The following is a 111571-nucleotide window of genomic DNA, read 5'->3' on the forward strand; positions in this document are numbered from 1 at the left end:
TTCGATCAGTTCGTCGTACTCCTCGACGGCCCAGGTGATCCGGCCCAGGTCACGGCGGACGTCGGCCAGCAGGGCGCGGTGGCGGAGGGTCGGCTCGGCCCGCGCCAGGGCCAGCGCGAGCGGCTCCGCCTTCTCGGGCCTTCCGCTCCAGAGCTCCGTCAGAACCGACAGCGCCCTGTCTTCGGCGTGCGCGGTGTGGAACTCCTCCAGGTCCTCGATGACCGGGAGGAGGGTGCGGGCGTCCATGTACCATCCCGGCCCTCCCGGTATCCGTGTCTCGTCGGTTCCGGCGTCGGGGTTCGAGGCAGAGGAAGTCATGCGCGGCAGGCTATCCACCGCACGCGAACCCTCTGATCGCAGCCGGACCGCGTGCACGCGGTCCGGGAACCGCTCGGCCCGGCCGCACACCCGGTCGAGTGCGTGGCCGGGCAGCTCGACGCCCTACCGCATCACCGGGCACCGAGACGGCGGGCTCAGGTGACCCGGTGTTCGTCCGGCTCGATCGGCGTCGTGGCCGGGCCGGTCTTTCGGGTCCGGAACCACACGACCGCTGCCGTGCCGATGAAGGCGAGGGTCCCGGCAACCAGCAGGGCGGTGTCCAGGCCACCCGCCGAACGGTCGAACCTGACCGAGATGTCGGCGTTCAGGGCGATCCAGAAGATGAAGGTGAGGGTGTTGAGGGCCGCGTGGATGACGACCGCGATCTCGACGCCGCCGGTTCGCCAGGTGACGTACCCCGTGACGAAGGAGAAAAGGAGGTAGAACAGGTTCCACCACGGGTCGCTCGCGGTGTGGATGACGCTGAACAGGACGGCCGACACACCGATACCCAGGACCAGGGACGTCCACCGGCCGCGCCCCCAGCTGGCCGCGATACGGAAGACGAGCCCGCGCAGGCCGTACTCCTCGCCCGCCGATTGCAGGGGCACGAGGAGGATGGTCACGACGAGCAGCCAGACGACGTCGCCGTACTGCCATACGGCGGTCTCACCGGGGGACACGAACTCAAAGACGGCGAGCGCGATCAGGAAGGCCGGGGTCACCGTCAGCACCGCCCGCCCGAAGAGGTCGAAGCGGAAGCCCGACGCGACCGAGCTCAGAGTGGCGCCCCGCACCCCGTAGAGCCAGCGCTGGAGGAACATGCTCCACGGGATGACCAACCCGACGGCGATCAGACTGCCGGCGTGGGCCAGCGGGGTGAGGACCAGGCGCTCGTCGCCCGGAACACCCGGCCAGAGGATGCCGTCGATCCAGCCGCCCACGAGCTGGAACGCGATGATGGCGCCGAACATGCCCCCGATGAGCAGGACAATGGCGAGGATGCCGCGGCTGATGCGGCGCTCCTCCCCCGCCAGCACCCGGTGGTACTCGACCCCTGGCGGAACGGGCTTCGTGCCCCGGAGCTCTTGTGTTTTCGCGGTCATGGGGCTGCTTCTCCTCGGTTCGTCATTCTCGGGTCAGATCGAGCAGCGCTCAGTCAAATCCCCGACGTCGCGTCGGAGTCAAGACCGCATGGGGTGATCTGTGCCATTGAATCCGCGCCATAGGAAATGACGGGGTCAGGACGGGGGCGAAGCACGGGCAGGCGGACGGCCCGAAAACCGGCTGGGGTGAGAATGGGATCGGCGGGGACGAGGTCGGCCTCGTCCCCGCCGATCCCGGGCCGGAACCCGTTCCACGGCCGCGTCGGCCTCGGTGTCAGAGCTGGGTGGCCAGCAGCTGCATCTCCCAGGCGAAGGCGACGCCGCTGGCACCGCCGTGCTGCACCAGGATCTCGGCCTGGCCCGAGGCGGTCTCCTCACGGGCCCAGTCGCGCTGCCACTCGGCGACCACGGCCAGCCAGTTGAGCGGTGTCACGCCGGCCTCGATCATGCGCCGCACAGCCATCTCGTGCGCCTCCACCGACACCCCGCCCGACGCGTCGGTGACGGCGTAGACCTCGAAGTCCTCGCCAGCCGCCTGGATCGCGGGCATGGCCACACAGATCTCCGTCCAGAGACCGGCCATGATCACCTTTTTGCGGCCGGTCGCCCGGACGGCCTCGACGACCCGCTCGTCCTCCCAGGTGTTGATGAGCGTGCGGTCGATCGGCTTCTGCTCCGGGAAGACGTCCTGGATCCCCTGGATGAGGTGGCCGCCGCGCTCCGCGAGCACGGTGGTCAGGATGGTCGGGACGTCGAACAGCTTGGCGGCCTTGGCCAGGCCGACGGCGTTGTTGACGACGATGGACGGCTCGTGGCTGTTCAGGTTGGCGACCTGGAACGGCTGGTGGTCGATCAGGAGGAGGACGCTCTCCTCCGGGGTGAGCAGGGCGTCGAGTCCGTTATTGGACTTGGTGCTCATGGTGGTACCTCCGGGGTTTCGTGTTCTGGGGGCTCGGGCGGGAGATCGCGACCCAAGTAGATGACACATCATCTAAACTAGCATTTTTGGATGATGCGTCAACAAAATACAGACATGGATCCCGAATCCCCAGGCCAGCGGCAAACCTCGACATGAAGTTGACTCATCATCTACTATTTGGATGACGCATCAATCATCTTCGGGATTCGCGCCGAGCCGGGAGGGCCGTGGAATCAAGGCCCCGCAAGCAGGACACGAAACCCGCCCCCTGGTGACACCGTGAAGGAAGCGAGAAGCAGATGACCGACTCGTCGACCACGAACTGGCCAAGCCTGCGGGTCTCGGACTGGACCGACACCCGCGACACCCTGCACATGTGGACCCAGATCGTGGGCAAGATCCGCATGGCCCACGCCCCGTTGGTCAACCACTGGTGGCAGGTACCCCTCTACGTCAGCCCGCGCGGACTGACCACCTCGACCATCCCCTACCGTTCGGGCGCCTTCGAGATCGAGTTCGACCTCCTCGGCCACCGGCTCGAGATCCGCAGCAGCGAGGGCGGCACCCGCGCCTTCCCGCTGCGGCCCATGACCGTCGCCGTGTTCTACTCCCGGGTGCTGGACCTGCTCGACGAGCTCGGGATCCAGGCTCCGATCCGACCGGTCCCCAACGAGGTCGACCCGGCGATCCCCTTCGCCGAGGACCACGAGCACGCTTCCTACGACGCTGAAGCGGCCAGCCTGTTCTGGCGCCAGCTCCTGCAGGCCGACCGGGTGATCGGCGAGTTCCGCTCGCACTTCGTCGGCAAGGTCAGCCCGGTGCACTTCTTCTGGGGCGGGATGGACCTGGCCTGCACCCGCTTCTCCGGGCGCCCGGCTCCTGAGCACCCGGGCGGTGTCCCCAACTGCGGGGACTGGGTCATGGTCGAGGGCTACTCCCGGGAGCTGTCCAGCTGCGGCTTCTGGCCCGGCGGCGGCGAGGAGGGCGCCTTCTACTCCTATGCCTACCCCGCACCCGAGGGCTTCGACGAGCAATCACCCGGCCCCGAGGGCGCGTACTACAGCACCGAGTTCCAGCAGTTCCTGTTCCCCTACGAGGCCGCCCGCAGCGCGCCCGACCCCGACCGCGCCGTGGCCGAGTTCCTGCACAGCACCTACGAGGCCGCTGCGAACCTCGGGCACTGGGACCGCCCCGCCCTGGAGGACGACCCGCTGCGCTGGCACGCAACCCCCGTCCCGGGAAACGACGGAACCTGACCGGCGGCCAAGAGCAGCGAGCAAACACACATCCTGTTGATGTGTCAATAAAAATTCCGGAATTTACAGTTGACTTATCAACCGAAGGGTGAAGATGCGGGAAGTAGGAGCGACCAGGCCCTGCATCCCGCTCACCACGCCAGTCACCCAGCAACCACATGGAGGTGGGTGCGATGCAGTTCGGGATCTTCACCGTCGGTGACGTGACCACCGATCCCACGACAGGACGTACGCCGACCGAAGGCGAACGGATCAAGGCGATGGTGCGGATCGCCCTGAAAGCCGAGGAGATCGGACTGGACGTGTTCGCCACCGGCGAGCACCACAACCGGCCGTTCGTGCCCTCGTCCCCGACCACCATGCTCGGCTGGATCGCGGCGCGCACCGAGCGGATCATCCTGTCCACGTCCACCACCCTGATCACCACCAACGACCCGGTGAAGATCGCGGAGGACTACGCGATGCTCCAGCACCTGGCCGACGGGCGTGTGGACCTGATGATGGGCCGCGGCAACACCGGCCCGGTCTACCCCTGGTTCGGCAAGGACATCCGCGAGGGCATCCCGCTGGCGCTGGAGAACTACGCCCTCCTGCACAAGCTCTGGCGCGAGGACGTCGTCGACTGGGAAGGCAAGTTCCGCACCCCGCTGCAGGCGTTCACCTCCACCCCGCGCCCGCTCGACGGCGTTCCCCCGTTCGTCTGGCACGGCTCCATCCGCTCCCCCGAGATCGCCGAGCAGGCGGCCTACTACGGGGACGGATTCTTCGCCAACAACATCTTCTGGCCCAAGCGGCACTTCCAGAAGCTGATCAACCTGTACCGCAGGCGCTTCGCCCACTACGGCCACGGCACCGCGGAGCAGGCCGTCGTCGGCGTGGGCGGCCACATCTTCATGCGGGCCAACTCCCAGGACGCCGTCCGGGAGTTCCGCCCCTACTTCGACCACTCCCCCCTGATGGGCGGCGGGCCGTCACTGGAGCAGTACATGGAGGAGACCCCGCTGACCGTCGGCAGCCCCCAGCAGGTCATCGACAAGACCCTCACCTTCCGCGAGAACTTCGGCGACTACCAACGCCAGCTGTTCAACGTCGACGGCACCGGGGTCCCCCTGAAGACCGTGCTGGAGCAGCTCGACATCCTCGGTGAGGAGGTCCTGCCGGAGTTGAGGAAGGAATTCGCGAAGAACCGGCCGACCGACGTGCCCGACGCGCCCACCCACGCCTCGATGCTCGCCGCTCGTGAATCAGGAGAAGCACCGCGATGACCAACACAGAGACCCGTCCGGACACCTTCGTGTGCAGCGAGGGCGGCCTCCCCGGCCCCCTGGCCGCTTGTGAGGGCGGCGCTCCGGTCGAGATCATCACCGCCCGGACCGTCCCCCTGGGCGGGCCACGCGCGATCAACGTCCGCCGTACCCTGCCCCAGCGGCAGCGCTCGCTGATCGGCGCGTGGTGTTTCGTCGACCACTTCGGCCCGCACGAGGTGGCGGACACCGGCGGCATGGACGTGGCCCCGCACCCGCACACGGGGCTGCAGACCGTCAGCTGGCTGTTCGACGGCGTCATCGCGCACAACGACTCCGGCGGGAACGCCGCCACCATCCGTCCCGGGCAGATGAACCTGATGACCGCGGGAGCGGGCATCTGCCACTCCGAGACCTCCACCTCGGAGGCGGTCCGTATCCACGGGGTGCAGCTCTGGGTCGCCCTGCCCGACGAGGTCAGGCACAGCCCGGAGCGCGGGTTCGAGCACTACGTTCCCGAGCCGATCGAGTTCGACGCGGGCTCGGCGCTCGTGTTCCTCGGCTCGCTGCTCGGTTCGCGGTCGCCGGTGAGCATGTACACGCCTCTGGTGGGCGCCGAGCTCAGGCTGAACCCCGGCGGGGTCCTCGACCTGCCCGTCGACCCCGGGTTCGAGCACGGCCTGCTGGTGGACACCGGTGAGGACGTCAGGCTCGAAGGCGTGCACGTGCCCAAGGACGCCGTGGGCTACACCGGGGTGGGTGCCGAAACCCTGCGGGTGACCAACGAGGGCGACCAACCGGCCAGGCTCGTACTCCTGGGCGGCGCCCCCTTCGGCGAGGAGGTCCTCATGTGGTGGAACTTCCTGGGCCGCACGACGGAGGAGATCACGCGCTACCGGGAGGAATGGCAACACCACGGCGAGCGGTTCGGGCAGGTGGAGGGTTACGTGGGGCACGGCGGCCCGGGCCGCAACCGCGAGGGGATGTCGAGGATTGCGGCCCCGGAGCTGCCGCCGGTGCGGATGCGCCCCAGGAAGAACCCGCCGCCGCACGCACAGTTCAACGACTGACCCGCAAAAGCATCGACGGCTGACCGACAGAAGCAGAAGAGGTGTCCGACATGACTGAACAGCGAACGGACAAGACGGGTGCTCCCGTATCCATCGCACTCGACCAGAACCGCGCCATCAGCGCCTACACCGTGAGCGTGGACGAAGCCCTCGCAGGACGCGCGGACTTCGTCGACCCGCCGCAGACCGCAGGCGAGCGCGTCTTCTTCCACACTGAGGTCGGTGCGGAGTTCGGCGGCCGGGGCCTGGCCGGACTGCTCGTCCGCGAGGCACTGGCCGACAGCATCCACCGCAACCTCACCGTCGTGCCGGTGTGCCCGCTGTTCGCCAGTCACCTGAAGAAGCACGGCGACGAGTACGAGGCCGAGGGCGGAAAGTTCCGTCGACCCAGACCGGCCGACCTCGCCCTGGTCAAGGAAACGGTCGAGAACGCGGGTAACGCGTGAACGCCGAACGCCCCTTCATCGACAAGGAACACCCCAAGGTCTACGGGGCGATGCTCAAGGCGGCCAAGGCCTCCCGAACCGCGTCGCACGAGGCCGGTCTGGGCGACGACCTCATCGAGATGGTCAACATCCGGGTGTCCCAGATCAACGGGTGCCCGACCTGCCTGAGCATCCACTTCCCCAAGGCCCGCAAGGCCGGGGTGGAGCAGAGCACCCTGGACGTGCTGCCCGCGTGGCGCGAGACGAAGCTGTTCACGGATCAGCAGCGGGCCGCGCTCGAACTGGCGGAGTCCCTGACCGTGATCGACCCGGCCCTCGACAGGCAGGCCGTGAACGCCCGGGCGGCCGCCCACCTGACCACCGCCCAGATCTCCGCGGTGGAGTGGACGACCACCCTGATCAACGCGTTCAACCGCATCTCGATCGCGAGCGGACATCCGGTGGTCCGGTAGGGGTGGTCGGGAGTAGGCAACAGAGTCCGGTGGTTCCTACGGGTCCGGCAGTACCTGAGCGGTCGGACCGAGATCACCGCCAAGCCCAGTGTCGGTCCTGCGCCCGTGTTACTGCTCGCTGTCCGGGGCGGGCTGGCCCTGGCAGCGGAGCTCGGACTGCCCGTGGTGTTCGGCGGACCGGTCCTGCGCGACGAGCAGCGGCTGGCCGCCTCCACCAGCTCGTCACAAGTCGGCCACACCAGCTCCCCGCGTCAGCGAGCGGTGGCACCATCGGCACGAGTGGAGACGACAGCCGCTGAGAGCAGGGACCATGGCAGCGTTCGAAACCGTCTGGCGCAGCATCGAGGCGCACGCGGGACAGGTGTTCCACACCAAGAGGGGTATCCCGTTCAGCTATGCCGTCCGGTACGGACAGGTCCACCTCGACAACACCAACCGCATCCTCCCCCGCACCGACTTCGTCAAGGCGCACGGGCTCATGCCGTTGAGCGGCCCCGGGGAGCTCCCAGGCCTCCAAGGGCCGTCTTACATCTTCGGCATCCTCACCGACCGGCGCATCGGGGGACCCGACCCGGCACCTGTCAATGACCACGTCCCGCCCCGTGTCGGTAGCGGGCGGCGTTATCGCGGCATGAGCAGGGACGACAGCGACGAGGCTTATGTCATCGGCCTGTGCGACGAGGTACTCGGCGAGACCGGCCTACCCCAGCACCGGTTCGACTGGCTGCTGGGGGACCCGGGGGCAAACGGCAAGCGAGCGAAGCTGCCCGTTGACGCGTACTGGCCAGGGCACGAGCTGGTGGTTGAATACCGCGAACTCCAGCACGATCAGCCCATGCCGCACTTCGACAAGCCCGACAAGCTCACGGTCAGCGGCGTGCACCGGGGTGAGCAGCGCGCCCGGTACGACCGGCGGCGTGAGACCGAGATTCCCCCGCGCGGCCTGCGGCTGGTGGTGATCCGCCCAGCTGACCTCGATGCCGACAGCCGGGGCCGGTTGCGCCGAACCCGCACATCGGACCTGGAGGTGGTCCGGGGGCTATTGGCGCGCTCCAGCGACGAGGACCGTGTGCTGGATGCCTTTCGGCGCTGGCTGACCACCGAGGGCTGGACCCCCGCCACGCCGACCGAGCCATGGACCGGTATCGAGGCTGAGCGCGGCGGCGAGCGGCTGATCATTGAGGCCAAGGGCCGGACTGAGGAGCAGGGGACGGGCGCAGACGTCGCGTACGGCCGGCTGCTGCGCCGGATGACGGATCAGTCCCCGGCCACCCGCTACGCCCTGGTCTTGCCGACCGCGTCCGTACGGCACGCCGCACGCGTTCCCGCCCACGTTCGGTGCCTGCTCCGGGTCGACCTGTACGAGGTGACCGACGACAACCGCGTTCTCCTCCGCCCGGCCGCCCCGGGGTAGCCGCGCCGCGTGCGTCGCCGACGGCCGACGCGAAACCGGACGCGGACACCGCGTCGTCAGCGGTTCCGTCCCCGTTCAGTCAGCGACCGTGCTCCGGGAGCGGTAGACCAGGTCCCGGTACTCCGGATGACGGGCGATCCAGCCCGCGAAGTAGGGGCAGGTCGGGAGCACCCCCAGGCCCGCGGAGCGGGCCTCGTCCAGAGCCGTGCGCACCAGCGCCGACCCGACTCCTCTGCCCTCGTACTCCGGCGACACCTCGGTGTGCACGAACGCGACGAGCTCATCAGTTCGGATGTACTGGACCAGACCAGCGGCCCCGGACGCTCCGTCGACACGGGCCTCGTAGCGGTTGGCCTCGGGCACGTCACTCACTTCGACAGCCATGTGTTCTCCTTCTCCAGCCTTGTGATCAGGCGCAAACTTGCTTAATTTAGATGACTAGTCAACTATGCGGAGATCCGACGAGCCGCCCCGGTCCACGACAACGGATCCCGGTGCCCCGAGGGCGGCCTGAGGTCTTCGGCGTTCGGCGGGCGGCTGGCCGCTAGCCGAGGAAGTCCAGGAGCGCGGTGTTGACCTCGTCGGCGTGCGTCCAGAGCAGCCCGTGCGGGGCGTTCTCGACCTCCACGTAACGCGCCTGGGGCAGGAGCTCGCGGAAGCGGCGGGCCGTGGCGTCGACGGGCAGGATGTTGTCCGCGGTGCCGTGCAGGATCAGGGCCGGCTTGCCGCTGGCGCGGACCGCCTCGACATCGGCGCGGAAGTCCTCGATCCAGGCGGGGACCACCGCGTAGGCCGCCACCGGGGCACTGGAGAGGGCGACGTTCCAGCTGTTGTCGACCGCCTCCTGGCTGATCCGCTCGCCGAGGGTCTGGTCGAGGTTGTAGAAGTCGGCGAAGAACTGCGTGAACCAGGCGTAGCGATCCGCCTTCGCCGTGGCCTCGATGTCGTCGAAGACACTCTGCGGCACCCCTTCGGGGTTGTCGTCGCGGGCGACCAGGAACGGCTCCAGCGCAGCGAGGAAGGCGAGCTTGGCGACCCGCTCGTGGCCGTACCGGGACACGTAGCGGGCGAGCTCTCCGGTGCCCATCGAGAATCCGACCAGCACGACGTCGCGCAGGTCGAGGGTGTTGAGCACGGTGTCCAGGTCGGCGGCGAAGGTGTCGTAGTCGTAGCCGGAGCCGACCTTGGACGACCTGCCGAAACCGCGCCGGTCGTAGGTGATGACGCGGTACCCGGCCGCGAGCAGTTCCCGTGTCTGGCGCTCCCAGCTGTGACCGTTCAGCGGGTACCCGTGGATGAGCACGACGGGCTGGCCCGCGCCCTGGTCCTCGTAGTAGATCTCGACCGGGGTGCTGTTCTCGTTCCCGACGGTGACGTAACCCATGATCTGCCTTCTCCTTCAGTGTTCGGACTGTGCGGCGACAGGGCGTGTTCGCACCGAGGCCTTGTTCTCACCGGGTACTGCGAGTTTCCAGTGGGGCACTACGACCCATGGAAAACCCTGTTCCCGAGACCGGGTCAAGCGGAACTGAGCTGCGGGTCGGCACGGCTTGGTGCGCCGTTCACCCGGGCACGGGCTCACACCACGGGGTTTCCACTGGCCGTGGATTCGGGGAGGGTGAGGTCCTGGACGACGTCCCAGTGCTCGACGATGCGGCCGTCCTCCAAGCGGAAGACGTCGACGATCACCACCGGCCCGGGACCCCAGCCGTGGACCAGGCTGTGGGTGAAGACGAGGTCGCCCTGGGCCGCGGTGCGCTGCGGCTCCCAGGAGAACCCCTCCAGTCCGGGCACCACGGCGCGCAGCGTGTCGAGGCCGTCGGGCATCCGCGGGCTGTGCTGCACGTACGGATCGGCCCAGTACCGGTCCAGCGCGGTGAGGTCCTTCTCGACGAAGAGCTCCCGCATCGCGGTCAGCACGATCTCGGTGTTGTGCCCGGCCAGATCGGTTTCGGCAAGGGTGTTGCGGGTCATGGTCATGCCTCCGTGATGGTTCCGACGAGGTTGTACAGCGCGCCGTCGACGGTGACGTTGGAGTACAGCGTCGCGTTGGCGAAGTCCTCCACATGGGTCACGGTGGCGCCGCTGGCCTCGGTCCACGAGTTCAGGTAGACGCCCTCGCGGATCTTCCTCAGGTTGAGCCGGACGGTCTCGGCGTGGCCGTCCGGGGCGAGTCCGCCGCCCTCCTCGACCACGAAGCTGCCCTGCGACAGCGAATCGAAGGTGAACTTCACCTTCAACGGCCCCAGGTCGAATCTGTAGCTCTTGCCGACCAATTGCGCGGTCATGGATTTCCCTCGTCTCAGCCGACGCGGCGGTACTCCAGGGCTCCCGAAGGGCAGCGCCGGACCACCTCGGCAGTGCGGTCGGCGGCGGCGTTGTCCGGCTGGATCCACGGACGCCGCTCGATGTCGAACACCTCGGGCAGGCCGCGGACGCACTCTGCGGCGTGCTGACAGCGCCCCGCTTCGAAGGTGACCGCGATCGACTGCCCCTCGTACGTCTTCTTTCCGGATCCGCCGCTCATGGCTGCCCCTGTCTCTGCGTGCCCGTCTTCGGCTGGCCATCACGCTAGCAACATTTAGTTGACACATCAACACGCTTGCCAAAGACTGGCCCACTGTCCTACGACTTTCGCGGCAACGAATACCCAGTTCAGAACTGCTTTTCGAGACGCCGAAACCGAACCTAAGTTTGGTGATTAATCAACCAATACGGTTTACTCTTGCGTGTCAGGGCCGAGACACCGGCCGCACGGCTGCCAAGAGACCCGTTGAAGGGAGGGGCGATCCGACAGACGAGGTCAGCCGGACTCCGGCTCCCCCGGCCCCACCAGCCCGCCCAGGGCCGCGACCGCCTGAGTACCGAGCCAGGACTCGGCCCGCCCGTAGCCCCAGCCGCAGTCCTTGAGGAGGGTGCGCCAGGCGGCGATCCCGAAACAGAACCAGAGGCGGTCCGAGACCTCACCGACGTCCAGGTGTGCGGGCACGAACCCTCTCGCGACGAGGACGCCCGCGGCTTCGCGCAGCGCGCCGCGATAGCCCTCCACGACCTGCCGCCAGATCCGCTCGGCGCCCTCGTCGCCCAGCGAGGCGTACAACAGATCGATCGAGTCGCTGCTGCATCCGGGCGACGAGCAGCACCCGAGCAAGCTGAGCGATCTGATCATGTTGACGATGGCGGGCGGGAACGCACCGAGTCGGAGCACACGACCCTTCTGGGTTCCGCCGGGTTCGTCGTCGGCCGGACCCTCCTAGCCCCTGTCGGCGGTTACTGCGCCATCGAGGCGACCCCCACGGTCGCCTGACAACCACCCGACGAACCTCCGGAAGGACGTCCCATGACCGCACCAGTGACCGCGCCCGTGTCCGAGAAGCCCGACTTCAGCGGGCTGCGCGCGCTCTACGTCAACTGCACCCTCAACCGGTCCCCGCAGCTCAGCCACACCCAGGGGGTGATCGACCGCAGCGTGGCGATCATGGAGGCCAACGAGGTCAGCGTGGACCAGTTCCGCGCCGTCGACCACGACATCGCCACCGGGGTGCGCCCGGACATGACCGAGCACGGGTGGCCGAGCGACGCATGGCCCACGCTGCTGGAGCGGGTCCTGGCCGCAGACATCCTGGTCATCGCCGGATCGATCTGGCTCGGTGACAACAGCTCGGTGACCCGCCGGGTGATCGAGCGGCTGTACGGCTACTCCGGTGTGCTCAACGAGCAGGGCCAGTACGCCTACTACGGGCGCGTCGGCGGCGCTCTGCTCACCGGTAACGAGGACGGCCTCAAGCACTGCGCGATGAGCATCCTCTTCAGCCTGCAGCACATCGGCTACACGATCCCGCCGCAGGCCGACGCGGGCTGGATCGGTGAGGTCGGCCCCGGCCCGTCCTACCTGGACGAGGGTTCCGGCGGCCCGGAGAACGACTTCGCCAACCGCAACATCAGCTTCATGACGCACAACCTGATGCACACGGCCGCGATGCTCCGCCGCGCCGGCGGCTTCCCGACCTACGGCAACCAGCGCGCGGCCTGGGACGCCGGCTGCAGTCCCGACAACGCCAACCCCGAACACCGCTGAGCAAACGTGATCACCCGGGGGGTTTCGCGGAACCGTGCGGACGCCGTGTCGCCGGTTCAGTCCGGTTGCTTCTCCATGTGCTCCAGGACGCGCTGGGAGAGCCGGGCGAACGTGTTGAGCTGGTTCGGCGTCATGGCGTCGATGAACAGACGGCGGACGTGCTCGACGTGTATGGGAGCGGCCTCCTGGATCGCCTGGTAGCCGAGCGGAGTAGCGACGACGAACGCTCCGCGCGCGTCGTCGGGGCACTCCCTCTTGGTCACGAGTCCGCGCTTCACCATCCGCGTGACCTGGTGTGACATGCGGCTCTTCTCCCATTCGGCGAGTCTGGCCAGTTCCTGGAAGCGCATCTGCCCGCTCTCGGCCTCGGTGAGCCGGACGAGGACCATGTAGTCCGAGGCGGACAATCCGGAGTCGGAGCGGACGAGTCGGGAAAGCCTTCCGATGAGCGCTTCCTGCATGCGGATGAAGTTCTCCCAGGCCCTCTGTTCGTCCGGGCTGAGCCAGCGTGGTTCCCCATTCATAGGAGTAGTCTACAGAATTCGTTGACACTTCATCGAAATGAGCCGATGCGAAACCGGCGGCGAACCCCGGCGGCAGCTCTTCCCGCCCCGGGTTTCGTTCGGTCAGGGTAGGTGGGAAGAGCAGGGAAGGGTCAGGAGTCGCCTCATGCTCAGTAGTGAACTCGCCCAGCTGGCCGGTGTCACCGTCCGCACGCTGCGCCACTACCACCAGATCGGGCTGCTGCCCGAGCCCCCGCGCTCGGCCGGGGGCTACCGGCGCTACGACGTGGGCGACCTCGTGCGGTTGCTGCGGATCACGAGGTTGACCGCGCTGGGCGTGCCCCTGTCCGCGCTCCCGGCGGTACTGGATGATCCGAAGGCCGCGGAGGAGCTGCTGGACGAGCTCGACCGCCAGGCGGCCGCCGAGATCGAACGGCTCAACGCCCGCAGGGCCGACATCGCCGCCCTGCGCAGCAGCGGCTCCCCGCCCGACCTGGCCCCGGAGCTGTCGGTGCTGCGCTCCGGCCCCGAGGCCGGGGTACCCGAGGAGATGGCCCGGCACGAACACGAACAGCTGGTCCTGCTCGGACACCTGCTCGGCGAGGACGACCCGGCGGGGCTCGCCGCCCTGCTCGGCGGGGTGGACAGGGAGTTGCTCGCGGGGCTGGAACCGCTGACGGAGCGGTTCTACGCCCTCGGAGCCGACACACCGGACGACGAGGTCACGTCCCTGGTCGACGACTGGGTCACCGGGCTGGAACCGCTGTCGGAGCAGCTGGCCGCCGCGCCCGCGCCCGACCCGAAGGTCTCGGCCCTGATGGACGAACTGAACGAGCGGGCCCTCAAACCCGTCCAGCACCGGGTACTGCGCCGGATCCTGGAGCGGCTGGAGCACGGGCAGCGACCGACCGGGCCCTGACGCCGCCGGGCCCTGTGGTCCAGGCCATGCGACGCGGCCTTGACTCCGACGCGACGTCGGAGTTTCTACTGAGCGCTGTCCGAACAGACCGACGCTCAGGAGCCCACGATGACCAGCCCTCCCAAGGCCACAGCCAGGAGCTGGATCGGCCTCGCCGTCCTCGTCCTGCCGCTGCTGCTGATCACCATCGACGGAACCGTCCTCATCATGGCCCTGCCCGCGATCTCCGCTGAGCTGAGCCCCACGGGCACCCAGCAGCTGTGGATGATCGACATCTACTCACTCGTTCTCGCCGGGCTACTCATGGCGACGGCGACCCTGGGAGACCGTTTCGGTCGACGGCGGAACCTGCTCATCGGTGCGGTCGTGTTCGCGCTCGCCTCCGTACTCGGAGCGATGGCCACGGCGCCCTGGATGCTGATCGGAGCTCGCGCTCTGCTGGGCGTGGGCGGGGCGATCATGATGCCCTCGACGCTGTCCCTGGTACGCAACATGTTCCTCGACCGCCAGCAGCGCCGTTACGCGATGGCGGTGTGGGGCGCGATGGCCTCCGTCGGCGCGGCGGCCGGGCCGATCGTCGGCGGCTGGGTCATCGAGACGTTCAGCTGGCACGCGGCCTTCCTGATGAACATCCCCGTCATGCTGCTCCTGCTCGCCCTCGGCCCGGCCCTGCTGCCCGAGAGCCGCAACCCCGGCCTGCGCAGGATCGACATCCCCAGCGTCGTGCTCTCCTTCATCGGCCTGATCGGCGTGGTCTACGGCATCAAGACCCTCACCGGGGACAAGGGCCTCGCTCTGGGCATCGCCGCCACGGTCGTCGGGCTGATCGCGATCACCCTGTTCGTCCGCAGGCAGCTCACGCTGCCCACCCCGCTCCTGGACGTCAGACTGTTCAAGATCCGGTACTTCCGCGGAGCCGTCATCACGGACGTCCTGGCGATCTTCGCCATGGTCGGCGCCCTAGTCGCGCTCGTCCAGTTCCTGCAGCTCGTGCTCGGCCTCAGCCCGCTGCAGGCATCCGTCTGGCTCATGCCCCAGGCGATCATCGCGGCCACCGCCGCGTTCATCGCGGCCGCACTGGTCAAGCGCCTCCTGCCCGCCTACGTGATCGCGTTCGGGCTCCTGATCGCGATGACCGGGTTCGCGTTGACCGCCCTCCTGACCCCGACGTCGAGCCCTGCGCTGATCGCGGCCGCACTCGGCCTGATCGCTCTGGGCGCGGGCATGGCGCTCACCCTGAGCAACGACATCATCATGAGCTCCGTCAAGCCCGAGCGCGCCGGACAGGCCGCCGCGACCTCCGAGACCGCCTACGAGATCGGGACGACGCTGGGCACGGCGGTCCTGGGCGGGGTGCTGGTCTCCTGGTACACCCGGACCGTCCTCGCCGGAACCCAGGCGTTCGACCTGACAGCGGACCTGTCCGAACGGGTGTCCTCGACCATGGCGGAGGCCCTGCTGGTGGCCGCCGAGATCGGCGGCGACACCGGAAACGCGCTCCTGGAGGTCTCCAGGAGCGCCTTCACCGAAGCGATCACCGTCACCGGTCTCGCCGGTGCCGGGGTGATGGCCTTCGCCGCGGCCTGGGCCCTGGTCACGCTCCGGGGCGCGTCGGCGCACCAGGACCTGGCGGCCGAGCACGAGCGCGAGAACGAGGTCGAGGTCAGGCACTGATCCGCGCGACCGTCCGCTCACATTCGAAGCGGCCCCACCGACCCACCTTTTCCACCAGCCAGTGACGCGGATCGCCCTCTTGGGGCTTGAGTCCGCCGCGACGTCGGAGTTTGGACTGGGCCCCGTCCGCATCCATCGACCAGGAGGAACCACCATGACCACCACGTCCAAGCTGATCGCCGTCGAGGAGTTCCTCAACCCGCCCGCCCGCAGCCGGGCCGTGCTGTCCCCGGACACACCCCAGCGCGGCGGACGGTGGCACGACCACCGCCACGTTCTCAACGGCGTCATCTACCGCACCCGCACCGGTATCCCCTAGCGCGACCTGCCCGAACGCTACGGACCCTTGGAGCACCGTCCACTAACGCCTACCGCGCGGGCAACGGAAAAACCCTGGTCACCACCCTCACGCTCAGGGGTGCGTCGCCGACCAGCCGGACTGCGGCGTGCTCACTGCCCAGTAGCTCGCTGTCGGGGTTGAAGCTCAGTGCGAGGCACCCATACTTGGCGGCTTGCCTCAGCTTCGGGTTTGGTGGGCTCTGAAGTGCGCAAACGAGTGCAGTGAGCTCGAAAACCGATCGTGTTCGCCCTTCACCCCTTGCATCCCCTGAAGGTTCTGTGGCGCGCTTATTCGCAGCGGTAGCAGTGTATCCAAATAAGCTCGTTCCTCTCAGGAGCGAGCTTATTCTGTTCCAAAGTCGATGCGACCCTTTCAGTCCGAGACCCCTTCGGAGCGTCGAACGTTCTGAGCAGAGCCGACTGGATCCACAAAAGAGAATCTACTCCCCTTCGGTGTCTCCAAAATCACTGAAACATGGTGGAGTTCCATGCCTTCTGGCATCTCGCATCGATACTCGAATACCGCCGCTTCTCCCATCGAGCCATCCGACGGGTAAATTCCCGCATGATTTAGTGTTCGGACTGGCTCGGCGTGGTGCTCTCCATCAGGAAGGAGGCAGTATACATCCGGGATTGTATTTTCCTGGTATCGGTTCGAGTTGTTTGCCACCACCGCGTCAAAGTAAACGAATCTGGGGTCGCCATACCCCTCGCGGACTGAAGTGACAGTATAAACGAGACCTCCGCCAGACAGGAGGCCGTCGGACTCGCGCTCAAGTTCGCCAAAATTTTTGTGCGACCGAATATCAAATTCGACCACCCCCGCGAACAAGAAGCCAGCTGCTACTGCAGAAGCAGTGAGAAAACCGAGCACGGCACCCAAAGAAAAAGAAGCACCCTTCACCCTTCCCCCTTCGAATCAAAGATATTGGATTGAATAGTATATGGTACGCTATGTTCAGCGCAGCGAGTGGGGCGCAGACCCCAGCGGAAGGCCGGAGCACAACGGCCCCATCCATGCTCAGACCGGTGGCGTCTGCATCCATTACGTCGGCAGCCGCGTCTCCCAAGGCGTCAGCAACCACAATGAATGCAACAATATCGTCCGCGGAATTCAGGCCGGGCACCTCCAGGGCGAATACCGGGACATCGCATATAGCTTTCTGGTCTGCACCCACGGCTACATTTTCATCGGCAGAGGCTTTGAATACAGATCCGGCGCGAACGGGACGAATCTAGCGAACGACGCATACTTTGCAGTCTGTGGCCTGCTTGGGGTTCCCGACAACCCGAGTGCGACCATGCTCACCGGAATTCGCCAAGTGATTCGTGACTTGCGATCAATGGACTTGGCGGGGTACGGAATTATCGGCCATCAGAGTGTCGAAGGTATAGATACTGCTTGCCCAGGAAGCCTTCAGCCCTATGTTCAAGACGGCACTCTTAATCCCCCGGATACCCTGCCCCCGACTGATCCACTTCCGATCGTTCCGCCGGTCGACCCCCCTGGTCCTCCTCCTGGCGGGGGCGCCCCGACGTGGCCTGGAGTACTGTTCACCAACCCACCTCCGACCGAGCATGACGGGGTGATCCTCTGGCAGGGACGCATGCTCGAGCGAGGTTGGAACATCACCGTCGACGGCATCTACGGCGATCAGTCCCAACAGGTCTGCGAGCAGTTCCAGGCCGAAAAGGGGCTGGCTGTCGACGGCATCGTCGGCCCCCAGACCTGGGCCGCCACTTGGGAAGCCCCCATCACCTGATGAATTTTCGATGAAGGTGCGGCCGGGTCTTGAAACCCGGCCGCATACCTGACCTTTAAATCGGCCACGGCCTTGAGGCGGGTCTGAGCCCTTCAGGCCGGAGGTTAGGATTTCCCTGGCCCCAAGCGCTCAGGTCCCGCACCGCCACGGCGCAGCAGACCCATGATGTGGGCACAGAAGGCGGTGGCATGGTGCACGGTGGTTTCGGAAGCTGCGTGGATTTCCAAGACATGGGCGCCTCGGAACAGGTAGCGGTGCCGGGCGAAGCGGAGCGCGAAGACTCCGGTGACCCGAACGACCAACTCGCCACCCAGTGCGGTTACGGCTATGGCAGGGATGTTCGAGGTCAGATCGGTCAGCGTCAGAACCCACCCACCAGGTATGCGGGTTCCACGGGATCGGTGGTGATCAGCTGGTGTTCGACGGGTGAGGCCAGAGCTCTGAGCTGGGACGGCATTGGGCGAGAGAATCTGACAGGGCCCACCTGGAGCTGACAGCGAAGGGGTTGACCGAACAGTTACCGGTTTTCCTGGGGACGCTCTTGCGAGCGCCCCCGGGGCGGGTTCAACTGCTTTCGCACATCACCCGGGTCATAGTGCCGTTGGGCCCGCTCAGCCGCGGCGGAGCGGCCGTAGTGCCGCGTCATCTGCTCGGACTCCCAGCCGTTGAGCTCCATCAGGTCCCCGGGCTGTCCTCCCCCGGCGAGGTAGCGGTGCGAGAAGTCATGCCGGTACCGGTGGGTGTTGCCCTGCCCGACCCCGGACCGCCGGGCGCGGCGGTACAGCATCTGGTAGATCCCCGACGGGGTCAGCGCCTTCCCCTTCTGGGACAACCACAGGAATGGCAGGTGCGCGTCCGGGTGCTGGGCGCGCTGGCGCAGGTAGCGGTCCAGGGCCTTGGCCGTGGCGTGGGTGAACTTCACGTACCGGCTCTTGTCGCCCTTGCCGGTCACAAACGCCCGGCGCTTGTCCAGGGACACGTCCGTGAGCTTGAGCCCGGCCAGCTCCGCCAGGCGCACACCCGTGTCCCGCAGGAACTGGATGATGGCGGCGTCGCGCAGCCTGCAGGCGTCGCCGCGCTTGGCCGCTCCCCGGTCGTTCCTGCTCCTGGGCATCTTCAGGATGCGGTCGATCTCGCCGTCCTCGAACACCGGGACGGGCTTGGCCACCACCTTGGGCGCCTTGACCTTGCGCATCGGGTCGCCGATCTCCTCCTCGTCGGCGAGCCACTTGAAGAACTGCTGGAGACAGCGGTACTGGTTGTTCACGTAGCTGGACGAGTACTCGCGGCGGTGCAGCCGGGCCAGCCAGGAGCGGATGTGCACCCGGTTGACCAGTTCCCAGTCACGGACCGGCTCGAAGGTGACCATGTCAGCGCACGTGTCAGCTGACGTCTCGTACCGGTGGTCGATGTCAGTGGGCTGACCACCGGCCAACAGGTGCTCGGCGGCGAACCAGGCGACCGACTCGCGGTACATCGTGACGGTGCGGTCGCTCTTCTTCTCCGTACGCAGGTGCAGCACGAAGGACTTGATGTGGAGGTTCAGGGGACCAGCGGCCATGTTGCGCGGCCCCCGACGAACACGCTGGGTACCCATAGGCGATAGCTCTCCAGGCGTCGCCGCTAGTCAGTAGCGATCTCGCCCAGGGAGTTATCCCAGGTCAGGCAAAGAGAGAGCCGACGAGGGGACTTGAACCCCTAACCTATCGCTTACAAGGCGATTGCTCTGCCAATTGAGCTACGTCGGCCGACCGCCGAGGCCTGGGCCTTGGTGCGTCCAACCAGAATGCTACCGGGTCCGGTGCCGAGGGGCCTACTCGGCACCGGTGGGACCGGTTACTTGGCTTCGGCGCCGCGGCGGCGGGCGACCTCGTAGAGGGAGACACCGGCGGCCACGGAGGCGTTCAGGGACTCGGCACCGCTGATCGGGATGCTCGCGACCACGTCGCAGGCCTCGCGGACCAGGCGGGACAGGCCCTTGCCCTCGGAGCCCACCACGACCACCAGCGGGCCGGTGGCCAGTTCGAGCTCGGGGAGCTGGGTGTCGCCGCCCGCGTCGAGACCGGCGACGAACAGCCCGGCCTTCTTGTAGCTCTCCAGGGTGCGGGTCAGGTTGGTGGCCTGGGCGACCGGCAGCTTGGCCAGGGTTCCGGCGGAGGTCTTCCACGCGGACATGGTCACGCTGGCGGTGCGCCGCTCCGGGATGAGCAGGCCGTGCGCGCCGAAGGCAGCGGCCGAACGCGCGATCGCGCCCAGGTTGTGCGGGTCGGTGACCCCGTCCAGGGCGACGATCAGCGGCGGGGTGTCCGAGGCCAGCGCCTTGTCGAGCAGGCCCTCGGCCGCCCAGTACTGGTAGGGGCGGACCTGGAGCACGACGCCCTGGTGGGTGGCGCCGGGCAGGCCGTTGCTCTCGCAGCGGCGGTCCAGGTCGGTGCGGTTGACCTCGACCACGTCCACGCCCTGGGTACCCGCGAGCTTGGCGGCCTCGTTGACGCGGTCGTCCGGGTCCAGGCTGTTGGCCAGGAACAGGCGGGTGGCGGGCATGCCCGCACGCAGGGCCTCGACCACCGGGTTACGGCCGATCAGGAGGTCGGAGTTGTCCGGGCGGTCGGGCGAGCGGTCCTTGCGGGGGCTGTCCGAGGCGCCGGACGGGCCCCCGGTCTGGGCGACGCGCTTATTGGCCTTGTGCCGCTGCTTGCCGTCGTACCAGTGCCGCTCCGAGGCGGGCAGGGTGCCGCTCTTGGGCTCGAGGGAACGCCGGTTCTTGCCGCCGCTGCCCTTCGTGGGGCCCTTCTTACTCTTCTTCGCCGGCATGGTCGCCGCCTCCCGTTACGTGTTGCGAGCATGCCGGAAGAGCTCTTCCGGCCGATGGGGTAGCCGCGACGCCGAGGGGCGGCGGCAAACTCCCAGCCTAATGCCGACGCGCTACCACACGTGTCGGCCATCAGAGTGGGCCGGGCCGGGAAACCTCCGGTCCCGGCCCTGATCAGATCTTGTTGTACGGCCCGGGCTCATGGAACCCGGGCCCGACAGCCCTGCTTGCCGAAACCTCAGCTTTGGCGCAGGTCCCAACGCGGGCCCTGCGGGGTGTCCTCCACCACCACGCCGGCCGCGGCCAGCTGGTCGCGGATGGCGTCGGCCGCAGCGTAGTCCTTGCGTCCCCGCGCGGCCTGGCGCTGTTCGAGGGCGACCGCCACCAGAGCGTCCACGACCTCGGTCAGCCCCTGGTCACCGCCGCCGGACCACTGCTCACTGAGCGGGTCCAGACCCAGGACGGCCAGCATGGTACGGAGTTCGGCGGCGATCTCCTGGGCCTTCTCCTTGGCTCCGGAACCCAGCGCCGTGTTGCCCTCGCGCACGTGGCCGTGGATGACGGCCAGCCCCTGGGAGACACCGAGGTCGTCGTTGAGCGCCTCGGCGAACTCGGCGGGCACGTCCGCGGCCGGGGTGATGGTGCCCAGAACCTCGACGGCGCGGGTGAGGAAGCCCTCGATGCGCTGGTAGGCGACGGCCGCCTCCTGCAGCGCGGCCTCGGAGTAGTCGATGGTGGACCGGTAGTGGGCCTGGCCCAGGTAGTAGCGCAGTTCCACCGGGCGGACCTTCTGGACCATCTCCGGGACCCGCATCGAGTTGCCGAGCGACTTGGCCATCTTCTCGCCGCCGACCTTCAACATGCCGTTGTGCAGCCAGTACTGGGCGAAGCCGTCACCGGCTGCGCGCGACTGCGCCTGCTCGTTCTCGTGGTGCGGGAAGATCAGGTCGAGTCCGCCGCCGTGGATGTCGAAGCTGGGGCCCAGGTACTTGGTGGCCATGGCGGAGCACTCCAGGTGCCAGCCCGGGCGGCCGCGACCCCACGGGGTGTCCCAGCTGGGCTCGCCCGGCTTGGCGCCCTTCCACAGGGCGAAGTCGCGCGGGTCGCGCTTGTCCCGGTCCGGGTCGGAGTCGGAGGACTCCACCACCTGGTCCAGGCGCTGGTTGGAGAGCTCGCCGTAGGCGGGGTGCGAGCGCACGTCGAAGTAGACGTCGCCCGAACCGTCGTCGGCGGCGTAGGAGTGCCCGGCGTCGATCAGGCGCCGCATGAGCTCGATCATCTCCGGCACGTGGCCGGTGGCGCGCGGCTCGACGGTGGGCGGCAGGCAGCCCAGGGTGTCGTAGGCCCAGGTGAAGGCGCGCTGGTTGCGCTCGCTCACCTGCCACCACGGAACACCCTCCTCGGCGGCGACCCTGATGATCTTGTCGTCGATGTCCGTGACGTTGCGGCAGAACGTGACCTCGTAGCCGAGGTGGGTCAGCCAGCGGCGCAGGATGTCGAAGTTGACGCCTGACCGGATGTGGCCGATGTGGGGAGGTGCCTGCACCGTGGCACCACACAGGTACAGGGAGGCACACCCCTCACGAAGCGGGGTGAAGTCTCGGACCTGTCGGGCACTGGTGTCATAGAAGCGCAGACTCACGTTGTCAAGACTATCCGCTTTCCCTTCGCCCGGGCGTCACAAGCCATCAAGCGCCATCAGGTCCGGGGGTCCGTCTGATCGCGGCCTGGGTGCCGGCCCATTGCTGTCTGGCCTGCTCCGGACAGTACAGAGGACGCATATGGGGCGAGCCGTATTGGGCCCGCCCGCATGTGAGATGGACCGGCGTCCGGGGACGACCTCGGCGAACGATCGGCCGCCACGCTCCGTCAATTGCGGCAGAACACCACAGAGCACCCCTGCACCCCTGCGTCGAGAAGAGGCTGGAAGCAACCGGAATCGGCCGGAATCTCGTGTTAGCGGCACCGCCTCGACTACTCTTCGATGACGATGGCCCCTTTCAACAACGCCCCCGAGACAGGGACACGGAACGGTCGGACCGCGGGTCGCGGCGCGGGAGCCGGCGCTCTCGTCGGTGGTGCCGTGTTCGTCAGTGTCATCGCCCTGTGCGCCCTTGTCATCGCCTACAACGGCATCTACAGATTCGCCCTGCTCGTGCACGACGAGGGCGACTTCCTCGCGCACGTCTTCCCGGTGACCTTCACCCTGCTGGTCCTCATGGCCTTCTGGGTGAGCTACGTGCTCCGCGCGGCACCACCGCGGGAGCGCCTGTGGGTGGACGTCGTCCTCATTCCCCTGCTGATCCTCGCCGCGGCCGTGCCGATGGTGCTGAACAGCATGGGGCTCATCGAGCGGCTGGGCGCCGAGAACGAGCGGATCGTCCAAGTGGTGGTGGCGGTTGCCCCGCTGGCAGCCCTGCTGGTGGCGTTCCTGCTGTGGATCACCGTGCGCGCGCACATCCGCAAGCGCAACATCCAGGTGCGTCCGCGCCCGAAGCCCTCCGATGATCGCCCCACCGTGCTGCGGAGCCGTCCCGAGACGGTCGAGTCCGAGGTGGATGCGGAGTGGATGGACGAGGCACCGGCCCCGGACTCGCGCGAGCCGGAGGCGCTCAAGACCCGTCTGCTAAGGCTGGGCGCCGACGAGGACTACGACGACCAGCAGCCTGACGAGCGCCGCGCATCCGCCGGGGCCGACGAGGTCGAGGCACGTGCGGAGACCGGCGGCCATGTGAAGGCGGACGGCCGCGCGGCGGACGAGGAGGGCACCCTCCCCGAAGCGGCACCGTTGCCCGCCCGCACCTCCACTCTGCGCCGCGACCGCGCCGAGCAGCGGGAGAAGGAGCGCCTCGAACACGAGGAGCGCGAACGGGCCGCACGCGAACGCGACGAGCACGAGCAGCGTGAGCGCGAGGAGCGGGCGGCTCTCGAAAGGCGCGAGCTCGAGGAGCGTGAGCAGCGCGAGCGGGCCGAGCGGGAGCGGGAGGAACGCGAGGAAGAAGCGCGGTTCCGTGCCGAGGCCGGCCCCGACGACCCGACCGAGGTGATCCCCGCCGCCCGAGGGGCCGAGGCTGAGACCGCGGAGAGTTCGGGGAGGGGACGGCCCGAGGAGCCGGAGGACGATCTGGCCGAGGCCTCCGTACCCACTCTGCCGCTCCCCCGCCGTTCCCGTGGCGGCGGCAACCCGATCAAGCGTGCGGCCGCCGAGCCGCCGGTGGTGCCCGGCGCTGCCGCCCCCACGGCCGGGCCCGAGCCTGAACCGGAGCCTGAACCGGAGCCTGAGCACCGGGCCGCCTCCGGAAGCGGTTCAGGGGGCCGCGCCTGGGACGAGGGCGAGCCCGACGACGGCGCCGGGGACGGGCCTGTCGTGGTGATCCCGGACCACCTGGCCGACGAGGGCTTCGATCACGAGCCCCCGGTCGCCGACCCCGCCACGGACGAGGCCGAGGCGCCGATCCCCGTGCCGGTCGCCGTGGAAATCGCACCCGAACCCGTCGCCGTCGAAGCCGTGAGCACCGGTGACACCGATGACACGGTTGAGCTCTGGCCTGCGGGGGAGGCCGAGAGCGACCCGCTGCCCGAGATCGAGGACCTTCCCCGGGTGGAAGAGCTCACGGAATCCGCGGTGTCCGAGGGGCCTCGGGCATCCGAGGTTTCCGGCGCGGCCGCGCCTGAGCCGGAGGTCCGGCCGGAGACCGGGCCCGAGTCCGCCGACGCGGGCGGGACCGGGTCCGAAGCGGAGTCCCTGTGGGAGCCCCCAGCCGAGGTCGAGAGCGCCTCGCCGCTGGCCGACTACGTGCCGCCGGTGTGGACCCCGCCCGAGGAGGACACCCCGGCCGCCGCCGACACCGTCCCCCTGGTGGGGATGGGGACCGGGTCCGCTGAGGACACGACTCCGGCGCTGGACCACGACACCGGCCCCGAGGTGCGCGCCGCCTTCCGCTTTCGAACGAAGCGGCGCGGTGCGACAGGCACCGAGGTGGAATCGGAGCCGGAGCAGCTGCCCGAGCCCGAGCCACTGCCCGCCTGGGAGGAGCCAGCGCCTGAGGCGGAGCCCGAGGCCGCGCCGGAGCCCGAGGTTCAGCGGGAGCGGGAGCCCGAACCCAAGGCCCCACCGGAGCCGGTGAAGGCGGCCCAGGCGCCTGCGCCCGAGCCCAGGCCGAGGAAGCCGTTGGAGAAACGTCCGATGGTTCTGAAGCCCAAGCGCTCACCCATGCCGGACTTCGCCTCCGGCCCGCCCTCCCGACGGGTCCGCAGCGAGCCCCTGCCCCCGGACGAACGCTGATTCAGGACGCCGTCCGCACGATGTCGGCCCCGGAACCCCGATCTTCGGGTTCCGGGGCCGACGTGTGTCCGGAGCGCGTGCCCGGAGCATGCCCGGGCGCTGGCGTGCCGGGCAGGTTCCCGAGGACGGGTGCGGGGCGGCCTCGGAGTGCTTCGGGTGGTGTGGGGGCGGAGGGAGGGTGGTCGGAGGCAGCACGAGGCGGGCGGGAACCGAGGATCCTCCGAGATCGACGTTACGTGTGCGACGAGGGGCGCCGCCAGGCTGGCTCCTGAACCTGTGGATAACTCGTCATCCCGCCCCGGCGGGAGATATGCACAGCCTGTGGACAAGCCACCGGGCCCGCACCCGCCCGCCCGACGAAGGCCGGAACGGACTTTCGCTTGCTACCCGCGATGGCCCCGGCCCGGCTCCACCCACCCATCCACCCACCCACCATCAGGCGACCTCTTCGACCAACGGCCCGGGACCGGCCATGCACTTCCTCGCCCTGGGCCAGCGAGCCTCACCCCTCGTTAGGGGATGCTCTGTTCGAGGCACTCAGAGGGGTGGGTTTCGGTCCCATGGGTGAGGGCCGTGGCAGGGTCCGGATACCGGCTTCGGCAATGCGGTTGACCTGGGCGGTAACAGAATGGCCCCGACCCCGCGCACACGCTCGCGGCCGGGCGTTGAGGGCACCTGAGAAGCAGCGAAGCGGCCCCGCCGAGGCGGAGCCGCTTCGCTGTGCGTGCGTCAGTCCCTGGGGGCGCACAGGGCCGTGGCGACGGCTGCGATGCCCTCGCCCCGGCCGGTGAGGCCCAGCCCGTCCGTGGTGGTCGCGGAGAGGCTCACCGGAGCACCCACGACCTCGGAGAGGGTCTTCTCCGCCTCGTTGCGCCTGGGAGCGAACTTGGGTCGGTTACTGATGATCTGGACGGCCACGTTGCCGATCTCGAAACCGGCCGCGTGCACGCGCGCGACGGTCTCGGTGAGGAGTTCGGCGCCGGAAGCGCCCTTCCACCGGGGATCGGAGGTGCCGAAGTTGGATCCGAGGTCGCCCAGTCCGCAGGCGGACAGCAGGGCGTCGCACGCCGCGTGGGCGGCGACATCACCATCGGAATGGCCACTGACACCATCTTCTCCCGGCCATTCCAAACCGGCGAGAAAAAGTGTTCGTCCAGGAGAAAACGGGTGGACGTCGGTACCGACGCCCACCCGAGGCATTTTCGTCATGAATTACGTGATTCCGCGACTATCAGCTCGTCAGAACCTCATCGAGGAGGGCTTCGGCCTTGTCCTCGTTGGTCTTTTCCGCGAGTGCGAGTTCGCTGACGAGAATCTGCCGAGCCTTGGCCAGCATCCTCTTCTCGCCCGCCGACAGACCGCGCTCCTTGTCCCGGCGCCACAGGTCCCGAACCACCTCGGCAACCTTGTTGACGTCGCCGGACGCCAACTTCTCCAGGTTCGCCTTGTAGCGCCTGGACCAGTTGGTGGGCTCTTCGGTGTGAGGCGCGCGCAGCACCTCGAAGACCTTGTCCAGGCCCTCCTGCCCCACCACGTCACGAACGCCGACATCCTCGGCGTTCGCAGCCGGCACGCGCACCGTCAGATCGCCCTTGTCAACCCTCAAAACGAGGTAGGTTCTGTCCTCGCCCTTAATGGTGCGAGTCTCGATCGCTTCAATACGAGCAGCCCCATGATGGGGGTAGACAACAGTGTCGCCGACCTTGAAAGTCATGTGACAGGTACCCCTTCCGCTACCACAAGGATACCACGAATCTGTGACTTAACGTACCTATTAGGTTTGCGAACACGCAGGTCAGGCCACACTTTTTAGGGCTTGACAAAGTGTACCCGAGGAGTACTGGACAGCTGGCCAGGGCGGCTTCGGAAGCCTTCCACCCCCACTGGCCAGCCGAAGTGCGACCCCAACCGAGCCCGGTTCGGGATAGGGTTCTCCCCCGCTCGGACACGCTCCGCGAGCAGCCATAGCGATATAGGTCACGATTTCGGATCGGGTTGACCCGCCCATGACCCGTCCGGATCTCCAGCGGTTCCGCGAGTGGGTCTCCGGGTGGACCTCAGGGCCAGCAAACCCGACCACACGATGCGTTCGAACCCCGGGTGCCGGCAGCTCCGGCACCCGGGGCCGAGCGCATCAGCCTCGGACGTCACCCGCCCGTCATTCAGGCCTCGGGCTCGTAGTCCTCACGCTTCTCACCGGTCACCATGTAGACCAGGTTGTCCGCGACGTGCACCGCGTGGTCACCGAAGCGTTCGTAGAACCGTCCGACCAGGGTCACGTCCATGGTGGCCTCCACCCCGTACTCCCACCCCGGGGCGAGGATGCGCTGCAGCAGCTTGCGCCGCAGCCGGTCCATCTTGTCGTCGTCCTCGTCCAGTTCCAGGGCGGTGTCGGGGTCCCGCTCGACGATCACCTCGCCAGCCTTGGTGACCAGCAGCTCCGCCTGGTGACCCATCTCCAGGACGATGGAGCGCACCGGCTTGGGGATCGCCGAGTCCGGGTGGCGGCGCCGGGCGATCTTGGCCAGGTGAACGGCGTGGTCGCCCATCCGTTCGAGATCTCCGCGCATCGCCAGGGACGTGATGATGGTCCGCAGGTCCGAGGCGACCGGCTGCTGCCGGGCCATCAGGCTGAAGGCGGTGTCCTCGATCTCCTGGTCGAGACGGTTGAGTGCTTCGTCACCCGAGATCACCTCCTGGGCCGCGTTCAGGTCGCTGTCCAGCAGGGCGGTGGTGGCACGCGCGACGGCGTGCCTGGCGAGCCTGGTCATCTCGACGAGGCGGTCGCTCAGGCTGTCAAGGTCGTCATGGTAGGTATCGCGCATGGCGTCAATGCTCCCAGTCTGTGTTTGAAGAATCGGCCAAGAATTGGTGAACGATGGAAGAACCTCGGTTGTGTCGCGTGCCCTGACCGGGTAAAGCCCCAGTCCGCACGTTTACGATCGAATCGTGCAAGGGGAACTTCTCGCCGCCGTTGTCGGCATCATCGGGCTCGTCGTGGGCGTCGTCATCGGCGTACTCGTCGCCAGCCCTCTCTTCCGTTCGCGAACCCCGGACGAGGAGCCGCAGTCGCCTCGACATGACGGCAACACCCTCCCGCCCGGGATCGCCGAGGTGCTGTCCGCGCTCCCCTCCTCCGCCGTGGTCCTGGACTCCGGTGACAGGGTGCTGCGCGCCTCCTCCGCCGCCCGGGCCTTCGGGATCGTGCGGGGAGAGGAACTGGTCATCGGCGAACTCCTCACTCTGGCCCGCAAGGTCCGGCGTGACGGAGTGATCCGTGAGACCGACATCGAGGTGGCCGTCCGCAAGTTCGGCCCCGACGCCACGTCCTTCGCGGTGCGGGTGGCCCCGCTGGGCGGTACCGGCCTGGTGCTAGTGCTGGCCGAGGACCAGACCGAGCACCGGCGGGTGGAGGCGGTCCGCCGCGACTTCGTGGCCAACATCTCGCACGAGCTCAAGACCCCGGTGGGTGCGCTGTCCCTGTTGGCGGAGACCGTACAGGACGCCAGCGACGACCCCGAAGCCGTGCGCCGGTTCACCGGGCGCATGCAGACCGAGGCCGCCCGGCTCACGGCGGTCATCCAGGACCTCATCACGCTCTCCCGTATCCAGGGCGCCGAACCCATCGCCGAACCCGCCCCGGTGGACCTCGGCTCGGTCGTCGAGGAGGCGATCGACACGGTGCGCATGCCCGCGGACGCCAAGGGGATCGAGCTGGTGGGCAGCGGTGCCGAGGGGCTGACGGTCCTGGGCGACGAGGCGATGCTGGGAACCGCCCTGCGCAACCTCATCGCCAACGCCGTCGCCTACAGTCCGAAGAACACGAGGGTCGCGGTGTCCGTCGGGATCTCCCGGACCAGCGTGGACATCAGTGTCGCGGACCAGGGGATCGGCATCCCCCAGCAGGACCTGGAAAGGATCTTCGAGCGGTTCTACCGTGTGGACGCCGCTCGGAGCCGGGCCACCGGTGGTACCGGTCTCGGCCTGGCCATCGTCAAACACATCATGACCCACCACCGTGGAGAAGTGACCGTGTGGAGCAAGGAGGGGTCGGGGTCGACGTTCACTCTTCGTCTGCCCAGACCCGAGAGCCGGGAGCTCGACGCGACCCGGAACGACAACCACCAGGAGACGGCACAGTGACGCGCGTACTCGTAGTAGAGGACGAAGAGTCCTACAGCGACGCCCTGTCTTACATGCTGCGCAAGGAGGGCTTCGAGGTCGCGGTGGCCCCCACCGGGACCGTCGCTCTGGAGACCTTCGACCGGACCGGCGCCGACCTCGTACTGCTGGACCTGATGCTGCCGGGGCTGTCGGGCACCGAGGTGTGCCGGACGCTGCGGCAGAAGTCCAACGTCCCCGTCATCATGCTGACCGCCAAGGACTCCGAGATCGACAAGGTCGTCGGTCTGGAGCTGGGCGCCGACGACTACGTGACCAAGCCGTTCTCCTCCCGCGAGCTGGTGGCGCGCATCCGCGCGGTGCTGCGCCGCCGGGGCGAGGACGAGGTCGTGCTGCCCGCCGCGCTGGAGGCCGGTCCCGTCCGGATGGACGTGGAGCGGCACGTGGTGACGGTACGCGGCGACAACGTCCAGCTCCCACTGAAGGAGTTCGAGCTGCTGGAGGTGCTCCTGCGCAACGCCGGACGGGTGCTCACCCGGATGCAGCTCATCGACCGGGTGTGGGGCGCCGACTACGTCGGTGACACCAAGACCCTCGACGTGCACGTCAAGCGGCTGCGCGCGAAGATCGAGGAGGACCCGGGCAACCCGCGCTACATCGTCACGGTGCGCGGTCTGGGCTACAAGTTCGAGCCCGTCACCGTCGAGGTGGAGTAGGGGAGGAAGCAGGGCACGGGAGATCCCCCTTCGGATTCCCCTCTTTCCCCTCTCTTCCCCTTCTGCTCCCGGCTCCCCTCGGGGGTCCGACGAGTCGACACCTCCCGTGTCCCGGGTGGCGGCCGCGCCGCACCCGGGACGCCGTGTTCTCCGGCTGTCTCCCTCTTCCGGCTGCCTCTCCCCCTCTTCCGGCTGACTCTTCTTCCGGTCGCTTCTCCCCCTCTTCCGGCTGACTCTTCTTCCGGTCGCTTCTCCCCCTCTTTTCCGGCCGTCCCACGCGCCGCTCCGACCGCCGCCCGGCTCACTCTCCGGTGTGCCGTTGCACCGCCCGGGCCAGGACCCCGCAGGCGCGCCGGAGCTCCGTGCGGTCCGCTGACCCGTAGCCGATGACCAGCCCGTGCACCCTCGGCGCCCCGTGGCTGGTGCGGCTGGTGTCCTCCACCAGAACCCCCTCCTCGGCCGCCGCCGCGATCACCGGAGCCACCGCCGCCTCGGGCAGGGACAGCAGCACGTGCAGTCCGGCCGTGTCCCCGCTGAGCCGGGGGCCGAGGTGTTCCACGAGCAGGGCACGGCGGCGCGCGTACTCCAGTCGCATCCGGCGCAGGTGCCGGTCCAGGTCCCCGCGTTCGAGCAGCAGGGCCGTGGCGGCCTGGACGGGGCCGCTGGTGCGGTCGGACAGGCCGGCCCGGATGTCGACGATGCGGTGCATCAGATCGGGTTCGGCGACAATCCAGCCGATGCCGAGGTCGGGGTCGAGGGTCTTGGAGAGGGTGCCGAGCAAAACGACCCGGCCGGGGTCGAGCCCGTACAGGGCGGGCAGGGGCGCGACGTCGTAGCGGAACTCGGCGTCGTAGTCGTCCTCCACCACCACGGCACCGGTCCGACGGGCCCAGGCCAGCAGGCGTTCGCGGCGGGGCAGAGGCAGGCGTCCGCCCAGCGGGTACTGGTGGGCGGGCGTGGTGTAGACGAGGGAGAGGTCGTCGGGCAGGTCCTCGGGGCGGATGCCGTCGCCGTCCACGGGGCAGGGGACGATCTCGGCTCCGCGCGCGGCCAGGATGGTGCGGGCCTTGCCGTAGCCGGGGTCCTCCACCCCCGCCCGGACGCCGGGGCCGGCCGTGGGTCGAACCATGGCGCCGACCAGGTCGAGGCCGTTGCCAGTGCCCCGGGTAACCAGGATGTTCTCGGGTCCCACCCGCACGCCCCGGGTGCGGCGCAGATGTTCGGCGAGCAGGGCGCGCAGCCGGGGCAGGCCCCGGGGGTCGGGGTCGTCCGAGGGTGGGTGTTCGGCGGCGTGCCGCCAAGCCCGGCGCAGAGCGGCGCGGTCGTGGTCGTGGACCCAGGGTGCTCCGGGGCGGAGGTCGACCGTCCCGGAGCGGCGGAGCTGCGCGCGCGAGGGACGTTCCCACACAGCCCCGGCCCCTGTGCCTCGTGGCGCCACCGGATCCCGTGGTGTCCCCGACCCCGGCAGGGGTTCGTGTTCGGTGACGAAGGTGCCCGATCCGTGGCGGCCGTCGAGCCAGCCCTCGGCGTAGAGCTGCTGGTAGGCGTCGGTGACCACGGTGCGGCTCACCCCGAGCTGGGTGGCCAGGCTGCGGCTGGAGGGCAGCCGTTCACCGGCGCGCAGGGTTCCGGTGGACATGGCCTCCCGCAGCGCGTCGGACAGCTGGGCGGTGAGTGGGGTGGAGGCGGAGCGGTCGAGGCGTACGGGCGGTTCGGCGAGGCGGTCGGGGCGTCGAGGCAAAGTGGTCTTTCACTTCCTGCCAGAAATGGCCATGGTTTTGATGTCCACTTCTTCCTACGGTAGACGCATGCTCTCCACCACAGAACGCACACGGCTCAACCGTGGCAAGGCCAAGGCCAGAACCGACCGCAACGAGCTGTACGACCTCCTCGACGAAGGGCTGGTCTGCCACCTCGGCGTGGTCGTGGACGGCTCACCCCGAGTACTGCCCACCGGCTACGGACGGATCGGCGACACCCTCTACCTGCACGGTTCGACCGGCGCGCGCTCGCTGCGGGCGGAGGCCGAGGTGTGCGTGACGGTGACCCTGCTGGACGGGATCGTGATGGCCCGCTCGGGCTTCCACCACTCGATGAACCACCGATCCGCGATGGTGTTCGGAACCCCGCGCGTGGTCACCGACGAGCAGGAGCGCTGGGACGGGCTGCGCGCGATCACCGAGCAGCTCGCTCCGGGCCAGTGGGATGTGGTCCGCCCGCCGAACGCCAAGGAGATGGCGGCCACCCGGGTACTGGCGCTGTCCCTGACGGAGGCGTCGGTGAAGGTCCGCACCGGCCCGCCCAACGACGAGGAGTCGGACCACCCCACCCCGATCTGGGCGGGTGTGCAGCCGGTCCGGATGGTGTTCGACCCCCCGGTGACCGACCCGGCGCTGATCCACGACCTCCCCGCCCCCGACCACGTCCTGGCCCGAGTGACCCGGGATGGGACCTGAAGGCCTTCCCAGCCCGGATCAGACCTCGACGATGACGGTGAAGGGGCCCTCATTGGTCAGGCCGACGGACATCTGAGCGCCGAACACCCCGGTGGCCACCTCCGCGCCCTGGTCGCGTAGTTCCTTGACGACCGCGTCCACCAGTGGTTCGGCGACCGGTCGGGGGGCAGCCGCCTGCCAGGTGGGGCGGCGGCCCTTGCGGGCGTCGCCGTAGAGCGTGAACTGGCTGACCACCAGGAGGGGGGCGTTGATGTCCGAGCAGGACTTCTCGTCCTCCAGGATGCGCAGCGTCCACAGCTTGCGGGCGACCTTGCGGGCCTCCTCCTCGGTGTCGGTGTGGGTCACCCCCACCAGGGCCATCAGGCCGGGCCGGGTGATCTCGCCGACCACCTCGCCGTCCACCGTCACCGAAGCGTGCGACACCCGCTGCACGACAGCGCGCATGGGTTCCCCCTTGATCATCGAAGTCTTCCGCCCCCGCTTTCCGCACTGGGCCGGGGGCGGTACTACCTCGATCGTTGCAGCTGGTTGAGCAGGCGCACCCGGCGGGTGTTGGTGATCAGGCCGGTGAGCGTGACCACGAACGTGCTGATGGAGTCCGAGAAGTCCTCGATCCGCCATTCGCTCGGCCCCGTGTACCAGGCGAGTCCGTCACCGGTGAGCTCCTCGGGGCTGAGGTCGGCGATCGCGGCGGCGGCCAGGATGTTGGCCCAGCGGTCGACGTCATCGAAGATCACGGCGTAGGGCAGGTAGCGCGAGTACAGCTCCACCCGCTGACCGGGTGGGGCGCTCTGGGCGCGCTGGCTGAGCAGGTAGTCGCGGAAGCCCATGGTGTGCGCGTAGACGGAGCTGCCGAGCTTGGTCTTGGCGGGCATGTACTGGGCCCCGGCGGTGACGGCCGCCCCGGCGATGATCACGGCCAGGCCGGTGAAGGCCGCGGTGGTGAACACCGCGAGCGCACCGGTCAGGACCACCCCGGAGACGGTGAGCCCCATGCCGACGACGGTCCAGGTACCGCGCTCCCGGTTGGGCGAGCGGGAGAACCACTTGAGCCGGACCATGTCCCGGTACAGCTCCTCGCGCACGCGGTCGATGCGGGCCGGGAAGTCCGCGCAGTGGTGCGGGGAACCGATCTCGGACAGGCGCACGGTGCGCTTCTCCCCGAAGAGGGCGTCCAGCAGAAGCCATTCGTAACCGAGCAGGGTCTCCCCCGGAGGGCCCTCCAGGCGGACCAGCCGCCAGTCCACCGAGGTGAAGTGTTCGTGCGGGAGCTCCTCGACCCGGATGTGGCCGCGCACGGCCAGGTCCAGGACCGCGCCGCTCAGATCGGTGATGTCGACCGTCTCGTTGACGAGTGTGCCGATCTGGCCGGGGTGGACGTCGTCGGGCGGGGCGAAGCGCACCCGGCCGTGCTCCCCTGGAGCCACTGGAGCGTGGTCGCCCTCGGACGCCTCCTTGCGCAGCGCGCGCTCGTCGCGGCCGCGGACCCGGATCAGCGCGATCAGCCCGCCCACCAGGACCAGCAGCAGGAGGCCGAACACGCTGGCGGTGGCCGGGGTGATCTGGAAGGCCGAGGCCAGTGACCAGCGGCGGGTGAGGATGGGTTCGCCCTCGGCGGTGCCGGGCGGGTAGTTGACGACGATGTCCAGCCGGTCGCTGGGGGTCATGTCGGCCTGGAGGAAGTGCGCGACGACCGCGTCCCCGCCCATGTCCGAGGCGGTGCAGTACATGGCGCTGCGGGGCTCTCCAGCCAGGCAGGACAGCGCCTCGGGCGGCAGCGGGGCGGTGACGGTGACGTCGGTGCTGCGGACGGTGTGGCTGTAGGCGCCCACGGCCCGCCACTCGAGCTGGATGCCCTGGGCCACCTCGCTGACAGTGCCGCTGACCCGGTAGCTGAGCTTCACCCCGCGGGTGCCCTCGGTGGGGATGCGCACCAGGAGGGCGCCGTCGGTCTCCTCGGTCTCGAGCGGGAGGGTGGCACCGTCAGAGCTGACCGCGGAGACCCCGTTGATCTCGAAGCGGCGGTCGTGGTCGGTGTCATAGAGCATCGTGGCCGTGAGAGCCCGTGTGAAGCTCTCCGGGGCGGCTCCCTCGAAGCGGATGGTCTCCTCACCGTGGAGGATGCCCAGTTGGTCCAGATCGAGGCGGATGTCGTTGGTGATGACCGGGTCCGTGGCGGAACGGTGGGCGATGACCGCCGGTTCCTGCCCCGGTACTGTGGTTGCCGGTGCGGCCGCCGTCGCCGCGTGCGCCTCTCCTCTCGGCCACGCCACGGCGGACACCGCGACCAGCGAGGAGAACACGAGCAGGGCCGTCGCCAACGCGACGGCCGGGCGCCAGGAGCCGACCCACCACATGACGCGAGAGCCTATCCGGTCCGTGCGCGGACCGTGTCCATCGGGCGCCCCCAGCGGCGTCGTGCGCCGGCCAGCCATGCGGCCGGACGGCCGGTCCACCGGTCGGCCCGCCGGCCTGCCCGACACTGTTTCCACCGGCCTGAGCGGCCACCGCGCGCGCCGGGGCCGGGTTCCGTGGTGAGGGGCCGGCGGTCGGGTCCGGGGGCGGACCCATGGGCGGACCAGCCCGGTTTCCTCCAACGCATGGGGCTGGGCGTCTCCTTATCGCTGGGCACGGGGTTGGCCGCGGTCGGGTTCACCGGGTTCCTGTCGATCTCGGCGATGCTGCCGTCGGCCGAAGCGGCCCTGGGTGAGCCGCTCGGGCCGGGCCCCGACCAGGTGCTGATCGCGGACGTCGCCGAGGCACCGGCCGCCGACCCGGTGCCGATCCAGGACCCGTTCGGGCAGAACCCGCTCTACGCCAACGGTGAGCTGGGCGAGGTCACCTGCAAGCCGCCGAAGATGGACACCGGGGACCCGAAGTCGGTGGAGGTGTTCGTGCACGCCATCGCCGACTGCCTGGACGCGGCCTGGGCGGCCTACTTCGCGGAGGCGGGCATCCCCTTCACCTCACCCAACCGCATCTACTGGTACGCGGAGGGGCACAGCCCCTGCGGGCCCTTCCCCACTCAGGGCACGGCGGCCTTCTACTGCCAGGCCAACCAGGGCCTCTACCTGGGCGTGGAAGACATCGTCGCGGCATCGGCGGGAAGCGAGGAGGCCGAGGCGTACACGTTCCTGCTCAGCCACGAATACGGGCACCACGTGCAGGGGCAGTCCCGGATCCTGGCCGAGTTCCACGCGCTGCGGGCCAACGCCGACGAGGAGACCGCAGACGAGCTGACCCGGCGCAACGAGCTCCAGGCCGACTGCCTGGGCGGAGTGTTCATCGGTGCCGCTGGGGAGTCCCTCGGTTACGGGGAGTCCGAGCGGACCAATATCCTCGACTCCGTCGGGCGCCGCTCCGACCACGCGGGCACGAGCACGCACGGGTCGGTGGAGAACGGTCGTCTGTGGACCGCGCACGGCATGGACCGTGTGGACCCGGCCGCCTGCAACACCTGGGAAGCCCGCGAGGAGCTGGTGCGGTGAGCGGTGACCTCGGCTTCGGCGGGGCGGACGCGGCCTCACGGCTGGCCCACTCCCGCAGGGCGCACCGGACCAACCGACGGGTCTTCAGCGTGGTGTGCGGCCTCCTGGTGGTCCTGCTGGCGCTGTCCCTGCTCTCCTGGACCACCGTCCAAGAGGGCGGCTCGGACACGGACACGGTGTCCGGACGGGCCGACGGCACAGGGGACGAGAAACCCGGACAGGAGCACCCCGTCGAGGACACGCCCTCCGGGCAGCTGGGACTACCCGGCCGCGCCCTGCCCGACCGACCCACCGGGCACATCGCGCTGGTCTCCAACCCGCTGTACGACACCGGTCGGCTGAGCCCGCTGCCGTGCCCGGTGCCGGAGCTGGACGTCGAGGACCCCGACTCCATGGGGCAGTTCCTACACCTGGTCGCGGACTGCCTGGACGACGCGTGGAAGACCCAGTTCGACCGGGCGGGCATCCCCTTCGCGCCGCCGAACCGGGTGTTCTGGAGCGAGCCTGGTGTGAGCCCCTGCCGTGCTTACCCCTCCCCCGCCGGGGCGTTCTACTGCCGGGCGAGCAGCGCCATCTACATCGGCACCTCGGATGTGGTGGAGAAGTGGAACAGCTCCGAGGACAGCGTGGTCTACGCTTCCCTGCTCGCCCACGAGTACGGCCACCACGTGCAGGGCGAGTCCGGGCTCCTGGAGTACTACCACGAGCAGCGCCAGCTGGAGGAGGACGACGTGGGCCGCAACGCGTGGACGCGCCGCAGCGAGCTCCAGGCCAACTGCCTGGCGGGCGCTTTCCTGGGATCGGTCCGGGTGAGCTACCCCTTGGATTCGGGGGACCTGGAGGTGCTGCTGGACGACGCCTCGGCCACCGCGGACCGCGCCGACGGCCCCGACGAGGAGCGCACGCACGGTTCCGCGGACAACAGCGTGTGGTGGACGCGGGCCGGCTGGGACGAGCAGTCGGCGGGCGCCTGCAACACGTGGGACGTGGACGACGGGGACCTAGTGAAGTAACGGGCCCGGGCCACGGTCGGGAAGCGTTCGAGTTCCCCGAGTTGTCCACAGGGGCGGCTGAGCCGTGTTTCATCGCCACTGCGCGTGGCAGGATGCTGACATGCCGGATACCCCCGATTCCCCCGGCTCTCGCGAGCCGGAGCACCAGCCCTCCGCCCCTCGGGCCCTCTCCCTCAGCCCCACTGAGAAGCCCTCCGCCGCCCCTGCCCGCAACTGCGTGGAGCTGCGCGTGCATGGGGTGAGCGGCGGTCAGGCCGAGGAGCTCCTGGACGTGGAGCCCGCCATGCGCGTGGGCGGCGACCGGCTCGCCGGTTTCTTCCGGTGGCGGCGCGAGCCTGACACCCAGAGCGTGCCCGGGGTGCGGCGGGAGATCTTCGCCTGGGGCAACCTGACCTCGGGCAGCGCCTCGCGGGCGTTCTGGCTCCTGCTGCTGCCGTTCATGCTGCTCAACGTGGCGTACTGGATGCGGCCGGGGCGGATGGACCGGGAGCAGACCGGCCTGCGCCGGGGCGCCAGCATCGCTTACGGGGCCGGGGTGCGGCTGCTGGCGCTGTCCCTGACCGTGCTCATCACCCTGGCCGCGGCCGGGGTGGGGATGGACCTGGTGGGCTGGCAGTGCGGCGGGATGGGCCAGGAATGCGTCCAAGCGCGCCCGTGGCTGGCCTTCCTGGCCTCGGCGTCCTCGCCGCTGTCCGTTCCGGGGTGGGGGCTGCTGCTCGGGGCGGTGCTGCCCGCGGCCGTCGTCCTGGTGCTGTGGCGGCTGTCCCGGAGAACGGCGGCCGACTACGAGGTGGTGACCGGTCCTGTGCCGCCGGAGTACGCCGAGGACGCCCCGTTGAGCCATCCGGACTTTTGGCGCAACAGCGAGATCATGGCGCGGCTGAGATCGGCGCACATCGCGATGGCGGTGGGCACCGTCGCGGCGCTGCTGCTGCTCCCCGCGTTCCTGCACGACCTGTCGGTGCGGGGCGGGGCGGCGCCGACCGGGCCCGCGGCCTGGTGGTTCGGGGCGGGGCTGGCGGCCGTGTTGGCGACCGTGGCGGCGGCGAGCACCGCGAGCGTGCTGGTGCCGGGGAGGGATCCCCGGTGGAACGCGCGGGCCGACCGGTTCTGCCGCATCCTGCGGGACACCATGCTCTTCGTGGTGGTGGTCGTGGCCGTGTACACGGTGTGGCCGCGGCCCGGATGGGTGGCCCAGGGGCGGCTGCCCGGCAGCGGGACCCTGCTGAACACGCTCTTCGCCGTGCAGGGCGCGCTGGTCCTGATGCTGCTGCTGGCGGCGCTGGTGCTGTTCGCGGTGGACCGACCGCACGAGCGCACCGCGATGCGCGGACTGGCCGGACCGGCCACGGCCGCGCTGGGCACACTGCTGGGCGGCGGGTTCTCGGCGGCGCTGGTCTACCAGGGGGCGCTGTGGCTGAGCGGCTGCGGTTCGGTGAACGCGCCCGAGGCGGACTGCCTGGCCCTGTCGCCGCCCACCGCCTACTCGTGGCTGCAGCTGGCGTTCGCCTTCGAGGCGGTGATCGTGCTGGGCGTGATGGCGGTGCTGGCCCTGCGGCTGCGCGGGGCGGTACGGGCGCAGCTGCCCGAGGTGACCTCGCTGTACTCGCGGAGCGTGCGGGACCGCAGGACCTGGGACATCGCCAAGGCCAGGGCCGTGGGGCAGCTGACCGAGGTCCTGCCCAAGGTGCTGGCGGCGCTGCTGCTGCCGGTGATCCCCCTGGTGGGGCTGGCGCTGTACTCGATCCTCACCGGCAACCTGGTCGCCGGTCCGGTGGACGCCCCGGCGCTCATGGCCGGGGAGTTCCAGGGCGTGGCGCAGGGTGGGCTGGACGCGCTGGTGGGCGTGGGTTCGATCATCGGCGGGGCGGGCCTGGTGGCCCTGGCATGGATCGGCCGGAGCGCCTACCGGGACCGGCCGACCCGGCAGGCGGTGGGCGCTGTCTGGGACGTGGGGACCTTCTGGCCGCGGGTCGCGCACCCGCTGGCCCCGCCGTCGTACGCCGAGCGCGCGGTGCCGCAGCTGACCGCGCGAGTGGCGCGGATGGCCCGCGAGGGCACCGACGTGGTGCTGTCCGGCCACTCGCAGGGGTCGGTGCTGGCCGCCGCGACCGTGTGGCAGCTGCCCCGGGACTGTCGGGGCCGGATCTCGCTGATCACACACGGTTCGCCGCTGGACCGGCTGTACGCGCGGTACTTCCCGGCCTACTTCGGTCCGGCCGCGTTCGGTGACCTGAACGGGCGGGTGTCGGCCTGGCGCAACCTGTGGCGGGTCACCGACGCCATCGCGGGCCCGGTCCGCAGGCGGGGTTCCGAGGCGGGTGGTGCGGACGAGGGACGGGATCGGAGCGAGGAGGCCGTGGCACAGGCCGAGCCGCTGCCCGATCCGCGTTCGTACGACGCCCCGCCCGGGGAGGCCAGGCGCCCCGAGATCCTCGGGCACTCCTACTACACGAGCGACCCGGCCTACGCGCAGGCGCTGTCGGAGGTGCTGCCTCCGGAACCGCGGGAGGCCGCCGGGCCGACGGAGCCCGGACCGGCCGGGCGGTCCCTGCCGCCGCGGCCCTACCCCCGAAGCAACTGAGTGCGGGCCGGGCCGCGTGCGGTGGCCGGTGCCGCCCCCGAAGGACCGGGGTGGCGCCGACCGGGGATCAGGCGAGCTCGATCAGAGGGGCTCGGGGATCAGACCGGGCCCGGTACTACCAGGGGCCGTAGGGGCCGTTGTTCTGGTTGCTACCGCCCACACCCTTCACGGCGGGGCGCACGTCCAGCAGGAAGATGAGGGTGGCGACCAGGCCCAGGATGACGAACATGCCGGTGCCGCTCAGCACCGCGAGCAGCGAGAGGCCCGTCGCGACACCGGTGAGGATCACCCACAGCTTCTTGGTCTGCTTGTCCATGACCACGAAGGCCTGCTCCGGTGTCCTCAGCGCCTCAATGAACGCGTACAGGCTGGCCACGAAGGTCACGAGGTAGATCAGCTGCCAGATCCAGTAGAACAAGACTCACTCCAGTCGCCACACGCGTCCGAACGGGGTTCCGCCCGCTCTCCACGTTAAACGGACGACACGTGAAAATCGTGCCCCGTCGAGGCTGACATCACAACGGGCTCAGATGGGAATGTGCCACAGACACGTCACGGTGGCCAGCAGGAAGGCCGAGGCACCCATGATGACGGCGCCCGCGTGGTAAGGGAGTTCGTCGTCCGGGCGCAGGAGCCGGTTGACCCTGCGCATGACGCCGGGCTCGGCGGTGGGCACCGCGGCCATCGCGCCGGCGGGCACCGGGGCGGGACCGGCGGCACCGAAGCGGAGCAGGGCCATGGCCAGCTCACGCGAGGAGCTCTTGCGGAGGGCCTGGTCGTCGGCGCACATCTCGATGAGCAGCGCGACGCTCTCGTAGTAGGTCCGCACCAGCCGCACGCGGGGGAAGGCCCGCTTGAGCGAGGAGAAAGGCAGCAGCACGAGGTCGTGGCGCTGACGCAGGTGGGCGTGCTCGTGGGCGAGCACCGCGGCGAGTTCACGGTTGTCCAGCACCTCGAGCGCACCGGCGCTGATCACCACCTGCGAGCGCAGTACGCCGGGCAGGCAGTAGGCGGCGGCGGCCGGGTGGTCGACGACGCGGGCGCCGGGGACGTCGGGGTGTTCGCTGGCCACCAGTTCGAGCAGGTCGTGGTGGCGCCTGCGGACCCGGACCACCTGCACGAAGGAGGCGACGAGCCCGGAGAAGAGCACGAGGGTCAGGATGATCGCCAGCGCGACGGCGGCGAGGTGGCTGACTCCCTCGATCCCCTGGGAGAACTCGGCGAGGATGAACTCACCGGTGATCAGGTCCGACGCGGCGGCCATCAGGCCGCCGGCGGCGCCGAGTTCGTAGGAGGACAGGCCGTAGGCCAGCAGCGCTCCGATGGTGGACACGCCCCAGGCCAGGCCAAGCGCCTGCCAGGCGATGACCGCCGTGTAGGGGCCGCGGGAGGGCCACTTCGCCCGATGGAGTGCTTCCATGGCGACGAGGCAGCTGATCGCGACGATGGTGAGGAGGGCGGCACTGACCATACGGACTAGTTCCTTGGCTGCTCGATTTCCGCGAGTGCGCGCCGGAGCGCTTCAGCCTCCTGGCCGTCCATGGATTGGACGAAGGCGGCCAGGGCCGCGTCACGGTCCACCGTCTGACCCAGCGCGTCGAACATCAGCTCCGACACGTAGTTCTCACGGCTGGCTGCCGGACGGTACCGCCACGCACGACCCTCACGTGCTCGGTCGACGACCTTCTTCTTGGCCAGTCGGTCGAGCACGGTCATGACGGTCGTGTGTGCCAGGTCCCGCTCGGCGAGTGCTTTGCCGACCTCGCGAACCGTCATTGGTTCGTTGCGTGCCCACAGTACATCCATCACCGCTCGTTCAAGTTCGCCAAGCCGATTCATGAACTCAAGTCTACGGCCAGTAGTACTACTGGCCGTGGCACCCCCGCGTTAATTCAGGATGACTTACGGGGAAGGGCTTTGAGGCCCTTCGGACAGGGGCCGAAGGTCCGGAGTTCCGGGTGGGCGCGTCAAGCCGGAGTGACCCTTCTCCCCCGCCACGGGTAGGGGTGGGGCGCTCCGTTCGCGGGAAGGCACACGAGGAGCACGAGCAGACCGAAGGGGTGCACATGGCCGACCGGATGCGGATCCAGCTGTTCCAGGGAGACATCACCGGGCATCGCGCGGACGCGATCGTCAACGCCGCCAACAGCTCCCTGCTGGGCGGCGGCGGGGTGGACGGCGCCATCCACCGCAAGGGCGGAAAGGCGATTCTGGAGGAATGCCGCAAGCTGCGCGCCTCCCACTATGGGGGCGGTTTGCCCGCCGGGCAGGCGGTGGCGACCACTGCGGGGAAACTACCCGCCCGTTGGGTGGTCCACACCGTCGGCCCGGTGTACAGCGAGGCCGAGGACCGGTCGGCGGTGCTGGCCTCGTGCTTCACCGAGTCGCTGCGGGTCGCGGACGAGTTGGGCGCGGAGTCGGTCGCCTTCCCGGCGATCTCCACCGGGGTCTACCGGTGGCCGCTGGACGACGCAGCGCGGATCGCCGCGCGGGCGCTGCCCACTGCCGAGGTCAGGGTGGCCCGGGTGGACCTGGTGCTGTTCGACGAGGCCGCGCTGGCCGCGTTCCGGCGGGCTTTCGACACCACCTGATCCGCCGGCCTGCCGAAAGGGCGCGGTTGGCCGCCCCCGCCTACCGCGGCGCCGCGGTCCGTCGTACGCTCCGTCCCATGGGACACCGGCATCCGAGCAAGCTCAAGAACCCCGAGGTGAGTCACGCGCGCGCCCGTTGGCTGCTGCGCGCGGAGCTCGCCGGGTGCGACGCCTGCCGCTCCGAGGGCGATGAGGACGCCCTGTCCGACCTCGCGTCGGGCGGTGTCTTCGACTCCCTGATCACGGGTTTCGTCCTGTCCCGCGTCCAGCAGTGGCACTCGCCGAGTCGGCCCTCCCAGTACCCGGCCACGGTGTACCGCATCGCCCCCATCCACGAACGGGATTTCTGGCGGCCCCCGACCCAGCACTGCATGCGCGTGTGCACGGTGACGGGCTCCGGGGGCAACGGGGTGGACACCGTCCCCGCACTCCGGGAACTGCGTCTGATGTCGACCGCGGACCGCGCCCTGGTCCTGGACGACATCATCGACGGGCTCGCCGAAACGGAAGGTTGACCTTGACGCCCGTTCCCCACCTCACCCGGTTCCGTTCCCCGTTCCCCGCGCCGATCCCCGCCATGTCCCCCAAGCACGACAAGCCCATCGTGGGCCAGTGTGAGAGATGCGGTGAGTACCTCAACGCCGGGGTGCGCACCTGCCCGAACTGCGGTTACTACAACGGCTGACCCGCCCCTGGTCTCCCCGCACCGCACGGCCGCAGGTCCGAGGCGGTCCGACCGACCCCGCGCTATTTGCCGGGGTCGGCGATCGGCTTCGGGTAGCCCTCCACCCCTTCACCGAATCCCTCCAGCCACGGGGTGTGGGCGAGCGCACCGGCCAGCCCCGCGAGTTCGGGGACGTGGCGCCGCACGTACACACCGTCGGGATCGAAGCGCTTGGCCTGCCGGGAGGGGTTGAACGCGCGGTTGGGCCGGGTGTCGTTGCCGGTCCCGGCGGTCCACTGCCAGTTTCCGTACTCGTTGGCGACGTCGCCGTCGGTCAGGTGCGCGTCGAAGTGCGCGGCGCCCTCCCGCCAGTGCACGAGCAATGTCTTGGTGAGGAAAGCGGCGGTGATCATGCGGGTGCGGTTGTGCATGAAGCCCTCCCGGAGCAGCTGCCGCATGCCGGCATCCACGATCGGCACCCCGGTGCGGCCCTCCTTCCAGGCGGCGAGGGCCTCGGGATCGGTGCGCCACTCACGGTCCCGGGGCCGGTAGTCGCGGATGTTGATGGCCGGGAAGGCGGCGGTGACCTGGTGGTGGAAGTCGCGCCAGGCGAGCTGGCGCACGTACTCGGAACCGCCGGGCAGGTCACGGGCGGCGGTGGCGACCTCCAGCGGGGACAGGCAGCCGAAGCGCAGGTCCGCGGAGAGCCCGGAGGTGGCGGCTCCGGGAAGGTCGTCGTGCCGGTCCCCGTAGTCGGCCAGGCCGAGGTCGAGCCAGGAGCGCAGGCGTTCGCGGGCCAGGGCCTGGCCGCCGCGGACGCGGTCCGGAGCGAGGACGCCCACTCCTTCCGTGCCGTCCGCCAGGTCGGGGAGCTCCCCCGGGTCGAGGCCGTCGGGCAGGTCCAGGTGTTCGGGCGCGGGCAGTACCTCGCGCCAGGCGGCCGACTCCCAGGACCGCCAGTAGGGGGTGAAGACCTTGTAGTGGTCGCCGCTGGCCGGGGTGACCCCGCCCGGCGGGACCACGGTCAGCCCGGGGTGGGTGCGCACCTCCAGGCCGGTGGCGCGCAGTGCCTCCTCCCGACGGGCAGCGAACCAGCTCACACCCGAGCTCAGGTGAACGGTGCGGGCCCCGGTCTCCCGAGCCAGAGCGAGGACCTCGGCGTCCGTGTCGCCCCGGCGCAGGACGAGGTCGCCGCCGCGTGCGCGCAGGGCTGAGCGCAGGTCGGCCAGGGCCTCGCCCAGGTAGGCGCGGCGGTTGCGCGCAGCGCGGCGCAGGAGTGCGGGTTCGAGGACGAAGAGCGGGACCACCGGCCCGGGGCCGCGGAGGGCCGCGGTCAGCGCGGGGTGGTCGTGCAGGCGCAGGTCCTGGGTGAGGAGGACGAGAACGGGGGTGCCCAACAGAACTCCTTCACTTTGCGGGACCATCACACTACTGCCTGTGTGCTGACGATTGCCCGATGTCAGACCGGGTAGGGCCCCATCATGAACCCGGTTCAGAACCCACCCCTGCGCCCCGTCGTCGGGGTCTCCAGCTGCCTGATCGGCGCGCCCGTGCGCTACAACGGCGGGCACTCACGGTACAAGTTCCTCACCGACGAGCTGGACCGGCACGTGGACTGGCTACCGGTCTGCCCGGAGGCGGAGATCGGGCTGGGCGTGCCGCGCCCGACCCTGCGCCTCCAGGACCGCCCGGAGCCGGAGGCTGACGGCCCGGAGGCGGAAAGCGGGCAGGCCTGGAGCGCGGACCGGGTGATCTCCAGCAAGGACGGCACCGACCATACGGACGACCTAGCCGGGGTCGCCGACCGGCACCTGCGGGAGCTACGCCGTCTGGACGGCTACGTGCTCAAGAACAAGTCGCCGAGCTGCGGTCTCTACGCGCTGCCGGTGTTCAACGACAACGGCGACCGGCTGCGCGGGACGGGCCGGGGCGCCTTCGCCGCCCGGCTCACCGCTCTGCTCCCCCACCTTCCGGTGGAAGAGCAGGGACGCCTGTCCGACGCGGTGCTGCGCGAGCACTTCGTGGAGCGGGTGTTCGCGCACTCCCGGCTGCGTGCCCTACTGGAGTCGGAGTGGCGCCCGCGCGACCTCGTGGAGTTCCACACCCGGCACAAGCTCCAGCTGATGGCCCACTCCCCGGACGGTTACCGGGAGACCGGGCGGATCGTGGCGCGGGCCGGCACCGACTCCCCCGAGGAGATCGCATCCGTGTACGCGGAGGCCTTCCACCGGGCCCTGGCGGTCAAGACCAGCCGGGGCAAGCACGCCAACGTGCTCCAGCACGTCTTCGGCATGATCAGCCCGATGCTGGACGACACACGCAGGCACGACCTGCTGGCCGGGATCGAGGAGTACCGGGAGGGCCAGGCCCCGCTCAGCCTGCCGGTGGCCCTGCTGCGGCACCACTGCTCCGCGGAGGACGTGGCCTGGGCCAGCAACCAGACCTACCTGCGCCCCTACCCGGACCCGCTGCGGCTGCGGCACCCGGTGGCGGTCTGAAGGAGGAGCCGGAGAAGTTCGGGGAGAAGAGAACCCCGAAGGGCGGGGCCTGACGAAGGTACGTCGCAAATTCCACACGCAAAGAGCACACTCGACTACAGTGGGTTACTGTACGTGACCGCGTGGTGCGCGGTTCCCGGTTGCCCCCGACACCGAGGTCTTCGACGTGTTCGTCTCGTTCCCCCGACGCGCCGCCGTGCTCGTCTCCTCCTGTGCCGTCGCCCTGATCGCCGCGACCCTGGCCACCACGCCGCAGGAGGGTCTGGCGGAGCGGTTCGGGCACCACCTGACCGCGCCCGCACCGGAACTGGCCCACGGCCACATGGCCCTTCCGCCCGAAGCGGGCTCCACCCCCGCGCCCATCCCCCACCCCGGGCAGGTCGCGGTCTGCGCTGAGCCCGGCCGCGACGAGGTCGTCACGCTGTCGGACCCCGGCGCACCCGAGGAGGAGGGGCGCGCCCTGTGGATCCGCCGCCCGCCCGGCCCGGACAGCGCCGATCTGCCCGTCCTCTACCTACTGCACGGTTCCGCCTCCACCCACCGCACCCTCATGGACGCGGACGTGGGTGCCCGCCTGGACCAGCAGATGTGCCGTACGGGGGTCGAGTTCGTCATCGCCGCCCCGCACGGGCAGGAGAGCGGCGGGGCCACCACGGAGTGGGGCGACGCCCACGACGGCCGGTTCGCGCTGGAGAGCTTCGTCACCGGCGCCACCGTGGCCGCGGTCGAAGGCGAGTACCCGCGGCCGCGGTCGCTGCGCGCGATCGGCGGTTTCTCCATGGGCGGTTACGGCGCCGCCGCCCTGGCCCTGCGCAACCCCGACCTCTACTCCCAGGTGGCCAGCTGGGGTGGGTACTTTCGCGTGGACGACCCCCACGGAACCTTCGGCGAGGATACTGGCCCGCACTCCCCCGACCGCCTCCTGGACTCGGAGGACGTGCGTGACCTGCGGTTCATGCTGGTGGAGGGGCGCGAGGACCACACCCCGCTCCAGCACGGGAGCATCCACGGCGAGGCCGAGCGCTTCTCCGAGCTGCTCACTGAGCACGGTATGACGGTCGCCACGATCCGGCCACGCGGCGGGCACGACATGGCCACCTGGAAGCGCACCTTCCCCGAGACCGTGGACTTCCTGGTCGCCGGTTGGGCTTCTACACCGTGATCCCGGCCGGGTCAACCCCGGCCCCCTCGGACGGTCCGGTGGGGAACAGTGTGTACCTTCGTCGCTGTTGACGACTACGGCTCGCACACATGTTGCGCACACGACCTGGAGGATCCACCGGTGGCCGGACCCGTACCGATGGGAGAACAGACGACGGTTCCCTCGACCCCTTCGAGGATCGCGACCGTCAGTCTGCACACCTCCCCGCTGGACCAGCCCGGCACCGGTGACGCCGGCGGGCTCAACGTGTACGTGGTCGAGGTGGCCCGCCGGATGGCCGAGCGCAACGTGGCCGTGGACGTGTTCACCCGGGCGACCAGCCCTGACCTCCCCCCGGTGGTCGAGCTCGCGCCGGGGGTGAACGTGCGGCACGTGCCCGCCGGGCCCTACGGCCATCTGGACAAGAACACCCTCGCCGACCACCTGTGCCCGTTCATCTTCGGCATGCTGCGCGCCGAGGCCCAGGGCGAGCCGGGCCACTACGACCTCGTGCACGGCCACTACTGGTTGTCCGGCAAGGCGGGGGTCGTGGCCGCCCGCCGCTGGGGGGTGCCCATGGTGCAGTCCATGCACACGATGGCGCGGGTCAAGAACGCCGCCCTGGCCACGGGCGACGCCCCCGAACCCGAGGCGCGGGTGCGCGGTGAGGACCAGCTGGTCCGCCAGGCCGACCGGCTCATCGCCAACACCGACGACGAGGCGCGCCAGCTCACCGGTTTCTACGGCGCCCGCAACGAGCAGATCAGCACGATCCCGCCCGGCGTGGACCTGGAGACCTTCACCCCGGGTTCGCGCGCCGCGGCCCTGGACCGGATCGGGCTGCCCCGCGACGCCGAACTCCTGCTGTTCGTGGGCCGGGTCCAGCGGCTCAAGGCCCCGGACGTGCTCATCCGCGCCGCGGCCGAACTCCTCGAACGCGACCCCTCACTGCGCTCGCGCCTGGTGGTCGGGATCGTCGGCGGGCTGTCCGGGGGCGGCAAGCGCGAGCCCCAGCTGCTCACCGACCTGGCGCGTTCGCTGGGCGTGGCCGACGTGGTACGGATGGAGCCGCCGCAGAACCGCGAGCGCCTGGCCGACTACTACCGGGCCGCGACCGCGACCGTGGTGCCCTCCTACTCCGAGTCCTTCGGACTGGTGGCCGTGGAGTCGCAGGCCTGCGGCACCCCGGTGCTGGCCGCCCGGGTGGGTGGGCTGAGCACGGCGGTGTCGGCAGGGGTCTCCGGGGTCCTGGTGGACGGGCACGACCCCCGGCACTACGCCGCCGAACTGCACCGGATGATTACCGAACCGGCCTGGCGTGCCAAGCTGGCCGAGGCGGCGCCCCGGCACGCCGCCACCCTGGGGTGGTCGCGGACCGTGGACGAACTGCTGGACGTGTACCGGGACGCCCTCACCCCGCGCGAGCTCAGTCTGGCAGCCTGCAGGTGACCTCGAACAGGAGCGAACACGGTGAGCGGAGTCGAAGTGGCCGACCGAACCGAAGTGACGAGAGGTGAGGACGTGGGAACGGAAACCGAGCGCGAGAGCGCCGTCAGGGCTATCGTCGAGGCCGTGGCGGAGGCCGGGCTGGAGGTCGAGTGCCCGCGTGAGGGTTCGTTCCTGGTGACACTCCCCGGCACCGCCAAGCTCAAGACCATGGTGTGGCTGGAGGCGGGTCCACACAGCCTCACGCTGACCTCGTTCTTCTGCCGCCAGCCCGACGAGAACCACGCCGGTTTCTACCAGTGGCTGACCCGGCGTAGCTCGGACATGTACGGGATGGCGTTCGTCTCCGACGACGTCGGCGACGTGTACATCCGCGGCCGGCTGCCGCTGGGCGGGGTGACCCCGGCGGAGGTGGACCGGCTGCTGGGCTGTGTGCTCACCTACACCGACGAGGGCTTCAACACCGCGCTGGAACTGGGGTTCGCCACGGCGATCCGCAAGGAGTGGAAGTGGCGGACCTCCCGCGGCCACGACACCCGCAACCTGCACGCCTTCGCCCACCTGGCCGACCCACCGGCCGAGCGCGCCAGGGAGAACGTGACCGAGGACATGATCGAGCCCGCTACCGAGCAGTAGGGCGAGTAGGGGCCTGCCGGGGAACGATCACCGGGGCGGGCTGGCTAGGCTGGTCCCCATGGGAACTCTGGTACTGCTTCGACACGGTGAGAGTGTCTGGAACGCGAAGGGCCTCTTCACCGGCTGGGTGGACGTGGACCTGTCCGCGCAGGGCGAGGAGGAGGCGCGCCGCGGCGGCGAACTTCTGAAGGCCGCCGGGGTGACCCCGGACATCCTGCACACCTCGCTGCTCAAGCGCGCGATCCGCACCGCGAACCTCGCGCTGGATGCCGCCGACCTGCACTGGCTGCCGGTCGAGCGCTCCTGGCGCCTCAACGAGCGCCACTACGGCGCCCTCCAGGGCAAGGACAAGGCTCAGACCCGTGAGGAGTACGGCGACGACCAGTTCATGACCTGGCGCCGCTCCTACGACACGCCCCCGCCGCCCATCGCCGACGACGACCCCTACTCCCAGGCCGGGGAGGCGCGCTACGACCTGCTCCCGCCGGAGCTGCTGCCGCGCACCGAGTGCCTCAAGGACGTCCTCGACCGCGCCCTGCCGTACTGGTACGACAACATCGTGCCGGATCTGGCCGCGGGCAAGACCGTCCTGGTCGCCGCGCACGGCAACTCGCTGCGCGCCCTGGTCAAGCATCTGGACGGGATCAGCGACGCCGACATCGCCGGGCTGAACATCCCCACCGGCATCCCGCTGGTGTACGAGCTGGACGACGAGTTCAAGCCGACCAAGCCGGGCGGCACCTACCTCGACCCGGAGGCCGCCAAGGCTGCCATCGAGGCCGTCGCCAACCAGGGCAAGAAGTAGGCCGAACCCGCATCCGCAACCCTGTGCCCGTGCCTTGGTCGGCGCGGGCACAGTCGTATCCGGGGGCGGCGAAGGTATGTCCGGGTCGGCGAAGGGCCGGAAAGAGCGGGGCGGGTCAGTAGACCAGGGCCTGGGCGCCGTCGTGGAGGGTCTCCTCCACGAAGGTGGCCGCGCCCGCGATGCGCACGCCCCCGATCAGGTCCCCCTGGGTGAGGTCCCGGCGGGCGGCGCACTGGGTGCAGACCGTCACCTGGCCCGCGGCGAGCACGGCGGCCAGCAGGTCTTGGAGCGGGGCCGCGTGCGGGAGTTCGAACTCCTCGGCCCGGCCGGGTACCGCGAACCACGCGGACTCCCCGGTCAGCCAGAGGGACACGGCCACCCCGCTGGCGACCGCGGCCGCCGCGACGGTGAAGGCCTGGTTGCACCGCTCCGGGGAGTCCTCACCGGCGGTGACCTTGATCACCAGGGAACGAGTCATGGGGTCAGCCTACTGAGAGCGCGACGGCGGTCAGGACCGCCCCCGCGATCGCGCAGACGGAGAAGGCGACCAGGAGTAGCAGAGCCTCCCGGCGGCGGGGCGATACCCGGGCCGGGCGTTCCGCCACACCGTGCTCGACGCCGAGCGAGCCACCCTCCGGAGCGACCAGCACCACCCGGCCGTCCCGAATGCTGAGCTCTCCGGACACGCGCAGGCGTGCGCCCGGGCGGATGATCCACTCGCGGTACTCGAACTCGATGGTCTCGCCCCGGAAGACGCCCGAGATCCGGCCGCGCACGCGCGGCAGGAGGTCGTCGGCGGCCGCGGCCACACCCGGCTGGGGTCGGCCGACCAGGCGCTTGAGGCAGAGCTCGGGATCGCGGGGTTCGGCGCCCTTGGGGTCCACATAGATGCGCTGGGCGTCACCGGGGCGCCCCTCGGCGACCAGGCCGAACAGGTCGCCGGAACCGTAGTCGGCGATGGAGTCGCAGGCGCGTTCACTGACCGAGCCCTCGGCCTGGTCACGGGCGAGCGGGCGGTAGTGGCGGAGCACCTCGTGGCCGTGCCACACGCACTCCGATCCGGCCAGACCGGACTCGATGGGCCCGGCGGGGCCGGGGGCGGCCACACCGGTGAGCGTGACACGCTGGCCCTGCCGGGCGGCCAGGGCGCTGGGGAGGAGTTGGGCGAGCCCGCGCTGACGCAGCCAGCGGCGCGTTCCGATGGCGGTCAGCGGCAGGAGGACCACCGCGACGACGAGCAGCGCCACACCGATCACCATTAGCACAGGCAGCCCCTTTGTAAGCGCGTCGGAGGTCGAGGACGACGGCGGGCGGTGAGCCCCGTGGCCGCGCCGCGTCTGCTGACAATCTTTACCAGTTCTCCGGGAAAGTGGGGCCAATTGGGCATGTCCAGTCCAAGGCTCCCCGGTGGCACGGAAGGCGCTCTCCGGCAGGTCGTCGCCGTCATGTCCGCGGCGCCGCTAGGCTCAGAGGTTATGGACGCTGAGGTACACCCCGATCTGGAGAAACTGTCGTTCCTGTTCGGGCGCTGGGAGGGCGTCGGCGTCGCCGGTTACGCCGACGAGGAAGAGCTCCAGTTCGGACAGGAGGTCGAGTTCACCGTCAGGGACGGTGCGCCCTATCTGGACTACCGGAGCAGGGCCTGGCGGATGAAGGCCGACGGAACGCTCGGTGAGCTCATCACGGAGGAGTCCGGCTACTGGCGCGCCCTGTCCGAGGAGGACAGCGCCACCTACGCCAAGGACGACGACAAGAACATCATCCACCTGGAAGTTCTGGTCGCCCACAACGAGGGCTTCATCGAGTCCTACCTGGGCAACGTGTTCGCGAACCGGGTGGAGATGGCCACCAACGCGGTGATGCACACCATCACCGGCCTGGAGGTCCAGGCCTCGCACCGCCTCTACGGGCTGTTCGGTGACAACCGCGACACCCTGGGCTACGCCTGGGACCTGGCCGCGCGCGGCCACGACCTGCGCTCGTACATGTCGGCGCAGCTAAAGAAGGTCAACGGCAAGCAGTCAGACTCTGACAGCGAGTAGTCGTTCAGGGCAGAGACGAACCCCGGGCTGTCTTCCGCATCGCGCGGAGCCGGTCGGACAAGGTCCGGCAGCCCGGGGTTCGGGTGTCCGTCAGGGATTCGCACGAGCGACGTCGAGCGAATGCTCAGCGTCGCCCTAGCGGACGGCCACCTCGCCAGTCCTAGAGTCAATCATTTCTCGGACCACCTCCTTTCCTGCGTGCCTCCGAAGGTACGTCCCGTGGCGGGGGTGGGGCAAATGTTTTTTCGTGATCTGAATCCCCAGGTCACAGGGGTGCTCTCCAGGCCTTCCGCGGGCCGGATAACCTCACTGGTATGACTTCGCCGCTGCTGACCACACCCGGTGCCGTGAGCGCCGACAGCCCCGACTCCGACGTCGCCGCGCACTACGGCGACCCCTCGCACGAAGCCCGCGCCATGGAGCGCTCCAGCGCCTGGGTCGACCGGAGCAACCGGGGCGTGGTCCGGGTGAGCGGGCCCGACCGCCTGGGCTGGCTCAACGACATCACCAGCCAGCTAACCCGGGACCTGACCCCCGGTACGGCCACCGAGGCACTGGTCCTGGACACCCGCGGGCACCTGCGCCACCACCTGTCCCTGGTGGACGACGGCGAGGCGACGTGGGTGCACACCGAGCCCGGCGGCGGCCCCGGACTGGCGGAGTTCCTGGACTCCATGGTGTTCATGCTGCGGGTGGAGGTCCAGGATCTCTCCGACTCCTACTCCGTGCTCACGGTGCTGGGCCCGGAGCGCTCGCGGGTGGCGGGTGCGGTCGAGGACGTGCCGAGCCGGCAGGCCGGGGACGAGATCGACCTGTTCGTGCCCTCCGAGAGCCTGGTGGCGACCGCGGAGAAGCTCACCGCGGCCGGGTCCCGTCCGGCGGGCATGTGGCCCTACGAGGCCCACCGGATCGCCGCGCACCGCGCCCGGCCCGGACTGGACTCGGACGAGCGCTCCATCCCGCACGAGATGAACTGGATCGGCTCCGCGGTGCACCTGGAGAAGGGCTGCTACCCGGGCCAGGAGACGGTGGCGCGGGTGCACAACCTGGGCCGCCCGCCGCGCCGCCTGGTGATGCTGCACCTGGACGGGACCGCCGAGCGGCTGCCCGCGCTGGGCAGCGACATCGAGCTGGGCGGGCGCAAGGTCGGCCGGGTGGGCACCTCCGCCCGCCACCACGAGCTGGGCCCGATCGCCCTCGGCCTGGTCAAGCGCACCGCCCCGGTGGACGCGGACCTGGTGGTCGACGGCATCGCCGCGGGCCAGGAGGTCGTGGTGGACCCGGACACCGGTGCCAACGCCAACCTCGACGACTTCCGCCGCAAGCCCCGGTAGCCGGGGCGGAGCCGGAGCACGGACGCAGGCGTCAGCCGGGGCGCAGGTCGCTCTGACCCGCCACCAGGACGTGCGCGAACTCGGTGCCGACCGGCACCAGGAACATGATGTGCGTGGTGACCCTCTCGCCCGGATCGATCTCGAACCAGAAGTAGTCGTAGGCCACGGTGTGCTCGGCGTCGATGTCGTTGACGAACCGCCGGCCGTCGGTGGTGGTGCCCACGGTGCCGGAGCTGTCGAAGATCACCGGGGACGAACCCTCGTTGGTGACGTTGAGCCGGTAGATGTGGTACTCCCAGCCCGCGGGCGCCTCAGCGTAGGAGCCCGTGCCGTTGGTGATGGTCGGGTCGGTGTAGGCCGTCTCGACCACCACCCGGAAGACGCCCACCGACGTGGTGGACCCGTCGTAGGCGGAGGGCGGTACGGATTCCGGCTCGGCCGCCGCTGGTTCCTCGGGATCCGCGGGCTCCGGAGCTGGGCTCGGCTCGGGCGCGGGCTCCGGCCCGCCCTCCTCCGACCCCTCGGCGCCCTCAACCGCCCCAGGCTCATCTGAGGGCTCGGGAACGGGCTCCTCCGAAGGCGGGGGCGCGGGCTCCTCGGGTTCCTCCGCGGGTTCGGATTCCTCGGCGGGTGCGGGCGCCGCGGCCGGTTCGTCCTCGCCGAGCACCACCCGCGCGTCCGGCACGGTCACCACGCTCAGCGCGATCAGGGTGACCGCGCACACCGCACCGGCGAGCAGGACCGCGACAGGGATGGCCAGGGTGCGCACCGCCGCGGCGATTCGACCCGGTGGCGCCGCACGAGGCTGCTGCTTACTCATACACCTATGACGAACGCCACCCGCCCGGCATTCCTGGCTGGCCCGCGCCACAGCAGACGGGCGGCCCCGCCGGGCCTCGAATCGGTGGTCCCGCCGCAGCGGAGTGAGGCTGCCCTCGGCAGGGAGTCAACCGGAGCGGGTCACCCCGTCCCGCATCCGAAACCAAGGCCCACCATCGCAAAATGTCACAGAAAGCATAATAACCAACCCAAAACGCGATAAGCATCAAAAACAACACAAAGCAAAAATGATGCCCCAAAAAGCAATGGCCCCAACTATGGTTGATATGCAACCCAGGGGGGAAGAAAACATTTGACGAACCCCATCCCCCTTCACAACCCCGGGGAATTCTTGCGCTTCAGACAAGTGCTCATCACAAGTCCGAACGAACACAGGTTTCACGACGTGGCCCAGGCCCTGGCAGAGCGGGGTTTCGCGGTCACCTGGGCCGATTGCGCGGAGGACGTTCGAAGAAGACCGGAGGTGATATCGAGTGCGGCCGCCATCGTGGTCGACACCGACGAGACTCCGGAACACAGGACACAGAACGCTTGGCCGACGCTACTCGAACGCATGGCACGCTGGCGACCCGGTGTTCCCGTCTTCCTCGCACCACCCCCGACGGAAACGGATCTGGCCCCGCTCTTCCCCGGCCACACTTTCTTCGGCTACATCCTCCCGGAGGAGGACACCCCTGATTTCATCGCCGGGAGAATCAGAGCGGCGGTCGATGATTCAAGGTCACCCCACCTCCCCCCGTTCTTTCAAGCCCTCATGGAATTCGACCAGGGAAAAGCATATTCCTGGCACACGCCTGGCCATGCCGGTGGCGTCGCCTTCCTCAAGTCAGCTGTGGGCCGCACCTTCTTCGAGTACTACGGAGAGAAACTCTTCCGCACGGACCTCTCGATCTCGGCCCCGGGACTGGGCTCCCTTCTCGACCACCAAGGAGCGATCGGCGAGGCGGAACGCAACGCCGCTCGGGTGTTCGGTTCCGACTTCACCTTCTTCGTCCTCAACGGCACGTCGTCAGCAGACCGGATCGTCGGCCACCACTGCCTGGGCCCCGAAGACAGGGTTCTGATCGACCGCAACTGCCACAAGGCGATCGTGCACACTCTCGTCATCAGCGGCGCACGGCCCGAGTACATGCTCCCCACCCGCAACAGCCTGGGGCTGATCGGCCCCGTGCCACCAGCACGGCTGACCGCTTCGGACTCGGCCCCGGAAAACCTCGCGCCACTGGCCGTCGTGACCAACTCGACCTACGACGGAGTGTGCTACGACGCCGTCTGGGTCAGCGAACTCCTGTCCCGCTCCACCGGCAGGGTGCACTTCGACGAGGCGTGGTTCGGCTACGCGCACTTCCATCCCCTCTACCGAGGGCGATACGGCATGGCCGTGCACCACGAGTCCTTCCCCGGCAGGGACAGACCGACGGTGTTCACCACGCAATCCACCCACAAGGTACTTTCAGCGCTCTCCCAGAGCGCCATGCTGCACGTGCGTTCGGCCCCGCGCGAACCCGTGGACGCGGAACAACTGAACGAGACCTACGTGATGCACGCCAGCACCTCACCGCTCTACCCGATGATCGCCTCACTCGACGTGGCCGCGGGGATGATGGACGGGCCAGCAGGCCGACACCTGGTCGATGACGCCATACGTGAGGCGGTTCGCTTCCGACAGACCTTCCTGGGGCTGCGCAAGTCCCTGACCGAGGACGCCCCGCGTTGGTTCTTCGACCTGTGGCAGCCCCCGGAGGTCCGCGATCCCTCCTCCGGAGCCGCTCTGCCCTTCGCCGAGGCACCTCTGGAACTCCTCGTGTCCGAACGCGGTTGCTGGGAACTCGAACCCGGCGCTGACTGGCACGGTTTCGAGGGGTTGGAGAGCGGCTACTGCATGCTCGACCCCCTCAAGGTCACCATCGTGTGCCCGGGCGCGCGCTTCGGCGGGGACCAGGGCACCTGGGGGATCCCGGCGCCGGTGCTCGCCGCATTCTTAGAGGCCCAGCGCATCCTTGTGGAGAAGACCAGCGCCTATACGATCCTCGTCCTGTTCTCCCTGGGCAACACCCGCGCCAAGAGCCTGGGCCTGCTCAAAGCACTCGAGCGCTTCAAGGACCTGTACGACAACAACGCCCCGTTGAACGATGTCCTACCCCAGCTGGTCGGACGGCACCCTTCACGGTACGCCGGATTGACCCTGCCCCAGCTGTGTGCCGGGCTGCACGGGCACTACACGAGTGAGAACCTGACCCGGCTGTTGGACAGGGCGTTCACCGAACTCCCGGAAGCTCCGCTGACACCGGCGGAGTGCCACCGCAGGATCAGCCTGGGTGAGGTGGAACAGGTCCCGCTGGCGCAGGCAGCGGACCGGATCTCGGCCTCCACCATCGTGGTGACGCCTCCGGGTATCCCCCTGATACTGCCAGGAGAACGGACTGGACCCGCAGAAGGGCCACGGCTGCGCTACTTGAGGGCCTTGGAAGAGCAGGAGCGCTCTTTCCCTGGTTTCAGCACCGGCGTGCACGGAGTCGAACGCAACGGTGAGCACACGATCAAGTGCCTGCCTCGCTGAGCGTCCCGACCCGATGTGCGCAAAGGACTAAGCCCGGTAGGGGAAGTTCCCGTACCGGGCTCACTGTCGTCCGACGACTCGGCTACCGCAGGGCGGCGGCTAGGCGCTCGTCGTGCAGGCGCTCGCCCCAGGACGGGGGCAGCGGGTTCAGCTGGCCCACACGCCAGCGCAGCAGCAGGTCGGCCAGCTGCGGGTTGCGCGGCAGGGCCGGGCCGTGCAGGTAGGTGCCCAGGACCTGGCCCTGGTAGGCGCCCTCGGTGCGGTCGTCGTTGCCGATGCCCTTCACCGTGGTGGACAGCGGACGGGCCTGCGGGCCGATCTCGGTGCGGCCCTGGTGGTTCTCGAAACCGGTGATCCGGCCCACCCCCAGGGAGGGGTCGACATCGGCGACGATCTCGCCCACGGCACGGGTCTGGCCCCGGTTGCTGCGGATGTCGATGATGCCCACGCCCGGGAGCGGGTTGGCCTCGTCGTCGCCGTAGCTCTCACCGATGATCTGGTAGCCCGCGCAGACCGCGAACACGCACGCGCCGCGCGCGGCGGCCCGGGCCAGTCCGCCGTCGGCGCGCAGCCGCTCGGCGGCCAGGATCTGCGGCCGGTCCTCGCCGCCGCCGAGCAGGTAGATGTCGCCCTGCTCGGGCACCGGGTCACTGGAGTGGACGTGCACGATCTCGGTGGGGATGCCGCGCAGTTCGGCGCGGCGCTTGAGGATCAGGACGTTGCCCTGGTCCCCGTAGGTGCTGAGCAGGTCGGGGTAGATCCACACGATCCGCAGGGCGCTGCTGGTGTTCGACATGGGTCTCTCCTACTGGACGCGGCCGTACGCCGTGCGGATCTGCTGGAAGGCTGTGTAGTTGGCGATGACGTCGACCTTGGTGATGTCGGGCTGCTCGACCTTGAGCCGGCCCAGCACCTCGTCCACGCGGTCGGCGGTCTCGAAGGGCACCCCGTCGGTCTCCAGGCGCAGCGCGAGGTCCGTGCGGCGCTCGCCCATGACGAACACCCTGCGGTCGCGCAGCACCGTGTAGTCCACGTCCCAGAGCCAGGAGGTGTCCTTGCCGTCGGGGATCTGCGCGTTGACCCCGAGGATCACGGGGACACGTGGCGGGTCCAGGACTGCGAAGGACTCCAGCCACCCGGCCGGGTTCTTGGCGAGCAGCAGGCGGACCTCGACGCCCATGGTGACCACCGAGGTGTAGCGACCGGCCACCGAGGTGACCTCGCGCAACCGTTCGAGGGTGCGCTCGGGGTGCATACCGTACCCGGCGGCGGTGGCCGCCGCGATCGCGGCGTTGGCGCGGTTCGCGTCCCCGGGCAGGTTCATCCGGAGCTTGAGCTCCTGGCCGTCGGGGGCGACCAGGGTGTCGTTGGCGTTGTCCACCGCCCACGTGGCCCGGGGCCGGGCCAGGCCGCACTCGGGGCACTCCCAGTGCGGGTCGACGTCGCGCTTGAGGTGACCCCCGCACTCGGGGCAGCACCAGGAGTCCTCCTTCCAGCGCTGACCGGCCGACACCCAGGTGGCGTTCGGGGCGCCCAGCCCCGCCCAGGCCACGAGCGGGTCGTCGGCGTTGGCGATGACGTGGGTGTCGGTCTGCGCCAGAGCGGTGCGCCACTTCTTCGCGAGCAGGTTGATCTCCGAGGCGCGGTCCATCTGGTCGCGGCTCAGGTTCATCAGGACCACGAAGGAGGGGTTGGTGGCCTTGAGGACCTGCGGGAGGTACTTCTCGTCCACCTCCAGCACACCGTTGACCGCCGACTTGTTGTCGGACAGCGCCGTGATGTGCCCGGTGGGCATGTTCGCGCCGTACTCGTTGGTGGCCACGTCACCGAACTCGCGCAGGGCCTGCGCGATGAGCCGGGTGGTGGTCGTCTTGCCGTTGGTGGCGCTGACCAGGGCCAGGCGGCGGCCCTGGGCGAGCTTGGCGAGCAGGTCCGGTTCCACCTTGAGGGCGACGCGCCCCCCGATGACGGAGCCGTCTCCGCGTCCGGTGGCCCTGGACAGGCTCGCTGCGCTCCTGCCCAGTACCGAGGCCAGTTGGGCGCGCAAGGGAAGCTCGCTCATCATTTCTCCACGATCGCTAGATCACCCGCACGGACGCGCTTCGGCGGCGGGCGATGTGTCGGGCCAAGCCTATTGTCCACCGGCCCTCAGACCCGCCAGTCCAAACGCTCGGGTGGCGGCCCGAGGTTGGGCGGGACCTGATCCGGGTCGATCCGGTCCACGGCTCCGACCGATTTCGGGACTGCGGGTCCGTCGGCCTTGCCGAAACCCCCTGCTGTGTCGGCCGGGGGTCTGCCGTCAGGAGCGATGATCCGGGGTCTGCCGGTCTCGGAGCCCGGCTCGGGGCTCTCCCGGCGAGCCGGGTTCTTGGCGGCCGGTCCGGTGGCACCACTGTGCCCAACGTCCCCGCCGGTACAGGTGTTCCGGGAGTCTTCCACCGTGGCCAGTGTGGCCGTGGACAGGGTGAGGATACCCGGATTGGTGTCCGTGACGACCGGCCCGTCCGGGGCCAGGACGAGGGCGGCCGTGGACGGCAGCTCGCGCAGCGCCTCGGCGTCCAGTCCGGTGCCGCGGACGCTCGGCCCCGCCTCCGCGTCGGCGCTGACGGGGGTGTCGAGCTCCGCGGCCTGGGCTGTTGCCCGCCCCCAGGCCGTGGCGGATCTCACATGACGGACCAGGTCGAGCGGGGCGATCGCGGCGGTGGCGTTGCGGATCACCGCACCGGACTCGGTGTGCGGGGAGGGGAAGAGGAGGTCGTCGTCGGCGCCCTCCTCGGCTTCGGCGCCGTCCGGTTCGGCGACCGTTCCGCCCACCGCGGCACCGATGACCTCGGTGAGCCGGTGCACCTCCAGGCGCTGCGGGTCGCCCTCGGCGGGCCGGGGCACCGCCGCGACCGCGTCGGCGACCTCAGCCGCACCGCTGTGCTGGGCCATCACGACCGGCAGGCAGGAGGGGTCGGAGAAGCGTTCCAGAGCGGCGGGGACGGCGGTGCGGAACATCAGGACCACCTCGACCCCGCCCTCCGCCGCGGCGGCCAACACCTGGTCCACCTCCTCGGCCGGGAGCGTCTCGGCCCCGCAGACCACCACGCTGCGGGTGCGGTCGGGCCGCACCCGGGGCGCCCGGACGCCGACGGAGACCGGTTCGGGCACCCGGGCCTCCAACAGTTCGCTGAGCGCGGCCACGGCGTAGGTCCCGTAGACGCGGGCCGCGGTCTGCCCCGAGGCGCGGTCCGTGGAGATGATTTTGACCTGCGCGTAGGCGCCGTCGTCGGCTCTGGTGCCGACCGCTTCGAAGGGGCTGAGCCGGTTCTCCAGCGCCCAGGCGCGTTCACGCACACCGGGGTCGTCGGCGCAGCGCTCCCGCACCCGGGCGCGCTCGCGCTGGGTGAGCAGAGCCAGGGCCGGGTCGTCCTCAGCGGCGTCCTCCTCAGGGGTCACCAGGGCGCGCAGGCCGCCGATGAGCCGGGCGATGCCCACGTCCGGGCCGAGCACCTCCAGCAGCCGCAGCAGCAGGGTTTCGTCCGCGTCCACCTCCTCCAGCTGGCCGGAGGCGGCGGCGACCGCGGACAGGATTCTGGCGCGCTGCCCGGCGTCCAGGTTGGTGCCCAGGGTCATTCGGGGCAGGTCGGCGGGGAGCACCCACTGTCTGGGCTGCACGGCACAGCGCCGGGCCAGGCGGACGAGTTCGCGGGCGACCGCGTGGCCGGTGAGGTCCACGACGGTGAGGTCGCCGCCCTCACGGAGCCGTGAGACCCCGATGGTGGTGAGCAGCGCCGACCAGCCAGCGTCGGTGCCGCCGACCACGATCACCGCCGAGGTCCCGGGCGGCACGGTCATTCCGTACCAGCGCGGCTGCGCCTCGTAGGCGCGCGCGGCGGCCTGCCACTCGGTGTACCGGCGTGCGTGTTCGCGCTGCTGGTCGTGCAGGGCCCGCTCCCGTTCGGCCCGTTCCTGCTCCAGCCGCTCCTTGGCGCGTTCGAGTCTGGCCGCCACGACCTGCCTGCTCTGCACGAGTGCGAAGACCACAGGCGCCGCGATCGCCATGCAGGCGAAAACCCCGCCCAAAGCCAGGCTGCCCGGGAGGATGCGCAGGCTCCACAGCAGCGGGCAGAGCAGGGCGAACAGCCCGAGCCCGCCCAGGGCGAAGTAGAGCGGCCGGTTGGTCTGCTTCTCGCTGTCGAGCTGCCCGGCGATCCACTCCTCGCTGAGGGTCTCCGCGTCCGTCGGCGCGGGGCGGCGCGGGGCGGGTCCCGGCGGCGGCAGCACGACCTTGTACCGCCAACCGAGGTAGGTGCCACCTCGGGGCGTGCTGGCCGCGGCCGCCGACGACCGTGGTGTGGGCACCGTCCGAACACCTCCTGACCGGCGGCGGAGAGGGACCGCCGGGGATTCCTTCACGCGGGGCTCCGGCCGGGGGGCGGAGCTGGGGCTGGGAAGCCAACACCCGGCGTGCTTGCCACAGACCGCGTCCGCCCGCCGGGACGGACACGGGGGGTGCCCGGCCGCTGCCGGACGACGTGGCCTTGATCATCAGTGAATCAGGGCGGACCACCGCTTTCCAGCCCCGAGCCCCCACCTGTGGAAAACCCGCCCCCACCTCGTACGCCGCCCCCCGCACCGGCGCGTCCGATGTTTACCTGTCACCAACCGGGCATGGGAACAGGGGACAGAGAAACCCCCGAACCCTTCACTCCGAGGAAGTGAACCCCCATCACGGAACCGATCCTGTCCGGCCCGGTCCTGACCTACCTGCCCCTGGGAACCGCGGTCCTGCTGTTGGCCGCAGCGGGCACCTGTATGGGCCTGGGGGCCCGCTGGGACCGCCTGCGCGGCCGCCCGAAGTGGAAGCAGCGGGAACTGGCCGCCCAGGCTCCCCCGCGCGCGGACCGCCGTCGAGCCAGGCCGTATCTGCGTTCCGGCGAGACCGCCCCCGACCCCGAACTGGCCCGCCTGACGGTCGCCACCGCCCGGGAGGACCTCCGCGTGTGGGAGAACCCCTGGCAGCAGTTCGGGTACTTCCTGTTCATCGCGGCGATGCTGTTCAACATCACCCACATGACCGTGAACGGGAACGCCTCCGCGGGTGTCCTGTACGTGTTCCTGCCCGTGATCGCGGCACTGGCCGTGCACCACCCCCTGACGCGGCGCCGTGCCGTGCCCCGCGCCCGCCGGGCGATCGAGGCCAACGAGGAACTCGCCGCACAGGCCCCGGGCCCACCCGACGGCGGCAGGGACGCCTGGGAACAGTTCCGCAAGCCCTACTGACCACGGACACCACTGGCAGGTGAGCGCACATGACACTCCTGCAGATCCTCCTCATGTCCGTTCTGTTCGGACTCGCGGTAGCGATACCCGTCTGCGGCGCCCTGGGGCTGCGCTGGCGCATCCGCCGCGGCAAGCCCTCGGCCTCACGCCCGTGGTCGAAACCGATCCGAACGGAGAGAGGTGACCCCAAATGGTGGATCTGGTGGCGCAGGTACTGGTCATCGTCCTCGCTCTCGGCTTCTTCGCGGCCTTCCTGGTGACGGTCGTGCTGTCACGCAGATGGCTCAGGGAGCACGGTGAACCGGAGGAACCCCCGCTCATCGACCCCGAACTGACCCGCTTCGGCACCCCTTTCTCCGAGATCCGGACCAGGGCGGCCCGGCTCGTCCGGGACGGGCGGGCCGCGGACGATCCGGCTACGGCCTTCGTGGCCCACCGGCTCGCCGAGCGGGAACTACCGCTGCGCGAGAACCCCTGGCGGTCCCGTGGCTACGTGCTCCTGCCGATAGCCCAGACGCCGATGATCATCCACCAAGGCCTCACCACGGCTGACAGTGCCGTATTCTCCCTGGGATTCTTGGCCGCCGTCCTGGGTCTGACGGTCGTCTTCGGTGTCCTGGCGGAGCGGCACGCGCGCAGGCGGCGTGCGAACGCCGAACTCGCGCTGGAACTCAACCGGGCTCTGGCCGCCGAGTTCGACCGGTCGCGGTCCCACCGGGAGGAGGTACCGGAATGACTTCGATGTCCGAGACGGTTCTGGGCGTGCTGATGGTGCTCTCGGTGGCGGGGGCGCTCGTGTGCACGGTGGCGGGCGTGATCTGGAACCGGCGCCGCGGGTTCACGCCGTTCCAGGTGATGGGGCCGACACGCGGTTTCGGGCACCGTCAGCACCTCGCCGGGCACCGGCGGGAGGGGAACGGTCCGCACATCGCCGAGCGGCACAGGCGCGCCGAACGCCTCATCCGGCGGGGAGAGCGCGCGAAGAGCCCCAGGCTCGCACTGCTCGTCTGCCACTGGGCCGCGCAGAGCTACGATGACTGGGAGAACCCCTGGGCTGCCTGGAACGCGGTGTTCCTGGCGCCGCTGTTCGGCGGGTTCCTCGCCATGACCGACCGACTCGCCCCGCTTCCCGCGCTGGTCACGGCCGCGGTGCTCCTCGTTGCGGGGTCGGCCCTGCCGGTCTACCGAATACACGTGCTGCGGCGGAGCGCCTGGGCGATCGAGACCAACCGCGACCTGGCGAAGGAGTTCCCGTGCCCGGACACATCCTCGCGCTGAAGCTGATCCCCCTAGTCTTCCTCACCGCCGCCTTCGTCTGCATGCTGCTGGCATTCCTCTGGAACCGGCGCGGGCAGCGCACCGACTGGAGCGATCGGGCTCTGGCCCGTCAGGCTCCGATCAGCACGGAGAGGAACCGGGTCAGCCTGTACCTGCGCCACGGCGCGGCGGCGCCGGACCCCGAGCTGGCCCACCTGACCGTCAGGGTGGCCGAGGACCTGCGCCGTCGGCTGGAGAACCCCTGGTACCACACGGGGATAGGCCTGTTCGTGTTCGGCAGCGCCCTGCACCTGGTCATCAACGCCCAGGACTGGGGTGTCCCCGTCCTGATGTGGTTCGGGTTCGCGGCGGTCGTCCCCGTCTTCTACGCCGCCTTCTACCGGCGAGTGATGCTCGACCGCGCTGACCGGGCGCTGGCGGCCAACCGGGAGCTGGCCGAGCGGTACGTAATGCCGGAGGAGGAGCCCGCGCCTCCGCCCCGGGAGCGCTGAAACCCGGCAGCCTCCGGGCAACGCGAACGGCGCCGGTACCGGACGGATCGCTCCGTCGGCACCGGCGCCGTTCGCGCTGTGTCCGTTAGGTCAGGCCTGGACCTGGACGTCGATGACCTTGCCGACCTCGGCCTTCACCGCGTACTCGCCGGTGAAGCCCTGGGAGGCCAGTACCCGCACCTTCCAGTCGCCGTCGGCGGCGAAGAAGCGGAAGGTGCCCTCGTCGCCGGTGGCGACCTCGCCGACGAAGTCGTCGGAGTCGTTCAGCAGTCGGGCGTAGGCGCCGCGCAGGGGCTGACCGTCACGGGTCACCGTGCCCTGGATGACCGCCTGGTTGCCAGCGTCGACGTCGGCCAGTGCCACGCCGCCCTCAGGTGCTCCGCAGGTGTCGCTCACTTGGCCTCCGCCTCTCCGAGCTCGACCGGCACGCCCACCAGGGAGCCGTACTCGGTCCACGAGCCGTCGTAGTTCTTGACGTTCTCCAGGCCGACGATCTCGTGCAGGGCGAACCAGGTGTGCGAGGAGCGCTCACCGATCCTGCAGTAGGCGATGATGTCCTTGTCGAGGTCCACCCCGGCCTCGGTGTAGAGCTCGCGCAGCTCTTCGGCGGTCTTGAAGGTGCCGTCCTCGTTGGCCGTCTTGGCCCACGGGATGTTGCGCGCGGTCGGGATGTGGCCCGGGCGCTGCGAGGTCTCCTGCGGCAGGTGCGCGGGGGCCAGCAGCTTGCCGGTGAACTCGTCGGGCGAGCGGACGTCGACCAGGTCCTTGGTGCCGATGGCCTCGACGACCTCGTCGCGGAAGGCGCGGATCGAGGAGTCCTGCTCCTTGGCCTTGTACTCGGTGGCGGACCGCTCCGGGACCTCCTCGACGAGCTCGCGGGAGTCGAGCTCCCACTTCTTGCGGCCGCCGTCAAGCAGACGGACGTTGTCGTGGCCGTAGAGCTTGAAGTACCAGTAGGCGTAGGCCGCGAACCAGTTGTTGTTGCCGCCGTACAGGATGACCTGGTCGTCGTTGCCGATGCCCTTGGCGGACAGCAGCTTCTCGAAACCGGTCTGGTCCACGAAGTCGCGGCGGACGGGGTCCTGGAGGTCCGTCTTCCAGTCGATCTTGACGGCGCCGGGGATATGGCCCTTGTCGTAGGCGGACGTGTCCTCGTCCACCTCGACGAGAACGACGTTGGCGTCGTCCAGGTGAGCCTCCACCCAGTCGGCGTCCACAAGGACGTCGGAGCGGCTCATGGGGAACCTCCTGTGTTCGAAGTGCGGTGTCGCGTGTGCGGTCGGTGCGTCGCGTTCCGGGGGCGCGGTGCCCGGAACAGGGGTCTCAGGCGGCTTCCCCAGCCCTGATCGCTGCTCCGTGGGAACAGATAGGAGAAGGGGAAGCTCTACGCGTGGGGTAGGGCGGTCGCGGCGGTGGCGAGCCGTCCCGGGGCACAGGAGAATGTGACGGAGACAGACCGTCGGCGTGGAGACGAAGCTGGTGAACGTCCGTCGTCGTCCGCCGGGACCTGTGGAGGACCGTCTCCGGAAGGAGGGGTCGTCCCCGTCGTGTGCACGGGAAGGGGCCAGTCGCAGGGAGCGAGCGGGGGCTCGAGGTGCCCGTCCGCCCTAGGGACACGGACAGAGCGCGGCAGCGACGCGGCAGAAGTCCACCGCACGTCGCTTCGTCAGATACGCGCTCGTCAAGGAAGTCACGTCCTAGACGCTACAGGCCGGACCGCGCTCTTGTCACTGGTGTCCTGGATCACAAGATGAGCATTCCATGCTGTGAGACAGGGAAGCGGGCCGACCGGGGTCAGAGCACAACCTCGCCGAGCGCGGCGATCACGTCCGCCTTGCGTGGCTGGCCCCCGGCCCGGAGGACCACCCGGCCGTCCGCGGCGAGCACGAACACCGTAGGGGTTCCCTGGATCTCCCATGCACGCACGAGGTCGAGCCTGGACTCCGCGTCGACCTCCACGTGGGCCACCCCCTCGACCATGCCCGCCACGTCCTCCAGGACACGGCGGGTGGCGCGGCAGGGCTGGCAGAAGGCGCTGGAGAACTGCACGAGCGTGGCTCTCGCACCCAGCTCGGTGCCGAGGGTGTCGGCGCCGAGCTTCTCCGTCGCGGGGGTCATCAGACGGCCTCGGAGCCCATCAGCGGGACGTCCTTGCCGGTGCCGGTGATCTTGAGGCCGCTGGAGGTGGCCTCCATGTCCGTGGCGGTCAGACCGAAGGGCAGCTCGGGCACCTGGGCGCTGAAGGTCAGCATGTTCGTGACCACGCCGTCGACGTCGAAGGGGACGTCGCCGACCTCGACGTCGATCGGGGTCACGTACAGGGTGTCGTCCTCGACGGTGAACTCGCCGCCGGTGGAGACCGAGGTGCTCAGGCCCAGCTCGGGGAAGGCCAGCTCACCGCTGATGCGGGGCTCGCCGTTCTCGGTGCTGATGGTCATGCCCTCGGGCAGATACGGGTTGAAGTAGGTGTAGGGCACCACGAAGGAGCCGTCCACCCGGCCCGCGGTCACCGTGGGCTCGTTCATGAGCTCGCTCAGCGGAGCCTCGACCTCGGAGGCGGTCGCCTCGACCTTCTCGACCGTCACCCCGCCCATGGTGGCGCTGTCCGCCTCGATGTTGACCTCGGTGTAGGTACCGCTGACCACCTGGGGGAGGAAGGCCCAGCCCTCGATCGAGACGTCGGGCTCCTCGGACATCTCCATCTGCTGCGCCAGCCTCTCGGCCAGGGTGTTCTGCGCGAACGAACGCGCTCCGATATCCGCCGCCACGACGAGCACGGCGAGAAGGATCAGGAAGACGACAAGGAACTTACGCATCGGACTCCCAGCACACTTTCTTTGGCTCCGGCGCGGCTCTCGGCTGGGGCATCCGGCCGGTCTCGGTCACACGCCATCGGCACCCGACGGGTGCCGGTCATGAAAAACCTGTAGGGAAGAGTACTTCACCCTGGTTGAGACGCACGGCGCCCGGGGTCGGTTGCGCCCACCGGAGGCTCTCGTGGGCGCGGGACAGCGCTCCGGCCTTCGCCGGAGGGTCGTGCCAACTCGGATAACGCCTGTTCAGCGGGGCATCAGCATGGCGGCGAGGCCGTCGTTGGCGGCTGCGCCGGAGAGGGAGAGTTCGATCACGTTGGTGGCCACCACGTGCGCGGTCAGGCGCCGAGTGAACTCCATGACGTGCGGCTGCTGCTCGTGCTCCTCCTGGGCGAGTTCGTCCCGGTAGATCGCGTAGACGATGCGCTGGAGGGGCGCGCTGGGCACGATGTGCGCGGCGAACAGAAGGGTATCCGGCTCGCGCTTGGCGACCTCGGCGACGACGGCGTTGGCGAGCTGGTCGAACCCGCCGCCCTGGCCTTCGGCGAGCGTGTAGATCGTGATGACGCCACGCAGCTTGCTGGGCGGCGGGGCGGGAGCGTCCGCGTAGAGGTCGTCGTAGGTGTCGGCGTTGCGGCGCTTGCGGCGCACGGGCTCCTCCTGGGGCTCGTCGTCGAGTTCGTCGTCTTCGTCGTCGTACTCGTCGTCGTAGTAGTCGTCGTCATCGTCGTAGAGGTCACGGCGCGGCTTGGCGACCAGTGCCGCGGCACCCCAGAGGGAGGAGATCGCGCCGAGCATCAGCAGCGGACCGAGGGAGCCGAGCCCCATCCGGCCGACCACGACGGAGAGGAGCGCCGCGAGGACGACCAGCCCCAGCACCGAGAGGTCGGCCATGCCGTAACCGCGGGATCCGCGTCGGGCGACGGCGATGATCGCGAGGACGAGGAGGATGGCGACGAAGCCCTGCACGCCGTTGACCAGCGAGCGGGGGATCAGGTCGTAGTGGTCGCCCAGCGGGGGGAAGGCGGTGCCGAACCGGCCGCTGATGCGGTCGACGCTCAGCACCACGAGGGGAACGACGGTCAGGGCGGTGACGAACAGGCGCGCGGTGAAGCGGGCGTTCGGTGAACGGACCGCGTATTCCAGTGCGCCCCAGGCCATGAAGAGCGGGCCTATGAGGCTGACACCGATGTGCAGCAGTCGGAAGGTGAGCTCCCCGAAGTCGAAGAGCACACCGATCACCGCGGCGCTGAGACCGACCGTCACACCGAAGGCGGCGACCAGCCAGGCGATCGCTGCCACACTGGGACGGCGTTGGGCATAAGCGGTCAGCGCGGCGGTGGCGCTCCAGCCCACCAACGCGCTTATGAATGTCAGTCCTACCGTGACCATCTCGACAATGATGCTGCACGACAACGGGTGGATGTGCACCCCGTGCACTTTGGGTGGGACAGTCTCCGGGAAGATCCCGCAGAGTGGAGGCCGAAACCGGGTTCGACACTGTGATCTTCATCACCAGGTTTGGCGGCGTCGCGCAGTCGCCACACTCGGCCCGTAGGTGGTCATAAGCTCGCAGTACGCGGGGAGCGCCACCCCGGAGATCCGGAGGGTCGCCTCCCCCACCCAAGCCAGGAGAGAACCGTGTCACACGACGCCGTTTCCCCGAATCCGGCCGGCACCGGAGCCGCCTTCTTCGATGTGGACAACACACTGATGCGCGGCGCGTCGATCTACCACTTCGCCCGCGGGCTGGCCTCCCGCGATCTGTTCACCACCCGGGACCTGATGCGGTTCGCGTGGGGGCAGACGGTGTTCCGGGTGACCGGAAGCGAGCAGCCCGAGCACATCAACGCAGCACGCGAGGCCGCCTTGGCCTTCGTCGCCGGGCACGACGTCCAGGACCTGGTCTCCCTGTGCGAGGAGATCTACGACGACACCATGGCCGACCGCATCTGGGAGGGCACCCGCGCGCTCGTGCAGGGCCACCTGGACGCCGGGCGGCCGGTGTGGCTGGTCACCGCGACCCCGGTGGAGCTGGCCCAGATCATCCGTCGCCGCCTGGGGCTGACAGGTGCGCTGGGCACCGAGGCCGAGAGCATCGACGGGGTGTACACGGGACGGCTCAACGGCGACCTGCTGCACGGCCCGGCCAAGGCCGTGGCGGTGCGGGCGCTCGCCCACAAGGAAGGGTGGGACCTGTCGGCCTGTTCGGCCTACAGCGACTCCTCCAACGACCTGCCGCTGCTCTCCCTGGTCGGCGACCCGCACGCGGTCAACCCGGACGGGGACCTGCGCCGGTACGCGCGCACCCACGAGTGGCCGGTGCACGACTTCCGCAGGCACCGGGCGGCACTGAAGGTGGCCGTGCCCGCCGCCGTGGCGGGCGCCGTCGCCGGAGCCGTGGCGGTACGCGCCGTCAGACACCGCAGATCCCTCACCGCCCGCTGAGGGCAGCGCCGGTGTGAACCGCGCGGCACGGCGGGGTGCTCGGGCAGCTGGCTGTGGTCGTGTCGATCGGGGGCTCGGAGCTGGCCCGGCGGACGGCGGTGTCACTGCCGACCGTCAGCGAACTGGCCGGGGGCCTCAGGCGCGCGGGGATCATGGTAGCGGAGGAGAACCCGCACATCCTCCGTGATCTTGCTACCAGAAGCGAAATCGGCGCCGAACTTGCTTCTGGTAGCAAGATCACGTGGGAAGGGGCGAGATCCGTTCTAGCGGCCCAGGGTGGCACGGGCCAGGGCGAGGACGTGGACCGGGCGCAGACCGGCGCCTCGGTTCCGGGGGGAGCCGCCGCGGCTGTGCGCGTAGGACTCGAAGGCCTCGGCGGAGCTGTAGGAGGGCGCCCAGTCCAGGGCACGGCTCAACGGGGCGGGGTCCAGCCGGGAGGCGGTCAGGCCCGCTCCGACCGCGCGGGCGGCGCTGGAGCTGGCGTAGTCGATCCGGCCGTGCTTGGCCACGCCGCGCAGCACCCTGAGCCCGCGTGCGGGAACCGGGAAGCGCTGGCCGCCGATACGGCGCAGGCAGTGGGAGAGCGGGACGGCGTCCGCCGCGGAGACGTCGAAGAAACCGGTCCGGTCGCTGAGCGCCATGCGCACCAGCGCCTCGGCGCCGTCGTCCTCGTGCAGGAACTGCACGCGCGGGTCGCGGCCCATGACGGTGGGCACGACGCGGGAGTCCATGTAACGGGTGAGCGGGGTGTCCACGGACGGACCGATGAGGTTCGCGAACCTGAGGACGGCCACGGACAGGTCAGGGCGGCGGCGCTGGAGACCGCGGGTGTGCCGCTCGACCTCGGCGGCGTCGTCGGCGTCCAGGGTGGCGCTGGAGCGCACCACGAGACGGTGGACGGTGGCGGAGCGCTGGGCCGCGCCCAGTACCCGCATGGTGCCCAGGAGGTTGTCCTCCCGGTTGGGGCCCTTCTCGGTGTCCAGGCCCAGGTGCAGGACCAGCTCCGCGCCGGATTCGGCGACGATGCGGTCCAGGCTGCCGTCGTGCAGGTCGACGTGCTGGTACTCGACCCCCGTGGTTCCGCTCGGTGGCGGCGAGGAGTCCGCGCCGATCAGCCGGCGTACACCGGGCTCCTTGCTGAGGGTCTGCGCGACCCCGGCGGCGAGGGGGCTGGAGACCCCGGTGACGAGTACGACACGAGCCATGGCGACACGTTCCTTGGAAGGAGACGGTAGTGGTCCGGATGGCCCGCGGACCGTTCACCCGCTTGGGGTGAACCGGCGACCGCGACCCGTGAAACACAACAGTGATTCACCCAGAAAATTCCATTGCCCGGCAAAGAGCCGGGCAGGGAAAGTGAAGTGTCTCCGCGTCCGGGGCGTGCCTGGGCCCGCCCGCGCCCGCGGAGAGACGACGTACGCCGCGAACGGTCCTACTTCTTGTTGCGACGAGCCACACGCGTGCGCTTGAGCAGCTTGCGGTGCTTCTTCTTCGCCATCCGCTTACGGCGCTTCTTGATGACGGAACCCATGGGATCACCTTCTCGCTGACGAGTGAGTACGGACATGCCGAACCACTGGTGACGAACACCGGCTGGCTCGGATGCGGTTGCTGGGCTCGCCCGGGCACACGCGCGCGCGGCGCGGGTGGCCGGTGCGACCGGGGCGGGCCCCGGGGAGGACGACGCTCACTAAACGCACGTCTACCGCACCCGTGGCCCCAGCTTACCGCTACGGGCAACCCTGACGGGTCAGGCCCCGGGAAGCGACGGACCGTCACCGTAGAGCACGGCGGCCGGTTCGGCGTAGCTGACGCTGGCCAGCCGCTGATCCGCGAAGGTCAGCGACGTGACACTGGCGAGGTTACATTCCCGCAGGTCGGGTCGGTGCCACAGGCGCTTGCCCTCGGCAGCGCGGCGGGCCATCCAGATCGGCAGCTGGTGGCTGACACACACGGCCTCACGGCCCCAGGCGGCCCGGCGGGCGACCTTGATGACCTCGACCATCCGGTCGACGATCTGCTGGTACGGCTCGCCCCAGGAGGGTTTGAAGGGGTTGTAGAGCCGCTTCAGCACCTGGGGGTCGCGCGCGGACTTCTTGGACAGCGACATGCCCTCGAACTTGTTGGCCGCCTCGATCATCCGGTCGTCCAGGGTCACCGGGAGGCCGAACGCCTTCTGCAGCGGCTCCGCGGTCTCCTGGGTGCGGTCCAGCGGCGACGAGAACAGGGCCGCGATGTCGTGGCCCTCGAACCAGTCGGTGGCCATCTCCGCCATCCGCTGGCCCCGGTCGCTCAGGTGGTAGTCGGGCAGCCGACCGTAGAGGACCTTCTCGGGGTTGTACACCTCACCGTGCCGAAGCAGGTGGACGACGGTGGTCGTGGTCATCGTGGCAGTCTTTCTGTCCGGGGTACGGGCACTGTCCGTGGTGCGGGCATCAGCTCAGCCCTGAGCCTGGGTTTCAGCCCTGGGCCTGAGCCGCGGCCCGAGCGGCCTTGGGCAGCGCCGCGACCACTCTGTCGATGGCGGCCTCGTCGTGGGCGGCGGAGAAGAACCACGCCTCGAACGCGGCGGGCGGCAGGTAGACGCCCTGTTCGAGCATGGCGTGGAAGAACGCGGCGAACACCTTGGTGTCCGTGGTGCGGGCGCTGTCGAAGTCGGTGACCTCCTGGTCGGTGAAGAACACCGTGAACAGGTTGCCGCCGCCCTGGACCCGGTGGGTCACGCCCTCGGCGCTGAGCGCCTTGGAGATCTCGGCCTCGACCTGCGCGGAAACGCTGTCGATGTGTGCGTAGACCTGGGGGGTGGCGCCGCGCAGGGTCGCCAGACCGGCCGCGGTCGCCAGCGGGTTACCGGACAACGTGCCCGCCTGGTAGACGGGGCCGTTCGGGGCGAGACGGTCCATGATCTCGGCGCGGCCGCCGAAGGCCGCGGCGGGGAGACCGCCGCCCATGACCTTGCCGAAGGTCATGAGGTCGGGGGCCAAGCCCTCCAGACCGAACCAGCCGGAGGCGCTGACCCGGAAGCCGGTGAGGACCTCGTCGAGGATCAGCAGGGCGCCGTTGGCGTGCGCGATCTCCTTGAGCCGGGTGTTGAACCCGGCCTTCGGCGGGACGACGCCCATGTTGGCGGGGCAGGCCTCGGCGATGACACAGGCGATGTCGTCGCCGTGCTCGGCGAAGGCGCGCTCGACGGCCTCGACGTCGTTGTAGGGCAGCACCAGGGTGTCGGCGGCGCTGGCCCCGGTGACGCCCGGGGAGTCGGGGAGGGCGAACGTGGCCAGCCCGGAACCGGCTGCGGCCAGCAGGGCGTCGACGTGGCCGTGGTAGTTGCCGGCGAACTTGATGATCTTGCTGCGGCCGGTGAACCCGCGCGCGAGGCGGATCGCGGACATGGTGGCCTCGGTGCCGGAGTTGACCAGGCGGACCTTCTCCACGGGGGTTCGCTCGACGATCAGCTCGGCGAGCTCGACCTCGCCGGGGGTCGGAGCACCGTAGGAGGTCCCGGCCGCGACCTGGCTGTGGAGGGCCTCCACCACCGCCGGGTTCGCGTGCCCGAGGATGAGCGGCCCCCACGAGCAGACGAGGTCGACGTACTGGCGACCGTCGGAGTCCGTGAGGTAGGGGCCTTCGCCCTTGACGAAGAACGGCGGAGTGCCGCCGACGGCGCCGAACGCGCGCACGGGCGAGTTCACGCCGCCGGGAACGACGGCGGCCGCCCGCTGGAAGAGCTCTGCTGAAGTCTGTTGAGTACCCACCTCACCAGTGTGTCAGCTGTCCCCTCCCCCGCGACCGTGACCCGCCTCGCAACGCGTCCGGCGGTGTCTGAGCGCCTCAGCCGCGCAGAATCGCCCGCACGAGTCTGTGGACACCGGTACTGGGGTCCGTTCCGGGGGGAAGGCGTTCGGCCCGTTCCAGGGCGTCCTGGAGTCCGTCCGCAAAGTCCTCGAATCGTGTCCGCCCCTTGCCCCAGTTCGGGAGGAGGGCTTTCAGGGCCTTCTCTGCTTTGGCTCCGCTCATGAGAGCCGCGCGTTGGTCGGTGAGGTGGAGGAGCAGCCAGGCCTCGAAGGTGGGGGTGGAGGCGGCCGTCCGGATACCGTCTTGTCGAGCCTTCTCACAGAGAACAGCGACGTCCTCTCCGTCGGTGTCGAAGACCGCCCAGATCTCGGCGTAGTTGCTCCGCTCTGCTTCTTGGGCCGTACGGATCACTCGTTCCCGCTGCGGGTGCTTCGCCTGACGGACGTGCACGGCATGGATCTGAATATCGGGGTGCCCGCGCATCGTGTCGAAGTAACGCTTCTCGGTCTCGCCTTCGCAGACGATCAGGTAGATCCTGCGTTTTCCCCAGTCGACAGCTTTTTGACGCCCCAGTGCACTTTGGCGTTTGGCTCGCTTGCTCACCTGGGCACGCCTTCCGGATCGAAGGCCCTGGTTTCGACATCCCCCTGGCTGAGTGCGTCTCGCAGAGTGGACTCATCGATGTCCGGAACCCCTCCATAGCGCCCCACCAGATAGCGTCTTGCGCGGTTGTCCTCGCCTCTGGGTTTGAAATCGCTGAGAGGGTAGAGAGTGGTCTGTCCGCGTAGGTCTTTCTCCACGAACCAGACATGATCCCGCAGAAGGACCCGCTCTCCCCGGATCTGCCCGAGGAGCGCCGCGTCATGGCTGGTGAAGATGAGCTGCGCGCCATGAGGGTTCCTCACCGTGTCCTGGAAGAGAGCGATCACCTGCGCGGAGAGATGTGGGTGCAGGCGGGCATCGATCTCGTCCACCACCAGAACCCCACCGGCTTCGAGGACACGCTGTACCTCATAGCCCAGGACGGTGAGTGTACGGGTGCCCTGGGATTCCTCCTCCCAGGTGAAAGGGCGCACAGAGGGATCACCGTGGTGAAAGAGGAGCCGGGGGGGTGGTCCGCTCGTCTGCGCGATCATTGAGGAGGCAGCCGAAAAAAGTGAGGGATCACCTTCGCCGCGCGCGATCTTCTCCGTCTCCTCCTTACGCAGGTCGTCCCACTCCTCCGGCGGTACCACCCGTCCCTCCAGGGAGACGAACACCCCTTCGGTGTTCCTTGGCCACGTCTTCAGCTCAACGGAGCGAACGCCGGTGTCAGCCGAGCGCAGAAGCTCGCTGAGGCGAGTCAACTGTTCCTGGGTCACCTGTCGTTCGGTCACCCACGCGGGAGGCTCCGAACTCCTCTCCTCAGCGAAGAACAGTTCTTCGGAGAACCACCGGTACACCGGCTCGACCACCTCGTTGAGAGCGCGCGCGGCAACCGTCAGAAAGAGCACGTTAGGGCTGGTGAGGTCCTTGACCTGGCGGAGCTTGGCGGGGGTGCGGTCGCCGAACTCGAACTCCGCGCCGTCTCGATCGAAGACGACGCGCTTGCGACGCTTCGGATAGGTGTAAAGCCACTCCTCGAGAACCTGTGCTCCGTTGATCGAGAAGCCATAGGTGTGACGCACCCCGGAGAGCATCAGGTCGACGACAAAGATGGAGGGTTCCGTGGCGGCTTCGGCGTTCAGCGCGAAGGGCTCCCTGTGGATACCGCTGCCAGGCTCTCCGTTATTCAAGGACCAACGAACGAGGTCCTGCATGAAGGAAAGCGCGTCGAGCAGGTTCGACTTGCCGGAGGCGTTGGCACCGAAGATGCCCGCGACGGTGACAGCTTCCCAGTCAGCCGATTCGGGACGGGCGTCGTCGTAGGTGGGGGTAAGGAGGAGCTGCTGCTCCTCACGGATGGACTTGTGGTTCTCCACGCGGAAACTCAGCAACATCGCGAACTTCTCCCCTCCCTGAGAGTGGCTTGGCCGCTCCTTGCGCGGAAAAACCACACAAACTCAGGATGCCACGGCCCCATGGCCTACGCCCTGAAACCCGTGGCATACACGTGTGCCCCGCCGAAGGGTCGCGACGGGGCACATGTGCTGCGAAGGACCGGCCCTACACCCGGCTGTTGTGGTTCTCGCGGATCTGCTCGGCCTCGGGGCCCCGGGCGGGGGTTTCGGCCCGCAGGAGGGGGCGGAGGGTGTTGACCTCGGCGAGTTTGTCGACGAGGGCGGTCAACGGGCGGGCCGCCAGCAGCGAGACCAGGGTCGCGACGATCGCGCCGACGAGGAGGCCGACGGTGACGTCGTGCGGGTAGTGCACACCGACCACGACCCGGGAGAAGGCCTCCAGGACGGCGAAGATCGCGATGACCACGGCGATGCGCCGCCAGGCGAGGATCAGGGTCGCGGCGGCGGCCCCGGCGATGGCGGCGTGGTTGCTGGGGAAGGACCAGTCACCAGCGGGCGGGCAGGTGGCGATGGCCGCCAGGTCGGTCATGGCCTGGCAGGGCCGCTCCTGCGCGATGATCCCCTTGATGGTGTTGCTGACCAGGTAGGCCACGATCGTGGCGACAGGGGCGAAGAGGGCCAGGCCGACCGTCCGGGAGTCGATGGACCTGGCACGCCACCACGAGGCGAGGAACAGGATCGCGAACACGCCCAGGAGGAGCTCGGTCCCCAGGTCGAAGGCGTGCTGGACCCAGGGGTCGAACTCCGCGACCGAGTCGACCACGGCCCGCGACCAGGCGGCACTGACGGCGAAGATCTCGGAGAACATCTCTCTCCATTGGGATCGTTCGGGGAGAAGAGCCGCTCGGGCAGCAGGGGAACGCTGGGCGGCTTCCCGGTGACGGGACTCCCACGAATGGATGACGGGAAGGTTCTTATCCTGTCACCTGCTGGACCCCCGTAAGTCCGTCCAGAAGCGATTTCGACGAAAGACACGGGCGGTACCGACCAAGGAGACACGCGCCCCGGCCGCACCCTCTCGTGGTACCGGCGAGTAACTTTGGCCTGGTCCACCCGCTCTCTCACAGACCGGAGCTGTCATGGCCACGAACTTCACCACGGCGGACCTGATCGACGATCACGGCGACACCCTGCGCAGCTGCTCCACGCAGTTCCAGCAGTACGGCAAGCACGAGGTGTTCTCCGGGCCGATCCGCACCGTCCGCTGCCACGAGGACAACGGCCTGGTCAAGCAGGTCCTCAACTCCCCCGGCGAGGGCGCCGTCCTGGTCGTGGACGGCAACGGGTCCCTGCGCAGCGCCCTGATGGGCGACATGATCGCCGAGGCCGCGGTGCGCAACGGCTGGGCCGGGGTGGTCATCAACGGCGCGGTGCGCGACACCGTCGCCCTCGGCCAGCTGGAGCTCGGGGTGAAGGCACTCGGCTCCAACCCCCGCAAGTCCCTCAAGGACGCCGCCGGGCGCCAGGACGTCCCGGTGACTTTCGGCGACGTCACGTTCGTCCCTGGCGAATGGCTCTACAGCGACCACGACGGCATCGTGGTCAACGCCGCGAAGGTCTAGGCGCAGCGCCCGATCCGGGCACACCACCCCGCCGTTCGCCCAGAACCCGGCAGAACGTTCGGCGGGGTGTCACTTGCGCTCCTCGCCCTCCGTTTCGGTGGCCAGGCGGTGCAGGCGCTCGATCTCCGCCAGCGGGTCCTCGGCGCGGATCGACCTGAGCGCCTCGGTCTCGATCCGCACGCGCCCCACCGTGTCGGCGAGTTCGGCGTTGGACCGGTTCGCCTCCTCCTGCGCGAGGTAGGAGCGGATGTGGGCGAGTACCCGGGAGATGACAGCGGCGCGGCGGCGCAGCTGGATGAGGAGCTCGGGTTCGTCCCCCGCGCGGGACTCCTCGAAGGCGTCCAGCTGCTGGTCGACCCGGGCGGCGTGGCGCTCCAGGTCTGCCAGTTGCTGGCGCAGTTCCCCGGTGGGCGCTCCCACGGCGGCCGCGCGCTCCAAGAGGTCGTGGGTGATCCGGACCTGTCGCCCCAGGCCCACGGAGTGGGTGCCCGCGGGGGCCGTGGGCGCAGGACGAGCAGGAGGATCCTTAGGCCCCGTCCCGATCTCCCGGGTCGCGCGTCTGGCGGTCTCGACGGCGAGGACGATGCCCCCGCCCAGCACGACCACCCCCATCAGGGAGAGCAGGACGAGGACGCCGACGAACAGCGGAGTCATGGCGGTCATACCTCACGGCGGGCGCTGAGGCGGATCGCCAGGCCCAGGAACACCAGGGTGAGAACGGCGGTCACCAGCGCCATCGGCACGAAGTCCAGGGCCGTGGCGCCCGCGGTCAGCGCCGCCTGTCCCTGGAACAGTCCGCTGGGACCCAGGTGGGCCAGGAAGGGGATCTGCCCCACCACCAGGACCGCCACCAGCGCGAGCAGGGAGAAGCCCGCCGTCGCCAGTGTGCTGACCGTGAGGGTGGACACCAGGGCCACCAGCGCCGTCGCCATCAACAGGTAGAGAGCGGTCAGGAGCGCACCCAGCAGGGTCGGACCCAGGGGCAGGGATCCGAAGAGCAGCGAGGTCGTCCCCCACGTGACCAGGGCCCCCGCCAGGAAGGCCACGCCGGCCGCCAGGGCGGGGAGGGCGAAGCGCGGCAGGATCAGGTCCGCCGCGCCCGAGACCCGGGAGCGGTAGAAGACGGCGCGGCCCGGGCTGAAGTCCACCGACAGTGAGGCCGCCGCCATCAGGACGAGCACGAGCACGCCCAGGGGAGCGGCGAACTCCATGTAGCCGCCCAGGGCGTCGACGGCGGTGATCTCCGGCAGGTCGGCCACCAGCCCCATCCCGGGGTCGGCCATGTTCACCAGGTCCTCGGTGAAGTAGCCGAGCACGGGGCCTGCGACCCCCGCCACCGCGCAGAGCAGTACAAGGCCCAGGAGCGAGTGGGTGCGGAGCAGTCGGCGGGCTTCGAGCCGGTACAGGGCGCCGTTCATCGGCTCCTCCTGTTCGTGAGGGAGAGGAAGGCGGATTCGAGGTCGGCCTCGTGACCCGTCATGGCGACGAGCGGGATGCCGTGTTCGGCGAGCAGCCGGGGGACGCCGAGCTCACCGTGCTCGGCGTCGGCGGCCTCCAGGTAGACGCAGTCCGGTTCCACCGGGGCCGCGGTGGTGACCCAGGGCTCGGCCCGCAGGAGTTCGGTCAGCCGCTCCGCGGAGCCGCGCACGCGCACGTGCCAGGCGCCGGGGCGGCCCCGGTCGGCGATGTCCGCCACCGGTCCCTGGTAGACCAGCCGCCCCCGGACCAGGACCGCGACGTCGTCACAGACCCGTTGGACGTCACCGAGCAGGTGGCTGGCCAGGATGATCGTGCAGTCGTCGCGCAGCGACGTGATGAGGTCGAGGACGTCCACCCGTCCCTGGGGGTCCAGCCCGGAGGCGGGTTCGTCGAGGATGAGGACGTCCGGCTGACAGACGAGGGCGGCGGCCAGGCCCAGCCGCTGGCGCATACCGCGGGAGAAGCGGCCGTTGCGGCGGTCCGCCGCCTCCGACAGGCCCACCCGGGTCAGGGCGGCGGCCACGTCCCGGTCCGTCACCGGCACACGTGCGATGCGCGCGCTGAGCTCCACCACCTCGGCGGCGGTCAGCCAGGGCTCGAAGTCGGGAACGTCCGGGCAGAGCACGACGCGTTCGGCGGCACGGTCCACGCGTCCGCTCCCGGCTCGCCGGGTGCCCGCGATGACGGACAGGAGCGTGGTCTTTCCGGCTCCGTTCGGGCCGACGAGCCCGAGGACCCGGCCCCGCGGCACGGAGAGGTCGACGTCGAAGACCCCGGCGTCCGCGCCATAGGAACGGGTGAGTTTCTCGGTGGTGAACACGTTCGCGGCGACTTCGGTTTTTCCGTTGTGCATAGTTCTCCCGATATTCATGCTTTACTCCTGGACTCGTTCCGCCAGCTCTGGTCGCCCACGAACGGGAAGGCGCAGCCGAGCAGGATCGCGGGCATCATCAGCACGCCCATGAGGACCGACCACAGAGTCCCCGGTACCAGGAGTCCGACGAGCCCGGTGACCACCCCGGTCAGCATGAGGCCGACACCCACCGGCCAGCGCGCCCGCTCCCACCAACGGACGGCCACGCTGTCGAGACCGTCCCTGGTGCGCATGAGCGGCACCGTCAGTCCCAGGGCGACCGAAAAGGCGGCCATGAGCAGCACCACCAGGTGTTCGGTGGAAAGCGGCAGGTCGCGCCCGGCCTCGCCGTGGAGCACGATCACGTGGACGGCCAGCATGAAGGCCCCCATCAGCACCAGGAATAGGTCCATCAGCACCCGGACCCGGCGCCCCGACCACGGTGTCGGCAGCTGGAGCGACCGCTGGAACCGCAACCCGACGCGCGACCCGAGGGCCAGGACCGCGACCAACAGCAGAATGACCCCGGGCATCGCCGCGGCGAACAGCCAGCGCGGGGTCAACGAGGGTTCGCCGTCGAGCCCGGCCCTCCCGCTGGGGACCATCTCCGGAAGCTCCGGCCACAGCCACAAACTCACCCCGGCCCCGGCCAGCGCTGCCAGCGAGGCCACGGCCACACCCGTCCACGGGGCCGGGACTTGCTCCTGTTCAGCGACGTTTCCCGTCGCGCTTTCCGCCATTTCTCCACCGACTCCCGAATCGCTTTTCACGGCTTCGGACAACACGTTAGAAAAACCCCGCGGAATCCACATCGACCCCGTGGCACGCCCCGGTCACGCACCCGCACAGGCCCCGAACATGCCAGAGGTCATGGTCAGGCCGTGCCTGAATCCATGACCTCTCTCCACCCTTGAGCGGAACCCGTCACGATTACTCTCGAAGTATGCGGAAGAACGATTCCCTGCCCGATCTCTCCTCCTGGATCGCGCTGCGCGAGGACCGGGCGCCCCGAGTGCTCGACCTGCTGTTCTGGGGCACGGTGCTGACCACCGCTCTGACCTTTGTCGCCGTGTTCACCACCGAAAACGTCAAAGAGGAGCTCAGCAGCCTCGAACCACATCTGGCGGCGGCCATCCTGACCAGCGCGGGCGCCCTGCTGTCCGCCCTGGTCCTGTGGCCCTTCCTGCCGTGGTCCCCGAGGGCGTCGTGGCCGCGCAAGGCCGCGAGCGCGCTCTTCCTTGTGACCGCGCTCGGCGCCGTGTTCCTCGGCCAATCCACCATCTTCCTGCTCGTGTGTGTGGCCTCGATGAACGCGGTGGCGGTCTTCGGGCTGGCCGGGCTGTTCGGTTACGCGGCCCTGGCCGCCGGGTCGTCCCTGATCATGGTGGCCGTCGTGCCTGACAACGGCCTGGCCATCAGCCTCGTCTACGCGGCGGGGACGCTGTTCCTGGTGTTTCTGTCAGGCATGGTGTTCATCGGCCTGGTGGTCGCCTCACAGCGCGCCGAACGCACCCGGGGCCTGCTCGCCGAGCTGGAGGAGGCCCACGCCGAACTCCGCCGCCACGCGGACCGGGTACGCGAGCTGACCGTCGCCGAGGAGCGGGCACGTATGTCACGGGAGATGCACGACAGCACCGGGCACTACCTCACCGCGCTCACGATGTGCCTCTCGAACGCCCTGCGCTTCCGCACCGCCCGCCCCGATGCGGCTTGGGACGAGGTCGAGCAGGCCCGGGAACTGGCCCGGGAGGCCCTCACCGACACCCGCCGCTGGGTGCGGGCCCTGCGCCCGCTCCAACTGGAAGGGCGCGCCGGCGCGGCGGCCATGCGGGCGATGGCGGAGTCCTTCGACGGCGGCGGGGTGCAGATCGCCTTCACCGAGTCCGGGAGCTGGCCGGAGCTGTCCCAGGAGGCCGAACTGGTCTGTTACCGGGCGCTCCAGGAGGGGCTGACCAACGCCATGCGGCACTCCGGCGGCGACCGGGTCGAGGTGGCGGTGGCGGCCTCCCCGGAGGGGGTTTCGGTGACGGTGGCCGACAACGGCGGCGGCGCCGAGGAGGCGGCGGCCCGGAGCGGGTTCGGGCTGCGCGGACTGCGCGAGCGGGTGGCCTCGGTGGACGGCTCCGTACACGCTGAGAACCTGCCCGGGGGCGGGTTCCAGCTCCGGGTGACGGTCCCCGCCGGGGCCGCGGGCAAGGGTGGGGGCACGGGCACGGCTCCGACCGGCCGTACCGCTACGGTTACGGCTGGAGGTGCCGTGTGACGCCGCTTTCGGTACTGATCGTGGACGACCAGATCCTGCTCCGGCAGGGGCTGCGCAAGCTGCTGGAGATCGAGGAGGGCATCGAGGTCGTCGGGGACGCCGCCGACGGGGTGGAGGCCCTGGAGTTCCTGACCGCCGCCCCACCCCCGGACGTGGCCCTGGTGGACGCCCGTATGCCGCGCATGGACGGGATCGAGCTGATCGGCCGGATGCGCGCCGAACACCCTGGGGTGCCCGCGGTCATCCTCACCACCTTCGACGACGACGAACTCGTCTTCGGCGGCCTGCGCGCGGGCGCCCGCGGCTACCTGTTGAAGGACGTACCGCCCGACGAACTGGTGCTGGCCATCCGCCAGGCGGCCCGGGGCGAGACGGTCCTGGGTGGCCCGGCCGCCGACCGCCTCGTCGCCGCCCTGGGCCGGTCAGGTGCCCCCGCCGAGCCCGTTCCCGAGGCCGCTCCCGAACCACCGCCGTCGCTGTCGGACCGGGAGTGGGAGGTGGCCCGCCTGGTGGGTACGGGCGCCACCAACCGGGAGATCGCCCGCGCCCTGTTCATCACCGAGGGCACGGCCAAGAACCACGTCACCAACATCCTCCGCAAGCTGGACCTGCGGGACCGCACCGCCCTGGCCCTGTGGGTCGGCCAACACGGCGGCTGACCCGGGCTCAACGGAGGACGACGGGGCTCATCCGACGGCCACCGAGGCGAGGATGTCCTCGATGATGCCGTCGGGTACTTCGTCGGGGGTGGGCTGGGTCGAATGGTCGATCCCCACGCTGAGTACTGCGACGGCCCCGGCACCGGTGTCCACGAACAGCATGGTCAGCTCCTGGTCCGCTTCCGTGAAGATGATGTCGACGCGGGTCGCCTCCTCGGTGCCGGGAACGGTGTACTGTTCCTGGCTGTCATCAAAGGAATCCTCGGCGGCCAGCGAGAGTATCAGGCGAAAGTTGACCCCGAGTTCCGCGGTTGAGGTGGCCTGCCCGTCCGAGGTGTCCTGATCGATCACGGTAAGGCTGACGAAGGCGACGTAGGCGTCGTCCGTGCGGGTGACGGCGTGCGCGACCTCGGGGCGGTCCCCCTCCAGGCCCAAGTTCCCGAGCTGGGAGGGGGGCTGGCTCCAGCCGTCGGGGACCCGGTAGGTGATCCCGTACTCGGACAGGTCCTCCTGGCCCGCCAGGGGACCGCTCTCCACCGGGGCGGCGTCCGCCTCAGCGACGCTCTCCTCTGACCCGTCCGCCTCAGCGGACTGGTCGTCGCCGTCGCGGCAGGCGCTGACGGACAGCACAGCGGCGGCGCACAGGGCCATCAGGCGTAGGCGCAGGGGATGGTTCGTGGTGCGTTCTCTCACCCGGACGAAGCTAGGGCATCACACAGTGTGCCCGGACCGCTGTGGCCGGATACGGCCACACCATCCGCTTCCGGTCAGGCGCCCGGGTGGGCGAACTCCTCGCTGGCGTCGTTGAGGATGTCCAGGACCGCGATGGGGTCGGGCAGAACCACCGAACCCTCCATGCCTCGCGGAGTGCGGATCCAGGTGACGCGCCCGCCGGAGGGCAGGACGGAGGGGGCACCCAGGACGAAGCTGTCCCGGCAGTGCCAGCGCAGGCCCGGCATCGCCTCGACCGCCTCGGGGACGCAGTCCAGATGGCAGGACCACCACTCGTCCTCGTCCATCGGGGAACGGGTGGCGACGAAGAACAGATAGCGCGCGTCCAGGGCGGCGACCGGGCCCGCCGGTACACCCGCGCGGCCCATCCGGGCCAGAGCCATCACCCCGGCCTCGCGGGGTACGTCCAGAACGTCGAAGACCCGGCCGGTGGGAAGCACGATGTTGGCCTGCGGGCTCGCCGTCCACCAGCGGCGGATGGTCTCGGTGTCGGTGCTGGCCTCCACGCCCCAGGCGGCGGTGACCGGGTGGGCGGCCGGGTCGGGACAGCCCATCCGGTCGCACGTACACGCGCGGTCCTCGCCCGGGGCCGCGCCCCGGACCACCGGCCAGCCGAGTTCGGCGTAGCGCAGCGCCGACTCCAGCATGCTGTCCGTAGCGTGGCGTCGTTTCCGTCGGTACAGCACGTCGGCCATCAAGACTCCCGGTCGTCGTCGGTGCGGGCGCGGCCGGGTGGATGGCCCGGCGCCCGGCGGCCGCGACCGGGGCGAAGGCCTGGTCGCGCTACCGGAGCAGGCGGGCTGCCTCGGTCGCCCAGTACGTGAGGATCTGCTCGGCCCCCGCGCGCCGGTAGGAGGTCAGTGTCTCCAGGATCGCCCGTTCCCGGTCGAGCCAGCCCTTCTCGGCCGCCGCCTCGATCATCGCGTATTCACCGCTGACCTGATAGGCCGACACGGGTACCGGAGAGGACTGCGCGACTTTGGCGACCACGTCGAGGTAGGCCAGGCCCGGTTTGACCATGACCATGTCGGCGCCCTCGGCCACGTCCAGGGCCACCTCGCGCAGGGACTCGCGGACGTTGGCCGGGTCCTGCTGGTAGCCGGAGCGGTCACCGAACTGGGGCGCGCCCTCGGCGGCCTCCCGGAAGGGACCGTAGAACACGGAGGCGTACTTGGCCGCGTAGGCCAGGATCGGCACGTGCGGGAAACCGGCGCGGTCCAGCCCGGCGCGGATCGCCCCGACCTGGCCGTCCATCATTCCGCTGGGCGCGACCACCGCGGCACCGGCCTCGGCCTGGGCGGCGGCGATGGACGCGTACCGCTCCAGGGTGAGGTCGTTGTTGACGTGCCCGTCCTCCTCCAGCGGCCCGCAGTGGCCGTGGTCGGTGTACTCGCACAGGCACAGGTCGGCCATCACCACGATGTCGTCGCCGACCTCGGCGGCCAGGTCGCGCAGCGCCACCTGGACGACGCCGTCCGGGTCGTCGGCCTGCGAACCCACACTGTCCTTGTGCTCGGGGATGCCGAACAGCATCAGCCCGCCGACCCCCGCCTCGACCGCCTCACGGGCGGCCTTGCGCAGGCTGTCCCGGGTGTGCTGCACCTGGCCCGGCATCGAGGAGATCGGCACCGGAGAGGTGAGCCCCTCCTTGACGAACATCGGCAGGATGAGGTTCTCCGGGAGCACCCGGGTCTCCGCGACCAGGCGACGCAGCGCCGGGCCTCGGCGCAGACGGCGGGGCCGGGCGACGGGGAACTCGGCGTCGAAGCTGGCGGCGGTCATGGGATGCTCCCGGATGGTGCGGCTGAGTCGTGGTGGTGGAGTCGAAGCTCGTGTCAGAGCTTGCGGCGGCGTCCGCGGCGCTTCTGGCTCGGCTTCAGGACGGGCTTGCCCGCCTCGATCGCCTCCCTGCGCTTGGCCGCACCGTACTCCGAAAGTGCCTCCGCGAGGGCGGAAACCGAGGCTTTCGGTGCCACGACGTCCACGCGCAGCCCGAACTCGATCGCGGTCTTCTCGGTCTCCGGGCCGATCACAGCGATGGCAGTGGTGTTATGCGGCTTGCCCGCGATCCCCACCAGGTTGCGCACCGTGGACGAGGACGTGAAGAGCACGGCGTCGAATCCGCCGCCCTTGATCGCCTCGCGGACCGGCTGGGGCGGGGGCGCGGCGCGCACGGTGCGGTAGGCCGTGACGTCGTCGATCTCCCAACCGAGGTCGGTGAGACCGGCGGCCAGCGTCTCGGTGGCGATGTCCGCGCGCGGCAGCAGGACCCGCTCGATGGGATCGATCTCGGCGTCGTAGGGCGGCCAGACCTCCACCAGGCCCTTGCTGGACTGGGCGTCCTCCGGCGGCTCCAGGTCCGGCTGGATACCGAACTCCCGCACCGCCTGCGCGGTGGCCTCGCCGACCACCGCGACCTTGACCCCGGCGAAGGCGCGGGCGTCCAGGCCGTAGGACTCCAGGCGCTCGCGGATGGCCTTCACGGCGTTCACGGAGGTGAAGGCGATCCACTGGTAGCGGCCGGTCACCAGGCCGCGGACGGCGCGCTCCATCTGCTGCGGGGTGCGCGGCGGCTCCACCGAGATGGTGGGCACCTCCTCGGGCACCGCACCGTAGCCGCGCAGCTGGTCGGACAGGGCCGCGGCCTGCTCCTTGGTGCGGGGCACCAGGACGCGCCAGCCGAACAGCGGCCGGGTCTCGTACCAGGAGAGCTCGGGCTGGCGGGCCACCGGGGCGCCGACGATCATCAGCGCGGGGGCGGTGACGTGGTGGTTCTTGGCGTCGGTGGACTTGAGCTCGGCGACCAGGCGGGCCAGTGTCGAGGTGACGGTGGTCTGCCGGGTGGTCCCGCCGGCGCGCACGACCGCGACGGGCGTGGTGGCGGAGCGGCCGCCGGCGATGAGGGTCTTGCACACCACGTCGAACCCGGGCCCCTGGTGTTCGGGAGCCTCTCCTGCGGGGGCGTCCGCGCCCAGGATGACCAGGGGGGCGTCACTGGCGGCGGCCTCCTGCCAGTCGACCTCCTTGCCGCCGTGCGGGCGGGCGTGCAGGACGCGCAGCTCGGGCTGGCCGTCGGCGAGCAGAGAGATACCGCCAAACGTCGGCACGGAGGTGATCGAGGAGACGCCGGGCGCGACTTCGACCTCGACCCCGGCCTCCTTGCAGGCGGCGACCAGCTCGGCGCCGCGGCAGCCGAAGAAGGGGTCGCCCGAGTACAGGCGCACGACCCGCTGGCCCTCGCGGGCGCGGGTGACGGCGAGGGTGTTGATGTCACCGCCGCACTCGGCGGCCTCGACCACCGAGACGTCTTCGGAGCAGTGCGCGAGGAGTTCGTCGCGGAAGACGGAGAGCTCGTCGGCGGCGGGCTCACGAAGGGTGATGACCACGTCGGCGCGGCGCAGCAGCTCGGCGCCGCGCAGGGTCAGCAGGTCGGCACCGCCCGGTCCGGAACCGACCAGGGCGACATGACCGGGAACGCGTGCGCGGTGACGCGGTTCCTCCGGCTGGGGGCTGGCGTTGGCGTTCACGTACTGGCTCCTCGTGTGTGGGTCGCCTGCGCCCCGGGGCGCGGACTCCGGGGCGGTGACGGTGCGGGGGCGACCCGCGCTGGTGTTCCCCCGTGCGGCGCCAGGCGCTACCCGGGTGGTTCTGTGGGCGTCTAGGGAGTGTCCCTTTCGGCGAAGGCCTCGGCGACGATGCGGTCGGCGCCCTCGGCGATCATCTGCCGGGCCAGGTCGCGGCCGAGCCCGACGGCGGTGTCGAGGTCCTCGGGCGAGGCGAGGTCGACGGTCCGCTCCCGGCGCACTGCGGTGGCGCCGTTGGTGGCGACCACGGCGGCGCGCAGGCGCAGGCGGCCCTCGGTGTACTCGGCGTAGGCGCCGACCGGGGCGGCGCACCCGGCTTCGAGTTCGGACAGGACGGTGCGCTCGGCGACGACCTCGGCGCGGGTGCCCGGGTGGTCCACCGAGGACAGATAGGCGAGGTCGGCGTCGGCGCGCTCGGTGCGGCACTCCACGGCCAGGGCGCCCTGGCCGGGAGCGGGCAGCATCTGCTCGGGCTCGAAGACGTCGGTGACGTCGTCGCGGCGGCCCACGCGGCCCAGTCCGGCGTAGGCCAGGACGACGGCGTCGAGTTCGCCGGAGGTGACCTTGCCCAGGCGGGTCTCGGCGTTGCCGCGGATGGGCACGTAGACGAGGTCGGGGCGCAGGGCGGACAGCTGGGCGACGCGGCGCGGGGAGCCGGTGCCGACCTTGGACCCGGCGGGCAGGTCCGCGAATTTGAGGCCGTCCCGGGCACACAGGGCGTCGCGGGGATCGTCGCGCTCGGGAATCGCGGCCAGGACCAGGCCCTCGGCGGGCGCGGTCGGCAGGTCCTTGAGCGAGTGCACGGCGAAGTCGATGGTGCCCGCGACCAGTTCGTCGCGCAGGGCGTTGACGAACACCCCGGTACCGCCGAGCTGGGTCAGGTGGGCCTTGGTGACGTCGCCGAAGCTGGTGATCAGCTCCAGCTCGATGGCCTGACCGGTGCGCTCGGTGATGGTGTCGGCCACGCCCTGGGACTGGGTGGTGGCCATGGTGCTGCGGCGAGTGCCGAGCTTGGCGGGTGCGGCGGTCGTGCCCTCAGCCGAGGTGCCTTCAGCGGTCATGCCTTCTCCTGTGCGGTCCGCGCGGCCGTGGTCGGACGGACGGGGTCGGCCACCGGCCCGGGGGCCTTCGGGGTCTGCTGGGTCTGGAGGTCGAGATCGAACAGCTGGCGCAGGGCGGCCTCGTAGGCCTCCCCGTCGGGGGCCGCGGCCAGCTCCTTCACGCGCACGGTCGGTCTGTGCAGGAGCTTGTCGGCGACCCTGCGCATGGCGCGGCCGATCTCCTCGCGGGTGCGCTCGTCCAGGTCGTCGGGGAGGCGGCCGTGCAGGCGGGAGAGCTCGGACTCCACGACGTCGCGGGCCTGGGCGCGCAGGGCGACGACGGTGGGAGCGACCTCGTTGGCTCGGCGGATCGCACGGAAGTCGTTGACCTCCTCGTCGACGATCTCGCGCACGAGGGGCAGGGCGCTGGAGCGGCCGGTGTCGTGGCCGGCCCCGGCGGCGACGGCCTGGCGCAGGTCCTCGATGTCCACCAGGCGGACCCCGGGCAGCTCGCGTACCCCGGGGTCGATGTCGCGGGGCAGCGCGAGGTCGAGGAAGACGAGGGGGCGCACGCGGCCCTCGGTGGCGGCGGCCACGTCGGCGGCGGTGAGCACCAGACCCTGGGCGCCGGTGCAGGAGATGACCAGGTCGACGTCGGCGAGGACCCGGGCCGCCTCGGCGAAGGGGACGGAGCGGGCGCGCACGGTGTCATAGGCCTCGTTGAGGCACTCGGCGAGGCGGGCGGCACGTTCCTGGGTGCGGTTGGCGACGATCACCGTTCCGGCGCCCTGACGGGCGACGGTGTTGGCGGACAGCGCGCTCATGGAACCGGCCCCGAGGACCAGCACGCGGGTGCCGGCGAGCGGGCCGGAGGGGAGCTCGGCGCTGAGGGTGCGGGGCGCCAGTTGTTCCAGTGCGGTCCGCTCAGCGGCGCTCGGCTCAGCTGGGGCGCCTTGGGCGGACATGGGGCATCCGGCGGGCGGGGTGACGTCCGCAGCGGGAAGGGCGGGGTTCGGAGCAGGAGAAGGGAACTGCGCGGAAGTCAGCGTTTGGGGGTGGTGGCGGACGACGGGTTCGGCAAGGTCGCGGGCGGCGACGGTGAGGCCGAAGCTCACCATGTCGGCCCCGGCGTGGTCCAGGTGGGTCTCGGTGTGGGCGCGCTTGCCCACGCGCAGGGCGCGCTGGCCGAGGTCGTTGAGGACCCGGCCGACCGAACCGGTCTCCTGGCCCTCCTTGAGGGAGTTGCGCACCTGGCCGAGGATCTGGCCCTCGCCGACCACCATGGAGTCCAGGCCGCAGGTGACAGAGAACAGGTGCTGGACGGCGCTGTCCTCGTAGTGCACGTAGAGGTGGTCGGAGAGCTCGCCGAGGGTCACGCCCGTGTGCCAGGCGAGGAGCTCGGTGATGGCGGCGACCCCGCCGTGATACCCCACCACGTCGGCGTAGATCTCGGTGCGGTTGCAGGTGGAAACCACCATGACCTCGTTGACGGCGTCGGAGCCGACCATCTCACCGACCGCCTTGGCGCGCGTCTGTCCGTTCAACGCGACACGTTCGAGTAGCGCCACCGGCGAACTCCGATGGCTCAACCCCACGGCCAGGACACTCATCCGCACTCCTATGCAGGCACTAGGTCTCTCCATGTTCGGGTACGGCCGAGGACCCCCCTCGTCAACCCCCGAACCGCGGCGAACGCTCGCTCTTCGCCACCGCCACACGGGTCTTGGGACCCCTGCCCCAGGACCCGATTCGTCTTATGTCACTTCCAGTCCCGCCCGGTTCGCCTGACCGTCGCCGTCGGCCCTGCGCTGCGCGTGGAAGGCGAGGATCTGGAGTTCGATGGACAAGTCGACCTTACGCACATCGACCCCGTCCGGCACATTCAGCACGACGGGGGCGAAGTTGAGGATGCTGGTCACCCCTGCCTCCACGAAGCGGCTGGCGACCCCCTGGGCGGATCCGGCCGGCGTGGCTATCACACCGATGGAAACGCCTCTGGAACGCACAACCTCCTCCAGGCTGTCAATATGCCTCACGTCCAGCGACGCTACGGTCCGGCCGACCACCTCGGGGTCGGCGTCGAGCAGGGCCGCGATCCGGAAGCCTCGGGTCCCGAAGCCCCCGTAGTTGGCCAGAGCGCGCCCCAGGTTGCCGATGCCGACGATAGCCACTGACCAGTCCTGGGTGAGACCAAGCTCACGTGAGATCTGGTAGATGAGGTACTCGACCTCGTAACCCACCCCTCTCGTCCCGTAGGACCCCAGGTGGGACAGGTCCTTGCGGAGCTTCGCCGAGTTCACACCGGCGGCGCCGGCCAGCCCTTCGGAGGAGACTGTGGCGGTGCCTCGGTCCTGAAGGGCCTGCAGAGCGCGGAGGTAGACCGGAAGTCGGGCGACGGTGGCCTCCGGGATTCCCCTCTCCCGGGGCCTGGGCGGGCGACTTGTCACAGGGTGGCGCTCCTGGGGGCGGTCGGTTCGGGCGGTGTGCGGAGCGCGCGAATCCGGCGCCAACCGCCGCGACCGCGCACCTCCCCCGCCCTGCTGATTGTGGGAACCCCAGATTACGTGCTTGTGAAAGCACGCACAAAGTGGGGCCCGGTGTGATGCGGGCGACCCGGGTTCACACAATTTGGGCCCTGGCGGCGGGATCCGAAACGGAAGATCACATCAACCCCATTTCCGGGCAGACCAGCGGACCGCAACCTCAGGACAACCGGACGCCAAAAAGGCGCCGGTGCCATTGGCAGACACACTGCCGTGGACACGCGGCGCCGTTTCGCGCGCGAGCGCGCGAGAAGGGGAGAAGGGAGAAGGGACCAGGGAAGAAGAAGGAGAGCGGGCCCGCCAGGGAAGGGGCCGTCAGGACAGCGCGGAACGCAGCCGCTCCTCGGACACCCGCCAGAAGTCATGGCGGCGGCCGTCCACGAAGGTCACCGGAATCTTGTCCCAATACTCCTCGTGGTCCGCCTCCGACACCTGTGCCAGATCCTGCTCGGCGCGGCCCACTCCGAGCTCGTCCGTCACCCGCTCGATGACCGACCACGCGTCCTCGCACAGATGACACCCGGACTTGCCGAGCATGACCACCCGCGCCTTCCCCGGCCACTCCGAGGTTTCCGGCATATTTCGCTCCGATTCCGCCATGTTGTCCGACCCCTCACCCACCCGCGAAGGGCGGTAGGACCTCAATCACAGTCCCGTCCGTGACCGCGACCTCACCGTGCGCCCGCCGACCGACCGGGTTCTCGTCCACCAGGAGCGAGGAAGCCCCCAGTACGCGCCGGAAACGGTCATCGGGGTGCAGGTGACACGCCGCTTCGAGGGCTGCCGCGAGGGAGTCGGCTTCAACCGTCTCCTCGGCCGTTCCAGCTGCCTCTTTCGCGGATGCCCAGTACCGGATAGTGCACTTCGCCATCTGTTGATTATCCTTGGTGTTGCTCGGAGGCGACGTATTAAACAAATCTTCACCGGGGGCAATGGCGCCTTCGATCGCCCGTCACAAGCGGGCCGACGAGAAGAGACGCATGAGCCATCTGCTGCTACTCACCAACTCGAACGAACCGTCCGACCACGTTCTTCCCGCGCTCGGACTCCTCCTGCACTCGGTACGGGTGGCGCCCGCGGAGGCCGGAGCACTGTTGGCCTCAGGGGCCGGCGGGAACTCCGGAGCCCCGGTCGACGCCATTCTGGTCGACGCGCGCACGGACCTGGCGGCGGCCCGTAACTTCTGCCGCCTGCTGGAGACCACCGGGCTGGACTGCCCACTGCTGGTCATCCTGACCGAGGGCGGCGTCGCGGCGCTGACCCCGGACTGGCAGGTCGACGACTTCATCCTGGCCACCGCCGGGCCCGCCGAGGTCGAGGCCCGACTCCGACTGGCCGTCGGTTCCGCCGACGCCGGGTCCGACGACCCGGACGAGATCCGCCGCGGCGACCTCGTGATCGACGAGGCCACCTACATCGCCCGCCTGCGCGGGCGCATCCTCGACCTCACCTTCAAGGAGTTCGAACTGCTCAAGTTCCTGGCGCAGCACCCCGGCCGGGTCTTCACCCGGGCGCAGCTGCTCCAGGAGGTCTGGGGTTACGACTACTTCGGCGGCACCCGGACCATCGACGTCCACGTCCGCCGCCTGCGCGCCAAGCTGGGCTCGGAGTACGAGTCCCTCATCGGCACGGTCCGCAACGTGGGTTACCGCTTCGTGCCGGACCCCGTGACCAAGGCGGCCGCGCCGAACGCCCCCGCCGAGGCGGCCGAGCAGCTTCCCGCCGCCCGGTCCGCGGAGGCCGGGGCCAAGTAGGACCCGAGACCTCACCGGCCACGACCACCCCGGGGCGCCCGCTTTCACGCGAAGGCGCCCCGGAGTCCTTTTGTGACCCCTTGAGCTCTTTTGGGCCATCTTCGCAAGGTCGGTCCCGAAAGCACGGCGTGCGCACTCGTACTCAGAGGGCACACGCCCTAAGATCGGTGGGGCACCCAACAGCCGGGGCATCGCAGGCGTGGCGGAGCCCCGCGGCCGGGTGCGGCCAGAGCCGCCATGGCGCGCCCCCGGAGGAGTGAGACCGCACCGATGCCAGCCCCCGCTGCGACGACCCCCGCTACCCACGCCCCGTACAGACCCCGCCTGAGCAGTGTCGTCGGCGCGGCCTTCGTCGGTTGCACACTGATCGCCGTGATGTCTCCGGCACACGCCGAGCCAGGCCCTTCCGCCGTCATTGCCTTCGAGAACCCGGCAAACGATGTCGGGCTGGGCGAGAAGGTGTCGAACACGCTCACGGTGACCAACACCGGGGGCCTCGAAATCTGCCTGCTCGGTCTGCAGACCGACGCTTCCGAGTTCCCGGCCGGCGGCCTCACCGCGACCAGGCTCTCCTCGGGTCAACTTGCCACCAGCACCGTCTCGGGCGCCCCCATCCAGGAAACCACCGTGGTGACAGCGACCCTCCTATACGCGGCGGCCGTCGAGGGACAGTGTGAGGGCATCGCCGAGGACCAGGTGAAGGAAGTCCGGTCGCACACCTGGACCGTGACGGCCACCGCCCCGGAGCCCTCGCCCTCCCCCACTCCGACCGAGGAGCCCACGGAGGAGCCGACCGAAGAACCGACCCGGGAACCCTCACCGTCGCCGACTGGGGACCCCACGAGGACGCCGGACCACACCAGGTCGCCGGACCCCACCGAGACGGACGGCTCTGCGCCCCCCGAGTCGAACAGGCCGTCCCCCACGTCCCCGTCCACACCGGGGAACACGGGGAACACGGGTGGCGGGTCCGGTGGCAACAACAACCGGCCCCCGTCCAGCACCCCCGGATCCGGCACCCCCGGATCCAGTACCCCCGACCGGACACCGCGTTCGAGCGTGAGCAGCGTGCCCACCAGCGGCGCCGACATCCCCACGCTTCCCCGCAACGAGGCGGACCTGCCTGACCTCTCCCCGGGAGCCGCCGAGGACCTGGCCGAGCTCCCGCTGGTCACACCGACCTCGGACGAGAACGCCGACAACGAGACCGAGATCGCCGCCGACCACTCGGACATGGGGCCCTCGATCGCCCCGGCCGTCCTGCTCGCCGCGTTCCTGCTGGCCCTGCTGCTGGCCACTCCGATGGCCCCCACCCGCCGGGTACGGCTCGGCAGCGGCTACCAGGGCAGGCGCCGCAAGAGCTGACCGGTCACCGCACCACTTCACCGCACTCCACGCGATCCACGCGCTTTCGGGGCCCGGAGCGACCTCTGGGCCCCGAAGCCGTTCCACGGCCCGTCGCGCTACCGCGTACCCCGCTGACCTGGGTCGTTGGTCACCATGCAAGCCCATGCGGGCGTCGGATCCCGTGATTCGACCGACAGGATCTAGGATCCAGACTCATGAGCACCCCGCTAGTCACCGACAACCTCGCACCGGAACTGGCCGAGCCCGTCCTCGCGATGGCCGAGGCCGCGCGCGCCGCCGACGGAGTCGCCGCCCTGTCCGAGCACACACTGCTGCGGATCCGGCACGGAGCGCCCTCCGGCAGCAGCCGCTTCCACGTGGTCTCCGAAGGCGGCCGGGTCGTGGGCTTCGCTTTCGTGGAACGGGTCGAGGGCGAGCCCGACTCGGGTGAGGTCGTGGTAGACCCCGCGCATCGGCGCGGCGGGCACGGCTCCGCGCTGCTGCGTTCGGTCCGCGACGACGCCGGGCCCGACGGGGTGCGGGTCTGGGCGCACGGGTGCACGCCCGGAGCGGTCTCGCTGGCGACGGCCGACGGGTGGGTCCCCGCCCGCGAGCTCCACAAGATGCGGATGCCCCTGCGGGACCTGGGCCCCGAGGTACCCGGCGGCCCGTGGACCGCGCCCGGGCTGCCCGAACCCGCGCTGCGGCCCGATGTCGCCGAGAAGGTCCGCATCCGCCCGTTCGTGGTGGGCCAGGACGAGCAGGCGTGGCTGGAGGCGAACACGCGCGCCTTCGCCGACCATCCCGAGCAGGGCGGACTGACCCTGGACGACCTGCTCCAACGGGAGGTCGAGGACTGGTTCGACCCGCGGGGCTTCTTCGTGGCGGCCACCAACAGCGGTTCGATCGCCGCCTACCACTGGACCAAGACACACGCCGACGGCGCGGGGCTCAGCGACGACGAGCCCGTGGGCGAGGTCTACGTGGTGGGTGTGGACCCCGCCTGGCAGGGCACTGGGCTGGGCCGCGCCCTGACTTTGGCCGGGCTGGTCCACCTGCGTGACGCCGGGCTGCCCTGGGTCCACCTGTACGTGGACGGCGACAACGAGGCAGCGGTTCGCCTCTACGAGTCCCTCGGCTTCTCTATGTGGGACACGGACGTGATGTTCGCTCCGGGCGACGGTCGGGGCTGACCCCCGCGACAAGCCGCCGCGCTCCGCTCCCGGCGAACCGTCACCGTCGCCGAGGGGACCCTTCGGGCGCTGGCCTGAGGCTTCTCTGACGTGCGGCTTGTCACATTCACCGTCCGAACCCCTTTGCGCCACGGTGGTGCGACATCACGTTCATCTCCCGTTCACCTTCTCTGGGACAACTGGTCACCTCCTGCGCCTACCTTCGCATTCGGCGCGGTTTGGCTGTTGTCCGCGCGTTGACCGTGACACGGCGGTCATCCATCGTGCGGTCCACCGCCGTCCAGTGCCGGACGCGGACCGATCGACCAGCCCCGCAACCTTTTTCCGAACCGGAGAATCCATGACGACCACGGACGCGCCCAAGGCGGCACCACCGCCCGCGGGCAAGCGCCGGATCGGCGATGTCGTTTTCGCCGGGCTCGCCCGAGGCTCGGGCATCCTGATCCTGATCATCCTCGCCGGCGTGGCGGCGTTCCTTCTGGTTCAGGCCTGGCCATCACTGCTGGCCAACGACGCGAACTTCCTGACCACCCAGTCGTGGAACGCCAACGTGCGGGAGAACCCGTCGTTCGGTGTGGCCGCACTGGCCTTCGGAACGGTCCTGGCCGCGGGGATCGCGCTCCTGCTCGCCACCCCGGTGGCGATCGGTATCGCGCTGTTCATCGTCTACTACGCGCCCCGACGGCTCGCCACGACGCTCGGCTACCTGGTCGACCTGCTCGCCGCCATCCCCAGCGTGGTCTACGGCCTCTGGGGCATGATGGTCCTGGCCCCGCAGCTGGTCCCGGTCTACGAGGGCATGACGGACTACCTCGGCTGGATCCCGCTCTTCTCGGGCCCCGCCTCCACCTCCGCCCGGACCCTGCTCACCGCGGGGATCGTCCTGGCCGTCATGATCCTGCCGATCATCACCGCGATGTCCCGCGACGTGTTCCACCAGGTCCCGCAGGGCCACCGCGAGGCCGCACTCGCCATGGGCGCCACCCGCTGGGAGATGATCCGGCTCGCCGTCCTGCCCTTCGGCAAGTCCGGGATCGTCGGCGGCGCCATGCTCGGCATGGGCCGCGCGCTGGGCGAGACCATGGCGGTCGCCATGATCCTCTCCCCCTCCCTGGCGATCTCCTTCAACCTGCTGCAGAGCGGTAACCAGACCATCGCCGCGCACATCGCGCTCCAGTACCCCGAGGCCACCGGCTACGGCGTCTCCGCGCTGATCGCCGCCGGTCTGGTGCTGTTCGCGATCACCCTTGCCGTCAACATGGGCGCCCGCTACGTCGTGGCACGGGGCAACAAGGAGTCCGCATGAGCATGACGACCACGCAGCCTCCCGTCCCCGGCCCCGAGACGGGTTCGGCCGAGAACAACCTGACCTCCGGCGCCCTGCCCAACCGCTTCCCGCTGGTCCTGCTGGTCGCCAGCGGCATGGTGGTCGCGGGTGTGCTGGCCGCCTTCTCCTCCTTCGGTGTGGTCCTGTGGGCCCTGCTGACCGGCGTCGCCTACACGGTGATCGTTGTGACCGCCTCGGTGCGGATCGAGGGCCGCCGCAAAGCCACGGACCGTCTGGTCACCGCGCTGGTCTACTCGGCGTTCCTGCTGGCGATGGCCCCGCTGGTGTCGCTGCTGTACACGGTGGCCGGCTACGGCATCGACCGCTTCGACTGGTACTTCCTCACCGTGTCGATGAACGGCGTCCTGCCGAGCATGGACGCGGGCGGCGTCTACCACGCGATCGTCGGCACCCTGGCGATCACCGGCATGGCCACGCTCATCTCGGTGCCGATCGGCGTGCTCACCGCCGTCTACCTGGTCGAGTACGCCCAGGGGCGGCTGAAGAAGGTCATCACGTTCTTCGTGGACGTCATGACGGGCATCCCCTCCATCGTCGCCGGTCTGTTCGTGGTGGCGCTGTGGATGATGCTGTTCGGCCCGGGCAACACCAACGGCGCGGCGGGCGCGATCTCCCTGGCCGTACTGATGATCCCGGTCGTGGTCCGCTCCAGCGAGGAGATGCTGCGCTTGGTCCCCCGCGATCTGCGCGAGGCCTCCTACGCCCTGGGCGTGCCCAAGTGGCGCACGATCACCAAGGTGGTGCTTCCCACCTCCGCCGCCGGGCTGACCACCGGAATCATGCTCGCCATCGCGCGCGTTATCGGAGAGACGGCGCCGCTGGTCCTGACCGCGGGATCGTCGGCCGTGTCCATCAACTGGAACCTGTTCGACGGTCAGATGATGAGCCTGCCGGTGTTCATCTACTCGCAGTTCCGCATGGGTGGGACCGTCAACTACGAGAGGGCCTGGGCAGCCGCGCTGACACTGGTCCTGACGGTCATGTTGCTGTTCATCCTGGCCCGCGTGATCGGCCGCCTCTTCGCACCCAAGTCCCGCTAACACGAGGAACACCCTGTGGCGAAACGAATCGACGTCTCCGGACTGCACGTCTACTACAGCGACTTCCTCGCGGTCGAGGACGTGTCCATGACCATCGAACCCCGCTCGGTGACGGCGTTCATCGGCTCCTCCGGCTGCGGCAAGTCGACCTTCCTGCGCACCCTCAACCGGATGCACGAGGTCACCCCCGGCGCCCGCGCCGAGGGCAAGGTCCTCCTCGACGACCTCGACATCTACGGCCGCGAGGTCGACCCGGTGATGGTCCGCAGCGAGATCGGCATGGTCTTCCAGAAGGCCAACCCGTTCCCCACGATGTCCATCTACGACAACGTGATCGCCGGGGCCAGGCTCAACAACAAGCGGATGAGCAAGTCCGAGGCGGACGAGCTGGTCGAGGAGTCGCTGCGGGGCGCCAACCTCTGGGAAGAGGTCAAGGACCGCCTGAACAAGCCCGGCTCGGGCCTGTCCGGCGGCCAGCAGCAGCGCCTGTGCATCGCCCGCGCCACGGCGGTCAAGCCGTCCGTCCTGCTGATGGACGAGCCCTGCTCCGCGCTGGACCCCATCTCGACCCTGGCGATCGAGGACCTCATTCACAAGCTGAAGGAGGACTACACGATCGTGATCGTCACCCACAACATGCAGCAGGCCGCCCGCGTCTCCGACCGGACCGCCTTCTTCAACCTCTCGGCCCCGGGCAAGCCCGGCAAGCTGATCGAGATGGGCGATACCAACCAGATCTTCACCCGCCCGGAGAAGAAGGAGACGGAGAACTACATCACCGGACGCTTCGGGTAACCCGAACCTCCGTCGCAGTTCCAGGCTTCCCCGAGGGGGTCCCTCCCGTCGAGGGCCCCCTTCTGCGTTGGAGGGCATGAGCCGGCTCAGAGTCCGCCCGACGGTCTGGGCGTCAACCGATACCGGGCAGTAGTGACACTTGCTCCGGTTTCCTGAAACAGCTCACATGGCCACACCTCGACTTATAGCATCGATGCTATCCCCTGGGGTAAAGTCGAGCTAGAGACGGAAGTAGACGAATGGCTGGCAGGACTCTCCGAAGAAGAGTGGGCCCAGGCGCTTTTCCACCTGGATCTCCTTGAGTCCCGGGGTGTGAACCTCGGTTTCCCGTACACGAGCCAACTAGACGGCAAGCTCCGGAAGCTACGGTTCTACTGCGGTGGTCGACAGGTGCGTATCTCCTCCTTCATCACCGGTGCGCGGCGCATCATCATGTTGACCGTGTTCTACAAGACCAGTCGCCGCGAATCCGCCGAGGTACGGCGGGCAAAGCGTGCAATGGAAACGTGTGTGGAAGCGGGCCACACTGCTGACGAGGAGGGACCATGAGCACCTCAGACCGTGTAACGATTGCCGGACTCAGAGCCTCGGAGCGCTTCAGCCGACCTGAGGCCCAGGAGGCCTACGAGCAGACGCGGCTGCGGTTCGAGTTGGGGGAGGCGGTCAGGCTGCGTCGGGAGGAGCTGGGCTGGTCGCAGGCGGAGCTGGGGCGCCGGTGCGGCATGCCGCAGTCCAGCATCGCCAGGTTCGAGCACGGTGGGACGCAGCCGACGCTGACGACGCTGGAACGACTGGCCGATGCGTTGGGGCTGGTGCTGAACGTGCGGCTGGAGTCCCCGAACGCGGCCTGAGCGAACCGTTCGTCAGAAGGCCTGCGGTCTACTCGGCCTCGCCCCTGCGTGCAGCGCAGGTTAGACAGCCGGGACCAGGGCTGGTAGACACACGGTGCCCGGGATCCGGGCTCTTGGCCCGCCCCGTGAAAGGACTCACCGATGACCACTCCCCTGGTGATCGACACCGACACCGCGCAGGACGACTGCGTGGCGCTGTTGGTGGGGCTCCTGGATCCCGCGGCCGACCTGCGGGCGATCACGATGGTCGCCGGGAACGTGGGGTTCGACCAGCAGGTCCGCAACGCCTTCATGACGCTGAACGTCGCGGGCGGGCGCTCCGACGTGCCCGTGTACCTCGGCTGCCGCCGGCCGCTCGTCCGCGAGTGGGTGAGCGCCGAGAACGTGCACGGGGACGGCTCCGGCGGGCTCCGGATGGACCAGGACGGTCTGGATCCGGGCGGTGAGCACGCGGTGGACGCCCTGGTGCGGATGGCCGCCCAGAGCCCCGGCGAGCTGTCGATCGTGGCCATCGGTCCGCTCACCAACATCGCGGCCGCCGTGGTCAAGGACCCCGCTTTCGCGGGCAACGTGAAGTCGCTGTACGTCATGGGCGGCTCGAACAACGGGCGCGGCAACATCACGGCCGCGGCGGAGTTCAACTTCTACGTCGACCCCGAGGCGGCCAAGGCGGTGTTCGCCGCCGGGTTCGACATCACCGTGGTGCCCTGGGACCCGCTCACGCTGCGGCAGGCTGTGTTCGGCCAGGAGAAGCTGGACCGGATCGCCGCGCTGGACACCCCGCTGGCCCGGTTCTTCACGAGGATCTGCGGCCCGACGCTGGAGTTCGACCGCAGCGTCGGCATCGACGGCACCACCCACCCCGACTCGCTCACCGCCGCGGTACTGCTCCACCCCGAGCTGGTGCGTGCGGCCTCGCCCTACCACGTGGACGTGGAGACCGCCGGGGAGCTGACCCGCGGCTACTCCGCGATGTCCTGGGGCGTCCACGGGTTGGAGCCCAACGCCCGCGTGGTCGAGGAGATCGACGCTGAGGGGTTCTTCGAGTACGTCCTGGAACTTCTGTCCCGCGAAACCGAGCCGCCGAGGGCCGTCAGCGGTCTGTGAAGCGCGAGGGCCCGGTTACTCGACGAGGGTGATGGTGCCCTGGGCCGCGGCCACGAGTTTTTCGGCGCCCTCGGAGTCGATCATGACGAGGTCGCAGCGACAGACGGCCCGGCGGCGGGTGGCCTCCAGGACGTGGGCGCGGGCGTTGAGTAGGACGCCCTTGCCGGGGCGCAGGTACTCGATGGAAAAGCCGCTGGTGAGCACTGAGGCGCCCAGGACGCTGCCGCCCGCGAAGGTGAGCGCGTTGTCCGCCGCGTAGGAGAGCACCCCGCCGTGCAGGAATCCGTTCTGTTGGAGGAGGTCGTCGCGCACGTCGACCTCCAGGACGGCTCTGCGGGGCTCGAAGACGGTGACCCTGGCCTGAACCAGCTTGCTGAAAGGTTGGGCGTCCAGGACGAGGTTGGCGAGCTCGAGGGTGATCTCTTGGGCCACGGGAGGTTCCTCCTCTGGTCGGTACCGCCACCCTAGGACCTGTTGCGGTTGCTTCCCGGGCCAGGTTCGTCCAGCTCCGGCCATTTGACCCAAATGTGGTGTTTTGTCACCTAACGTCCCTCTTAGTGGAGGGGGAAGATCGTGCGTAGTACCACGGCGGCCTCAGCGGCCGCGATCCTGCTTGTCGTTCCCGGGTGCGCCTGTGGGCCGACGTTCATCTCGCCGAGCGGCGACGGACAACAGACCACCGAGGACCCGGGGTCCTCCGGTGACGACTCCGGTTCAGGAGGAGGTTCCGGGGGCGGTGGAGGTTCTGGAGGCGGTGGTGGCTCCGGCGGCGGAGGCGGAGGCGGCAGCGGTTCCGGTGGTGACGGAGGAGGTTCCGGCAGCGGTGGAGATTCCGGCGGGTCCGGAGGTGGTGGGGGCTCCGGGGGTGACGGAGGTTCCGGCGGCGACGGCGGTTCGGGGACGGACGGCGACACGGAGGGTCCGGTTCAGGAGGACGACCCGGCCGCACCGGCGGCGGACGGCGCTGACGGGGAAGACGGTGCGGAGGGAGAGGACGGCGCTGACGGGCAGGACGGCACGGATAGTGCTGACGGGGGTGAGCCTACGGACGAGCCCGTGTTGTTGGGGTTGGGCGAGAGCCACCGGTTCGAGGACGGCTTCACCGTGACCATGGGTCCCGTGGACCGCCGCACCGATCCGCCCCTGCTCGACGAGTCCACCACCGACGCCGAGGACGGAGCCGAGGAGGACGCCGAAGAGGACGTCGACCCCGCCGACGACCTCGAGGACGACCTCGAGGACGAATGGGACGACGAGGAGCCCGAGGACTGGGACGAGGACATCGACGGTGAGGACCCCTGGGAGGACGAGGCCCTGGAGGAGGAGCCCGTCGAGGAGCCGGAGGACGACGAGCCCGCTCCCGAAGAGGACGAGCCCATGGTGGAGGACGAGGGTGACGACCCCGCCGAGGACGACCCGGTCGAGGACGAGCCCGTGGACGACCCGGTGGACGAAGAGGCCGCCGACGAAGAGCTCGCCGAAGATGAGCCCGAGGAGGACGACGAGGGCGACGACTACTACGCGTGGACCGTCGAACTCTCCAACGGCAGTGACGCGGAGGTCCACACCGGTTCGATCTTCACCGAGTGCTCCGTCGGCACGCCCCTGACACTGTCCTCCGCCCCGTTGCTGGGCGAGGCGCTCAACCCGCCGATGACCCTGGCTCCCGATGAGGAGGGCTCCTGGGACGCGGACTGCTGGGCCGACGAGGACGGCGATCCCGCCCTCCAGTGGACTCTGGAGTTCGTGGACGAGCAGGGCGAGCGCCTCTACCCGGTCCTCGTCTTCGAGGGGCAGGCGCCCTGACCCGCACAGCCCGAACACACGGGCCCCCGAACCCGGCGGGACCGCCCCCGATGCGCGCGGCCCCGCCCCCGGGTTCAGGCTTGGTCAGGGGACTTCCGCGGCCTCCGAGCCGTAGGGGACGGCGCGCACCAGGCTGACCGTCAGCATCCGGCCGCTCGGCGCCTTGTAGGTGCGCTCCTCCCCCTGGACCGCCCCGATCAGCGCCTGCCCCAGCGGGGACTCGGGCGAGCAGACCGGGATCTCGTCGGCGTCCGCGCGGTCGCGCACGCCCAGCAGGAAGGTCTCGGGATCGGGGTCGGCGCCGTAGCGGACCGTGACGATCATGCCGGGCTCGGCGACGCCGTCGTCCGGCGGGGCCTCGCCGATGACCGCGTCCTTGAGGATCTCCTGGATGCGGTTGACCCGGGCCTCGCGGGCGTCCTTGTCCTCGATGACGGGGAAGGCGTGCGCCTCCCTGGTCTCGGCGTCGGCGGTGCCGGTGAGGACGGCCAGTTCGGTGGTGAGTCGCTGGTGGGTCCCCGGGGTCAGCCAGGTGCGGTTGGGCATGCTCTCTCCTTGTACGAAAGTGCGCCCCGCCGGGGTTCGGCGGGGCGCGGACGGTACCTGTGGGGACGGGCGTCAGCGGGTGGGGTCCATGGGGCGCAGGGCCGGGGGCAGGGAGCCGGTGGCGACCGCCCGGGCGAGCAAGCGGCCGGTGATCGGGCCGTGGGTCAGGCCCCACATGCCGTGCCCGCCCGCCACGTACAGTCCCGGGATCCGGGTGGGACCGACCAGGGGCAGGCCGTCCGAGGTGACGGGTCTGGAGCCCACCCACTCGTCGGTGCGCCGGTTCAGGTCCACGCCGTCCAGGTAGGGCGAGGCCGAGTCGGTGATCGCCCGGATCCGCTCACCGCGCGGGGGCGCGTCGATGTCGCGGAACTCCATGGTTCCGGCGACCCTCATCCCCTCGCCGTGCGGTGTACAGGCCACCCGCACCTCGGGCAGGTAGACCGGCCCCGGCACTGGGCGTTCGGTGGGAACCATGAAGCTGTAGCCGCGGCCGGCCCGCAGCGGGACGTTGACGCCCCAGGGGCGGGCCTGGTGGCCGAGCCAGGCCCCCGTGGCGACCACGACCGCGTCCGCGGACTCCGTCTCGCCGTGGGATGAGCGCAGCCGGAACCCGCCGTCGCGGGCCTCCACTCCGGTCACCCGGAACTTCTCCACCACGCTCCCGCCGCGCTCGCGCACGGCGTCCGCGAGGGCGTGCGTGAACAGGCCGGGGTTGACGTGGCTCTGGCCGTCGATCCGTACCCCCGCCCGGACCGCCTGCGAGGCGAGCGGAACTTCGGCCCTGGCCGCGTCGCCCTCCAGCGCGGAGTAGGTCAGCGGCAGCCCCGCCTCACGGGCGGTGTCCAGCTCCATGAGCAGCCGGGCCGCGTGCTTCTCGGCGGTGAAGAGCGCCGTGATCGGGGAGGACTCGACCTTGGCGGACACACCGCCCTCGGTGAGCTCCTGGAAGGCATCCAGGCAGGCCGAGCTGAGCGGGACGTTGCCGCGCAGCGCCCGCTCCCAGGCGGACTGGCGGCTGTTCAGGGCGAACGACGCCAGGAAGTACAGGAGCCCGGTGTCCGTGGTCGGCGGTACGGACAGCGGGGCCAACGGGTCGAGCATCGCCCGGATGCCGTTGCCGAGCACCCCTGGCTCGTTCAGCGGGATGGCCAGACCGGGTGAGATCCAGCCCGCGTTGCCCCAGGACGAGCCCGAGGCCACCGTGTCGCGTTCGACCACGGTGACGCCGACCCCGTACTTCTGGAGAAACCAGGCGGTCGAGAGGCCGACGATCCCGGCCCCCACGACGATGACGGTACGCGGTGCGCCCGCGCCCTTCCCGGACATGGCGAGTTCTCCTATGCGTGCTCGACGACGGGTGCGGGGCCGCACCCGACCAGAGTCTCTCCCGGAAGCGTGCGCCGCCCTTTGTCCTGAGCGAACAATCTCGGCATACGCTGTTGCCCGGTACTGACAATGCGAACAGGCTGGCCCGACAACGCGAACGGGCCGACCACGCAGCTGAGGGGTGTGGTCTCGATGGTGTTGCTGGGCCGGTTGGTCACCATCCTGGGCACGTACGGAACCCGGCTGGTGGGTCCCCGGCCCGCCCCGGACACGGTGTTGCGCGGGGTGGCCGTGCACGATCCCGCCGGCCCCGGGCCGGAGGAGGCGGACGTCCTCCTCGCCGTGGGCGTGCAGGACCCGTTGACGGCGGTGGAACTGGCCGAGCGCTCCCGATCCCTGGCCGTGGTGGTGCGGACCGCGCGGGAGGGCGGGGTGGACCCGCACGGGGAGGCCGCGGCGCGTGTGCGGCGGGCGGGTATCTCGCTGCTGGCGGTGGACCCGTCAGTGTCCTGGGGCCAGGTCGCCGGGGTGGTCTACGGGCTGGTGCTGGAGGGCGGCGAGACCGAGGCGGGGCGGGGTCCGGCGGACCTGCCCGCACTGGCGGACACCATCGCCGCCCGGGTCGGCGGTCCGGTGACCATCGAGGATCCGCGGCTTCGCGTGCTGGCCTACTCAGGCCGCCAGACCGAGGCCGACCGGGCCCGCTGGGACACCATCCTGGGGCGCGGGGTCCCCGAGGCGCTCCAGCACCGACTGGAGGCCACCGGGGTCATCGCGCACCTGGCCGCCTCCGCCGAACCGGTGTTCCTGCCACCGGAGCCAGAGCTCGGCATGGGCGGGCGCACGGCGGTGGCGGTACGGGTCGGCCGGGAGTTCCTGGGCTCGCTCTGGGCGGTCTGCGACGGGCCGCTGGACGCCGAACGCTCGGCGCTGCTGGCCGAGGGCGCCCGCACGGTCGCCCTGCACCTGCTGCGCACACGGGTCAGCGCGGACCTGGAGCGCCAGGTGGAATCCGACCTGGTGAGCCGACTGCTGGAAGGGGCGATGGACCCCACCGGGGCCGCCGGGCGCCTGGGCCTGGCCGCGACCCCGCACCGGGTGATCGCCCTCCAGGCGCACACCCCCGACGAACGCCACTCGGCCACGCTCATGGCCTTCGAGCGGGCCACCACCGGTTTCGGCTGGTCACGCCCGGGGCGGAGCACGGTGTTCGGCAGTACCGTCTACACGGTCCTGCCCTGCGGCACCGACCCGTCCCCCGCCCGGGAGTGGGTGGCCCAGACCACGCGGACGCTGCCCGGGCACGTGGTGGTCAACGCGGGGATCGGCGCGCCCGCGGACCTGGCCGGGCTCTCGGCCAGTCGCCGGGAGGCCGACGAAAGCCTCACCCTGCACGCCGCCCGCCCGGAGGCGGCCGCGGTGGCCTACGACGAGTCCTGGGACGACGTGCTCATCCACCGCCTGCGGATGGCCTCAGCCTCCGGCCGCCGTCCCGCCGACGGCCCGGTCGCCGTCCTCGCCCGGCACGACGCCGAGCACGGCACCCGCTACACGTCGACCCTGCGCGCCTGGCTCCGGGCCCAGGGCGACCCGAACGCGGCCGCGGCTGAGCTGGGGGTGCACCCGAACACCGTCCGGCACCGGATGCGCAGGATGGCCGAGGTGACCCCGCTCGGCCTGGACCAGCCGAGCATGCGGCTGGCCCTGGCCATCGCCCTCGAGACGTACGAGCGGGGAGAGTGAGCGGAGCTCTCAGCTGTTTTTGACGACGATGGTCTCCACCGTGTTGGCGACGTGCTCGAAGGCGTCGGCGGCGGCCTCCAGCTCCTCGATGACGTCCTTGAGCTTGAGCACGGTCAGCGCTTCGTACTCGCCGCTGAACAGCTTCGCGAGCAGCTTGCGGTAGATGCGGTCGGCCTGGTTCTCCAGCTGGTTGATCTCGATCCAGTAGCGGGTGAGGTCCTTCATGGACCGCAGCCGCGGCATGGCCTCGGCGGTCAGCTCGGCGGCTCTTTCGAGTACCTCGATCTGGTCGATGATGCCCTTGGGCAGCCGCTCCAGCCCGTACAGGTTGATGAGGTCGACAGCGGCCTCCATGGAGTCCATGACGTCGTCGAGGTTGGAGGCGAGGCGGTAGATGTCCTCGCGGTGCAGCGGGGGAGCCGAGCTCTTGTTGAGTCGGCGCATGATCGCGTGGGTGGCGTCGTCACCGGCGTGCTCGCAGGCACGCATCTTCTCGGTGATGGCTTCCCTGTCGGCCCCGTCACTCATCAGCTCCACCAGCAGGCGGGCCCCGATGACCAGGTTGTTCGCCGAATCGGTGAACATCTCGTAGTAGCTGTCATCACGCGGGCGCAAGCGCAGGCGCACGTCGTATCTCCCGATGGTGCGGTGGTCTTCCTTGGTGGATGTTAAGGGCGCTGATCAGCTGGTTCAGCGCGACAGTGCGGGGCGCCCACGTCGCGGCCCCGTGCTGGGGAGGCGGGTCCGGGTGCGGTCACCCCTCGTTCATCTGTCTGTGTCGACGCGTGGAACGCCATGTGCGCGGGTCCCCTCGCAATCCTCCCAATCTCGGACGACACCGGGACGGTTCGGGACGCTACCGTCTCCCGCTCTCCCTGGCCAGCGGAACGCTGAGACAGGAATCACCCCATCGATCGGAGACCGGCGGACAGCCCCACCCGTAGTGCCTGATGTCCACCTTCGGGCTATCGGTCCGCAATGGCAAGTATCCCCTTCGTTAACCAGCCCGATGATCCCCGCTCCATCCACCGCCACCACGGCGGATCCGGTTCGGACATCCTTCCGTCGGCCTCCCGTCCTAGGATCTCCTGCATGCCTTCCGCCCTGACCCCCAGCGCCGTGCGACGGCTGCGCACCGCTCTGGACGAACAGCTCTCCGCCCTGGGCGAACCCGCCTTCACGGGTACCGACGAGGAGGCCGTGGCCGCCTCCGCACAAGCGGTCCTACGTGCGGACGAGCCCCTGCGCCCCGCGATGAAGGCCGCTGTGCGGTGCAGCCTGGCGGTCCTGGCCGACCGGGTTCCCGGGCGCAGTCTGGAGGTCCGGGTGCCGCCCTACGGCGCGGTCCAAGTGATCGAGGGACCCTCGCACACCCGCGGCACCCCGCCCGGAGTCGTGGAGACCGATCCCCTCACCTGGCTGCGGTTGGCCGTCGGGCGGAGCAGCTGGGAGGACGCGGTCGCAGAGCACAGCGTGCGGGCGAGCGGGGTGCGCTCCGACCTGTCCCAGCACCTGCCCCTGTGGCCGGGCGGACAGCGGGGCTGACCACCCGACGAATGACCCATCCGGCAACCGGACCAGGGGCCTCTTGGACCCCGCGTGGCACCCCGCTGTCGGCCAGCGGCTAAGCTGTGGCTGTGTCGTACTCCGACGGCCGGCTCTCCATGGACCTCGATCCGCTCGAACGCGGCCCGCAGGACGCCTGCGGCGTTTTCGGGGTCTGGGCACCCGGCGAAGAAGTCAGCAAGCTCACCTACTTCGGTCTCTACGCGCTCCAGCACCGCGGGCAGGAATCCGCGGGCATCGCCACAAGCGATGGGGAGCGGATCGTCGTCTACAAGGACATGGGACTCGTATCCCAGGTCTTCAACGAGGCGACGCTCGACTCCCTGGGAGGCCACCTCGCGATCGGTCATTGCCGTTACTCCACCACCGGTTCACCGGTGTGGGAGAACGCCCAGCCGACCTTCTACACCGCGCGTGAGGGGGGTCTGGCTCTCGGCCACAACGGCAACCTGATCAACACGCCCGAACTGGCCGCGATGCTGCCCGACCAGCGCCGCGGTGCCACCACGGACACCGAGGTCCTCACCAACCTCCTCGCGGACCGGGCCCACCAGGGCCAGTCCCTCGAGGATGCGGCGGTGGAGCTCCTCCCCAAGGTCCGCGGTGCGTTCTCCCTGGTCTTCATGGACGAGAACACCCTCTACGCCGCGCGCGACCCGCAGGGCATCCGCCCGTTCGTGCTCGGCCGTCTGGGTGAGACCTCCGGTTCCGGGGGCTGGGTGGTCGCCAGTGAGACCGCCGCCCTGGACATCGTGGGTGCCAAGGTCGTCCGCGAGATCGAGCCGGGTGAACTCCTGGTGATCGACGGCGACGGGGTCCGCTCTCGCCGGTTCGCGCCGACCGCCCGCAAGGGCTGCCTGTTCGAGTACGTCTACCTGGCGCGCCCGGACACCACCATCAACGGGCGCAACGTGAACTCCACCCGTGTGGAGGTCGGCCGCCGCCTGGCCAAGGAACACCCGGTCGAGGCCGACCTGGTGATCCCGGTGCCCGAGTCCGGCACACCCGCCGCGGTGGGTTACGCCGAGGCCAGCGGCATTCCCTTCGCCCAGGGCCTGGTGAAGAACTCCTACGTGGGGCGCACCTTCATCCAGCCCAGCCAGACCCTGCGCCAGCTGGGTATTCGGCTCAAGCTGAACCCGCTGCGCGAGGTCATCGAGGGCCGGCGCCTGGTGGTCGTGGACGACTCGATCGTGCGCGGCAACACCCAGCGCGCGCTGGTGCGCATGCTCCGCGACGCGGGCGCCGCCGAGGTGCACGTCCGCATCTCCAGCCCGCCCGTGCTGTGGCCCTGCTACTACGGCATCGACTTCGCGACCCGCGCCGAGCTCATCGCCGCGAACCTGTCGACGGACGAGATCGCCGAGTCGGTCAACGCGGACTCGCTGGCGTACGTGGACCTGGAGGAGCTCATCGCCGCCTCCGAGCAGCCCAAGAACGAGCTGTGCCGCGCCTGCTTCGACGGGGTGTACCCGTTGGAGGTCGACGCCGACTCCCAGGGCAAGTACCTGCTGGAGAAGGCTTGCGGCACCCCTGAGGGCTCCACGCTGGCCACCAGCCACAAGTAACCGTCGCGGCGGGCGGCCTTCCGCCCGCCGCGTCCGGCAGGCCCCTTCCCGGACCCTTCCCTGTCGGATCCCCGGTGTGCCCTGGAACAGGGACGCCGGTTCCCGCATCCGCGGACTCTCACAGCACATCGAACACGAGGAGAACTCGCGTGGCAGCCGACAGCACAGGGGCGACGGGCGCGTACGCGGCCGCGGGCGTCGACATCGCCGCCGGTGAGCGCGCCGTCGACCTGATGAAGCGCCACGTCGCGCGGACCCGCCGCCCGGAGCAGGTCACCGACGCCAGCGGCTTCGCCGGTCTGTTCCGCCTGGACACCGCCAAGTACAAGGACCCGGTACTGGCCACCTCCACGGACGGCGTGGGCACCAAGGTGATGCTCGCCCAGCAGATGGACAAGCACGACACCATCGGGATCGACCTGGTCGGGATGGTCGTCGACGACCTGGTGGTCAGCGGCGCCGAGCCCCTCTTCATGACCGACTACATCGCGACCGGCGCCGTGGTGCCCGAGCGGATCGCGGAGATCGTCGGCGGCATCGCCGAGGGCTGCCACCAGGCGGGTTGTGCGCTCATCGGCGGCGAGACCGCCGAGCACCCGGGCGCGATGGCCCCCGAGGAGTACGACCTGGCCGGGGCCGGCACAGGCGTGGTCGAGGGTGACGCCATCCTGGGCCCGGACCGGGTGCGCGCGGGCGACGTCGTCATCGCGATGGAGGCCTCCGGGCCGCACTCCAACGGCTACTCGCTGGTCCGGCACATCGTGGACCGGGCCGACCTGGACCTGTTCGCTGAGGTCCCGGAGCTGGGCGGGGTGCTGGGCGAGGTGCTGCTCACACCCACCCGCGTGTACGCCAAGGACTGTGTGGCGCTGACCGCCGAGGTCGAGGTGCACGCCTACTCGCACATCACCGGCGGTGGACTGGCCGCGAACCTGTCCCGGTCGCTGCCGGAGGGTCTGGACGCCGAACTGGACCGTTCCACCTGGGCTCCGCTGCCGGTCTTCGGCTACCTGGCCGAGAAGGGCGGGGTCAGCCGCGAAGACATGGAGGCCACGTTCAACATGGGCGTGGGCATGGTGGCGATCGTGGCTGCGGACGATGCCGAGCGCGCGCTGGGCGTGCTCGCCGACCGCGGGCTCCAGGCATGGCGCCTGGGCGTGGTGAAGAACGGTTCCGGTCAGGCCGTGCTGGACGGCGAGTACCGCAACGCGTAAGGCGGCGGTGGGTCCGCGCCCGCAAGGACGCGAACATAGCCGGTGCGAACCACCTGAGTGGTTCGCACCGGCTATATCCACCTGTCCGCGACGACCCCCGGTGGGAAGCCGTAACCGCTACAGGTCAGCGGTTGTTGTCCGAGCGACCCGAAAGACTCGGCTGGGTCCGACGACTACTTGTCGGACTCCGAGTACTTGTCGGCAAGATCCGCGTAGCGGTCGACCAGGTCATCCTGAGGTTCCGTGTAGGAATCGTCCGGACCCGACGGCCCGGAGGGAGACCCCTCGTCCTCAGCGACACCCAGCTCCGACCGCAGCCGCTCAAGGTCGGTCCCACCGGAGCTGTACTTGAGCTTCCGGGCGACCTTCTGCTGCTTGGCCTTGGCTCGGCCGCGCCCCATTGGCTCGACCCCCTCAACGATTGGGTTCCGACGAACCCCAGATCACTTACTAACCCGCACTACCAGGCTGACGGCCGTCAAACGCGACTGACGACAGGCGCCAGCTTACGTACACATACAACCGTACCTGGTCGGACCCCACCGTGCCTACGCCACCCGGGTGTGACGGATGTGGCGTGCCCGCGGAACCCCTTCCCGCCAGGGACTTCTCACGGTGAGTGCCTGACGGAACGATCTGTGCCACGATGCGATCGTGCTGCCCTACACCGCCTATCTCCGCGTCTACCAGCCGATCACGGCGTTCTCGCCTCGTGACCGTCGGTACTGGAAGAGGTACGCGGAGTCCGAGGATCGCCCCAAACGGGTGAACGCCCTGGCTGCCGAGCACGCCCAGAGCTTGGGCAGAGCGATCACCACCCCGCCGGTGATCGCCCCCGCCGAGGAGAGCGGGGACGCCTACCTGCGCCGGGTGAACGAGCATCTGTACGTCTGCCCGTGGCAGACCCGCCTGCGCTCCTGGCGCGCCTTCGACGAGTTCTCGGCTGCCACGCCGCAGCCGCTGGTGGAGGCGTTCGTCCCCGCGTGGGAGGCCGAGCGGGCCGAGACCGGCTACCGGCAGTGGTGCAACTCCGGAGCCCAGACGGAGCCGGGCATCCTGTCGAGCAACTGGACGATCCCCGTCCCGTGGTTCATCCCGTTCGAACCCCAGGAGCGCTGCCTGGTCCTGTCGACCGACTCCACCAGGACCCTGCTGTACCTGACCAGGACCGCGCAGGCCCGGCGGCGCCTCGAACACACCGTGGCGGTACTGCGCGAGCGCATCGGGGAGCACGCGGTGTCGACCTCGACCGAGCGGCTCGTGGACTGGCTGGAGACGGCCGCGCACCCCGACTCCCTCCTCGAACTGGACTACGGGGGCCTGCCGCACCTGCTGAGCGACGACCAACTGAGCGAGGACCACTCGGTGGCCGAGGTAGCCGAGGCCGTGGAGGCGCTCGCCGAGGGCGACAGCACCCGCATGACGGAGCTCCGCAAGAGGCTCGTCCGCCGGTGGAGGTCGGTGCGCGCCCTTGAGCACGCCAACTGACAGTCATGGGACACCCAGGGTTTCATGGACACCTACCCACCGGATGTCGTCATACAGCAACCGAAACGGGGCCGCGCCACGCCGTGGGCGAACCTGGTACACCAGGTTTCTCGTCTACACGAAACCGTCTTTTCGCACGTGACGACGGTGCACACCCCTGCCGGACCGGGGCGCGACATCAAGCATCGTGAAACTGGGCATAACGCCCGATACGGATCGTCGTACACTGTAGCGAGCCGGTCACCGAGTGCACTCTGAGTAACCAGGAAACCCCTGCCACGCCGAGGATGCGCGTGGCCCGAGCCACCCGCCGCAACGGACCCGCACCCAGCGCGCCACCACACCCCATCTCTCTTCACACTGCGACTGACCAGGGCTTGCGCCCTCCGCCCCCAGACCCGCCATCCGGGTTTCGGTCAGCCTCGCCGTAGCACTTCGGGCCCTCCGGATCGAGAAAAACGAGGCCCGAGAACGAAGTTTTGACCGAATACGCCACATGCCACTAAACGTGTCGCTAGAATCACTTAGCGTGACGCGGCCACGGGCGGCTTTCAACGGCCTCCCACGTGCAAAGTTGCTTGGAGTGGTCGCGCAATCACCTCGGGTGATGCCAATATGGACCTAGTGGGACTATTGGACATCCGGGCCAAGTGCCAGGAATAAGGCTCAAGGATCGGCACACAGATCCAGGAGGAGAGGCCGTACACATGTCAACTCGCACGCCCGAGGCGGAGCCCCTGTTGACCCCCGCCGAGGTTGCCACCATGTTCCGTGTGGACCCCAAGACCGTGACACGCTGGGCCAAGGCGGGCAAGCTGACCTCGATCCGCACCTTGGGCGGCCACCGCCGCTACCGCGAGACTGAGGTCCGCGCCCTGTTGGCCGGAATCCCCAGCCAGCGTACGGAGTGATCTCCCCGGTCTGTGCCGATTCCGGGGGGAACGGCCGGACGCGCTCCGGCTACTGACGAGATTTCCAGGGCGGGCCACCCAGACCGGGGTGGCCCGCCCTCCCCTTATGCCGAAAACCCTTCCCGTGGATCGGATCAGTCCTCGATCTGGTCGTCCATGGCGGTGGTGCGCTTGCGGGCCAGGAAGGTCGCCGCGGCACCGCCGCCGACCGCCACGACAGCGGCCGTGACCAGCGCGACGAGGGAGCTGCCCGTGGTGGCCAGTCGCGTGCTCGGGGCCGCGGTCTCCCGCTGCCCCTCCCCGCGCTCGCCCTTGCCCGGCGCGGTCGCCGCGATGTGCGTGGAGCCGATCGCCCAGGAGTCCGCGAAGTCCACGGCGAAGCCGTTGTCGAGTTCGGGGTCGCCGACCTGGACCCACACGGTGAGCGAGGAACGGATCCCTTCGCCCTCCCATTCCTCGTTCTCGTCGTCGAAGTCGTGTTCGTTGGCAAGGAAGCGGATACTGACCGGCACCTCGGCCGTCGTCTCGCCCTGAACGTCGAGGACCTCCAGGGTGCTCTCGGCCAGGTGGTCACCGTCGAACCCCGCCACGGGCTCACCGAAGGCGGTCAGTTCCCCGTACTCGAAGGACGCCTCGGTCGCGCCGTCGTAGGCCGCGGCCGCGCTGGTCCGCACGTCCGTGAGGGTGAACTCGACCGCGTTGCTGTCGGTGGAGACGGTCTCGGAGTCGTCCTCCCCCAGGATGACGACGTCCTCATCACCGGGCGAGGCACTGGGGCTTTCCGAGGGATCCTGGAAGGGTGTGTTCGGGGTGGGCTCCTCCGCCCACTGGGACTCCCGCTCCCTGGGGTCGTCCTCGGAGTGGTCGTCGTGTGCCCCGTCGGTCCGCTCCGGCCCGTTCGCCTCGTCCGGTCCGCCGTCCCCTTCGGGCTTCTCCGTGGGTGAGTCCTCAGTCCCCTCAGCGGCTTCATGGGCGGCGTCATCGGCGGCGTCGACCATGCCGAGGTCGATCAGGCCGTCCACACCGATCCGGACCGACGCCCGCTCGACCACCGCTTCCGAGAGCGCTCCCTTGCTGTTGACCAGGGTGCGGCTCTCGCCTTTGACCTGGGAGTACTCGGCGAGAGGACCGAAACCCAGGTCCGCCGCAGCCTCGTCCTCGGTTTCCCCGCCGAAGCTGATCGCGGTGGAGTGTCCCGTGACGAGGTCTCCGTCACTGACCCAGGCCTGGGCGTTGGACCAGACCAGCTGGCCGGCCGAGGCGGGGAGCGCGGACGCGGCACCGAGCGCGCCCAGCGCGACGAAGAGGGTGCCACCTGCCAGGAGACGGCGTGCGGACAGTTTGGCGGGAGTCACCACGACACTCCTGTTGTATCTGGGGGATGCCCGACTCTGGGGCCGGTCCCGTCCCGTCACTGACACGGCGGAGCGGGGTGTTCTGGCCGACCTGGCTGGCCGGGAGCGGTGTTCCGGGGCGGGTGGGGCCCGTGGCCCTTCCACCCCGGTCGAAGTACTGGTTCGGTGTGGAGTGCCGCGTGCGGGGCGTTCCACACGGCGAGCCTAGCCGCTTGGTCACAAAACGGAAACCGTTCCCGCCCCGGCGAAGCGGCGGCCGGAAGGCGGC

Annotated in this window: 117 protein-coding genes and 1 tRNA gene (1 of these 118 running past the window's edge); 53 read left to right on the plus strand and 65 right to left on the minus strand. The window is 69.8% G+C overall.

Annotated features, from left to right (window positions below; all coding sequences use genetic code 11):
* The 3 genes from D457_RS0113935 to D457_RS0113945 form a co-directional block, all read right to left on the minus strand.
* Positions 1-318: the 5' portion of a tetratricopeptide repeat protein gene (locus D457_RS0113935; protein WP_039831280.1), read on the minus strand. The gene continues 207 nt to the left of window position 1, outside the view; the window shows 318 of its 525 coding nt (coding positions 1-318); the start codon lies at positions 316-318; its stop codon lies off the left edge, out of view.
* 155 nt (positions 319-473) lie between these two features.
* On the minus strand, positions 474-1424 hold the full coding sequence (locus tag D457_RS32525; RefSeq protein WP_017581284.1) for a CPBP family intramembrane glutamic endopeptidase: 951 nt from the start codon (positions 1422-1424) through the stop codon (positions 474-476).
* 274 nt (positions 1425-1698) lie between these two features.
* Entirely contained in the window at positions 1699-2343 is a 645-nt protein-coding gene (locus D457_RS0113945) for a hydrolase (RefSeq protein WP_017581285.1), read from the minus strand.
* Between the two features lie 299 nt (positions 2344-2642).
* Between D457_RS0113945 and D457_RS0113950 the strand changes: the two genes are divergently transcribed.
* The 6 genes from D457_RS0113950 (at position 2643) to D457_RS0113975 (ending at position 8225) form a co-directional block, all read left to right on the plus strand.
* Complete coding sequence (locus tag D457_RS0113950; protein WP_017581286.1) at positions 2643-3599, plus strand: DUF5996 family protein; 957 nt, start codon at positions 2643-2645, stop codon at positions 3597-3599.
* Between the two features lie 173 nt (positions 3600-3772).
* The gene (locus D457_RS0113955) at positions 3773-4864 is read left to right on the plus strand and encodes an LLM class flavin-dependent oxidoreductase (protein WP_017581287.1); all 1092 of its coding nucleotides are present in this window, start codon (positions 3773-3775) and stop codon (positions 4862-4864) included.
* Complete coding sequence (locus tag D457_RS0113960) at positions 4861-5913, plus strand: pirin family protein (protein WP_017581288.1); 1053 nt, start codon at positions 4861-4863, stop codon at positions 5911-5913. The genes D457_RS0113955 and D457_RS0113960 overlap by 4 nt, the downstream gene beginning before the upstream one ends.
* A gap of 50 nt (positions 5914-5963) precedes the next feature.
* Positions 5964-6359 (plus strand): GNAT family N-acetyltransferase, encoded by a 396-nt coding sequence (locus tag D457_RS0113965; protein WP_017581289.1) that lies wholly within the window; start codon positions 5964-5966, stop codon positions 6357-6359.
* Positions 6356-6811, plus strand: coding sequence for a carboxymuconolactone decarboxylase family protein (locus tag D457_RS0113970; RefSeq protein ID WP_017581290.1), 456 nt, complete (start codon positions 6356-6358; stop codon positions 6809-6811). Before D457_RS0113965 ends, D457_RS0113970 begins: the two co-directional genes overlap by 4 nt.
* Positions 6812-7121: 310 nt before the next feature.
* Positions 7122-8225, plus strand: a complete 1104-nt coding sequence (locus D457_RS0113975; RefSeq protein WP_017581291.1) for a hypothetical protein — start codon at positions 7122-7124, stop codon at positions 8223-8225.
* Between the two features lie 75 nt (positions 8226-8300).
* Here the strand turns inward: D457_RS0113975 and D457_RS0113980 are convergent, their stop codons facing one another.
* The 6 genes from D457_RS0113980 to D457_RS34100 form a co-directional block, all read right to left on the minus strand.
* Entirely contained in the window at positions 8301-8609 is a 309-nt protein-coding gene (locus D457_RS0113980; RefSeq protein ID WP_017581292.1) for a GNAT family N-acetyltransferase, read from the minus strand.
* Between the two features lie 160 nt (positions 8610-8769).
* Complete coding sequence (locus D457_RS0113985) at positions 8770-9609, minus strand: alpha/beta fold hydrolase (protein ID WP_017581293.1); 840 nt, start codon at positions 9607-9609, stop codon at positions 8770-8772.
* A 194-nt stretch (positions 9610-9803) separates the two neighbouring features.
* Positions 9804-10199 (minus strand): nuclear transport factor 2 family protein, encoded by a 396-nt coding sequence (locus D457_RS32530; RefSeq protein ID WP_193374501.1) that lies wholly within the window; start codon positions 10197-10199, stop codon positions 9804-9806.
* A 2-nt stretch (positions 10200-10201) separates the two neighbouring features.
* Positions 10202-10513 (minus strand): MoaF-related domain-containing protein, encoded by a 312-nt coding sequence (locus D457_RS0113995; RefSeq protein ID WP_017581295.1) that lies wholly within the window; start codon positions 10511-10513, stop codon positions 10202-10204.
* A gap of 14 nt (positions 10514-10527) precedes the next feature.
* Positions 10528-10752: a (4Fe-4S)-binding protein gene (locus D457_RS0114000; RefSeq protein WP_017581296.1), complete on the minus strand. Its 225-nt coding sequence runs from the start codon at positions 10750-10752 to the stop codon at positions 10528-10530.
* A gap of 276 nt (positions 10753-11028) precedes the next feature.
* Positions 11029-11433, minus strand: a complete 405-nt coding sequence (locus tag D457_RS34100) for a hypothetical protein (protein WP_017581297.1) — start codon at positions 11431-11433, stop codon at positions 11029-11031.
* A gap of 132 nt (positions 11434-11565) precedes the next feature.
* On the opposite strand from D457_RS34100, the gene D457_RS0114010 reads away from it, so the two are divergent.
* Positions 11566-12303 carry a flavodoxin family protein gene (locus tag D457_RS0114010; RefSeq protein WP_017581298.1) on the plus strand — a complete coding sequence of 246 codons (738 nt, stop codon included), beginning with the start codon at positions 11566-11568 and terminating at the stop codon, positions 12301-12303.
* A gap of 56 nt (positions 12304-12359) precedes the next feature.
* On the opposite strand, the gene D457_RS0114015 is transcribed toward D457_RS0114010, so the two are convergent.
* Entirely contained in the window at positions 12360-12827 is a 468-nt protein-coding gene (locus D457_RS0114015; RefSeq protein WP_017581299.1) for a MarR family winged helix-turn-helix transcriptional regulator, read from the minus strand.
* A 145-nt stretch (positions 12828-12972) separates the two neighbouring features.
* On the opposite strand from D457_RS0114015, the gene D457_RS0114020 reads away from it, so the two are divergent.
* The 3 genes from D457_RS0114020 (at position 12973) to D457_RS37495 (ending at position 15718) form a co-directional block, all read left to right on the plus strand.
* Positions 12973-13725, plus strand: a complete 753-nt coding sequence (locus tag D457_RS0114020; protein ID WP_017581300.1) for a MerR family transcriptional regulator — start codon at positions 12973-12975, stop codon at positions 13723-13725.
* 108 nt (positions 13726-13833) lie between these two features.
* The gene (locus tag D457_RS32540) at positions 13834-15399 is read left to right on the plus strand and encodes an MFS transporter (RefSeq protein ID WP_017581301.1); all 1566 of its coding nucleotides are present in this window, start codon (positions 13834-13836) and stop codon (positions 15397-15399) included.
* 154 nt (positions 15400-15553) lie between these two features.
* The gene (locus D457_RS37495; RefSeq protein ID WP_017581302.1) at positions 15554-15718 is read left to right on the plus strand and encodes a transposase; all 165 of its coding nucleotides are present in this window, start codon (positions 15554-15556) and stop codon (positions 15716-15718) included.
* Positions 15719-16111: 393 nt separating this feature from the next.
* On the opposite strand, the gene D457_RS35750 is transcribed toward D457_RS37495, so the two are convergent.
* The gene (locus D457_RS35750; protein ID WP_152514239.1) at positions 16112-16642 is read right to left on the minus strand and encodes a hypothetical protein; all 531 of its coding nucleotides are present in this window, start codon (positions 16640-16642) and stop codon (positions 16112-16114) included.
* A 439-nt stretch (positions 16643-17081) separates the two neighbouring features.
* On the opposite strand from D457_RS35750, the gene D457_RS37500 reads away from it, so the two are divergent.
* Complete coding sequence (locus D457_RS37500; RefSeq protein WP_275041007.1) at positions 17082-17501, plus strand: peptidoglycan-binding domain-containing protein; 420 nt, start codon at positions 17082-17084, stop codon at positions 17499-17501.
* A 517-nt stretch (positions 17502-18018) separates the two neighbouring features.
* Here D457_RS37500 and D457_RS0114045 read toward each other — a convergent pair.
* The 4 genes from D457_RS0114045 to cysS all read right to left on the minus strand — a co-directional run bounded on the left by D457_RS0114045 (position 18019) and on the right by cysS (position 21955).
* A complete protein-coding gene (locus D457_RS0114045) occupies positions 18019-19062 on the minus strand; it encodes a tyrosine-type recombinase/integrase (protein ID WP_239646101.1) in 1044 nt (347 codons plus the stop codon).
* 114 nt (positions 19063-19176) lie between these two features.
* Positions 19177-19249 (minus strand) — tRNA-Thr (locus tag D457_RS0114050).
* An 88-nt stretch (positions 19250-19337) separates the two neighbouring features.
* Positions 19338-20315: a 23S rRNA (guanosine(2251)-2'-O)-methyltransferase RlmB gene (rlmB, locus tag D457_RS0114055; RefSeq protein ID WP_017581306.1), complete on the minus strand. Its 978-nt coding sequence runs from the start codon at positions 20313-20315 to the stop codon at positions 19338-19340.
* A 236-nt stretch (positions 20316-20551) separates the two neighbouring features.
* Positions 20552-21955: a cysteine--tRNA ligase gene (gene cysS / locus D457_RS0114060; protein WP_017581307.1), complete on the minus strand. Its 1404-nt coding sequence runs from the start codon at positions 21953-21955 to the stop codon at positions 20552-20554.
* A gap of 441 nt (positions 21956-22396) precedes the next feature.
* Here cysS and D457_RS0114065 point away from each other — a divergent pair, with 441 nt between their 5' ends.
* Positions 22397-24598, plus strand: coding sequence for a DUF2637 domain-containing protein (locus D457_RS0114065; protein ID WP_239646102.1), 2202 nt, complete (start codon positions 22397-22399; stop codon positions 24596-24598).
* Between the two features lie 729 nt (positions 24599-25327).
* Here the strand turns inward: D457_RS0114065 and ispF are convergent.
* The 3 genes from ispF to phoU form a co-directional block, all read right to left on the minus strand.
* Positions 25328-25798, minus strand: coding sequence for a 2-C-methyl-D-erythritol 2,4-cyclodiphosphate synthase (gene ispF, locus D457_RS0114070; RefSeq protein ID WP_193374503.1), 471 nt, complete (start codon positions 25796-25798; stop codon positions 25328-25330).
* 31 nt (positions 25799-25829) lie between these two features.
* Positions 25830-26312, minus strand: a complete 483-nt coding sequence (locus tag D457_RS0114075) for a CarD family transcriptional regulator (RefSeq protein ID WP_026116638.1) — start codon at positions 26310-26312, stop codon at positions 25830-25832.
* Positions 26313-26760: 448 nt separating this feature from the next.
* On the minus strand, positions 26761-27423 hold the full coding sequence (gene phoU / locus D457_RS0114080) for a phosphate signaling complex protein PhoU (protein WP_017581310.1): 663 nt from the start codon (positions 27421-27423) through the stop codon (positions 26761-26763).
* A gap of 124 nt (positions 27424-27547) precedes the next feature.
* On the opposite strand from phoU, the gene D457_RS0114085 reads away from it, so the two are divergent.
* The gene (locus D457_RS0114085) at positions 27548-28741 is read left to right on the plus strand and encodes a sensor histidine kinase (protein WP_017581311.1); all 1194 of its coding nucleotides are present in this window, start codon (positions 27548-27550) and stop codon (positions 28739-28741) included.
* Complete coding sequence (locus D457_RS0114090; RefSeq protein ID WP_017581312.1) at positions 28738-29436, plus strand: response regulator transcription factor; 699 nt, start codon at positions 28738-28740, stop codon at positions 29434-29436. The genes D457_RS0114085 and D457_RS0114090 overlap by 4 nt, the downstream gene beginning before the upstream one ends.
* Before the next feature lie 301 nt (positions 29437-29737).
* Here D457_RS0114090 and pdxR read toward each other — a convergent pair whose 3' ends face one another.
* Entirely contained in the window at positions 29738-31177 is a 1440-nt protein-coding gene (gene pdxR, locus D457_RS0114095; RefSeq protein WP_017581313.1) for a MocR-like pyridoxine biosynthesis transcription factor PdxR, read from the minus strand.
* 67 nt (positions 31178-31244) lie between these two features.
* On the opposite strand from pdxR, the gene D457_RS0114100 reads away from it, so the two are divergent.
* On the plus strand, positions 31245-31892 hold the full coding sequence (locus tag D457_RS0114100) for a pyridoxamine 5'-phosphate oxidase family protein (protein ID WP_017581314.1): 648 nt from the start codon (positions 31245-31247) through the stop codon (positions 31890-31892).
* Between the two features lie 18 nt (positions 31893-31910).
* Here D457_RS0114100 and dtd read toward each other — a convergent pair whose 3' ends face one another.
* Together dtd and D457_RS0114110 are read right to left on the minus strand one after the other, a co-directional pair.
* Positions 31911-32336 carry a D-aminoacyl-tRNA deacylase gene (gene dtd / locus D457_RS0114105; RefSeq protein ID WP_026116639.1) on the minus strand — a complete coding sequence of 142 codons (426 nt, stop codon included), beginning with the start codon at positions 32334-32336 and terminating at the stop codon, positions 31911-31913.
* Between the two features lie 62 nt (positions 32337-32398).
* Complete coding sequence (locus tag D457_RS0114110) at positions 32399-34249, minus strand: DUF2207 domain-containing protein (RefSeq protein ID WP_017581316.1); 1851 nt, start codon at positions 34247-34249, stop codon at positions 32399-32401.
* Positions 34250-34492: 243 nt separating this feature from the next.
* On the opposite strand from D457_RS0114110, the gene D457_RS0114115 reads away from it, so the two are divergent.
* The 3 genes from D457_RS0114115 (at position 34493) to D457_RS0114125 (ending at position 38977) form a co-directional block, all read left to right on the plus strand.
* On the plus strand, positions 34493-35380 hold the full coding sequence (locus D457_RS0114115) for a neutral zinc metallopeptidase (protein ID WP_017581317.1): 888 nt from the start codon (positions 34493-34495) through the stop codon (positions 35378-35380).
* A complete protein-coding gene (locus tag D457_RS0114120) occupies positions 35377-36393 on the plus strand; it encodes a neutral zinc metallopeptidase (protein WP_017581318.1) in 1017 nt (338 codons plus the stop codon). Before D457_RS0114115 ends, D457_RS0114120 begins: the two co-directional genes overlap by 4 nt.
* A 100-nt stretch (positions 36394-36493) precedes the next feature.
* Complete coding sequence (locus D457_RS0114125; protein ID WP_026116641.1) at positions 36494-38977, plus strand: hypothetical protein; 2484 nt, start codon at positions 36494-36496, stop codon at positions 38975-38977.
* A gap of 115 nt (positions 38978-39092) precedes the next feature.
* Here D457_RS0114125 and D457_RS0114130 read toward each other — a convergent pair whose 3' ends face one another.
* From D457_RS0114130 to D457_RS0114140, 3 genes are all read right to left on the minus strand, one after another.
* Positions 39093-39395: a DUF2516 family protein gene (locus D457_RS0114130; RefSeq protein WP_017581320.1), complete on the minus strand. Its 303-nt coding sequence runs from the start codon at positions 39393-39395 to the stop codon at positions 39093-39095.
* A 108-nt stretch (positions 39396-39503) separates the two neighbouring features.
* Positions 39504-40448 (minus strand): M56 family metallopeptidase, encoded by a 945-nt coding sequence (locus D457_RS0114135; RefSeq protein WP_017581321.1) that lies wholly within the window; start codon positions 40446-40448, stop codon positions 39504-39506.
* 5 nt (positions 40449-40453) lie between these two features.
* Complete coding sequence (locus D457_RS0114140; RefSeq protein ID WP_083926756.1) at positions 40454-40816, minus strand: BlaI/MecI/CopY family transcriptional regulator; 363 nt, start codon at positions 40814-40816, stop codon at positions 40454-40456.
* Positions 40817-41043: 227 nt separating this feature from the next.
* Between D457_RS0114140 and D457_RS0114145 the strand changes: the two genes are divergently transcribed.
* The 3 genes from D457_RS0114145 (at position 41044) to D457_RS37810 (ending at position 42253) form a co-directional block, all read left to right on the plus strand.
* Positions 41044-41568 (plus strand): O-acetyl-ADP-ribose deacetylase, encoded by a 525-nt coding sequence (locus D457_RS0114145; RefSeq protein ID WP_026116642.1) that lies wholly within the window; start codon positions 41044-41046, stop codon positions 41566-41568.
* Between the two features lie 77 nt (positions 41569-41645).
* A complete protein-coding gene (locus D457_RS0114150) occupies positions 41646-42083 on the plus strand; it encodes a hypothetical protein (protein ID WP_026116643.1) in 438 nt (145 codons plus the stop codon).
* A 62-nt stretch (positions 42084-42145) separates the two neighbouring features.
* A complete protein-coding gene (locus tag D457_RS37810; protein WP_394297045.1) occupies positions 42146-42253 on the plus strand; it encodes a zinc-ribbon domain-containing protein in 108 nt (35 codons plus the stop codon).
* A 62-nt stretch (positions 42254-42315) separates the two neighbouring features.
* On the opposite strand, the gene D457_RS0114160 is transcribed toward D457_RS37810, so the two are convergent.
* Positions 42316-43629, minus strand: coding sequence for a cryptochrome/photolyase family protein (locus D457_RS0114160; RefSeq protein ID WP_017581326.1), 1314 nt, complete (start codon positions 43627-43629; stop codon positions 42316-42318).
* A gap of 84 nt (positions 43630-43713) precedes the next feature.
* On the opposite strand from D457_RS0114160, the gene D457_RS0114165 reads away from it, so the two are divergent.
* The 5 genes from D457_RS0114165 to D457_RS0114185 all read left to right on the plus strand — a co-directional run bounded on the left by D457_RS0114165 (position 43714) and on the right by D457_RS0114185 (position 48758).
* Positions 43714-44730: a YbgA family protein gene (locus D457_RS0114165; protein WP_017581327.1), complete on the plus strand. Its 1017-nt coding sequence runs from the start codon at positions 43714-43716 to the stop codon at positions 44728-44730.
* Between the two features lie 166 nt (positions 44731-44896).
* The gene (locus D457_RS0114170) at positions 44897-45892 is read left to right on the plus strand and encodes an alpha/beta hydrolase (RefSeq protein ID WP_017581328.1); all 996 of its coding nucleotides are present in this window, start codon (positions 44897-44899) and stop codon (positions 45890-45892) included.
* Between the two features lie 138 nt (positions 45893-46030).
* Positions 46031-47320 carry a D-inositol-3-phosphate glycosyltransferase gene (gene mshA / locus D457_RS0114175; protein WP_017581329.1) on the plus strand — a complete coding sequence of 430 codons (1290 nt, stop codon included), beginning with the start codon at positions 46031-46033 and terminating at the stop codon, positions 47318-47320.
* A 72-nt stretch (positions 47321-47392) separates the two neighbouring features.
* Positions 47393-47953, plus strand: coding sequence for a type III secretion system chaperone family protein (locus tag D457_RS32550; RefSeq protein WP_051072936.1), 561 nt, complete (start codon positions 47393-47395; stop codon positions 47951-47953).
* A 58-nt stretch (positions 47954-48011) separates the two neighbouring features.
* Positions 48012-48758 (plus strand): phosphoglyceromutase, encoded by a 747-nt coding sequence (locus tag D457_RS0114185; protein ID WP_017581331.1) that lies wholly within the window; start codon positions 48012-48014, stop codon positions 48756-48758.
* Positions 48759-48873: 115 nt separating this feature from the next.
* Here D457_RS0114185 and D457_RS0114190 read toward each other — a convergent pair whose 3' ends face one another.
* Positions 48874-49236, minus strand: a complete 363-nt coding sequence (locus D457_RS0114190) for a DsrE family protein (RefSeq protein ID WP_017581332.1) — start codon at positions 49234-49236, stop codon at positions 48874-48876.
* Between the two features lie 4 nt (positions 49237-49240).
* On the minus strand, positions 49241-50017 hold the full coding sequence (locus D457_RS0114195; RefSeq protein WP_017581333.1) for a hypothetical protein: 777 nt from the start codon (positions 50015-50017) through the stop codon (positions 49241-49243).
* A gap of 216 nt (positions 50018-50233) precedes the next feature.
* Here D457_RS0114195 and D457_RS0114200 point away from each other — a divergent pair, with 216 nt between their 5' ends.
* Together D457_RS0114200 and ygfZ are read left to right on the plus strand one after the other, a co-directional pair.
* Positions 50234-50800 carry a nitrobindin family protein gene (locus D457_RS0114200; protein WP_017581334.1) on the plus strand — a complete coding sequence of 189 codons (567 nt, stop codon included), beginning with the start codon at positions 50234-50236 and terminating at the stop codon, positions 50798-50800.
* A 314-nt stretch (positions 50801-51114) separates the two neighbouring features.
* Positions 51115-52134, plus strand: coding sequence for a CAF17-like 4Fe-4S cluster assembly/insertion protein YgfZ (gene ygfZ, locus D457_RS0114205; protein WP_017581335.1), 1020 nt, complete (start codon positions 51115-51117; stop codon positions 52132-52134).
* A 31-nt stretch (positions 52135-52165) separates the two neighbouring features.
* Here ygfZ and D457_RS0114210 read toward each other — a convergent pair whose 3' ends face one another.
* Entirely contained in the window at positions 52166-52954 is a 789-nt protein-coding gene (locus D457_RS0114210) for a DUF4352 domain-containing protein (RefSeq protein ID WP_083926757.1), read from the minus strand.
* A 366-nt stretch (positions 52955-53320) separates the two neighbouring features.
* On the opposite strand from D457_RS0114210, the gene D457_RS0114215 reads away from it, so the two are divergent.
* A complete protein-coding gene (locus D457_RS0114215) occupies positions 53321-55534 on the plus strand; it encodes an Orn/Lys/Arg family decarboxylase (protein ID WP_394297046.1) in 2214 nt (737 codons plus the stop codon).
* A gap of 82 nt (positions 55535-55616) precedes the next feature.
* Here D457_RS0114215 and D457_RS0114220 read toward each other — a convergent pair whose 3' ends face one another.
* The 3 genes from D457_RS0114220 to D457_RS0114230 all read right to left on the minus strand — a co-directional run bounded on the left by D457_RS0114220 (position 55617) and on the right by D457_RS0114230 (position 59881).
* The gene (locus D457_RS0114220; protein WP_017581337.1) at positions 55617-56330 is read right to left on the minus strand and encodes a type 1 glutamine amidotransferase; all 714 of its coding nucleotides are present in this window, start codon (positions 56328-56330) and stop codon (positions 55617-55619) included.
* A 9-nt stretch (positions 56331-56339) separates the two neighbouring features.
* Entirely contained in the window at positions 56340-57596 is a 1257-nt protein-coding gene (locus D457_RS0114225) for a Mur ligase family protein (RefSeq protein WP_017581338.1), read from the minus strand.
* An 86-nt stretch (positions 57597-57682) separates the two neighbouring features.
* The gene (locus tag D457_RS0114230; protein WP_017581339.1) at positions 57683-59881 is read right to left on the minus strand and encodes a hypothetical protein; all 2199 of its coding nucleotides are present in this window, start codon (positions 59879-59881) and stop codon (positions 57683-57685) included.
* 432 nt (positions 59882-60313) lie between these two features.
* On the opposite strand from D457_RS0114230, the gene D457_RS0114235 reads away from it, so the two are divergent.
* From D457_RS0114235 to D457_RS0114250, 4 genes are all read left to right on the plus strand, one after another.
* Entirely contained in the window at positions 60314-60802 is a 489-nt protein-coding gene (locus tag D457_RS0114235) for a hypothetical protein (RefSeq protein ID WP_239646103.1), read from the plus strand.
* A gap of 190 nt (positions 60803-60992) precedes the next feature.
* On the plus strand, positions 60993-61538 hold the full coding sequence (locus D457_RS0114240; RefSeq protein WP_017581341.1) for a hypothetical protein: 546 nt from the start codon (positions 60993-60995) through the stop codon (positions 61536-61538).
* Positions 61535-62080, plus strand: coding sequence for a hypothetical protein (locus D457_RS0114245; RefSeq protein WP_017581342.1), 546 nt, complete (start codon positions 61535-61537; stop codon positions 62078-62080). The genes D457_RS0114240 and D457_RS0114245 overlap by 4 nt, the downstream gene beginning before the upstream one ends.
* Complete coding sequence (locus D457_RS0114250) at positions 62056-62571, plus strand: hypothetical protein (protein ID WP_017581343.1); 516 nt, start codon at positions 62056-62058, stop codon at positions 62569-62571. Before D457_RS0114245 ends, D457_RS0114250 begins: the two co-directional genes overlap by 25 nt.
* Positions 62572-62661: 90 nt before the next feature.
* On the opposite strand, the gene D457_RS0114255 is transcribed toward D457_RS0114250, so the two are convergent.
* The 6 genes from D457_RS0114255 to D457_RS0114275 form a co-directional block, all read right to left on the minus strand.
* A complete protein-coding gene (locus tag D457_RS0114255; protein ID WP_017581344.1) occupies positions 62662-62967 on the minus strand; it encodes a DUF1416 domain-containing protein in 306 nt (101 codons plus the stop codon).
* Positions 62964-63809 carry a sulfurtransferase gene (locus tag D457_RS0114260; RefSeq protein WP_017581345.1) on the minus strand — a complete coding sequence of 282 codons (846 nt, stop codon included), beginning with the start codon at positions 63807-63809 and terminating at the stop codon, positions 62964-62966. The genes D457_RS0114255 and D457_RS0114260 overlap by 4 nt, the downstream gene beginning before the upstream one ends.
* A gap of 369 nt (positions 63810-64178) precedes the next feature.
* Positions 64179-64265: a putative leader peptide gene (locus D457_RS37815; protein WP_355267795.1), complete on the minus strand. Its 87-nt coding sequence runs from the start codon at positions 64263-64265 to the stop codon at positions 64179-64181.
* 100 nt (positions 64266-64365) lie between these two features.
* Positions 64366-64689, minus strand: coding sequence for a TlpA family protein disulfide reductase (locus D457_RS0114265; RefSeq protein ID WP_017581346.1), 324 nt, complete (start codon positions 64687-64689; stop codon positions 64366-64368).
* Complete coding sequence (locus D457_RS0114270; protein WP_017581347.1) at positions 64689-65387, minus strand: LmeA family phospholipid-binding protein; 699 nt, start codon at positions 65385-65387, stop codon at positions 64689-64691. The genes D457_RS0114265 and D457_RS0114270 overlap by 1 nt, the downstream gene beginning before the upstream one ends.
* A 243-nt stretch (positions 65388-65630) precedes the next feature.
* Complete coding sequence (locus D457_RS0114275; protein ID WP_051072937.1) at positions 65631-66776, minus strand: putative quinol monooxygenase; 1146 nt, start codon at positions 66774-66776, stop codon at positions 65631-65633.
* Between the two features lie 249 nt (positions 66777-67025).
* Here D457_RS0114275 and D457_RS0114280 point away from each other — a divergent pair, with 249 nt between their 5' ends.
* Positions 67026-67832: an HAD family hydrolase gene (locus D457_RS0114280; protein WP_017581350.1), complete on the plus strand. Its 807-nt coding sequence runs from the start codon at positions 67026-67028 to the stop codon at positions 67830-67832.
* Positions 67833-68095: 263 nt separating this feature from the next.
* Here D457_RS0114280 and D457_RS0114290 read toward each other — a convergent pair whose 3' ends face one another.
* The 7 genes from D457_RS0114290 to D457_RS0114320 form a co-directional block, all read right to left on the minus strand.
* Entirely contained in the window at positions 68096-69037 is a 942-nt protein-coding gene (locus D457_RS0114290; protein ID WP_017581352.1) for an NAD-dependent epimerase/dehydratase family protein, read from the minus strand.
* A gap of 227 nt (positions 69038-69264) precedes the next feature.
* Entirely contained in the window at positions 69265-69363 is a 99-nt protein-coding gene (locus D457_RS34765; RefSeq protein ID WP_013155353.1) for a 30S ribosomal protein bS22, read from the minus strand.
* Between the two features lie 219 nt (positions 69364-69582).
* Positions 69583-70218 carry a histidine phosphatase family protein gene (locus tag D457_RS0114300; protein WP_017581353.1) on the minus strand — a complete coding sequence of 212 codons (636 nt, stop codon included), beginning with the start codon at positions 70216-70218 and terminating at the stop codon, positions 69583-69585.
* A gap of 73 nt (positions 70219-70291) precedes the next feature.
* A complete protein-coding gene (gene hemL, locus D457_RS0114305) occupies positions 70292-71587 on the minus strand; it encodes a glutamate-1-semialdehyde 2,1-aminomutase (protein ID WP_083926759.1) in 1296 nt (431 codons plus the stop codon).
* Positions 71588-71663: 76 nt separating this feature from the next.
* Positions 71664-72230: an RloB family protein gene (locus tag D457_RS0114310; RefSeq protein ID WP_017581355.1), complete on the minus strand. Its 567-nt coding sequence runs from the start codon at positions 72228-72230 to the stop codon at positions 71664-71666.
* Positions 72227-73606 (minus strand): AAA family ATPase, encoded by a 1380-nt coding sequence (locus D457_RS0114315; RefSeq protein ID WP_017581356.1) that lies wholly within the window; start codon positions 73604-73606, stop codon positions 72227-72229. Before D457_RS0114315 ends, D457_RS0114310 begins: the two co-directional genes overlap by 4 nt.
* Before the next feature lie 166 nt (positions 73607-73772).
* Positions 73773-74435 (minus strand): phosphatase PAP2 family protein, encoded by a 663-nt coding sequence (locus D457_RS0114320; RefSeq protein WP_017581357.1) that lies wholly within the window; start codon positions 74433-74435, stop codon positions 73773-73775.
* Between the two features lie 271 nt (positions 74436-74706).
* Between D457_RS0114320 and rraA the strand changes: the two genes are divergently transcribed.
* Entirely contained in the window at positions 74707-75189 is a 483-nt protein-coding gene (gene rraA / locus D457_RS0114325) for a ribonuclease E activity regulator RraA (RefSeq protein WP_017581358.1), read from the plus strand.
* Between the two features lie 69 nt (positions 75190-75258).
* Here rraA and D457_RS0114330 read toward each other — a convergent pair whose 3' ends face one another.
* The 4 genes from D457_RS0114330 to D457_RS0114345 are packed head-to-tail and all read right to left on the minus strand — an operon-like array spanning position 75259 to position 78261.
* Entirely contained in the window at positions 75259-75843 is a 585-nt protein-coding gene (locus tag D457_RS0114330; RefSeq protein ID WP_026116650.1) for a hypothetical protein, read from the minus strand.
* Between the two features lie 5 nt (positions 75844-75848).
* A complete protein-coding gene (locus D457_RS0114335; protein ID WP_017581360.1) occupies positions 75849-76607 on the minus strand; it encodes a hypothetical protein in 759 nt (252 codons plus the stop codon).
* Positions 76604-77539 (minus strand): ABC transporter ATP-binding protein, encoded by a 936-nt coding sequence (locus D457_RS0114340; RefSeq protein ID WP_239646104.1) that lies wholly within the window; start codon positions 77537-77539, stop codon positions 76604-76606. The genes D457_RS0114335 and D457_RS0114340 overlap by 4 nt, the downstream gene beginning before the upstream one ends.
* Positions 77536-78261, minus strand: a complete 726-nt coding sequence (locus D457_RS0114345) for an SdpI family protein (protein ID WP_017581362.1) — start codon at positions 78259-78261, stop codon at positions 77536-77538. Before D457_RS0114345 ends, D457_RS0114340 begins: the two co-directional genes overlap by 4 nt.
* A 203-nt stretch (positions 78262-78464) precedes the next feature.
* Between D457_RS0114345 and D457_RS32555 the strand changes: the two genes are divergently transcribed.
* Positions 78465-79784: a sensor histidine kinase gene (locus tag D457_RS32555; protein WP_017581363.1), complete on the plus strand. Its 1320-nt coding sequence runs from the start codon at positions 78465-78467 to the stop codon at positions 79782-79784.
* On the plus strand, positions 79781-80443 hold the full coding sequence (locus tag D457_RS0114355) for a response regulator (RefSeq protein WP_017581364.1): 663 nt from the start codon (positions 79781-79783) through the stop codon (positions 80441-80443). The genes D457_RS32555 and D457_RS0114355 overlap by 4 nt, the downstream gene beginning before the upstream one ends.
* A gap of 27 nt (positions 80444-80470) precedes the next feature.
* Here D457_RS0114355 and D457_RS0114360 read toward each other — a convergent pair whose 3' ends face one another.
* The 9 genes from D457_RS0114360 to D457_RS0114400 all read right to left on the minus strand — a co-directional run bounded on the left by D457_RS0114360 (position 80471) and on the right by D457_RS0114400 (position 89213).
* Entirely contained in the window at positions 80471-81136 is a 666-nt protein-coding gene (locus D457_RS0114360) for a hypothetical protein (protein ID WP_239646105.1), read from the minus strand.
* A gap of 74 nt (positions 81137-81210) precedes the next feature.
* On the minus strand, positions 81211-81870 hold the full coding sequence (locus D457_RS0114365) for a bifunctional DNA primase/polymerase (protein ID WP_026116651.1): 660 nt from the start codon (positions 81868-81870) through the stop codon (positions 81211-81213).
* An 88-nt stretch (positions 81871-81958) separates the two neighbouring features.
* The gene (gene hemB / locus D457_RS0114370; RefSeq protein WP_017581367.1) at positions 81959-82957 is read right to left on the minus strand and encodes a porphobilinogen synthase; all 999 of its coding nucleotides are present in this window, start codon (positions 82955-82957) and stop codon (positions 81959-81961) included.
* A 53-nt stretch (positions 82958-83010) separates the two neighbouring features.
* Entirely contained in the window at positions 83011-84702 is a 1692-nt protein-coding gene (locus D457_RS0114375; RefSeq protein WP_017581368.1) for a bifunctional uroporphyrinogen-III C-methyltransferase/uroporphyrinogen-III synthase, read from the minus strand.
* A gap of 131 nt (positions 84703-84833) precedes the next feature.
* Positions 84834-85820, minus strand: a complete 987-nt coding sequence (gene hemC, locus D457_RS0114380; protein WP_017581369.1) for a hydroxymethylbilane synthase — start codon at positions 85818-85820, stop codon at positions 84834-84836.
* On the minus strand, positions 85817-87409 hold the full coding sequence (locus D457_RS0114385) for a glutamyl-tRNA reductase (protein ID WP_039831284.1): 1593 nt from the start codon (positions 87407-87409) through the stop codon (positions 85817-85819). The genes hemC and D457_RS0114385 overlap by 4 nt, the downstream gene beginning before the upstream one ends.
* Before the next feature lie 144 nt (positions 87410-87553).
* Positions 87554-88246, minus strand: coding sequence for a redox-sensing transcriptional repressor Rex (locus D457_RS0114390; RefSeq protein ID WP_017581371.1), 693 nt, complete (start codon positions 88244-88246; stop codon positions 87554-87556).
* 411 nt (positions 88247-88657) lie between these two features.
* Positions 88658-88921, minus strand: coding sequence for a glutaredoxin family protein (locus D457_RS0114395; protein WP_017581372.1), 264 nt, complete (start codon positions 88919-88921; stop codon positions 88658-88660).
* Positions 88922-88955: 34 nt separating this feature from the next.
* The gene (locus D457_RS0114400) at positions 88956-89213 is read right to left on the minus strand and encodes a MoaD/ThiS family protein (RefSeq protein WP_017581373.1); all 258 of its coding nucleotides are present in this window, start codon (positions 89211-89213) and stop codon (positions 88956-88958) included.
* Positions 89214-89322: 109 nt separating this feature from the next.
* Between D457_RS0114400 and D457_RS0114405 the strand changes: the two genes are divergently transcribed.
* On the plus strand, positions 89323-90096 hold the full coding sequence (locus D457_RS0114405) for a winged helix-turn-helix transcriptional regulator (RefSeq protein WP_017581374.1): 774 nt from the start codon (positions 89323-89325) through the stop codon (positions 90094-90096).
* A gap of 578 nt (positions 90097-90674) precedes the next feature.
* Here D457_RS0114405 and D457_RS34770 read toward each other — a convergent pair.
* Positions 90675-91187, minus strand: a complete 513-nt coding sequence (locus D457_RS34770) for a hypothetical protein (protein ID WP_152514240.1) — start codon at positions 91185-91187, stop codon at positions 90675-90677.
* On the opposite strand from D457_RS34770, the gene D457_RS34775 reads away from it, so the two are divergent.
* The 8 genes from D457_RS34775 to D457_RS0114440 all read left to right on the plus strand — a co-directional run bounded on the left by D457_RS34775 (position 91165) and on the right by D457_RS0114440 (position 97777).
* The gene (locus D457_RS34775; RefSeq protein WP_083926761.1) at positions 91165-91461 is read left to right on the plus strand and encodes a hypothetical protein; all 297 of its coding nucleotides are present in this window, start codon (positions 91165-91167) and stop codon (positions 91459-91461) included. The genes D457_RS34770 and D457_RS34775 overlap by 23 nt on opposite strands.
* Before the next feature lie 197 nt (positions 91462-91658).
* Positions 91659-92636, plus strand: coding sequence for a mycothiol synthase (mshD, locus tag D457_RS0114415; protein ID WP_017581375.1), 978 nt, complete (start codon positions 91659-91661; stop codon positions 92634-92636).
* A gap of 340 nt (positions 92637-92976) precedes the next feature.
* A complete protein-coding gene (gene pstC, locus D457_RS0114420; protein WP_017581376.1) occupies positions 92977-93942 on the plus strand; it encodes a phosphate ABC transporter permease subunit PstC in 966 nt (321 codons plus the stop codon).
* The gene (gene pstA / locus D457_RS0114425; RefSeq protein ID WP_017581377.1) at positions 93939-95024 is read left to right on the plus strand and encodes a phosphate ABC transporter permease PstA; all 1086 of its coding nucleotides are present in this window, start codon (positions 93939-93941) and stop codon (positions 95022-95024) included. The genes pstC and pstA overlap by 4 nt, the downstream gene beginning before the upstream one ends.
* 15 nt (positions 95025-95039) lie before the next feature.
* A complete protein-coding gene (gene pstB / locus D457_RS0114430; RefSeq protein ID WP_017581378.1) occupies positions 95040-95819 on the plus strand; it encodes a phosphate ABC transporter ATP-binding protein PstB in 780 nt (259 codons plus the stop codon).
* A 243-nt stretch (positions 95820-96062) separates the two neighbouring features.
* Positions 96063-96368 carry a type II toxin-antitoxin system RelE/ParE family toxin gene (locus D457_RS34780; RefSeq protein WP_275041008.1) on the plus strand — a complete coding sequence of 102 codons (306 nt, stop codon included), beginning with the start codon at positions 96063-96065 and terminating at the stop codon, positions 96366-96368.
* Positions 96365-96670, plus strand: a complete 306-nt coding sequence (locus tag D457_RS0114435; RefSeq protein ID WP_017581379.1) for a helix-turn-helix domain-containing protein — start codon at positions 96365-96367, stop codon at positions 96668-96670. Before D457_RS34780 ends, D457_RS0114435 begins: the two co-directional genes overlap by 4 nt.
* A gap of 141 nt (positions 96671-96811) precedes the next feature.
* Positions 96812-97777 (plus strand): nucleoside hydrolase, encoded by a 966-nt coding sequence (locus D457_RS0114440; protein WP_017581380.1) that lies wholly within the window; start codon positions 96812-96814, stop codon positions 97775-97777.
* A 15-nt stretch (positions 97778-97792) separates the two neighbouring features.
* On the opposite strand, the gene D457_RS0114445 is transcribed toward D457_RS0114440, so the two are convergent.
* Positions 97793-98209, minus strand: a complete 417-nt coding sequence (locus D457_RS0114445; protein WP_017581381.1) for a PaaI family thioesterase — start codon at positions 98207-98209, stop codon at positions 97793-97795.
* Positions 98210-98491: 282 nt separating this feature from the next.
* Positions 98492-98860, minus strand: a complete 369-nt coding sequence (locus D457_RS36435; protein ID WP_017581382.1) for a hypothetical protein — start codon at positions 98858-98860, stop codon at positions 98492-98494.
* Positions 98861-98881: 21 nt separating this feature from the next.
* Here D457_RS36435 and D457_RS34110 point away from each other — a divergent pair, with 21 nt between their 5' ends.
* Entirely contained in the window at positions 98882-99583 is a 702-nt protein-coding gene (locus tag D457_RS34110; RefSeq protein WP_017581383.1) for a hypothetical protein, read from the plus strand.
* Positions 99584-99667: 84 nt separating this feature from the next.
* Here the strand turns inward: D457_RS34110 and D457_RS0114465 are convergent, their stop codons facing one another.
* Positions 99668-100129 carry a GreA/GreB family elongation factor gene (locus D457_RS0114465; protein ID WP_017581384.1) on the minus strand — a complete coding sequence of 154 codons (462 nt, stop codon included), beginning with the start codon at positions 100127-100129 and terminating at the stop codon, positions 99668-99670.
* Between the two features lie 72 nt (positions 100130-100201).
* Positions 100202-101458, minus strand: a complete 1257-nt coding sequence (locus D457_RS0114470) for an NAD(P)/FAD-dependent oxidoreductase (protein ID WP_017581385.1) — start codon at positions 101456-101458, stop codon at positions 100202-100204.
* Between the two features lie 192 nt (positions 101459-101650).
* Between D457_RS0114470 and D457_RS0114475 the strand changes: the two genes are divergently transcribed.
* Positions 101651-103201 (plus strand): PucR family transcriptional regulator, encoded by a 1551-nt coding sequence (locus tag D457_RS0114475; protein ID WP_026116654.1) that lies wholly within the window; start codon positions 101651-101653, stop codon positions 103199-103201.
* Positions 103202-103210: 9 nt separating this feature from the next.
* On the opposite strand, the gene D457_RS0114480 is transcribed toward D457_RS0114475, so the two are convergent.
* Positions 103211-103828, minus strand: a complete 618-nt coding sequence (locus tag D457_RS0114480) for a DUF47 domain-containing protein (protein ID WP_017581387.1) — start codon at positions 103826-103828, stop codon at positions 103211-103213.
* A 465-nt stretch (positions 103829-104293) separates the two neighbouring features.
* On the opposite strand from D457_RS0114480, the gene D457_RS0114485 reads away from it, so the two are divergent.
* The 3 genes from D457_RS0114485 (at position 104294) to purM (ending at position 107549) form a co-directional block, all read left to right on the plus strand.
* Positions 104294-104746, plus strand: a complete 453-nt coding sequence (locus tag D457_RS0114485) for a sterol carrier family protein (protein ID WP_017581388.1) — start codon at positions 104294-104296, stop codon at positions 104744-104746.
* Positions 104747-104838: 92 nt separating this feature from the next.
* Positions 104839-106335 carry an amidophosphoribosyltransferase gene (purF, locus tag D457_RS0114490; RefSeq protein WP_017581389.1) on the plus strand — a complete coding sequence of 499 codons (1497 nt, stop codon included), beginning with the start codon at positions 104839-104841 and terminating at the stop codon, positions 106333-106335.
* Positions 106336-106484: 149 nt separating this feature from the next.
* Positions 106485-107549, plus strand: a complete 1065-nt coding sequence (gene purM, locus D457_RS0114495) for a phosphoribosylformylglycinamidine cyclo-ligase (RefSeq protein WP_017581390.1) — start codon at positions 106485-106487, stop codon at positions 107547-107549.
* 173 nt (positions 107550-107722) lie between these two features.
* Here the strand turns inward: purM and D457_RS0114500 are convergent, their stop codons facing one another.
* The gene (locus D457_RS0114500) at positions 107723-107950 is read right to left on the minus strand and encodes a DUF3073 domain-containing protein (protein ID WP_017581391.1); all 228 of its coding nucleotides are present in this window, start codon (positions 107948-107950) and stop codon (positions 107723-107725) included.
* Positions 107951-108203: 253 nt separating this feature from the next.
* Here D457_RS0114500 and D457_RS0114505 point away from each other — a divergent pair, with 253 nt between their 5' ends.
* Together D457_RS0114505 and bldC are read left to right on the plus strand one after the other, a co-directional pair.
* Positions 108204-109037, plus strand: coding sequence for a hypothetical protein (locus D457_RS0114505; protein ID WP_017581392.1), 834 nt, complete (start codon positions 108204-108206; stop codon positions 109035-109037).
* A gap of 707 nt (positions 109038-109744) precedes the next feature.
* On the plus strand, positions 109745-109948 hold the full coding sequence (gene bldC, locus D457_RS0114510; RefSeq protein ID WP_013155387.1) for a developmental transcriptional regulator BldC: 204 nt from the start codon (positions 109745-109747) through the stop codon (positions 109946-109948).
* Positions 109949-110082: 134 nt separating this feature from the next.
* Here the strand turns inward: bldC and D457_RS0114515 are convergent, their stop codons facing one another.
* Complete coding sequence (locus D457_RS0114515; protein ID WP_017581393.1) at positions 110083-111303, minus strand: hypothetical protein; 1221 nt, start codon at positions 111301-111303, stop codon at positions 110083-110085.
* Positions 111304-111571 lie beyond the last annotated feature (268 nt).

The organism is Nocardiopsis valliformis DSM 45023 (assembly GCF_000340985.1).
GTDB lineage: Bacteria > Actinomycetota > Actinomycetes > Streptosporangiales > Streptosporangiaceae > Nocardiopsis > Nocardiopsis exhalans.

Bases quoted from the DNA above. Each gene is read 5' to 3' on its own strand.
- D457_RS32525 (WP_017581284.1), bottom strand. From the start codon at position 1,424: ATGACCGCGAAAACACAAGAGCTCCGGGGCACGAAGCCCGTTCCGCCA.
- D457_RS0113945 (WP_017581285.1), bottom strand. From the start codon at position 2,343: ATGAGCACCAAGTCCAATAACGGACTCGACGCCCTGCTCACCCCGGAG.
- D457_RS0113950 (WP_017581286.1), top strand. From the start codon at position 2,643: ATGACCGACTCGTCGACCACGAACTGGCCAAGCCTGCGGGTCTCGGAC.
- D457_RS0113955 (WP_017581287.1), top strand. From the start codon at position 3,773: ATGCAGTTCGGGATCTTCACCGTCGGTGACGTGACCACCGATCCCACG.
- D457_RS0113960 (WP_017581288.1), top strand. From the start codon at position 4,861: ATGACCAACACAGAGACCCGTCCGGACACCTTCGTGTGCAGCGAGGGC.
- D457_RS0113965 (WP_017581289.1), top strand. From the start codon at position 5,964: ATGACTGAACAGCGAACGGACAAGACGGGTGCTCCCGTATCCATCGCA.
- D457_RS0113975 (WP_017581291.1), top strand. From the start codon at position 7,122: ATGGCAGCGTTCGAAACCGTCTGGCGCAGCATCGAGGCGCACGCGGGA.
- D457_RS0113980 (WP_017581292.1), bottom strand. From the start codon at position 8,609: ATGGCTGTCGAAGTGAGTGACGTGCCCGAGGCCAACCGCTACGAGGCC.
- D457_RS0113985 (WP_017581293.1), bottom strand. From the start codon at position 9,609: ATGGGTTACGTCACCGTCGGGAACGAGAACAGCACCCCGGTCGAGATC.
- D457_RS32530 (WP_193374501.1), bottom strand. From the start codon at position 10,199: ATGACCCGCAACACCCTTGCCGAAACCGATCTGGCCGGGCACAACACC.
- D457_RS0113995 (WP_017581295.1), bottom strand. From the start codon at position 10,513: ATGACCGCGCAATTGGTCGGCAAGAGCTACAGATTCGACCTGGGGCCG.
- D457_RS0114000 (WP_017581296.1), bottom strand. From the start codon at position 10,752: ATGAGCGGCGGATCCGGAAAGAAGACGTACGAGGGGCAGTCGATCGCG.
- D457_RS0114010 (WP_017581298.1), top strand. From the start codon at position 11,566: ATGACCGCACCAGTGACCGCGCCCGTGTCCGAGAAGCCCGACTTCAGC.
- D457_RS0114015 (WP_017581299.1), bottom strand. From the start codon at position 12,827: ATGAATGGGGAACCACGCTGGCTCAGCCCGGACGAACAGAGGGCCTGG.
- D457_RS0114020 (WP_017581300.1), top strand. From the start codon at position 12,973: ATGCTCAGTAGTGAACTCGCCCAGCTGGCCGGTGTCACCGTCCGCACG.
- D457_RS32540 (WP_017581301.1), top strand. From the start codon at position 13,834: ATGACCAGCCCTCCCAAGGCCACAGCCAGGAGCTGGATCGGCCTCGCC.
- D457_RS37495 (WP_017581302.1), top strand. From the start codon at position 15,554: ATGACCACCACGTCCAAGCTGATCGCCGTCGAGGAGTTCCTCAACCCG.
- D457_RS37500 (WP_275041007.1), top strand. From the start codon at position 17,082: ATGGACTTGGCGGGGTACGGAATTATCGGCCATCAGAGTGTCGAAGGT.
- D457_RS0114045 (WP_239646101.1), bottom strand. From the start codon at position 19,062: ATGGCCGCTGGTCCCCTGAACCTCCACATCAAGTCCTTCGTGCTGCAC.
- rlmB (WP_017581306.1), bottom strand. From the start codon at position 20,315: ATGCCGGCGAAGAAGAGTAAGAAGGGCCCCACGAAGGGCAGCGGCGGC.
- ispF (WP_193374503.1), bottom strand. From the start codon at position 25,798: ATGCCTCGGGTGGGCGTCGGTACCGACGTCCACCCGTTTTCTCCTGGA.
- D457_RS0114075 (WP_026116638.1), bottom strand. From the start codon at position 26,312: ATGACTTTCAAGGTCGGCGACACTGTTGTCTACCCCCATCATGGGGCT.
- phoU (WP_017581310.1), bottom strand. From the start codon at position 27,423: ATGCGCGATACCTACCATGACGACCTTGACAGCCTGAGCGACCGCCTC.
- D457_RS0114100 (WP_017581314.1), top strand. From the start codon at position 31,245: ATGCTCTCCACCACAGAACGCACACGGCTCAACCGTGGCAAGGCCAAG.
- dtd (WP_026116639.1), bottom strand. From the start codon at position 32,336: ATGCGCGCTGTCGTGCAGCGGGTGTCGCACGCTTCGGTGACGGTGGAC.
- D457_RS0114110 (WP_017581316.1), bottom strand. From the start codon at position 34,249: ATGTGGTGGGTCGGCTCCTGGCGCCCGGCCGTCGCGTTGGCGACGGCC.
- D457_RS0114115 (WP_017581317.1), top strand. From the start codon at position 34,493: ATGGGGCTGGGCGTCTCCTTATCGCTGGGCACGGGGTTGGCCGCGGTC.
- D457_RS0114125 (WP_026116641.1), top strand. From the start codon at position 36,494: ATGCCGGATACCCCCGATTCCCCCGGCTCTCGCGAGCCGGAGCACCAG.
- D457_RS0114135 (WP_017581321.1), bottom strand. From the start codon at position 40,448: ATGGTCAGTGCCGCCCTCCTCACCATCGTCGCGATCAGCTGCCTCGTC.
- D457_RS0114140 (WP_083926756.1), bottom strand. From the start codon at position 40,816: ATGAATCGGCTTGGCGAACTTGAACGAGCGGTGATGGATGTACTGTGG.
- D457_RS0114145 (WP_026116642.1), top strand. From the start codon at position 41,044: ATGGCCGACCGGATGCGGATCCAGCTGTTCCAGGGAGACATCACCGGG.
- D457_RS0114150 (WP_026116643.1), top strand. From the start codon at position 41,646: ATGGGACACCGGCATCCGAGCAAGCTCAAGAACCCCGAGGTGAGTCAC.
- D457_RS37810 (WP_394297045.1), top strand. From the start codon at position 42,146: ATGTCCCCCAAGCACGACAAGCCCATCGTGGGCCAGTGTGAGAGATGC.
- D457_RS0114165 (WP_017581327.1), top strand. From the start codon at position 43,714: ATGAACCCGGTTCAGAACCCACCCCTGCGCCCCGTCGTCGGGGTCTCC.
- mshA (WP_017581329.1), top strand. From the start codon at position 46,031: ATGGGAGAACAGACGACGGTTCCCTCGACCCCTTCGAGGATCGCGACC.
- D457_RS0114185 (WP_017581331.1), top strand. From the start codon at position 48,012: ATGGGAACTCTGGTACTGCTTCGACACGGTGAGAGTGTCTGGAACGCG.
- D457_RS0114190 (WP_017581332.1), bottom strand. From the start codon at position 49,236: ATGACTCGTTCCCTGGTGATCAAGGTCACCGCCGGTGAGGACTCCCCG.
- D457_RS0114195 (WP_017581333.1), bottom strand. From the start codon at position 50,017: ATGGTGATCGGTGTGGCGCTGCTCGTCGTCGCGGTGGTCCTCCTGCCG.
- D457_RS0114200 (WP_017581334.1), top strand. From the start codon at position 50,234: ATGGACGCTGAGGTACACCCCGATCTGGAGAAACTGTCGTTCCTGTTC.
- ygfZ (WP_017581335.1), top strand. From the start codon at position 51,115: ATGACTTCGCCGCTGCTGACCACACCCGGTGCCGTGAGCGCCGACAGC.
- D457_RS0114210 (WP_083926757.1), bottom strand. From the start codon at position 52,954: ATGAGTAAGCAGCAGCCTCGTGCGGCGCCACCGGGTCGAATCGCCGCG.
- D457_RS0114220 (WP_017581337.1), bottom strand. From the start codon at position 56,330: ATGTCGAACACCAGCAGCGCCCTGCGGATCGTGTGGATCTACCCCGAC.
- D457_RS0114225 (WP_017581338.1), bottom strand. From the start codon at position 57,596: ATGAGCGAGCTTCCCTTGCGCGCCCAACTGGCCTCGGTACTGGGCAGG.
- D457_RS0114240 (WP_017581341.1), top strand. From the start codon at position 60,993: ATGGTGGATCTGGTGGCGCAGGTACTGGTCATCGTCCTCGCTCTCGGC.
- D457_RS0114245 (WP_017581342.1), top strand. From the start codon at position 61,535: ATGACTTCGATGTCCGAGACGGTTCTGGGCGTGCTGATGGTGCTCTCG.
- D457_RS0114260 (WP_017581345.1), bottom strand. From the start codon at position 63,809: ATGAGCCGCTCCGACGTCCTTGTGGACGCCGACTGGGTGGAGGCTCAC.
- D457_RS0114265 (WP_017581346.1), bottom strand. From the start codon at position 64,689: ATGACCCCCGCGACGGAGAAGCTCGGCGCCGACACCCTCGGCACCGAG.
- D457_RS0114270 (WP_017581347.1), bottom strand. From the start codon at position 65,387: ATGCGTAAGTTCCTTGTCGTCTTCCTGATCCTTCTCGCCGTGCTCGTC.
- D457_RS0114275 (WP_051072937.1), bottom strand. From the start codon at position 66,776: ATGGTCACGGTAGGACTGACATTCATAAGCGCGTTGGTGGGCTGGAGC.
- D457_RS0114290 (WP_017581352.1), bottom strand. From the start codon at position 69,037: ATGGCTCGTGTCGTACTCGTCACCGGGGTCTCCAGCCCCCTCGCCGCC.
- D457_RS34765 (WP_013155353.1), bottom strand. From the start codon at position 69,363: ATGGGTTCCGTCATCAAGAAGCGCCGTAAGCGGATGGCGAAGAAGAAG.
- D457_RS0114300 (WP_017581353.1), bottom strand. From the start codon at position 70,218: ATGACCACGACCACCGTCGTCCACCTGCTTCGGCACGGTGAGGTGTAC.
- D457_RS0114315 (WP_017581356.1), bottom strand. From the start codon at position 73,606: ATGTTGCTGAGTTTCCGCGTGGAGAACCACAAGTCCATCCGTGAGGAG.
- D457_RS0114320 (WP_017581357.1), bottom strand. From the start codon at position 74,435: ATGTTCTCCGAGATCTTCGCCGTCAGTGCCGCCTGGTCGCGGGCCGTG.
- rraA (WP_017581358.1), top strand. From the start codon at position 74,707: ATGGCCACGAACTTCACCACGGCGGACCTGATCGACGATCACGGCGAC.
- D457_RS0114330 (WP_026116650.1), bottom strand. From the start codon at position 75,843: ATGACTCCGCTGTTCGTCGGCGTCCTCGTCCTGCTCTCCCTGATGGGG.
- D457_RS0114335 (WP_017581360.1), bottom strand. From the start codon at position 76,607: ATGAACGGCGCCCTGTACCGGCTCGAAGCCCGCCGACTGCTCCGCACC.
- D457_RS0114340 (WP_239646104.1), bottom strand. From the start codon at position 77,539: ATGAATATCGGGAGAACTATGCACAACGGAAAAACCGAAGTCGCCGCG.
- D457_RS0114345 (WP_017581362.1), bottom strand. From the start codon at position 78,261: ATGGCGGAAAGCGCGACGGGAAACGTCGCTGAACAGGAGCAAGTCCCG.
- D457_RS32555 (WP_017581363.1), top strand. From the start codon at position 78,465: ATGCGGAAGAACGATTCCCTGCCCGATCTCTCCTCCTGGATCGCGCTG.
- D457_RS0114365 (WP_026116651.1), bottom strand. From the start codon at position 81,870: ATGGCCGACGTGCTGTACCGACGGAAACGACGCCACGCTACGGACAGC.
- hemB (WP_017581367.1), bottom strand. From the start codon at position 82,957: ATGACCGCCGCCAGCTTCGACGCCGAGTTCCCCGTCGCCCGGCCCCGC.
- hemC (WP_017581369.1), bottom strand. From the start codon at position 85,820: ATGACCGCTGAAGGCACCTCGGCTGAGGGCACGACCGCCGCACCCGCC.
- D457_RS0114385 (WP_039831284.1), bottom strand. From the start codon at position 87,409: ATGAGTGTCCTGGCCGTGGGGTTGAGCCATCGGAGTTCGCCGGTGGCG.
- D457_RS0114395 (WP_017581372.1), bottom strand. From the start codon at position 88,921: ATGCCGGAAACCTCGGAGTGGCCGGGGAAGGCGCGGGTGGTCATGCTC.
- D457_RS0114400 (WP_017581373.1), bottom strand. From the start codon at position 89,213: ATGGCGAAGTGCACTATCCGGTACTGGGCATCCGCGAAAGAGGCAGCT.
- D457_RS0114405 (WP_017581374.1), top strand. From the start codon at position 89,323: ATGAGCCATCTGCTGCTACTCACCAACTCGAACGAACCGTCCGACCAC.
- D457_RS34770 (WP_152514240.1), bottom strand. From the start codon at position 91,187: ATGTCGGCGCCGCTGGTGGGCACGCTGCTCACGCTCGAACGCGGTGTC.
- mshD (WP_017581375.1), top strand. From the start codon at position 91,659: ATGAGCACCCCGCTAGTCACCGACAACCTCGCACCGGAACTGGCCGAG.
- pstC (WP_017581376.1), top strand. From the start codon at position 92,977: ATGACGACCACGGACGCGCCCAAGGCGGCACCACCGCCCGCGGGCAAG.
- pstA (WP_017581377.1), top strand. From the start codon at position 93,939: ATGAGCATGACGACCACGCAGCCTCCCGTCCCCGGCCCCGAGACGGGT.
- D457_RS0114435 (WP_017581379.1), top strand. From the start codon at position 96,365: ATGAGCACCTCAGACCGTGTAACGATTGCCGGACTCAGAGCCTCGGAG.
- D457_RS0114440 (WP_017581380.1), top strand. From the start codon at position 96,812: ATGACCACTCCCCTGGTGATCGACACCGACACCGCGCAGGACGACTGC.
- D457_RS0114465 (WP_017581384.1), bottom strand. From the start codon at position 100,129: ATGCCCAACCGCACCTGGCTGACCCCGGGGACCCACCAGCGACTCACC.
- D457_RS0114470 (WP_017581385.1), bottom strand. From the start codon at position 101,458: ATGTCCGGGAAGGGCGCGGGCGCACCGCGTACCGTCATCGTCGTGGGG.
- D457_RS0114475 (WP_026116654.1), top strand. From the start codon at position 101,651: ATGGTGTTGCTGGGCCGGTTGGTCACCATCCTGGGCACGTACGGAACC.
- D457_RS0114485 (WP_017581388.1), top strand. From the start codon at position 104,294: ATGCCTTCCGCCCTGACCCCCAGCGCCGTGCGACGGCTGCGCACCGCT.
- D457_RS0114500 (WP_017581391.1), bottom strand. From the start codon at position 107,950: ATGGGGCGCGGCCGAGCCAAGGCCAAGCAGCAGAAGGTCGCCCGGAAG.
- bldC (WP_013155387.1), top strand. From the start codon at position 109,745: ATGTCAACTCGCACGCCCGAGGCGGAGCCCCTGTTGACCCCCGCCGAG.